Raw genomic sequence first — 115,343 nt, forward strand, 5'->3', positions numbered from 1 at the left:
TTTGGTCTTTATTACCGGTATAGGTTCGCCTCGCCCTCTAGGAGTGTGGCGGTGGCGGAGTCTTCGGCGGTTTCTTCGTCCAGGCGGAAGTGGACGCGGACTTTGGCGGCTTCGGGGCTGGTGTTGACCAGGCGGTCGTTGGGGGAAACGTTGTAGGCGTCGCCTTGGGTCATTTCCACTTCTTCCGGCTGGGTGGGGTCTGGCGGTTCTGTGGGGTCGGTCACGTCATCGGGGTCCGAGTCGGAGCTGGTGCAGGCGGTGAGCAGGCCGGCCAGCATAAGGGCAAGCAGCCGGGCTTGAAACGGTTTCGCCAACGCGGCTGTGGTTTGCTCTGTTTTCGTCTGCAGTGTGTTCGCCAAGGTGTTTTTCACGGTCAGGGCGCTCCTAGAAATAGAGATCATTCAGTATATCCGTTTCGATGATGACTTCGACGGCACCATCCTCTCGTTCCAATACTACGCGGCTGCCAGCGGGGAAGCGGGACTCCTTGAGCAGGTCGGAAGTGTCCTCCCATTGGTCGCTCACGGAGTTGAAGCGCTGGTATCGAACGCGCAGCTCCACTTCATCGTCCACTTCCAGCAAGGCGCGCAAAGCCGGATCCGCCGACTCTGGGATGAGCAGCTCGGTACGAATGTGTGCTTGAGCGTCGGCGGATACGGATAGACCGGGGATTCGGCTGAGCAGGTGCAGCAGTTCGTCGCCATTGGTGGCGACTATTCGGTGCCGACTGCGGCCATCGGAGTATGCTTCCACCAAGTGTTCGCTGTTCAGAGTACCGTAGAAGCGGGTAATGAGCACCGGTTGACCCTGCACATCGGCGATCACCCGCGTCCAGGTGCCGGACCGTTCCCCGGCGAACTCAGAGCTCCACTGGGCAGCGCCCTCACCGTCTAGGCCCTGCAGTTGGTGCCGGTGCACGCCATCGTCTGGCAGGGTTACATTCAGCGTCCAACTGTCCGCGCTCACTTGCAGGTTGCCGCTTTCGTCCATGCTGCAATCGTCGATTTCACAAATAATGCCCGGCTCGCCCGGCTGAAAATCAATGACGATGGGCATGGCTTCGGAGGCCGCGGCTTGCCAAGTCAGAGCCACATCCCCTTCCGCTTCTTCAGCACCGGCTACGGCGATGCGGTAGGTTTCGCCGGCCTCGGCTAAAAACCAAAGTTGATCCGCCGCCAGGTATTGCGCGGGTACGCGGGTCAGATTTTCCAGATCATCGCCCACGTATACGGCCAGCACGGTATCAATGTAGCTTTGGTGGGTGCTGAAGCGCATGCGTTCGGTTTCCGGCGCTTGCCACACCCACCACACGCTATTGCCCGAGGTGACCGTTTCCAACTCGGCGGCGTGATCCGGCTCGCCGCTTTCGGTGCTGGCATCCAGGGTGGTGCCCAGGCGGCTGCCGCTGGCACCGCTGATGGGTTGCGCTTGCGCAAAGCGATGGTTGGCGGGTGCGTTGGGGTGATCCGGGTCCGGCTCATTGGGCGTTACTGGAGTTTGGTTCGGCAGCGGCTTCAGGTGCAGGCTGATGTTGTTGAAGGTAACTCTGTCACCGTTGTCCGTGGTCATGTCATCGCCCACGAAACGCATGCGCACGCGGAAGTGCGGATTGTCGTTCACGGAATTTATGTTGGAGAAATCCGCTTCGTACAATTGGTAACTGTCCTCCAACAACGCAAAGGTGTGCCCTTCCAGCCCCAGTGTTCGCCACACCGGCTGTCCAGCGTTTATGGCGTAGTCGATGCGAACGTACTGCGCGGCACCTTCATCCATGGCGGCGAAGCGGAAAACGGGATTGGCCATGCCGGCGGTGGGCATATGGAAGATAAGCGTGTTCTCGCCAGCCGCGCCTTGGAACGGCTGGGTCACTTGCATACCGCGCATGGAACCTTCGGCCTCGCTGAAGTCGAGCCCGTAGTTGCCCTCGGTCTGATAGTTGAGTTCCACGGGCCGGTTGCGCCGCTCCATGGATGCGGTGCGGTCAGTGTCCGGGTAGGCTTCCAGCGCAGATTGAAATTCAATATGCGCACCGGGCGCGATAGCAAAGTGCGGCGCGATGGTTTCCAGTTCGGTGTTGTTAGCCAGGTTGTTATCAAAGAACCAGAAGTAACCCAGTTGCGAGTCCTGCTGCAAATCGAGAGTAATGTTATTGAAGGTTACGCGGTTGCCATCATCCGCGTGCATGTCTTCGCCTGCGAAGCGAATGCGCACGCGAAAGTGCGGGTTATCGTTGACGGCATCCAAGCCGGCGAAGTTAATGGAATACAATTGAAATTCATCGCCTAGCGGGAGTATGGTTTGCGCCAGACCGGCGGTGGTCCACACAGGGTTTTCACTGACAGAGTAATCCACTAGCAATTGCTCAGCCGCGCCTTCATCCACCGCGGCGAAACGCAACACCACGTCACTGTGGCCGGTGGTGGGCAACTCAAGTATCAGTGTGTTTTCGCCTGCATCGCCTCGGAAGGGTTGTTTAATTTGCAGTGCGCGCAGGTTCGCGTCGGCGTAAGGGGTTTCCAACTTGTAGTTGATCGGTGTGGCTCCGCCACGGCGCTCCATAGAGGCGCGGCGCCAATCCTCGTGTTCTTCATCAAAGGGATAGCCTTGCAGGGCCGAGTGGAACACCAGGCGCGCGCTGTGCTCGGTATGGCTGAAGTGGGCATTAATGCTTTCAAACGGCGTATTGTTGGCCATGTCGCCGTCGAACAACCAGGCGTGCAGGAACGATGGTGCTTCCACAAAGTGTGCGGTTACCTCCAGATTGCTGCTGCGATTGACGGTGGTCTTGGCGGGCGTACCATCGGGCAAACCTTCCCAATGGCTGAATCGATAGCCCGGTGCTGGCATGGCTTCCAATTCAATGGGTACGTTGGAAAAATACTGTCCAGTCCAAGGATAAACGGCGTCCCCAACTCCAGGTGTACTGTCGTTAATTTCGATGGTATTAACCCGCACATGGCCACCATTTTGTCCCCGGTCAATGGTTAACTGATAGTCACCACTCAGACCAAAGTAATCGCGTATATGCTGGCGTTGGTGATTGGGGCGCGCGTTGGCGAAATCAGTCATGATTTGGACTTGATAGTGCCAATTGTCAAGGTTTGACGGATGGCTCCAGCGATCGATGTGGTTGGGAATCTCCGGTTCCAGTGTGGCTTTCATGGAGTCGATAACGCCGGTCACATACTGAGAACTGAAATTGGTGTTCAGTAGGTCCGCAAAGCGGTTAATAAAGTCGTTACGGAAATTAGCGTTCTCCAACAAGCTGCGCAACAATAAGGTGGACCAATCCGGGTTGGGCCAATCGGTGTTGCCCGCTTCCGTGGCAAAGGTCAGCGTGTCGCGGGTGGCATTGGAAGCGCCGTCGTACAAGCCGAAACCAAAGTCCGCGTCAAACCAAAGCCAACGCCATCGTCCATCGTGCCCTTCGGGGCTGCCCAGACGATACTCGTCGGTGCGCAAGCGCCAGTAGTCAATATTATTACCCGGCCAGTCTCGGTTGTCCGCGAAAATGTTGGCAATGGTGTAATCCATGTAGTTGTCGGTGTCCACACGGGTTTGTACATAGGCGAAATTGGAATTGACAGTAAGACTGTTGTTTTCGATATAGTCGATCGTTTCCCGGTAATGTGTGTCATCACCTTCACCGATGTCGTTGTAGTTGGTGATGAAATCGACATTGTCCGGATCGACGCCGTAGGTGCGCCCCAGGTAATGGCGGTCATAACGCTCGCGTAAATTCAAAATGCCCCAATACTCGCCATTAAGGTAAAGCGCTGTAGGCCTATAGGCCTGAGTGTCCATGCGCATGCCCTCGCCTAACGCCTGGATCATGGCATCGCGGAACATCGTATAAGTTCGGTCGTTGCCAGAGTTGCGTAACAACAGGCGATTGAAGCCGGTGTCGTCTCGGCCAGGGAACATGGGGTAATTAAAACGGGAATCGCCGTAGGCGTTGCGCGCGTACAGGCGGAAGGATTTGAGTTTACCGGAACGGCTCCAGCCGCCATGCACGCGCACACCTATGTCCTGTTTCAAGGCGGCTTCGCTGCCTTCCGGCTCAAACAGTTCCAGGTGCGCAAGGCGCTCCCACTCCCTTCCACGCATTTGATAGTTGGCCGCCGATGCTCCGTCGGCGTTAAGGCTGGGGTTATTGATACGCCATTCGTCAAACCGGGCACCCGGTACGTAAATGCCGTCGTCGTAGGAGAACAGGCCGTCTTCCTGAACACCTAGGGAAATAATCGTCAATTCGGACGGTCGCTGGCCGTCTTCGGTTATGAAATACGTGTGTGTGGTGATGGGGCTCGGAATGGCGCCGTCCTTAATAGCTCGGGCGCGCACCATGGTGCCTTTGGGGACCGGTTGGCTGGGTAAATAGTACGGCGGATTGTGGTAGCTGGTGGCAATGGCAGAGATGGTGTTGTCTTCATCGGAGCGATCTTGAATCTCCACCGCTTGCGCATAGGTGTGCGAGCGAAATTCCCGCTCAAAAAGTTCATCGGTGGGTTCGCTATTTTGCGTTTGCGGATAACTCATTTTGTACTGGTAACTGGTGCCGTCCAGATTGTTGGCGTTGGGCACGGAGCCATCCAGCGTGTAGACGATAGTCACGTCAGGGTCGGGATGAGTGATTTCCAGATCAAAGGCGTTGTCGTAAAAACCACCCGTCGCGGAGAAGGATGGGGGCTCAAGTATTTCCTGATAGCCGTCGGTGTCGTTCGCCGCACCGGGGGTAGGCTCACTAAAATAAACCCAGTTATCGGCGCCGCTGGGTGAGCGACCCCAGGATACGTCGGTGGGAATCGGCCGTGGCTCCACTTCATCCAGCAAATCTCCCTCAGCGTTATGCAGTAGAATTTCTTCGCCGCTGGCACTGATGCTGAAGTTGGTGTGCAGTGGTTCACCGGGCGTGCGGCGGTTTTTGCCGGAGGCCCATACCAGGAGTGTGTCGCCGGCTTGCAAGGTTACATCGGGGAAGGTCCAGCGAGAGGGGTTGCCGTAGTCGTCTGATAGCCAGTAGCCGTCTAGGCTGACTGCTTCTGTTCCGCCGTTGTACAGCTCGATCCAGTCTTCACTGTCGCCATCTTCATCATCAACGGTAATGCCGTTGGAGGATTGTATTTCATTGATGACGACTTGGCTGTATGCGGGCAGTGCCAGACAGATGAGAAACAGTAGCAGGCTGCGAGCCATGGCTTTTCTCCGGTGCGCTTATTATTCGTGACTACTCAGGCGGTGTTTTAGCGCCTTGAGTTAGCGATAGATCACTTTAGCGCAATTGTTGAGCGATTCCAAATGCGGGGGTTTATGTGGGATTTTTTCGTCAATTGCGAAGTATGGGTCAGTATGGATTCCCGCGTTCGCGGGAATGACGTAGAGGATGCTTTGTGGATACCAAGGCCCCCTTCCCCTGTCATCCTCGCGCATGCGGGGATCCAGTTTTCGAAGGAGCTAGTGTAGCGTCGATTCTGGATTCCCGCTTCGCGGGAATGACGCGAAAGCGGCATTGTGAAGTGGCTGCGATAATTAAAGAATACTGGCGCGGTGCTTAACTTTGATAGCGGGTTTGCAGAGCCGTGTACAGGTCGTCTTTAAAGGTTGGGCGGCTGGCGTCCAGGGTTTGCACCAACTCTACGAGATGCTCATTGTCCTCACGGCCGTCTTGCCAGTTTTTACGGTAGCTGCCGTCTTTGTAGCCGTGATCTTGGCGAAAGAAGTTAAGAACGTTTTTGCCCACGTAGCCGCGATAGAGTGCGTCCAGGTCCATTTCAATACCGGCCATCAGGCGGGCGAACTCGCGCACGTGAAATTGTCGGTCGGCCAGTGTGGCGGCGGCGAAGGCTTCGAGGTCTAAGCGAAAATCGGGTTGATCGGTGCTGATAACCAGTTGCTCGTTAATTTGGGCAATGAGTTCATCTTCAGTGCGTCCGCTTCGCAGCAGGATGCTTAGGCCAAAATGCCAGATGTCGATCAATTCCAAAGCCACTTGTTCGGTATCGGGGCTTTGTTTTTTCCACCACTTCCAGCCGTAGTGATCCATCAGCTCGGCGCATTCCACCCAGATAGCGCGGTAGAATTCGAAGTTCTGCTCTCGCCATTGGGGGTGCACTTTGGTGTTCATGCTGTTTTGCAATTCCAGCATTACGCGTAGCTGCTGCGCCTGGGTGTTACGATCGGCCATGGTGGTCTCTTTATTGTCTTGGGTTGGAATTGCGTTAGTTTATCACGCAATGACTATGAAAGCGGAAGCAAAGGATACCCTACACTCTTTGCCCGTCATCCTCGCGCACGCGGGGATCCAGTCTTGAAGCCTCCTTGTGCCACGGTGCTTATGGATTCCCGCTTTCGCGGGAATGACAGGGAGGTGCGGGAATGACAGGAAGGAGCGGGAATGACAGGGAGAAGCGAGTAATACCGTGCGGAGACTAGGGGTCTCCTTCTCCGTCATCCCCGCGCATGCGGGGATCCAGCGTTATTACCAGCCATCACCTAAAATCAAATTGCGTCATCCCCTCGAAGGCGGGGATCCGGCGCTTTCACCATCCGTCACCCAGAAGCAAATTGGGTCATCCCCGCGAAGGCGGGGATCCGGCGCTTTTACCATCCGTCACCCAGAAGCAAATTGGGTCATCCCCGCGAAGGCGGGGATCCAGCTTTTTGCGGTTTGCCCCAAGCGCGGAGCACCTGGATTCCCGCTTTCGCGGGAATGACAGGGAGGTGCGAGAAGGACGTTAGCGCGAGTGAACAGCGCGTACATTAACTCACCTACTCGTAACAAACGCCTGAGCTTTTGGAAACAAACGATAAAAGTTAGCCGTGGTTTGTTCGGCTAACTGCTCGAAGGAAACGCCTTTCACTTCCGCCACGAACTCGGCTACGTCGCGGACGAATTGCGGCTCGTTGGACTTGCCTCGGTGCGGTACGGGGGCCAGGTACGGGGAATCAGTCTCGACCAATAGTCGGTCCAGGGGCATTTTACGGGCCACATCGCGCAGGGCTTCGGCGTTGCGGAAGGTGACTATGCCGGACAGGGAGATGTAGTAGTTTCTGTCCATAGCTGCCTTGGCCATGGACCAGTCCTCGGTAAAACAATGTAGAACGCCGGCGTGTTCCAGGTCGCCGTGTTCTTTGATCAGTGCGAGGGTGTCGGCGCGCGCATCGCGGGTGTGCACCACCACGGGTAAGCCGGCTTGTGCGCCCGCTTGCAGGTGCATGGCAAAGCTTTCTTGTTGAAGGGCTTTGGTCTCGGGGGAGTAGTGGTAGTCCAGGCCGGTTTCGCCCAGGGCGACGACTTTTGGGTCCTGGCTCCAGTTGACCAGCTGTTCCACGCTGGCTGTGCCAGACTCAACGTCGCAGGGGTGGACGCCCACGGAGGCCACTACGTCTGGGAAGCGGTGGGCGATGTCCAGTACGGCGTGGCGGTTATCCAGGCTGACGCCGATACACAGAAACTGTTGGATGTCCCGTGCGCGGGCCGCGTCCAGGGCGGCGGACAGGTCGCCGTTGTAGGGGTCCAGTTTGAGTCTATCCAGGTGGCAGTGGGAGTCTACAAGCATAGGGTCCGCTCGGTGCTGGGCAATGGAAAGCCGTTGCGCGAGCGCGGCGGCTTCGAATTCAGGGAGCAAATCTTACACTGGCGTCCGGTGGCTGAGTCAAGCCGGGGCGCCGTTTGTGGGAGCTGGGGTGCCGCAGGTGCACCCGCTTTTTACATGGTGTGGGTGGCGCGCTCGGATTCCAGGGAGCCCGCCAAGTAGGTTTCGATTTTGCTGACGGCTGTGTTGTCCTGATCGCTGAACTGAACCCCAATACCGGCGGCGCGGTTGCCCTGGGCACCTTTGGGTGTGACCCAGACGACTTTGCCGGCCACGGGGATTTTTTCCGGCTCGTCCATCAGGTTGAGCAACATAAAGACTTCGTCGCCCAGTTTGTAGCTCTTGTTGGTGGGGATAAACAGGCCGCCATGCTTTACAAAAGGCATGTAGGCGGCATAAAGGACCGCTTTATCCTTAATGGTCAGTGAGAGGATGCCGTTGCGGGCACCGCCGCCAATTGCTTGCATATCGTATCCTGTTTAAAAAATCGCTAAACAAACTTCGCTTCGTCATTCCTGCGCAGGCAGATATCCATTGGCAGTAACGTTACCACTACAATCTGGATCCCCGCCTGCGCGGGGATGACGGGTACCCGAGATACCGTAGCCCTGAGGGGCTCAAAACGTAATTACCCTTTCCTTCTGCCAATTCTCCGGTTCCCCCTCACTCCGTCATTCCCGCGAAAGCGGGAATCCATAGGCAATACGATTACCACCTAACTGGATCCCCGCCTGCGCGGGGATGACGGGTACCCGAGAACCCTGGCCCTGAAGGGCTCAAAACGTAATTACCCTTTCCTTCTGGCAATTCGCCGGTTTCCCCCTCACTCCGTCATTCCCGCGAACGCGGGAATCCATAGGCAACCACGTTACCACTACAATCTGGATCCCCGCCTGCGCGGGGATGACGAGGGTTGGGGTACTTGTCCCGACGCGTCCAATCCCAGCCTTTCTTCCGCTCGATAATTACCCAAGTATATCCGATTTGGGCATACAAAATAGGTCTACTGGCTCCGCTCACGCTGCTTCAGTAAAACACCCCAATCGAGCAGTAACTCCTCCAATAATAGCTGCTTATTGGGGTTGGCGCCGCTGAGCAGCTGTTTTTTTGTGGTGAGCAGCTTTTCCAAGTACCGGTGCAGTACTGGCAGCGAGAGCTGCCGAAAACGCTGTTGAGCCGCCTCAGGCAGCTCATCCATGACCACGCTCGGGGCGCCGACGCGCCAGCGAGCCAGGTCATGCACCCAGCCCAGGAGCCATTCCAAGGTGGCCGCCACGTCGGCGTTTTGCCACTGTGCGGCGAGCGCAATAGCGGATACGCGATCTTCGCTTAACTGGACTAAGCCATCCTGGAGCTGTTCGCGCCACTCCAGGGCATCACCTTCCAGCAGAGCTAGGGCTGTCAAAGGCGCACCGCGCGCGGCGGCCAGAAGGCGCTCCGGTGCCACCTGGCTTCCGGTCATTAGCGGCGTCAACCAACGCAGTACTTGTTCCTCGCCAGGGAGGGCAAGCAGGTGCATTTGGCAGCGGCTGCGGATGGTGGGCATGACCGCACTGGGGGTGTGGCTGATCAGAATCAGCAGGGTGTTTTCTGCGGGCTCTTCCAGGGATTTCAGTAAGGCGTTGGAGGCATTGGCGTTCATGGCTTCGGCGGGGTCGACGATTACCACCTTGTAGCCGCCCTGCTGTGCGGTTTGGCCGAGGGTTTGGATCAGCGCCCGTACGGAATCAATTTTGATGGCTTTGCCGGGCTCTTCGGGCTCTAGCCAGGTGATATCCGGATGGGTGCCGGCTTTCATCAGGTCGCAGGCACGGCATTTGCCGCAGGCGGTCCCGCTGGCGGGAGATAAGCAGAGTACTCGCTGGGCCAGCGCTTCGGCCAGGTGCCGTTTGCCGATGCCTTGGGGGCCGGCCAGCATTAGCGCATGGGGCAAGTGGCGCTGTTCCAACTGCGCGCTGAAGCTTTGCCAGTCGTTCTGCTGCCAGGGGTATGGAAGGGCCGGAAAGTCTCTCATGTTCTCTAGGGTCGCCAGTCTCTTGCCAAAGTCTTCCGACACGCGGCCGGGAATGAGCGCCATGGTAAGGCACCCTTACGAGGATTGCATCTACTCTGCACCTTCGTCATTCCCCGGCTGACGAGAATCCATGTGGACGGTTAGCACCCTAAAAGCTGGATCCCCGCCTTCGCGGGGATGGCGAACGGCCGTAGTGCCATTCCACAACCTTCGTCATTCTCGCGTAAGCGGGAACCCATGTAAGTCCGGGTCCGCTCACCTAAAAACTGGATCCCCACTTTCGCGGGGATGACAAGCGGGCCGGGGGGCAGGCGCAACCGCGCCAGTGCAACGCGCGTTTCGTCTTGGGGCGCTTTCTGCAATAATCCGCACCCGTTTGTGTCTGAGTCGCCCCCATGTCCACCGCCCTGCCCGACATTTTGCACCGCTGCGATGCTTTTCTGATCGTCGATAAACCAGCGGGCCTGTTAACGGTACCGGGTAAAGGGCCCGAGAAGTGGGATTGCCTAATCAACCGACTGCTGCCCGCCTACCCTAACGCGCGCATTGTGCACCGACTGGATCAGCCCACGTCTGGTTTGTTGGTGGTGCCTCTGGGCTATGAGCCGTTGCGGCATATTGGTCGGCAGTTTGAGCAGCGCGAAGTCAGCAAGACGTATCAGGCGGTGGTGAATGGCCTGATGGCTGATGATGAAGGAGAGGTAGATTTACCGTTGATTTGCGATTGGCCTAACCGGCCCCGCCAGATGGTGGACCACGAACAGGGTAAACCCTCCTTGACCCGTTACCGGGTAATGAGGCGTGATATGGAGCGGCAACTGACGCGTGTGGAATTGACACCCGTGACCGGCCGTTCTCATCAATTGCGGGTGCACATGCTTGCGATCGGCCACCCTATTCTTGGCGACACGTTGTATACACCCGGCGCTATTCCCGTCACCGCTACCCGCCTGCATTTGCACGCCTGTACTCTGGCATTTACGGATCCTGGCGACGGTACTCGGGTTTGTTTTCGTTCAGCCCCCGCTTTTTGATGAAAATTTAGCGCATAAACTTTGCTAGGCGCCCGATTCCAGACTACTTTCATATAAGGTATTCGTCATTCCCTTGAAGGTAGGGATCCAGGATTTACCGCCGCTTTGACCTTGCATTCAAAGCTCTGTGCAGACATGGATTCCCGCGTACGCGGGAATGACGAGAGTGGCGGATTAATTGAAGCGGAGCGGTTGGCGACAAAAAGGTCGCATACAGGTCTTTCCGCAAAAACTCATCCGCAACGGCATGGATCGATTTACATTTAATCTTTAACAACATCGGGTCTGCTAATTATGAAAAAAACACTGCTCAGCCTCGCCCTTCTCGCTGCGACGGGAACCGCTTACGCTTCCGATTTAGGCAATGCTCGCCTAGCCGGTTTATCGGGAGCTGGTTATGCCACTGGCAGTTACGCCGATGGTGTGCTGTACAACCCGAGTCTAGGTGCTTCGTTTAAAGAGGGTGACCGGTTTGCTGTGGTGGGAAGTGTCGGTGCGTTTATTTCCGCCGACGTTGAATTGCTCGACGACCTGGACGAGCTGACCGACTTTCTCGATGAACTGGATGCGATCACCAGCTACCAGGATCTTACGCCAGACTTAGCCCAACGCGCCATTAGTCATTTGGAAAACATTGAAGATCAGTACGTCCTGCTCGACGTAGGCACCAGTTTGGTGGTGGCGATTCCAAACAATCTCGTATCCGTTAGTTTTATTCACCGGAGCCGCCTGAGCGCCGATGTGTATACCGTGGTGGACGAGGAAGATTATCTCAGGATCGAAAACGCCATCAATGATTACTTTGATCCTGATGACCTGAGCTCCTCCATCTTCGCACGCGGAGCCGTGATCTCTGACCTTGGCGTGGCCTTGTCCAAGTCATTCAGTCTGGGCGAGGGTCAGTTATTGGTGGGCGCAACACCGAAGCGCGTGACTGTAGAAACCTTTGCCTATAACTCTACCCTGCGCGAATTTGAGGAAGACGACTTCGATGCGGCCGACTATACCGTGAAGAGTTCCAGTACTAACCTGGACGCCGGTGTTACTTACATGGCGGGAAGCATGCGCTATGCACTGGCCGTGAATAATGCCCTCAGTCGGGAATATGAAACAGTGGACGGTGGCGTTATGGAAACTGAGCCACGCATAACCGCAGCTTTGGGTTACCAGACCAACCGCGTGAGCCTGGAAGGTGCGTTAGACCTGGCCGCTAGCCCCGACTTGGCCACAGGCGCTGACCGGAGAAGCCTTCGTGCAGGCGTGGAATTCAGTCCTTTGAGCTGGATGCATTTACGAGCTGGTCTGCAAAAGGATCTGGAGAACAATTTCAGTGATACTATTTCGGTCGGCTTAGGCTTTTCACCCGGTGTGTTTAATATCGACCTAGCAGCCATTTCTGGGGATGATGACTCCGCCGGTGCAGCGTTGCAGATTGGGTTGAGGTTCTAGACTGTTCAAACGCAATACCGAGACAAAAACTGGATCCCCGCTTTCGCGGGGATGACGAGTAACAGTTAAATTATCTACGCCTTTCGTCATTCCCGCGCAAGCGGGAATCCATATACGACCGGAGCTCCGAGCGAAACGCTTAAGCCGAGGCGAAAGCTGGATCCCCGCTTTTGCGGGCGTGACGAGTAACAGTTAAGTTATCTACGCCTTGCGTCATTCCCGCGCAAGCGGGAATCCATATACGACCGGAGCTCCGAGCGAAACGCTTAAGCCGAGACGAAAACTGGATCCCCGCTTTCGCGGGCGTGACGAGTAACAGTTAAGTTATCTACGCCTTTCGTCATTCCCGCGCAAGCGGGAATCCATATGCGACCGGAGGTCCGAGCGAAACGCTTAAACCGAGGCGAAAACTGGATCCCCGCTTTCGCGGAGACGACGAGTAATAGTTAAGCTCTTCTGGATGCCCGCTTTTGCGGGGATGACGGCTGCTAGCCGTTTAGCCGTTCCAGCACCTTCGCAATATCCTTCTGCACAGCCTCCAGCGGTTGACCGGCATCCACCACGGCGTAACGTTCCGGTGCACGCGCCGCCAAATCACGGTAGGCGGCGCGGACTTGTTCGAAGAATCGTACGGTCTCGCCCTCGAAACGATCCGGCTCACTGCGTTGGCGGGCGCGGCTTAAGCCCAGTTCGATGTCGATATCCAAAATCAAGGTCATGTCTGGGCGCAAGTCTCCTTGCACCAGTGTTTCCAACAAGCCAATCCGATCCTTATCAAAACCGCGGCCGCCGCCCTGATAAGCGTAAGTGGAATCGGTAAACCGGTCGCACAGTACCCAGGCGCCCCGGGCCAGCGCAGGCTTTACCACTTGCTCCAAGTGTTGAGCACGGGCCGCAAAAATCAATAACAACTCGGCGGTTGGGGATACGGGCTCGGCCCGGTTGGTCAGCAGCAGGGAGCGAATTTCCTCCGCGAGCGGCGTACCACCCGGCTCGCGCGTTACCACCACTTCCCGGCCCTGGCCACTCAGCCAGTCACGCACAAACGCCAGGTTTGTGCTCTTGCCGACGCCTTCCGTGCCTTCAATAGTGATGAATTTACCCTGACTCATAGCTCTAATCCGATTGTGCTTGACCTTCCAGCGGCGGTAACCACCAAGCTGCCTCTTAGCGACGCAAGTCTACACACTCGCTGGCCGCTAGACGAGCTTGAAAAAAGTTAATGATTCAACTTTACATTGTTAACTTTGTGGTGTTAACTTTAGCTCCATCAGCCCCGAGCATTCACGGCGTTGATCCGCGCGCCGCGCTTACAAGGAGAAGTCTCATGAAAGGTTTTATTCATGGCTGGGCCAGGTTTGTCACCCAATGGCGCTGGCTGGTCATTGCTCTGTTCGCGCTCGCGGCGGGGCTCTCGTTCATACCCATGAATAACCTCTACTACGACAATTCCAATGAAAGTTACTTCGTAACTGGTGACCCCAATCTGGATAACTTTAACGAGTTATTGGATTTGTTCGGTGATGTGGAATACCTGTCCATCGGTGTGGTGGCTCCCGATGGCCACCCTGATGTGTTCACGCCGGAGACTATTGCCGTAGTAGAAGAACTCACCCGCTTTTTGGAGTCGCGCCCGGAAATTACCCAGGTGCGCTCGCTCACCAAATACCAATACACTCACTCCGATGGCGCCATGCTGGCGACGGATGATTTGATCGAGTTTATTGACGACTCGCAATCACTGGCGGAAGCGCGAAACACTATCCTGGGTGAACCCATGGCTTTGGGGTCGCTGATAACGGAAGATCTGCGCCATACACGGGTTGTGGGCCGAATTCGCTATGAGGTAGGCAGCAGCGACAAGAAAATGTCTTTGATGGGCGCACTCAGGGAGCATATTGCCCAGCACGAGTACGAAGCGCAGGGGTACCCGCTTTACTTGAGCGGCCAGCCGGTGTTCACAGAACAGTTTGAAGTGCTCACCAAACGGGATCAAAGCTGGATTCACCCGACCATGGCGGCGTTGATGATCCTGATTTTGTTTATCAGCTTTCGCTCCTTAACCGGCATGCTACTGCCCTGGGCCGTGATTGGCACCGGCATTGTGTTGGTGACGGGCATGCAGGGGCTACTGGGTTGGCCCCACTCTGTGGTTAGCTCTGCTCTGGTGCCGACGCTGATTATCATTGGTGTGGGTATCTCCATTCACGTACTGGTGGAGTTTTACCACTTTCGCACTCAAGGGCAGACGCCGCAGTTGGCCGCGCAATCAGCGGTTGAACACTTGTGGGTACCCGCCTTTTATACGGCCCTGACGACCGCTGGTGGCTTCGCCGCCCTCGGTGTTACCGAACTGGTTCCGGTGCGTCATTTCGCCTGGCTGGGTTCAATAGGCGCGCTGACGTTGTTTTTGGTCGCCATGACATTGATGCCGGCGTTATTGAGCTTCATCACCGCCTTCTCACCTAGAACCCAGCACGCGGTTGATACGGGTCGCATTGCTCGTCTTACCAAACAATTACCGGACTTTACCCGCCGCCATCGCAGGCCCATCACGTTGATCGGCGTGCTGTTTTTGGCGGGTAGCCTGATACTGATTCCACGCCTGGAAGTGGATTCAAACTTTATTACCTACTTCAAGGAGAGCAACCCGACTCGGTCAGATCTGACTTACTTCGATGACGTTTACAATGGCATTCAAAATATTGATTTGCTGATTGATAGCGGCGCAGAAGGCGGCATTCACCGGCCGGAGTTTTTGCAGGAAGTGGCTGAGCTACAATCCTGGTTACAAGCGCAACCGGAAGCCGGGCGTATCAATTCACTGATCGACTTTCACCGGGAGATTAACCAGGCCCTACACTATGATGACCCGTCCATGTATTTGTTACCGGACAGCCGAGAATTGGCCGCGCAATTTCTATTGTTATACGACAATACGGGGCCGGAGGAAGACCTGACCGATGCAAAAGACTTCTATGAGCGCTACCTGCGCGTTACCGCGCCCATTACCAATATGGCGGCCAGCGACACCAGCGCCTTTTTGGAAAGGCTACAAGGCTATATTCAAAGCGAACACCCAGACTTGAGCGTTGAGCTGACTGGCAGCGTGGTGATGTATCACGCTCAGGATGTCTACATTAACCAGGGCATGTTCAGATCATTTATGATAGCGCTGCTGATAATCGGCGTAAGCTTTGTGGTGTTGTTCCGCTCCGTAAAATACGGGCTGGTTGCGCTTATTCCCAGTGTGGTGCCGATTTTAATGACGGGCTCCCTGCTGGTGCTGCTGGATGTCCCCCTCAACTTAGGCACCATGATTGTGGGTGCCATGACCATGGGTATCGCCGTGGACGATGCCATACATGTGCTAAACCGGTACTTGCGCGCTAAGCGCACTGGGGAAAGCACCCACGATGCCATTACACGGGCCATGACAGAGGCGGGTCGCGCGGTGATTTTTACCTCTATTATTCTTGTGTCCGGGTTCAGCGTCATGCTGTTGGGCTCGTTCATTCCGTACATCTATACCGGCTTGTTCGCTGCCACTATTATGGCCCTGGCGCTGGTGGGCGACTTGATTGCCCTGCCCGCCCTGCTCTATTGGTTGGACGGTGAAAAGGAACCGGACTCAGAAGTCTCACAACAATTTTCGGCGTCGGAGGCCAGCCATTCATGAAAGTATTTACCCGATCCTGCGTCCTATTCGCAGCTCTGTTTATGGTGTCGCCCTTCACTGTGGCGGAAACTTTGGACGCCCGCGCCATTATGGAGAAAGTCGACAATCGCTACACCGGTGACTCTTCCGTGGCACGCGCGCAACTGATTTTGATTGACCGCCGCGGACGAGAGCGAGTGCGCGACATCCGACTTTTTACGTTGGAAACCGATGAAGTGGAAAAGTCCATTTCGTTCTTTCTTTCACCCACGGATGTGGCTGGCACTTCCTATATGAATTACGACTACACGGACGACCGTGACGATGATTCCTGGCTGTATTTGCCGGCGCTCAAGCAGGTGCGCCGAGTCGCTGCGGGCGATCGTTCCGGCTCATTCATGGGCAGTGACTTTACTTACTCGGACATCAACGGTGTCAATATTGATTGGTATGACTACGAAATACTGGAGGACGACGCTGAAGTGGATGGCGCCAAGACATGGCTTATTCAATCAACGCCCAAGCCGGAGTTTGCTGATCGTGTAGCCCGAGAAACGGGTTATGAGAAGTCTCACCTGTGGATTCGGCAGGACAATTTTGTACAAGTGCAAGGCCAAATTTGGGTGACGCGTGGTAACCGAATCAAATATTTTACCGCCAGCGATTTGCAACTGATCGATGACATTTGGACGCCTATGCGCCTGCAAATGGTGACCACCCGCAACGGCGAACGCGAACACGCCAGTGTGTTTCGCTTTAGCGAGGTGCGTTATAACGAGCATACGGATGAGAGCTTGTTCACAACACAGTCTATGCAACAGGGTTTATAGGCGGCGGGGAAAGGGAAACCTGTGTTTTAAATCACGCTGACATTACTTCCCTGTAACCATAAAACTGGATCCCCGCCTGCGCGGGGATGACGAATTGTGAGGCACCCCTATGCTCCATCATCCTGGCACACCCCCGTCATTCCCGCGAAAGCGGGAATCCATTGGAGCGTGGCACATGGCGCGATAAAGCTGGTTCCCCGCTTTCGCGGGGATGATAATTAGGGAGCCAACGAAAGTGACTCACCATGAATAGAATGAAAACCGCCTTTTTCTCTTTCGCTCTGGCACTGCCATTCGGTAGCGCCCAGGCCGATTTTTTTGGTGAGGTGGATACCACTAGCCGCGCGGCGGAAGACGAGCCTAGTGCGTGGAGCCATCGCGGCTGGGTACAGCAGAAAACTGGCTACGGGTACCGGACGCCTAGCGAGGGCTTTACCCGACAAGGTTCGGACTTCACTCGCACCGAAACGCAGCTGTACGGACAGCTAACATGGCGTCGTGATAATTGGCGGGTGCGCTTGGCGGGTTCCGTCATTCACGACTGGCTGCCGGAGCTGGAACGTCAGGGCGCTTGGTCCGGCTATGAATTTACTCGCGAACAGCGTCGTGCTCGTGAGTGGCGCTGGGAAGCGGCGGACAGCTACCTCTCCTGGCAGGACGGTGACTGGTGGGTTAAGGGCGGGTACCAGACGCTGGCCTGGGGTGAATCGGAAACCTTAAAGGTCACGGATGTTCTGGCGCGGCGGGACCAACGTTGGCCTGGGCAGGAAGATTTGGAGGATCTGCGCCTGCCCGTTCCCGCCTTGACGTTGACTTGGAACAACCAGCTCGACTTGGTGCTTTTGCCGGAGATGCCCACTGACCGCCTGCCCGCCGCGCGGGAGGAGTTCGACCCGTTTATCCAGTTTCGAGGTGGTGCGCCGAACGAAGCGCCAGACCTACAAGTTCGGCGCGGTAGCTCACCAGGCTGGGCGGTGCGTTGGCACACTCGCCGGCCGGGGCTGGACGCTCAGTTTATGCTGGCTGATGTGTACAGCTTTGACACTCGCCCGACCGGCTTTGGACAGCCCGGAGTGGACCCGGTAGTCCCAGAGGCCGTACCCGGCGATATTATCCTTGAGCCCTGGCGCCAGCAAGTCGCCGGCCTGGCGCTGCAAAGTACGCGTGGTGTTTGGTTGCTGAAGACCGAGCAAGCCTGGCACCGGGGTGTACACCTGCCTTATCAAAACCCCCTTGAACCCTGGGCGGAGCACGACCAATGGCGGGCCATGGTCGCCGCTGAGTACAGTGGCATTCAACGCCTTACGATCACGGGTGAGTTCAGCTGGAGCTACACCGATGATCACAGTGCCGAGCTGGCATCCGACGAATGGCAAACGGGTCAGGCGTTACGGCTCCGCTATACCTTGTTTAATGAGCGCCTGGCGCTGGGCGCGCTGGGCATTCGCTTAGTCGGGGATCAGGGCGACGTGCTGCGTTTTTCCGCCGACTGGGACCCGGTGGATAATTTCTCTGTTAGCCTCAGCGTGATTGACTACCGCGCCTCGGACCAGGCGCAAATGATCTATCCCTATCGCTACAACGACAGCGTTCTGCTAACGCTGCGCCGGGGCTTTTAGCAACCTACCGTTAACGCTGGATCCCCGCCTTCGCGGGGATGACAAATGGGTAGAGAGAATTCGCACGGGCCCGCTCACGTCCTTCCCGCGAACGCAGGACGCATAGAGTAGAGGGCATTCGCTCGGCCCCACACACGTCTCTCCCGCGAACGCAGAACGAATGGGTAGAGAGCATTCACTCGGGCCCGCACACGTCATTCCGCGAACGGGGGGGGGGAATCCAGAATAAATTATCATGCAATGACGCGGCGCTCGCTCGTCATTCCCGCGAACGCGGGAATCCATCGCCTCGTGGCACATATTGATTTCCCAACCCCTTTCTGAAACAGATACACCCACGGTACTGTGGCGAAAGGATGACATCTGCTAGACTGAACGTCAGAGGGCAGTTTGCAGAATTATGAATCAAGTCAAAAAAGCCAATTACCACCACGGCAATTTACGTCAGGCACTGCTGGAAACGGCGCTGGAGGCACTGGCCTCGGAGAGTCTGGACAAGTTGAGCCTGCGCGGCCTGGCCAAAACCCTGGGAGTCACCCCAACGGCGGTTTATGGGCATTTTTCCGATAAAACCGCGTTGCTTATGGAGTTGCGCACCCTGGGCTTTGCTCAACTTAGCGACACCATGGCGGAGTCCCTTGAGGCACTACCTGCCAACAGCCGAGCAGAAGACAAAGTGAAGGCGCTGGGCCATGCCTATATGCATTTCGCCCTGGAAAAACCCCACCTGTTCGACACTCTATTTTCATGGAACCCCGATTTCGAACGAATCACCCCGGAGTGTATCGAGGCAGGCGTGTGCAGCGAATCAATGCTGCGCGACACTCTGATTGAGCTGATTCGTGAGCAAGGCGCCGAGGCTACGGAATATCAAGCATCCGTGGCATCTTTTAGCGCCTGGTCCCTGGTCCATGGCATCAGTACGTTGCTCAAGACCGGCAGCGTGGAAGGCGCCATCTACTGCGACAACTGGCCCGAGACCTTCTCTTCCCGCCATCCTGAAAGCCAAGCCCGCGTAATTGACCACCTTTTGACCATTGAGATCGAGGGCCTGAAGGTCGCCGTGACCAAGTGTCAGGAAGCCGACTGAGCCTTAAACAACAAGCGGGTTCCGTCCAAGCGTCAAGCCGCGTATCATTAGCCTTTCTGTTTTTTGCACATTCAAGGAGCGCCAATGATTACGCTGCATACCAACATGGGTGACATCACCCTAGAGTTAAACCACGAAAAAGCCCCCAAGACCGCCGCTAATTTCAAACAGTACGCCGAAGACGGTTTTTTTGACGGTACGATTTTTCACCGTGTGATCAGCAATTTTATGATCCAGGGCGGTGGCTTCACCGAAGACATGCAACAAAAAGAAACCCGCGACCCCATTGAAAACGAAGCGGACAACGGCCTGAACAACGCCGTGGGTAGTGTGGCTATGGCCCGCACCAATGATCCCCACAGTGCCTCTTCCCAGTTTTTTATCAATGTGCAGGACAATGGCTTTCTGAATCACAGCAATAAAACCCCTCAGGGTTGGGGCTACTGCGTGTTTGCCAAAGTCACCGATGGCATGGATGTGGTCAATAAAATTAAAAACGTGAAAACCGGCAGCAAAGGCGGCCACCAGGACGTACCGGTGGAGCCGGTGGTCATTGAACGCGTAACCGTTAACGAATAAAAACGGCCCACTATGACAACTCTTTTTATCTCTGACCTGCATCTGCACGAATCCAGACCGCACATCACCGAGGGATTTCAGCGTTTTCTGCGTGAACAAGCGCAGAGCGCCGAAGCCCTGTACATTCTCGGTGATTTTTTTGACGCCTGGGTCGGTGACGATGACGACAGTCCCCTAGCCTTGGAAACCGCGGCAGATTTACGCCAGCTTTCCGATCAGGGGGTGGGTATTTATTTGATGCATGGCAATCGGGATTTTTTGCTCGGCGGAGATTTTGCCAGCGCCGCCGGTGCCAAGCTGATTGATGATCCGACTACCATCCAACTGGGTGATCGCCGGGCATTGCTTATGCACGGCGATAGTTTGTGTACGCGCGATGTGGAGTACATGGCGTTTCGTGCTCAAATGCGCTCACCACAGTGGCAGGCTCAGGCGCTGGCGCAACCTCTGGCGGCGCGCCGACAGTTAGCCACTGAGCTGCGCAATCACAGTAAGTCGATGACCAGCATGAAAGCGGAAGACATTATGGATGTGACGCCTGAAGAGGTGGTTCGGGTTATGGAGGAGGCGAACGTCGATTTGCTGATTCACGGCCATACTCACAGGCCCGACCGTCACCAACTGACGGTGAACGATAAGCCTGCCGAGCGTATTGTGCTGGGTGACTGGCACGACCACGGTTGGTGTGTGCGTGCAGAAGGGTCGGAGCTGTCGTTGGAGTCTTGGCCACTGAAAACTGAAAGCTGAAAGCTGAAAGCTGAAAGCTGAAAGCTGAAAGAGTATTCGGAAATTGCGGGCAGGAAAGAATCCCCCGCGTTTTGAGACACGCTGTATATACTTCCCTGTACGCTCCGCGTCGGCGTCCTGCCTCCGAGGGTCTCAAAACGCGGGGGATTCTTTCCTTTAGCTCTGAAAGTACATCCTGTTCTACGAGTTGTGTGGCCTATGGATTCCCGCTTTCTCGGGAATGACCCGATTTCCCATGTAACGTCATCCCCGCGAAAGCGGGGATCCAGTTCTTGAGCCATAGCCGGTTTCTTCAGCTACGCAAGGCTTTTACTGGCCACTTCGTACACATCTTTGGAGATTTTGGGTTCCGCCAAAATACGTTCCAGTTGGGCGCGCATTTGCTCGCTACGCTCACCCGGGTATCGGCGCCAGCGTGTTAATGGCGTTAGTAACCGCGCCGCAATTTGCGGGTTTTCCGCATTCAAGCGCAGCACATGGTTGCCGAGAAGTTCATACCCTTCGCCAGACGTGGCATGAAAGTTAATCGCGTTACCGTTAGAGAACGCGGCCACCAGGGCGCGAATTTTGTTCGGATTCAATGGGTCAAACGCTGGGTGTGATTCCAGGGCCCGCACTCGTTCCATAGTGCCCGGCAGTGGGCAGGTTGCCTGTACCCGGAGCCATTGATCCACCACCAAAGATTCACCCTGCCAACGCTGATAGAAGTCATTAAGAACATCTTCTTTGCGCTCGGCGGCTGCATGGGCGGGGCTATTCACGATTTGCGTGAGGGCCGATAGGCGGTCTGTCATATTACTGGACTGATGATACTGTTGTTCACACAAAGCCACGACGCCAGGGCCTTGTCTCAACATCAGATACTCAAGCGCCAGGTTAGCCAACGAGCGCTGAGCAATGGCTTGGGCACTGACTTCGTAAGCGACGCTGTAATCGTGGTCTGCGTAAACGCTTCGGAACTCCGCTTCCAACTCGAGAGCCAACGCATGGCGCACAGCTTGTCGGCTGTGGTGAATCGCCTCCACCTCAATCTGTTCCATCTGTTCACTGATGTACGCCTCCGAGGGCAGCGTCAGCATGAGTGCAACCATGGCCTTGTCCAAGTGCTCGTCGTTCAGCAGTGTTCGGTAGGCTTCGATGAGCCGGGCATCAACTTTGACTTGAGTCAGGTCTTCGCCACTCAGGTACGCGGCCATAAAGTCTTCAATAACTCTCCGGGCCAACTGCTGACTGGCATCCCAGCGGCAAAAGCCATCGCTGTCCAGGCTCATGAGTTGCGTCAAATTATCGCGGGAATAATCGTACTGCAGTTTTACCGGCGCGGAAAAATCGCGCAGCAGCGCTGGCACAGGTTGCTCGTGAATGCCTTCAAACGTAAACGTTTGCTCTTCTTCGGTCACCTCTAACACCCGGTGCGTACTGGAGGAGTCACCGCCCTCCCCTTGAAGCAACAGCGGTAGCGGCCCGGCGGCGCCGAGCAATCCCATCGCCACGGGAATATGAAACGGCTGTTTACGTCCACACTCGGGCGTTGGGCGACAGCTTTGTCTAATCGTTAAGTGGTACTCATCTTGTTCAGCATCGTAGGAGTCAGACACCTCAAGCAGTGGCGTTCCGGCTTGGGAGTACCAGCGTTTGAACTGCGTGAAATCACGCCCTGACACTTCTTCCATCGCGGCAACGAAATCTTCAGTGGTCACGGCTTGGCCGTCGTGTCGGTCGAAATACAAATCCGTGCCCTTACGGAACAACTCAGGGCCAAGCAGATTCGCCAGCATGCGCACCACTTCGCTGCCTTTTTCATAGATGGTCAAGGTGTAGAAGTTACTGATTTCGATGTAGGAGTCTGGCCGAACTGGGTGGGCCATCGGCCCAGCGTCTTCCGCAAACTGAGCGGTGCGCAACATGCTTACGTCTTCGACACGTTTGACCGTCGGCGAACCCATGTCGGCGGAGAACATGGAGTCACGGTATACCGTAAAGCCCTCTTTAAGGCTTAGCTGAAACCAGTCACGACAAGTTACCCGGTTACCTGACCAGTTGTGAAAGTACTCGTGGGCTACAACGGCTTCCACGCGTTGGAAACCCGTGTCCGTGGTGGTTTCCGGCTTGGCCAATACACACGCCGTGTTGAAAATATTCAGGCCTTTGTTTTCCATGGCGCCCATATTGAAGTCGTCCACCGCTACGATCATAAAGATATCCAGATCGTATTCCCGCCCGTAACGCTCTTCATCCCAGCGCATGGCGTGTTTTAGCGACTCCATGGCGTGCCCGCACTTGTCCAGGTCTTTCTCTTCCACATAGATCTTCAATGTCACCTCCCTGCCGGAGCGGGTGGTGAAGTGATCTGTAATGTGCTGCAAGTCGCCAGCGACCAGCGCAAACAAGTAAGCGGGTTTCTTATGAGGATCGTGCCAGGTGGCAAAGTGGCGGCCGTGTTCTAAATCGCCCTCTTCCAACAAGTTGCCATTGGAGAGCAGCAAGGGGCAGCGGGTTTTGTCTGCCACGATGGTCGTGGTGAATTCACTCATGACGTCCGGGCGATCCAGATACCAGGTGATTTTCCGGAAACCTTCTGCTTCGCATTGCGTGCAGTAAATCGTGCGGGATTTGTATAAACCTTCCAGGGACTTGTTAAGCTGAGGTTTAATTTCTCCCAGCGTTTGCAAGCGAAATTCCTCAGGCGGATTGATGAGTACAAGACTCTCTTCATCGACTCGAAATTCGTGGGATTCCAGCGGCCGCCCGTCTATGGCCACTGAGATCAAATGCATATCTGAACCGTTGAGCGCCAGTTCAGGGACAGGTTGATCCGCGCTGGGGTTACGGCGCAGCGCCAAGTCAGCCGAGACTTGTGTCACCTCGTCTCCAATGTCCACTCGAAGATCCGTGCGATCGATCAAGTAGTCGGGTGCGCGGTAATCTTTGAGTTGAATGGCATTGGGTTGCGCATCTCGTGCGGACATAAGGGGCCTTCCTTTTGTGAATCAGAGGTGACACGTACAAAGCCGGTGGTTCAGCGCCACTTCAGTGGCGCTTCGGCATCGGTTTCTTCAGTTGCGCAAGCGCCGCCAGGTTTGGGCGGAATGTATCCGGTGCGTTCTTCCGGCGGCAGATTTTTTTGCTCGAAGACGATAATGGCTTCCATGCAAAGCTGCCGCTGTTCTGCGCTGAGGTTATTGCCGTCTGGCCATTTCCCCAACTCTACCGCGCGCTTGAGGCGCTGGTAAATATCCGGTGTCACTGACGACAATAACTCTTGATAATTCATGTTTGCACTCTTTTCACGATTGGACGTTTTACTGGGAAGAAAAGGATGCCCTTACCTCTTTTCTCTAAAGTCCGTCATTCCCGCGAATGCGGGAATCCATAGACTGCGTGGCGCAAAACAGCCTTTAACGCTGGATCCCCGCCTTCGCGGGGATGACGATGCATCAATGGCGAGGATTCCAAACACAAAGACGCCTTCAACCTCTACCGAAAATCCGTCATTCCCGCGAAAGCGGGAATCCATAGACTGCGCGGCGCAAAACAGCCTTTAACGCTGGATCCCCGCTTTCGCGGGGATGACGAATAGGGAGGTACGTTGATTTCCTCGTCACCAAAAAATTCGTCTGCGATGTCCGCCTATAGGCATTTGACAACAAAGTTCGCAGTATAACAAAACACTAACGCTTGCTGCCGAGTATTCCCCACGCCATTCCAGCCATAAGACCGCCTACATGGGCGCCGTTGGCTACTGAGCCTTGCATAAATTGGTCGATGATACCGGTCAGACCGATGATGAGAAAAACCAGCATAAACCCGATGATGCCGGGCGGAACGGCCAGTACTGGGTGCGGAGCTTGGCGTTGGCGCATCCAGATGTAACCCACCAAGGCGTAAACCACGCCAGACATTCCACCGAATAGAGACGGCCCGCTCCAATAGTACTGAGCGATATTGGCCAATGTGCCGGTAATCAGCACAAACATTAAATACTGACGCCAACCTACGGCAACTTCGAGACGGCGGCCCAATTCCCAAAGCCAGAGTCCGTTGAATACGATGTGAAAAATACCGAAGTGCAAAAACGCCGGCGTGAACAACCGCCACAATTCGCCACTGCCGATGCCTTCAGCAACGGGGACGAACTCGGGGCCGGTCATGCGCAAGGTAAAATCCTGGAAGGTGAGCATGGGCACCAACACTTCCGCCCAAGGTGTCATAACGGCCAGGGCACCCAATACACTCAGAGCCAGAAGCACCAACGTTAAAGGCGCTTGATTAGGGCTCGGGCCAAAGCGAATGAGCGGAGGTGATTGCCGACTTTGTTCTTGCGGCGCATCAAATTCACCGGAAAGCCAGCGTTCGGTCAGGCTCGCGACCGGTTCTGCCATTGCCGGGTCGTCGACCCAAAGCATTTGCCGATCACCTTCTTCGGTGATGCGGTGGACGAATCCCCTACTGCGCAGGAAACGGCTCAGACCTGATAAATCTTTCGAAATAGGCAGTTGTTTGACTGGAGTCCAACTCACAGGCGCTCTCGTGTTTGATAAAAAAGATCAAGGATCTACGTAGATCCAGACAAATTTCTCTTCGCGCAGTTGCGCTTCGCCATCGAACCGGTAAGCCACCAGGCGCCCGAATTTTACGGCACTGTAATCCAGGCATGCGATGTTGGGCGCTATGGGTTGCGGATGCCCTTTTAGCCAATAATGACCAACAAACAACGGCGGCTCGTCCGGCCCGTAGGTTACCATTTGTTCGCGATGCTCGGGGCTGATGCGGCTTTGTGCCACACCGGGGGGTAACGGGTCGGGCTGAAACAACAGATCGCCATAGGTTTGCGCATCTGGCGCCCAGAACTTGGTGCGAAAGTTGTTCCGTTCATAGCCATCACTGGACACAATACTCATGCCGTCCGGCAAGGGCAAATCCACACCGCTGGTCAGGCGCTGTTTGATGCGCCCTTCCAAGCTGTTGGGGTTGGCGGAGGCCTCAAGGAATTCTCGATTGATATAGCCTTCACCATAGCGCTGCCGATGCTGCTCAATCAGTTGCGCATCCCAGCAAGCATGTACCACTCGAAAGTTTTCGAACTCCAAAAACAATGGCAGGCTCAAAAACCAGTCCAAGTAATCCTGCCATTCTTCCGTCGTATCACCAAACTGCTCTCGAGTTTCCGCCAACTGGCGCGCGTTGCGAGGGATGTGTGGACGAAGATAGTCACGCTCTGGGTCAGCGGACGGGGTGAAGTACGCAAGGGCATTAAATTCATGGTTACCCAGAACCATTTGCGCTTCCCCGGCCTCAACCATGGCGCGCACTAACCGAAGAGCTTCACGTATGTGGGGGCCGCGGTCAATAATGTCACCCAGGAAGACTACCTTGCGCTCTGGATGTCGGTATACGCCTGCCTCCTCCTGGTAGCCCAGTTTTTCTAACAGGCGTTCCAAAGCAAAGCCGCAACCGTGCACGTCACCGATAATGTCATAGCCCTTTGGGGCCGAGCTCCGATCCATCACTACTCCAACAAGTGACCACCCCACCCCAGTTTGGAGCGACAGCGTTCATAAAAGTTGTGACTGAGTGGATGAATCAGCTTCAAATGCTGAGGTTTCTTGCGGATCAGGACTTCGTCGCCTGGATGTGCCATGACATGAATTTGGCCATCAAAGGTCACTTGCGGGTTGGTACTGTTATGCTCACCCACGACCACTCGGATCAGGCTTTCACCGGTCACCACCATGGGCCGGCTGCTTAAGGTATGCGGGTTCATAGGCACCAGCCCGATGGCGTCCAGCTCTGGATGCAAAATGGGGCCGCCACCACTGAGCGCGTAGGCCGTTGAGCCGGTCGGCGTGGAGATAATGATGCCGTCGGAGCGCTGGCTGGTTACGAAATGACCATCGATGTAAATTTCAAATTCCAGCATGCGGATAAATTTGCCTGGGTGCAAAACCACATCGTTCAGCGCGTCACTGGCACCCATCAATTTGCCGCGCCGGTACACTTCTCCGGTCAATAGAAAACGCGGCTCTTCCACATACTTACCCGCCAGGACTTCACCGAGCTTGTCCTCAATGTCTTCGGGCACCACGTCGGTGAGAAAACCCAATCGGCCGCGGTTGACGCCCAGCAAAGGCACATTATGATCCACTAATGCACGTGCACCACCGAGCATGCTGCCGTCACCGCCGACGACAATGACCAGGTCACAGCTCTCGCCCAAAGCTTCAAGCGGGGCCAGGGCTTGCGCCGAAGCGCTGACTGCCGCATCCGCCAGAAGCTCTGCCGTGTCCTGCTCCAGGACGTATGCGATACTCTGGTCTTGCAGAAAACGAATGATCCGCCTTAAAGAGTAGGCGGCGCGCTCGTTGTCCAGTCGACCGACCAAGCCGATGGTGGAAAATACTGACATGAAGTGTTCCCGGCCTTTAAAGGTGTGTTTTGGGCGAGTATAACAGACGAAAACCCGGTGCCGGTCGAGGGAGCTCAGGAAAGGATGCCCTGGGTTTTGAGACACGCTGTAGATACGGCCCCTACGCGCTCCCGGCGCTTCGGGGCACTCCTCGCTTCCCTGCGAGTCGTCCATGTACGCTCCGCGTCGGCTTCCTGCCTCCGAGGGTCTCAAAACCCAGGGCATCCTTTCCTCCACCCACCTTAAACCTTAAGTAAAACGCTTTTATGTCAATTCTAGCTTTGAAATTCAGCGCCTTTCGCCACCAGGCGGTACGTGATCTGGCGTGGAGCTGCTTCAGCCCCTCGCTGATGGACGCCTTGCCCGGCAGCGATGCAACGCTGCTGGCGCCAGTCCCTGATGCCAGAGATTGGCTCTGGCTGGAGCAATTGGATCACAACCCCCAACCACTCCTGGACGCTCTGGCTATTAACCCCAGCAATCGTTTGGGGCTGTATTTCGAGAGCTTGTGGCGTTTTTATTTACAGCACCATCCAGACTGGACCCTACTGAGTCATAACCTGCAGGTCGAGAAGGCCGGCCGCACCCTGGGGGCGTTTGATTTCCTGTGTCGATATCAGGATCAGTACTGGCACCTGGAGCTGGCGGTTAAACTGTATCTCGGTCTGCCGGGCTCGAACGAACCCTCACGCTGGGATCAGTGGTGGGGTCCGAATGCCAATGATCGACTGGATATTAAACTAGCGCGGCTGACGTCGCATCAGCTGCCACTTAGCCAAACCGACGATGGCAAGGAGATACTGAGTCGTTTTACGGAGCGGGAAGTACCCTGGCGACGCGGGCTGGTGCTGAGAGGCTATTACTTTTATCCGGGCGGGACGAACCTGGCACCACCGGCCGAAGCCCACTCGCAGCATCAGCGTGGTAGCTGGTGGCATTTGACGCGTTTTCTCCCCCAACTGGACGGTGCCTACTGGTACCCGCTGGCAAGAAAGGAGTGGCTGGCACCGGCACAATTACGTGCTGAGCAGGTTCCCCTTACGGGAGCAGCCATGACAAAAGAATTGATGCAGACGGTAGGAGGGACAGGACGACCGGTGCTGCTGGCCAAGATGCAGCAGCGTGATCTTGGCTGGCACGAACAAGAGCGGGTGTTCGTGGTGCCGGATTATTGGCCCAGCACTGCCCTGCCGTGACGTAAGACGTAGTTTGAATCGCGCTCCAACAGCGTTTCCCATTCAGGGTCATTAAACAGCGACGGGCAATCCTCCAGCGCCACGGCATTATGCCCCAACTCCTTAAGGAGGTGAGCCGCCGCTCGGCTGCGTCGACCGGTATTGCAGTAGCAAATGTACTGCACCTCTTTGCTCAACAAGCGGGACTTTATAGCCAGCAAACTAAGCGGGATGTTGGCCGCGCACGCTAAATGCCCCTCGCTGTACTCCTCTTCGCTGCGCATATCCACGTAGACGGCACCCGTCTGAACGGCCTTAGCCATGTTCGCTAGAGGCAAACTGTCGACGCGAGGTTCACGCAACAGGCGATAGAAATCATTTTTTGATAGCCGCATCAGCACGCCATCGGTCAGCATTCTCACGCTGGCATTGCGCGGAGCGTCATTCACCAGCGCGTCTTCGCCAAAACAACGGCCGGTAGTAATGGTAGCCAGGTGCTGACGCTGCTCACCTTGGTGGCGAATGACGTCCGCTTGACCCTCTTTAATAAAGTAACAGCAATCGCCCAGCTCTCCCTGACGGATGATGGTATCGCCGGCGTAAACCACTTGCGGCTCCAGACGGGAAAAAATGTGCTCTACGTTGATGGGCGGGACTTTGAAAAACAAATTGGACTTGAGCACGGTCATCATCCACTCAAAATCCTCGTCCAGATCGCGCTGGCGTGACATATTCAACTGCAGATAATCGCTGACTTGGCTCCAGGTTAGGAGTTTGTCCAGGCGCTCGCCATCGATGCGCAAAATACTGCCGTCAGTCTCCGCTACCGCCGTTTCGCGACGCGGCTGATAAGCGCTCAAAGGCATGAGTGTGGAGCGCCCCTTCACCTGGCAGCGATTACCCTTGGCATCTGTCAAGGCCACATCGCCGTGCAACAGATAAAAGTGATCACCGTCGAATTTTCCCGCCGAGAACAAGGTCTGCCCGGCAAAGGTCATCTCCACCGAACTGTTGTGCAACAAATCCAGCAGGTGCGCCTCACTCATATCTTTTAACGGCACCAGTGTACGCGTCAACGCAAGGTCGAATGCGGTTCCGTTCGGGTTGTCGGCTTGTGGTGATAGCAGCATAGAATTGCGCTTCCTTAGTTAGCCACGCAGCGTTGTTTTTTATTGTTAGGAGCCATTGCGTCGGGCGCCCAAACAGGGGCCTGGTCGAGAAAGCCCCGGCGCCCCTGCAGGCCGCCGGTGTGTATCGCCACCAAGCGACTACCTCGGGGCCAATAGCCACGCAGGGCCAGTTGTTCTATTCCCCAAAACATCTTCAGGGTGTATACCGGGTCCGCCAAAAGCCCCGAGTCATGCTCGAAGCGGTGCCAAAAATTCTGCAGGTTCGGTTTGAGCTTGCGCCCATAACCGCCACCGTGAAACCCGCTGATCAAACGCCAGTTTGACGAATCGCTGCTCCGACGCACTTCGGCGCCGAGGCTTCCCTCGCCCTTGAGGACAGAAAAACCAAGCGCGATTTTGCCGCTGGGTAAGCCACTGGCGACACCCGCCAAGGTGCTTCCAGTACCACTGGGCAGACAGACGGTATCGTAAGCTCCCTGCAGCGTTTCATCCAGCGCCCGACCCATTTCGCGGGTACCCTGGCAACCCAGATCATTGGCGCCGCCTTCAGGTATTGCAAACAGAGCACTATAACGGTCTTGCAAGGGCTCCAAGACCGACTCGGATTGCCGATACTGTTGGCGAGGAATGAAATGCAGATTCATTCCGAATGACTCCGCATCCTGCAAAGTCGGGCTCAAACTTTTGGGGCGCTCACCCCGCACCAGTCCGTGGGTCGTGAACCCGTAGGTGCGTCCTGCGGCGGCTAAGGCGTGCAAATGGTTCGAATAGGCCCCACCAAAGCTGACCAATTGAGTATAGCCACCCCGGCGCGCGGCGCTAAGATTATGGAAGAGCTTATAAAATTTGTTGCCGGGCATGGCTTCATGCACCAGGTCATCCCGGCGCACCAGCACTTCTATACCCAAGCGGGACATGATCGGCCAATGCACTGGATCGTGAGGCACGGCCAAGGCCCGTTGACGAAGCTCCGCTAACTCTAAGGATGCATTGGGGTCGGCCTGCAAGTTCATCTCTGTTCGGCCGTACGCTGTTGCCCAACGTCCTGATGCACTGGACAGCGATCGCTTTCCCCTGGATGAAAGTCACTGGGATTATCAATACGAGCAATCGGGCGACCGCAGCCCTGACCATTAGAGTCTACAGCGCAACAGGCGGGGCTCTGGTAGTGCATGAGCCACTGACGGTAGTGATCCGCATCGACGCCACATTTCTCGGCGGCATAAGCCATAGGATCGTTTAGATATCGGCCCATATCATCAAGCGTGATGGTCATGTGCCCGGCACCGGGCTGGAAGGTAACGAAGTTGATTCCCGCCTGACTGAGTTTGTTCAAAAGGTGACCGCCACCCTGATTCAAAAGGGATTGGTTTTCCTCTTGTAAGCGGGCGATTTCGTCTTTGAGGTTACTCTCCTGCTGGTGGCGATAAAACAGCTCCATCTCCCGCATATCCAGGCGCTCCTGAAGCTCGGTGATGGCCGCTTGCACTCGGGCCGCCAATTCCATCTCATAGTTTTCCTGCAACGCCTGCAGTTGACTGCTTTCGCCTTGATGAGCTGCTTCGAGTTTGTGGGTAAAATATTCCCGCATGCCCTCGATTTTTTGCACCTGGGTGTCGAAGTTTTCCCGCAGCGATTGATGGCGCCGGGTCAGTTCTTCATTCTGCTCCTGCAATTGATGTATTTTGTCCCGATAGAGCTGTATCCGCTGTTGATGCTCCTGCTGCAACTTTTGTACTTTTTTCGCCTGTCGACTGCTGAGCGTGGTCACGCGCAAACGCTGCTCGCGCAGCATGTGGGCCATGCGGTCACGCAGCTCCTGGGAATAATGTTGATGCAATTTTTGTTGCAGCTGTCGGTGGCTTTTATCCTGTGCCGCTTTCTCGCTCGCTGGCGTTTCCTGCACAAGCAAACCAAGCCGGTTGACTTTTACCGCTTTGCGCATCAACACGAAGCTGTTGCGGCCCGGGTCCATCTGAGGGTCCCACAGGTTTTTCTGCTGCCATTCGATGGGGCATTGGCTAAAGCACACCAGTTTGATGGGGCCAGCGCCCAGGTCCGGCCCCTTGGCGGCCATGCTAAGCATTTGCTCCAAGGGGATATTCCAGTGGGGACTGGCTTTACCGGAAGCGTCAAAATCTAGCAGAAAGAACGCCGCCCCGACGATGCACAACTGGGAATCTATACGCAAATAGACGCCTTTGGCCGTGCTACCGGCGTGCTCGGGCATGGGGACGAAACCATCCAGGATCGCTTCAAATTCGGGATAGAGCATTTCCCGATCGATCGCATCCCCACTGAAAAGTAAGACAGCTTCGTTTAGCTGCGGAGTCTCTTGGGACATAAGCCGGTCCGACGGTGAGAGTGAACTGAGTATAGGGCATCCCCGGTCACATCGTGAGCCGGATTGGCGCCTCAGCACTCATTATGCCGAAGGCTTGGCAGTGACGATGTGACGGGTTAGGCAGATTGTAGCGAGGGGGAACGAGCGAACTGCGGAGGGATGGCCTTAAAGGTCGGAATAATCCTCCGCTTGATCGTCGTCTTCTTCGTTAACTAACTCAAGTAGTTCTTCTACATAGTCTTCCATAGCGTACCTCTCCTGTTTAACTGTGTTTAAAAATCGGTCATTGGTGTATGGGTCTGTTCCAGAAGATCTGGAATCCAGCACAAAAGTAATCCCTCCCTATAGAGATCCATTGGGGGAGAAATTACCATGGTTATGTGACCGTTTTGTGACCAAAGAGTTCGATATGTGATCGAAGTCAACCTAGCGGCGAGGATGAGGTGACGAGGGGCGGATTCTTCTACTCGGGGGCCTGCTGCAGGCGGCTGGGGCGTTTTTTCCAAGCATAAACTGGTGGGGGCTTTTTTGAATAGTTCCGGGCTGGCGGAAAACATGGGCGCCATCCTTGGTGTCCACACCGGGGCGGGAAAAGCATTGCGTCATTACCGCGCAAGCGCACTGCTGTCAGGAATTTTCTTGGGTAGATAGAGGAGATCCACGATTTGCGGCAGCTTCGCATCAGTTTTGAATGTCAGACACTCAAAAATTGGCTGATAGCGAGCACTTCGTAAGAGAAGTCTCAGGCACTTCCCAGGAGGCTTTTCGAAAACGCCGTAGACCCATCCCTGGGGGCTCTCCCACAAGGTCCCTCTTGTGAGAGTTTCGAAAAGCCTCCTGGGAAGCGCCTCCGTCGCCGCAACTAAGGCATTCTTGCCCATGGGTTTGAGAATAGAGTGCTGAAGCGAGGGCTAGAAGGGGCGTGCAGGGTGAGTGTTCAGCAAGCCTCAAAAGAAGGACCTTTCGGCCGGCGCTCCGGTGAGGCAGTCCCCAGGGAGGGGTTTACGACGTTTGCTGAACACTCACCCTGCGCGGCCCGAGGGCTAGCTTACGAAGCTGCTAATTCGATTGTTTATTCCAGACAGCAGTACATGAAAGCGAGGACCAAATATCTACACGGCTGAGTGCGACTGACTGGATTCCCGCTTTCGCGGGAATGACGAGGGTTCTGGGGTTCGAGCCCCGTCCGCGCCCAGCCACGGCGGTTTTCTTTCAGGCATAAAAAAAGCCCCAACTTGTGGGGCTTTTTTGAATAGTGGCGGACCGGACGGGAAACACTCGGGCCATCCGTGACCCTCGCCCTTCGGGCAGCCTTCGGCTGTGCAAATCGGCTATCCTACCGATTTGTCGAACCCTGGGGTTCGAGCCCCGTCCGCGCCCAGCCACGGCGGTTTTCTTTCAGGCATAAAAAAAGCCCCAACTTGTGGGGCTTTTTTGAATAGTGGCGGACCGGACGGGAAACACTCGGGCCATCCGTGACCCTCGCCCTTCGGGCAGCCTTCGGCTGTGCAAATCGGCTATCCTACCGATTTGTCGAACCCTGGGGTTCGAGCCCCGTCCGCGCCCAGCCACGGCGGTTTTCTTTCAGGCATAAAAAAAGCCCCAAACTTGTGGGGCTTTTTCGAATAATGGCGGACCGGACGGGACTCGAACCCGCGACCTCCGGCGTGACAGGCCGGCATTCTAACCAGCTGAACTACCGGTCCGCGAATGTCTTGGCGATACGTTGTTAGTGGTCAACTTCAACCAGGCTAACAAATGGTGGGTGGTACAGGAGTCGAACCTGTGACCTACGCCTTGTAAGGGCGCCGCTCTACCAACTGAGCTAACCACCCTCGCCGAGAGCTGCGCATTCTACCGATTTAAGAATCCATGTCAAACACTTTTCACAAATTCCCTAAAAATCGGCCAACATATTGATTATTGGGCATTTTTTGACCATTTTCGCCTACACTGTATGGGTCGCGGAGCTGTGCTGGGCGGGGGATTCGTTTTTCGCTCGGGCTCTGGTTACAATGACTTGACTGAATCCGCTAATAACCGGGGTCTACCGTGCCCATACAACGATTCGCACCCGCTTTATACGCCTTCACGGTGATCGGATTGTGCCTCCCTGCCAGCGCATGGGGCGCTGAGCCGTCGGGTTCGCTGGGCATAAGTCTGCTGGTAGCGATTCTGCTTCTCTTACTCCTTCAAACCTTGCTCATTGTGGGGCTGCTGCTCAGTCGGCGACACAATAAACGTGCGCAGATTTCGCTTAAAGACACTCAAAAGGAACTGGAGCGGCGCATCGCTGAGCGTACCGACAGCCTGCATCAGATGAATAATCAGCTCCATGATGAGATCGCTCATCACCAGGCGACGGAGATTCTCCTTCGGGAAACGCAGGACTATTTGCACAGCATTATCAACTCCATGCCCTCGGTGCTGATCGGCGTTACCACCGAAGGCCACATCACCCACTGGAACAGTGCTGCCGAGCTGGCCACCGGCCTGACGGCGGACGAGGCACTGGGGCAACATATCAGCGCCGCCTACCCCGCACTGCCGGTAAAAATGGACATCATCGCCCGCACGATCGACACCGGGGTTCCTTACGTCAATGAGAACATCCAAGATGGCCAGGGCAGTGAAGCGCGCTACACGGATCTGAGCATTTACCCCCTGATCGCGGTACAAGCCATAGGCGCGGTGATTCGGGTTGATGACATCACCATGCGTGTGCGTATTGAAAACATGATGATTCAAAATGAGAAGATGATGTCTCTGGGCGAGCTGGCCGCGGGTATGGCCCACGAAATCAACAACCCTTTGAGCGCGATTTTGCACGGGGTGCAAAACATCACCCGGCGCACTTCACCCGAGTTCCGGCAAAATCAAAAAGTGGCCGAAAAACTGGGGATAAGTCTCATGCAAGTTCACGCCTACCTTCAGGAACGGCATATTTTCAAGTTCCTTGACCACATACGCGAGGCGGGTGAACGCTCCACGCACATTGTCAGTAATATGCTTGAGTTCTCTCACAGCAACAACCGGCATCGAGACAGCTTTGATTTGGTCCGGGTGATCCAACACAGCCTGGATTTGTGTCACAACACCTTAGACATCCACACCAGCATGGGTCTGGAGAAGCCCGAGATCGTCAGCGACTTGCAACCGAACATTCCCCCGATACTGGGCTCGGCGGCCGAACTGCAACAGGTGATTCTCAACCTATTGCGAAATGCCATTCAGGCCTTCGTGAGTGAGGACTATGGCCCACCGCTGGACCCTAAAATTACCCTGCGTGCATACAGCCACAAAAATACCGCGGTTCTGGAGGTCGAAGACAATGGACCGGGGATGAAGGAAGAAGTACGGCGTCACATTTTCGAACCTTTTTTTACCACCAAGGAGGTTGGCAAAGGCACAGGGCTGGGTTTGTCTGTATCCTACTTTATAGTCACAGAGCATCACTCGGGCACCATCGAAGTAGACTCGGTGCCGGGAAAAGGTACGCGATTTATCATTCGCTTGCCGTTTGCGCAGAGTGTTAAGAATACGCAAAGCACCGCCAAGAGCGCGTGATGGTATACGAACACAAAAATAGCCCGAATAAAAACAGGACCCATCGACCATGAAATCCACTGCCTCTTTTTGCCTTTCCCGCTCACCTTTTGCCGGCGCGTTGCTCCTGGTAGTGGGCCTGTTCGGCTGCGCCAGCCCAGAGGTTCCGCCGGCCACCGAAGTAGAGCTGGACATGGCATCACGGCAAATTTTGCGCGAAGCCGTCTACGTTAATACGATACTGGACAACTGTGCCCGTTTTAGTCGGGAGCTGGGCGAACAAGCTGGCCTATTGCGTCAAACCTGGCAGGATAAGAATGGCGATTATTTGGCGGCTGCCGATGCTCATTTTACTGAACGACTTGCGGATGACACCGTTCAATACCGAGGCGCTCCCCTGGCCTTGTCGGCGATACAGCTTAGCCACCGCCATCAAACCCGTGCACATGAAGAGCTTCGACTGGATCAGCGCAGCCCCAACAATCAACGCATCGTCTGCGAGCGGCGCCTCAACACCATGGAATCCAGTTTACAGCGCATAACCCCAAATCAGGGTCAACGCAGCACCTTGGTGCTGGACACGCTCCTATCCAGCCACCCACAAGCGGGGGAAACCCTGGCGACTGTGCCCACCCTGGGCGTACATATCGCTCGCAATCAGGAGCCAGGCCGCTCTTACTACCAGTTGCTTGAACAGGAACAAGGCGAATGCCCTACTCCTGAACTGCGGGTTATCGACAACCAGTGGCCGCACGAAGCGTACGGCGCTTACTGCGAATCCATACCCTACGCCTTCATTAAATGCGAGTGGGGTGAGTGCACCCGCCGCTAGTAGGTTATCCTACGCCCAACCTTTACCGTCGTGACTGAGAACTAGATACCGCATGCCCATAAACCGTGTTTTTCCACAGCAGTACCAAGAGCAATTGAACGATAAAGTCAGCCGGATCAAGGAAGATTTTTCCCCATTCAATCCGCCCGAAATTGAAGTGTTCTCCTCACCCAAAAGCCACTACCGCATGCGCGCGGAGTTCAAGATTTGGCACGAAGGTGATCGCGCGCATTACGCCATGTTTGAACCGGGCGAATACAAGCGGCCATTTGTGATTGACGAGTTTCCCGTCGCTTCGCAGAAGATCAACGAGCTGATGCCAGTACTGCTGGAGGCCGTGAACGCCGATCCGCTGCTGCGCCAGCGACTTTTCCAGATGGAATTTCTGACCACTTTAAGCGGCGACGCTCTCGTAAGCCTTATTTACCACAAAAAGCTAGACGACACCTGGGAGGTGGCCGCTCGCCAGTTGGCGGATTCACTGAACGTGGACATGATCGGTCGCAGTCGCAAGCAAAAGCGTGTGATTGGGCGGGATTTTGTGATTGAAGAGTTGCAAGTGGGCGATCGGGTATTTTGTTACCAACAAGTGGAAACCGGATTCACCCAGCCTAATGCCCGGGTGTGTGAGAAAATGCTGACCTGGGCCGTCGATAAGAGTCGGGGCTTTTCCGGAGACTTGTTGGAGCTCTACTGTGGCAATGGCAATTTCACCTTACCCCTAGCGCAGAACTTTGATCGGGTTTTGGCTACCGAGTTGGCGAAAAGCTCGCTGGCATCCGCGCAGTACAATCAGGAGCTGAACGGCATCGACAACTTGACGTTGGTGAGAATGTCCAGCGAGGATTTCTCCCAGGCACTGGACAAGGTTCGTCCGTTTAACCGGCTTAAGGACATCGACCTGGACAGCTATAACTTCAGCACCATTTTTGTCGATCCTCCCCGCGCCGGGTTGGATGAACACACTACGGAAGTCACGCAACGCTTTGACAATATTTTGTATATTTCCTGCAACCCCGAGACACTGAGACACAACCTGACGCGGATTATCCAGAGCCACGAAATCAAGCACTTCGCGGTCTTTGATCAGTTCCCCTATACCCCGCATCTGGAGTGCGGCGTGGTGCTGCAGCGCCGCTGATTGGATTTTTGCCTCTGGTTGCAGTTTAAACCAACGAGGCATGGCAGCGCTCAGGCGATTTTCACATACTGCTAGAAGGTCCGCCCCTGGATTCGCTGTGCTGCGTCAAGAATAAACTCCTGGTAGTGCACCTCCTGGGTAACACGCTGTTGGTCGAGCGCAAATTGTTGTTTGGGCGAGAGCTTACGCCATTCTTCCAGGATGGGGATGTGGCTATTCGCTTCCGCCAATTGGTAGAAGGCTGAAAACTCTTCGCGCACCGGTTCCTCTACTCCCAGGCTGTCCAGTAACACGCTGATACGGATGCTGGCTTCGGTTAGGGTGATGTCATCATTGCCCACCGATTTTGCAATGATCTGGATACTGCGGTTTACCCGTTCCCGCTGGGCTTCGCCTTCACGCTCCATCACGGCCTGACGCTCATTTTGATCCCGCTTGAGCTTGTAGAGCCGATACTGCAATTGTACGGCGACAACCGCCAAAGCCAGAATGATCACCACGGCGATGACCAGCAATATTACTTCAAGCGTCATGTTTATTTCTCCGAAATTTCGATTTTGGCTCTGTGGGCCTGCAAAGGCAGAAGTGCTGCGATAGGGCCCTCGTTACTTTGTCATTCCCGCGTAGGCGGGAATCCATGGACGCTAGCGCTTGAATGAGGTGCCCTGGAAAAGCTGGATCGCCGCTTTCGCGCACTGGTGTCCAGAATAAATAATCGGGATAGCTTCGTAAGCAAGCCCTCGGGCCGCGCAGGGTGAGTGTTCAGCAAACGTCGTGAACCCAGTCCCTACGCGCTCCCGGCGCTTCGGGACACTCCTCGCTTCCCTGCGAGTCGTCCATGGGGACTGCCTCACCGGAGCGCCGGCCGAAAGGTCCCTCTTTTGAGGCTTGCTGAACACTCACCCTGCACGCCCCCGTAACCTCAAGCTATGGCATTCTTTTCTCAAACCCGATTCGCGGGAGGCTCGAGACTCTCAACCTTACGGAACACATCCCCTGCACCTGCGTTCGCGGCTTGAAAAGTCAACTGTCGTCCAACTCCAGGTGCACTTCCGATTGGTCTTCCAACAATCTCTCATGTTCGTCAGCGGCGTCTTCCACCAGTTCCCGGGCAATGCTCTTTTTGGTTTTAGCGCCAAGCCGGCGAATGTCGTCCACGCGTTTAACCAGGTTGCCACGCCCGCTGTACAAGCGCTTGTGGGCCTTATCGAAGGCCTCCTGGGTTTTACCAAGGTGCGCGCCTATGCCGTCGAGTGACTCCAGTAGCAACACAAACTGATCGTGTAGAGAGCCGGCGTCCCGGGCGATACGCTCGGCATTTTTGTTTTGTTTTTCATAGCGCCAAATGTTTTCTACGGTGCGCAGAATCGCCAACAAGGTAGTCGGGCTGGCCAAGATAATGTGCTTATCGTAGGCCTCGGAGTAAAGGTTCGGCTCGTGCTGTAGGGCCAGCATAAAAGCCGCCTCGATGGGCACGAAAATAAACACGAAATCCAGGCTTTTCACCCCTTCAAGCTTTTCATACTCCTTCACACTCAAGCCTTTGATGTGGCTGCGCAGGGAGTTGACGTGCTGTTGAAGGTAGGTCTGGCGCTCCTGAGCGTCTTCGCTATTGCAAAATTTTTCGTAATCCACCAGTGAGACTTTGGCGTCAATGACGATGTCTTTGTTTTCCGGCAGATGTACGATCACATCGGGCATACGACGCGAGCCATCGGCGCCGCTGTAACTGACTTGGGTGTCGTACTCCCTGCCCTTTTGCAAACCGGATTGCTCCAGAAGCCGCTCCAGAACCACTTCGCCCCAGTTGCCCTGAGACTTGGTGTTGCCCTTGAGCGCCTGGGCCAGGTTGACCGCGTCTTCGCCAATCTTTTGGGCTTGTTTTTGTAGCTCCACCACCTGACCAGAGAGCCGGTTGCGCTCGGCATTTTCTTTTTCGTACACGTCTTCCACTTTGCGGCGGAACTCGCTCAACTGTGTTTTGAGTGGATCTATGGTGGTCTCCAAAAGGCTCTTACTGTTGTTGGAGAACTGCTGCTGCTTGCTGTCAAAAATTTTGTTGGCGAGGTTTTCAAACTCGCCAGTGAGCTGCACTTTGGCGTCTTGGAGCAGTTTTAGTTGCTGTTCGTAACTTTTCCGCTCCTGGCCGAGGCGGGTTTGCAGCTCGGTGGCCTCGCTCCGCGCGGACGCCAGCTGGCTGTCGCGCTCGCGCAGCTGTTGTTGCAAATCGCTTTGGTACTGGGCTTTTTCCCGCGCCGCCGCCAGCTGCTGTTGCGCGTCACTCAAGCTTGATTGCAGCGAGTCCCTTTTTTGCTCCAGCTGAAGCAGCTGTTCCCGGCGCTCACGCGCTTGCTCTTCGTATTGCCGGAGCTGGTGTTGCAGGTCAGACTCTCTGAGCGCGAAATCGCTCTGTGACTGCTGATACTGGACTTCCAGATCGCGAGTACGGGCCGCCACGGATTCCTCCAGGCGGCGCCGGTACAGCACGTGCGTGATAAGCACGCCCACCAACAGCCCGGCTAAGAGGGCGAATAACGATAGTAAATCCGGGCTTTGCAAACGATGATCCTCAATAATAATGATAGGTGGCACCAGCGGCGGGGCCATGAATCCTGGAAAACTTGTGTGTCCGGAACCGGCCCCCTACAATCCCATCTTTTGGGACTCCAGTACACCTTTATGCTGCCGATCGAGAAACAGCGTCTTACGCAGAACATACGCCAGCAGTGTGCCCGAGGCTATCAGCTGTACGATGCCGGCGATTTTCAGGGCGCTCTGCGACTATTCTACCAAGCTTGGCTCACCCTACCCAAACCGCAAACCGACTGGGCTGAAGCGGGCTGGGTGCTCACGGCTATTGGGGACACCTACTTCCGTCTGGAGCGGTACCGGCCGGGCTGTGAGGCTCTGAGCTCTGCGTTGTGCTGCCCAAACATGGATCAGGCTCCGTTCGCTTACTTGCGCCTGGGCCAGTGTTTGTGGGAGCTGGGCGGTGAGGAGGAGGCCCGTACCGCACTCCATGAAGCCTATAAGCTGGCGCAGCTGGACATTTTCAAGGGCGAAGACGATAAATACCAGCTGGCCATCAGCGATTTGATGGCCGAGGCCCCTGCTCCCGAGGCCTCAGACCCGGCAACCCAGAGTCCTACCAACCCAAGTCCTATAAGCCAAAGTCCTATAAACCAAAGCCCCGAGTCTACTGAAGACCCTTTATGACCATAAAACGGAATCCCCGCATACTGGTATTTGACTCGGGCGTCGGGGGCTTAAGCATTGTTCGTGAGATACAGCGGCAGCGACCGGGTTGCGACCTGATCTATGCCTCCGATAACGCGGCCTTTCCCTATGGCACTAAAGGTGAATCGGAATTGGTATCGCGGGTCGATCAAGTGCTGCACCGACTGCTGGCGCACAGCCCGGCGGACATTCTGGTCATTGCCTGCAATACCGCCAGCACACTGACGCTGCCCCATGTGCGGCGGCATTTTTCGCAGCCTGTGGTGGGTGTGGTCCCGGCGATAAAACCCGCGGCCGCCCTGTCCCGCTCCAAGGTCATCGGCTTGATGGCGACGCCGGCCACGGTAGAGCGTCCATACACCTTGCAGCTGATACGAGATTACGCGGCCAACTGCACGGTGATTCCACTCGGCAATGCGGAGTTGGTACAGCTGGCGGAAGCGAAGCTGCGCGGAATAACGCCCGACATGAAAAGGCTCAAAGCGATCACTGCCCCTTTTACTGAGCATCGCGACGGTGCAAAGATGGATACGGTGGTCCTGGCGTGCACCCACTTCCCGCTGCTCCGGGACGAACTCAGTCAATGCCTGGGCTCACATATTGCGTTGGTTGATTCTGGAGAGGCTATCGCCCGGCGAGTAGATTACTGGCTGGACACCATGCAGCTTAACGGCTCTCACCAACCTGAGCGGCACCTGGCGCTGTTCACCCGCGACTCCAAAGAGATTGCCGAGCTCAGACCAGCCTTGGCGGATCTTGCTATCGACGCTCTGGATGTGGTGCCTGTATAGCGATTTAGATCTTGAGCTTACGCGCGGCAGCGGACGGGTCCCAATCAAATAAAAGTCGCATTAGCTCACTGGCGGGCACGGGTTTGCTGAAATAAAAACCTTGGGCAAAATCGCAACCGCAGATCTCCAAAAAGTCCAGTTGCGCGGCAGACTCCACCCCTTCAACCACCACTTTGTAGTTGAGGCTGTTGGCCATGGCAACAATCAATGAAGTAATGGCTCGATCCTCATCATCGTCCGGCAAATCCTGAACAAAACTGCGATCGACTTTTAAGCTATCCACAGGCAAACGCTTAAGAATACTCAGTGACGAATAACCAGTCCCGAAGTCATCAATAGCCAAACTAACTCCAAGCTCGCGCAGACGATTTAAGCGATCCAGTACAACATCCGTGTCAGCCATCAGGGTGCTTTCGGTGATTTCCAGTTCCAGACAGTTCGCATCCAGGCGGATTTCACGCACCACGGAAGTGAAGTCCTCCACAAAATCGGCATCATTCAACTGCCGTGCGGACACATTAATGGCGATTTTAACATTCTGATCCAAGGATTTTTGAATGGTTTTAGCCTGCTGGCAGGCGGTTCGAATCACCCAGCGCCCAATGGGCACTATCAAGCCGGAGTCCTCAGCCACCGGAATAAAATCATCTGGCTGGACCAATCCACGCTCTGGATGATGCCAGCGAATAAGTGCCTCGGCAGACACTATCTCCCCCGACCGCATATCGATTTGGGGCTGATAATAGAGCTCAAATTCGTTGTTTCGAATGGCCTGCCGAAGGTCGCGTTCCAGGTTCAGCCGGCTCTCCACTTCCAGATTCATCTCCGGCGTGTAAAAACGGAACGAGTTGCGCCCCTGATATTTCGCCTGATACATGGCTAAGTCGGCGTTTTTCATGAGCCCATCGGGGTCGCGACCATCATCCGGTGCAACGGTAATACCAATACTGGTGCCGACCACCACCTCCTGGCCGACTAACATCATGGGCCGATTCAAAGCGCCAATGATTTTACTGGCCACCACAAAACAGTATTGGGCGCTATCGACATGTTTAAGTAGCACGGCAAATTCGTCACCACCTAGGCGCGCAACACAATCTTCTTCGCGCAGGCAGCGCCGCAAGCGTGTTGCCACCTCGATCAGCAGCTGATCGCCCGCTTCGTGGCCAAGAGTATCGTTAATGCGCTTGAAGTGATCCAGATCCAGATACATCAGCGCCAAGTGGTGCTTCTCGCGCTCGGCCATGGATAGGGCTCCGCGCAGCTGCTCCTTGAACAGCAAGCGGTTTTGCAACCCCGTAAGCTGGTCGTAATACGCCAGCGTCTCCATCCGTTCCTGGTTCTGTTTGATGTCGGTGATGTCCTGGCCCACGCACACGTAGTGCTTAATCGCGCCATCCAGATCACAGATGGCGGAAATGGATTGCATCAGCCAAAAGTGCTCACCATTTTTACGCCGCGCGCGATATTCGGTACGCAACTCAGGTGCGCTGAGTGGACCGACACCATCAACTTGAGCTTGCAACCTGGCCTGAAGGACGGAGCGTATGCCCGCAAAAAAGTCATCGCCCTGTACATCAGTATCGAGCAGCAAAGCTTCTTCTGGTGTCAGTTTCGAATCGACGTCATAACCACTGAGTTCCCAAAACTGTGTGTTGGCATACTCCAATGCCCATTGGCGGTCCAGAATCACCACTATGCTTGAGCTGTGCTCGATGGCACTAATGAGTTTTTGAGACTCGAGATTGGCTAGCTCTAACTGGCTGATATTGGTATTGAGGCCACGAAACAGGTCATTGATCTTATTGAGCATACTGTTAACACTATGGCCCAGATTAGAAATCTCGTCCTCGCCGGTCTCCGGCACCTTTACTTGCCAGTTCTGAGCGTTTACGCGCGAGGTCGCTCTGGCCAAGCGCGCAATTCGATCCGTGACCAACAGCTTCAAGCTAAAAAACAACACCAAAGTCAGAAAGATCACCAAACCGACAATGTTGCTGTAAATAACCACCATGGTCCGACCGTGTTCGTCTTGGATCAGCTCCGTGGAGTACGCAAGACTCAAATACCAGTCCATGGTGGGCAAACGATAATGGCTGAGGCGGTACACCTCCCCATCCATTTCCTGGCTATGCACATGTCCAGTCGGGAGCACACCACTGATAGCAGCGTTAATGTATGCATCAAGCCCGGGGCTCCGCGCGGAAACATCGTTCAACAAATCGTAACTATCATCGGGCGCGGCTCTTCCTGGCTGTCCGCTCTGCAAAATTAATTCGCCTTCAGTATCGAACACAAAAGCGTTATAGGTGGCGATATCCGCGTCCAAGGACGCCAACTTGTCGAACAAATAGCTCATCTTCAGGTCCGCACCCAAAACACCCCGAAATTGGTCGCCTTCATACACCGGCGCCAAAAGGGAAAGCATCCACGTTTCGGTGTATAGGTCGTAATAGATGGGAGTCCAGCGAATACGCCGCTCCGGATTGTGCTCAGGATCGGCGTAGCGAAAGAAAATTTCCTCTGTGACATCGTGATCAGGGCGGTGGTTGGCAACGATCACCCCCGGCCATATCCGGCTGGCGCCCTCAGGCGTGATAAAATAAAATGCGTCAAATTTGGTTTTCAGTAGTGGCTCAGTGTGTAGCCATAAGCGGCCAGAGGCGTGAATCAAACGATTGAGCTGCTCATCCGGATAGACGCCTCTGGGAATAAATAACCCCGACTCACCTTGATACTGCCGAAAGGCTCCATCCTCATCTCGAAGTTGAGCGAAATCCTCCGATAGAGGATTTTCTGGTTGCCGATCTAAACTGGCCAGCAAAGATTGACGGGCTGCTGCCAGTAACGCCCCGCGCTCCTGAAAGGATTCGGCAACATCGTGCCGGTAGCGAAACAATAGCCGCTGAAGGCGCCTGTCGTGAGCTTCCTCAAGCCGATGCAACTCCACCTCCCCCTGCCACCAACCGATGAGGAGCCCGCTTGAGGCCACCAAGCACACGACAATAAGCAGCAGCTTGGTGTTAAGAGATTTCATCAACCGCATGAAAGAGAGGACCTATGCAAAAAATAAAGCTCCATCTAAAGCGACAGCGCGACAGTGCAACCGTGCGCATGACTACCTAAATTACGTATCCCAACTGAAGTCGCAGCGGTAGCCAGACTTCACTAAATGCGCCATGATAGCTGTTTGGTCCAGGGCCCCTTTTTCGCGCTCACACAAGGGCCGGGATAGATAGCACGGCAGTAAGGAGTGCCGGACGACAATTAACCCATCAGGATGATTAATTGCCGGGTTAACAGTTTAACCAAAAATGGACTCCCCCGTTATGGTCGCCGCATTATTTGATCTCACGCCACTTCGTCAGGCTCTGCGCGACGGAGAGCTTATCTTGACAGCCAATGACCGCCTGCGTCGACACATTCTGCGCGCCTGGTCAGAAGAGCAGCGCCGCCAAGGCATCTCAGTTTGGCACGCGCCGCGGGTTCAGGCGTTAAATCGTTGGCTGGAGAAACAGTGGCAAACCCTCGTAGAATCCGGCTATCCGGGCTGCCGTGCGGCCATTGCCGATCGACAGCAACGCCAACTGCTGTGGGAGCGGGTTATTGCCGACTCCCCCGAGAGCGAGTTACTTTTGCAGGCCGAGCCTCTTTCGGGCGAGGCCGACGCCGCTCTGCGCACGCTGGAACTTTGGCAAACAGAACTGACAGCATGCCCTGAAGTTGAGTCCGATGCCAACAGTGCGTATTTTGTCCGCTGGTTGGACAGTTTCCAGCAGCGCCTGAGCGAACAAAAGTTGATCACCCCAGAGGCCGCCCACGGCGTGGTGGCGACTGCGTTTCTGGAAGGGTCACTACCCAAATCGGAACGCATTTGGCTCGAAGGTTTTGATGACCTACCGCCACTACACCAACACCTGCTTGAAGCGGCATCGCGGGAGCTGATCACAGTGCCTTCGGCCGCCGTCGCCAACAACCGCCTGATACGTACCGAAAGCGCCGATGCCGAAAGCGAGATTCGCGCTGCGGCCCTATGGAGTTTGGAGCGGCTGCAACAAGATCCCGCTGCAGTACTCGGCATCATTGTGCCCGACCTGGGGCAAAGACGCGCACAGTTGGAGCGACTGTTCAGTGAAGTGTTTGAAAGCGCCGCAGCCTTACCAGATACACCGCGCTACACCCTGCCCTTCAATTTTTCCGCCGGCCAACCGCTCGGCACCACTGCCCTAGTGCACTCGGCGTTAAGTCTGCTGCGGTTAACATTGGATGAAGCGGAACTGGAAGCACTGTGCGCACTGCTCCACTCCCCGTTTTGGGGTGAGCCCGAGGAGGAGCGAGTGCTGCGCACTCAGTTAACCGATCGGCTCCGAAACCTGGGGAAATTTACCCTTACCGGCAGCGACTGGCGCTACCACAGCCAGCGCCTCATCCAACAGCTGGGACTGCCACAACCAGATAGCCTGGCAGAGCGCCTGCAAAAACTGGACGAGCATCGACGGCGCCATGCCGGGCGTGCCAGTGCCGCGCATTGGGCGGAGATTTTTTGTCAGCAACTGACCCTACTTGGCTGGCCGGGCCCACGTCGCCTGGACAGCCAGGAGTATCAGCAATTGACCCTCTGGCATGAGCTTTTGGAAACCTTCAGTAAGCTGGACGCGACCGGCTTTCAGCTTTCCCACACCCAGGCGCTGAAGCAACTCAGCCAACTGGCCATGCAAACCCCCTTTCAGGCCCAAACCCCGGACTCACCGATCCAAATTCTTGGCGTTCTCGAAGGGGCGGGTTTGCGTTTTAGCCATTGCTGGGTCATGGGCCTTCATCACCGGCAGTGGCCGCCACCGCCCGCACCTAATTCGCTACTGCCGCTCGATTTACAGCGCGCAAAACACATGCCCCACTCCAGCGCCGAACGCGAGCTCAGTTTTGCCCTGAGTCTGACGGAGAACTACCGGCATTGCGCCCAAGAGGTGGTTTTCAGTTCTCCACAAACCGACGCTCAGGGCGAGCTGCGCGCGAGCCCCCTGATTCGTTCACTACCGGCCACGGCCATTGAGACTTTGACGCACACACAGCTCACTAGCCACCAACAATACTACCGGCAACTGGCACAAAGCCGAGCTCTGGAGGCTGTGGACTGCGCTCGCGGGCCGGCTGTCGATTTGCACGCTCAAGCTCCGGGCGGCAGCAGCCTGTTCAAACATCAGGCAAGTTGCCCGTTTAACGCCTTCGCTCGCCTGCGCCTTGGCGCCCAGCAGCCGAACGCACCCGTAGTCGGCCTATCGCCTGCCGAGCGGGGCACGGTGCTGCATGAGACTCTGGCCTTTGCCTGGAAACAGCTAAAAAACTCCACCTCCTTGCAACAACAGTCCGATGACGCTCTGCAACAACTGCTCGGCGACTGCTGCGATCAAGCGCTGGAGCCGTTTCGTAAACGCCGCCCGCGCGAGCTTGGCCCCACCTATTGCCAATTGGAGCGCGAGCGGCTGCAACAACTGCTGGGCCGCTGGCTGGCATTGGAAAAGCAGCGACCGCCGTTTGAGGTGGTGGCCATTGAAGAACAACGCGAGCTTGTTTTTGAAGGTCTGAAACTGACCCTGCGCATCGACCGTGTGGACCGACTGGCTAGCGGCGAACTGCTGCTGATCGACTATAAAACCGGTATGCCGTCCACCAACAGTTGGTTAAGCGAGCGGCCCAGCGAGCCGCAACTGCCTCTGTATACCATCAGCCAGCCCGACGGCGTGGCCGGAATCGCCTTCGCCCAACTCAATGCCAAGGCGTTGCGCTGGATCGGCATGGGGGAACTGCAATCCCCATTGGAGGGCGTTAAGGCACCACCAAAAGCCTGGACCGAACAAGTTGACGAGTGGCAGCAGGTATTGCAACAACTGGCCCGTGAATTCATTGCCGGCGATGCCCGCGTGGACTTCAAGGATAACGAGGCCAGCCGCTTCAGCGATGACTTATTGCCATTAAACCGCGCCTTGGAGGCCGACACCTTGCGCCACCTTTTGACTGAGCCGGACGGACTTAACCATGGGTATTGATCAGCTGCCCCACGCCAATTTCACCGCCGACAACCCACCGGACTTGGATGCCCGGCGCGCGGCGCTGGACCCGAGCCGGTCCTTCGCGGTATCCGCGCCCGCCGGCTCCGGTAAAACGGGACTGCTTACGCAACGGTTGCTGACCTTGCTGGCCCATTGCGACGAGCCCGAAGAGGTGTTGGCGATTACCTTTACCCGCAAAGCGGCGGGCGAAATGCAGGACCGTATCCTCCAAGCACTGTGGCACGCCAGCGAAGAGCCAGAGCCGGAAAGCCCCCACGCCCGCCTCACCTGGCAATTGGCTCAAGCGGTATTGGAGCGGGACCGGGCGCGGCACTGGCAGCTTATGCTGAGCCCGCAAAGACTGCGCATTCAAACCATTGATAGTCTGTGTCGATCCATTACTCGACAACTCCCTCTGGCCAGCCAAGTGGGCGCCCAGCCGGATACCCTGGAAGACCCCGCTCCGGCTTACCGCCAGGCGGTGCGAGCCTTGTTGGCGATTCTGGAACAGGACCACCCGCTGCGCGACGATTTAATCCAGCTATTGCGCCATCTGGATAACAACCTGCAAACGGTAGAAAACCTGTTGGTTGCGCTACTGGCACGACGCGAACAATGGCTTGCCATGTTATTTCAAGCCCGAACTGAAGATGCGCGGGTTTATCTGGAGTCAGTGCTGGCCAAAGTTAGTGAAGAGCACCTACAGCAACTAAGCGATGCTTTGTGCCTGCACGCCAGCGACCTGTGCGCCATTGCCGACCGCGCCGCCAGCAATTTAGCCGAGGAAGCACCGGACAACCCCATCGCCCGTCTAAAAGGCATCACTTGTTTACCCGCTTGCAATGCGGAGGCCTTACTCCACTGGAGTGCACTGGCGACTATGCTGCTGACCAACGACGGCCAGTGGCGTAAGAGCATCACCAAGAACCAAGGCTGCCCGCCAGGTGCAGCGGGCAAAGAGTTGAAAACCCAACTGACCAATGCCATCGCCCTGTTGCAGGAAGAGGCCCCCGAAACCCTGGAGCTACTGCAGGACGTGCGCACACTGCCGCCCGAGCAATACACCGATGCCCAGTGGCAACTGTTGGAGAGTTTGACCCGTTTACTTCCGTACTTGGCGGCGCAGCTCAAGCTGGCCTTTAAGCAGTTGGGTGCAACCGACTACAGCGAAATTGCCCAGGCTGCCAACCTCGCTCTGGGCAGCGAAGACGACCCGAGTGATATTGCCCTCAAGCTGGATTACCGGATTCGGCACATTCTGGTGGACGAGTTTCAGGACACATCCAGCCCCCAGTTGGCACTGCTGGAAAAGCTCACGGCCGGGTGGCAGCCCGGCGACGGACGCAGCCTGTTTATCGTCGGCGACGGCATGCAGTCTTGCTACAGTTTTCGGGATGCCAACGTAGGTCTATTTCTGGATGCGCGCCAACAGGGTATCGGCGACCTATCCTTGGAAGCACTGGACCTCAACGTTAACTTTCGCTCCCAGGCGGGTGTTGTTCAGTGGGTGAACGAAACCTTCCACTGCGCCTTCCCCCTACGCGACGACATAGGCCGCGGTGCGGTGAGCTATGCGGCGTCCGTGGCCTTCAACCAGCCACTGGCGGAGCCAGCGGTACACTTCTACGGCTGCATTCATCAAAAAGAGACTGAAGAAACCGAGCAAATCTATCCGGATGTCAGTCCGGATAAGGATCTGGCACGACTGCAGGAAGCGGAGTCGGTAGCGATTCTGGTCCAGCAGGCGTTGGCCGACGACCCGGATGGTACCGTAGCGGTACTGGTGCGCTCGCGCCCGCACCTGGAACAGATTCTCCCGGCTCTGGCCCGAGCCGGCTTGCGCTGGCAGGCCACGGATATCGACAGCCTGGCCAGCCGCATGGCCATTGTGGATCTGATGTCCCTGACCCGCGCCCTGCTCAACCCGGATGACCGTATCGCCTGGCTGTCGATTTTACGGGCGCCTTGGTGCGGCCTGGATCTTCACGACTTGCACCGCTTGGTCACCACTGACCTGGGAGAAACCAGCCCGACACTCAGAACCTGGCCGGTGATCTGGCAACAACTGCTCCACTGGCGCGACATTTCTGGCCTGTCTGAGGCGGGAAGCCAATGTCTGGAACGCCTCATGCGTGCACTGGAACCCGCTTGGCGCGAGCGTCAGCGCAAACCACTGCGCCAATGGATTGAGGGTATTTGGTTGGCGCTGGGCGGGCCGGCAACGGTGCTCGACGTGAATGACCTGGACAACATCCCCAGTTATTTCGATCTGCTAGAGAAGCACCAACAGGGCGGCGGCTTGCGCGATTGGGCGGAATTTGAACAGGCGGTTCAGCGCCTATACGCCGCACCCCGCGCCGACGCGGATCCCAGGCTGCAGGTAATGACCCTGCACAAATCCAAGGGATTGGAATTCGATACCGTGATTATCCCCGGCCTGGACCGAACACCCGCCAATGAAGACAAGGCGCTATTGCTGTGGCAGGAGTACCTAACCGGTGACGGCCAGCGCGAACTCTTGCTAAGCCCCCTGGCACCCACGGGTGAAGACCAGGACGCTCTGTACGGATTTATCCGCAAAGAGGCAGACCGGCGCCGCCGGCATGAAGCTACTCGCCTACTCTACGTGGGCTGCACGCGGGCGGCCAAACGCTTGCACCTGCTGGCTACGTTACAAGCCAACACAAAATCCGGAAAAGTACGCGCACCGGGTGCCAACACCTTGTTGAGTTGTATCTGGGACCAAATTCAGCCGCAAATGAAAGTGCCTCCCAGCCCGCTGGTCGATCGCTCGTCCAATCCGGACAACAGTGAAACTCAGACCGGACAGCAGCACATTCTGCGCCTGGCGCCCGAATGGCAGGCACCACAGCCAGAATCCATAGAGCTGCTGGCACGGTATCGGGGCCGGGAATACGACGACGAGGAAAACCGGCCTGAGGTGGAGAGTCGTGCCGCACGCCTGGCCCAGCACACGGGGACGGTTCTGCACAACCAACTGCAGAGGCTCACCGAAGCAAATATCCGCCAGTGGTCAGACGACTGGGCCGAACGACAAGCGCCCTTCTGGGCACTGCAGCTGCGTGAATTGGGATGGCAACGGGAAGTTCTGGACGGCGCTTTGGCAAAAATCCGCCTGGGACTTCAACTCACCCTGGAAGATGCCGATGGCTTGTGGCTTCTGGATGCCAATCACAAGGATAGCCAATGCGAACTGGCTCTTAACCATTGGGACGGCACAAACACCCGAGAATCGGTCATTGACAGAACCTTTGTCGCAGACGGCGTCCGCTGGGTCATCGACTACAAAAGCAGTACGCCGGCCGAGGGCCAAAGCCTGGAAAACTTTCTAGTGCAGGAAACCGAACAGTACCGTGGACAGTTACAGCGGTATTGCGCCGCTTTCCAGGCTTTGGGCGAAACGCAGATCGTAGGCGCCTTGTATTTCCCACTCTTGGAAAGCAGTCCACGCCTGCATCGAGTTCTCACGATGCCCGCTTCTGACTATTAACCCAATAAGCAAAAACATCCCACTTTCAAGCCCAAGTTCAGTAGAATAGAGGCTTAATGTAAGAACTCTGATTTTTTGGACCTATTCATGACCGACACGCAAGTAGACGACCTCAACGTAGTTTCCCAAGAGCTGCTGATTTCCCCCGCCGAACTCAAAAGCAAACTGCCCATGAGCGAAAAGGCCAAGCAGGTAGTAACTGAAGGCCGGGAAACCATTCGCAACATCCTCGACCGGAAAGATCCGCGCCTGTTCGTGGTCATTGGCCCCTGCTCCATCCACGATGTGAAAGCGGCCAAAGAATACGCCAAGCGTCTTAAGGGTCTAGCTGAGAAGGTCAGCGAAAGCATTTATGTGGTCATGCGCGTCTACTTCGAGAAGCCACGTACCACCACCGGCTGGAAAGGCCTGATCAACGACCCTTACCTGAACGATTCCTTTAAAATCCAGGAAGGTTTGCACATTGGTCGGGAACTGCTGCAAGACATTGCAGAAATCGGCTTGCCTACCGCTACCGAGGCTTTGGATCCCATTTCTCCGCAATACCTCCAGGACTTGATCAGCTGGTCAGCTATTGGTGCGCGTACCACGGAATCCCAGACTCACCGGGAGATGGCCAGCGGACTCTCGTCTGCCGTAGGCTTTAAAAACGGCACCGACGGTGGCCTAACGGTGGCCATTAACGCCCTACAGTCAGTTTCCAAACCGCATCGTTTCCTCGGCATAAACACCGAGGGTCAGGTGTCGATTGTGCACACTCGCGGCAACAAGTACGGCCATGTGGTGCTGCGCGGTGGCAACGGCAAGCCCAACTACGATTCAGTGAGTGTGGCTGTGTGCGAGCAGGAACTGGAAAAAGCCGGTGTCCCCGTGAACATCATGGTGGACTGCAGTCACGCCAACTCCAACAAAAATCATGAGCTACAAACGCTGGTGATGGATAATGTGGCCAATCAGATCGTGGAGGGCAACACCTCCATCATCGGCCTGATGGTGGAAAGTCACCTGGGAGCGGGCAACCAAAAAATCCCCGAGAACTTGGCGGATTTGGAGTACGGTGTGTCAGTTACCGATGCATGTATCGATTGGGAAACCACAGAAAAAACACTGCTCGCGATGCATGAAAAGATTAAAAGTTACATGAAAAATAGAGCATAACCTACTGTAACAAAAGGATTTTTATAGAGACTTGAAGGGTGGGCATGGCCCACCCTTTTGCGTTAAGTGATCAGACAAACATCCAAATCAAAATCACACCCAATACCAGCCGGTACGCCACAAACGGCATCATGCCAATGCGTTTGATAAACGCCAAAAAGTAGTGGATACACAAAAACGCGCTAATTCCCGACAAAAGCACACCCACCGCCATCGGCAACCAATTCACCTGCACCTGAGCCTGCATCAGAGTCACCGTTTCCAGACCACAGGCCAACACAATCACCGGTATCGACAGCAAAAAAGAAAATCGCGCCGACCCTTCCCGGCTCATTCCAAGCATCAAAGCCGCCGTTATGGTAATTCCGGAGCGCGACGTACCGGGAAATAACGCCAGTGCCTGCGCGCAACCTACCACCAGCACGTCTTTCCAATTGATCTGGTATTCCGAACGGGTACCCTTATGGCGCCAGTCCGCCCAACCCAACAGCAGACCGAACACGATCAGACCCGCCGCAATATATAGCGGTGAACGCAACACCGTTTCAATTTGGCCCCTAAAGGCCAGAGCGGCCAGGCCAACGGGGATGGTGCCTAAGATCACTGCCCAAGCCAGGCGCGCTTCGCTATCCAGCTGGCGGGTGCGCAGTGAGCTGAACCAGCTTCGGGTCATGAGTATTAAATCTTTGCGAAAGTACACCAACACCGCTGCCAAAGTACCCAAATGCAAAGCCACATCGAACGCCAGGCCCTGGTCGTCCCATTCGGTCAACACGGACAGAAGTATCAAGTGCGCAGAGCTTGAAACTGGTAGAAACTCGGTTAGGCCCTGAATGATCGAAAGTAAAATTACCTGCAGCCAATCCATCGGTACGCTCCCGTAGTGATCGAGGAAAAGTGTCGGCTTTTTATCATAGAACGGCGTGCGGGGCTATGCGGGGCGCCAAAACTCCCCTCAGCTGTAGAGGATGACGCGCGTAGAAGGTCAAAAACTCGAAGAGAAGTAGCCGGCCAAATTAACTGGCCGGCTCTGGCGGATCAATCAAATATAGGCGTTGGAGCGGTCACTGTGATCGGTGACATCTCGAATGCCCTTCAATTCAGGCAACTTGTCCATTAGCGCCACTTCCACGCCATTTTTAAGAGTAACTTCAACCGCACCACAGCCCTGACAACCTCCGCCAAACTGCAGCACCGCAAAGTTGTCATCGGTGACCTCCACTAGGCTGACGTTGCCGCCATGAGATGCCAGGCCGGGATTCACTTCGTTGTACAAAATGTAATTAATGCGATCTTCCAGCGGGCTGTCGTCATTGACTTGCGGCATTTTGGAGTTGGGCGCCCGAATGGTTAGCTGGCCACCCATACGGTCCGGGGCGTAATCAACTTTGGCCTGCTCCAGGTACGGCAAGCTGCGCTCCTCAAAATAGGCCTTAAAGCCGGTCAACTCGACCACCTCGTCCTCTTCTTTTTCCTCACCGGGACGACAATAGGCTATACACGTCTCCGCCTGTGGGGTGCCAGGATTGGCCACAAACATACGGATGCCGATCCCCTCGCTGTCCTTTTGTTTGTCCAAAAGTTCTTTGAGGTACTGCTGCGCGGATTCAGTAATTTCAACGTTGACCATGGCGGTAATAGCTTGAACTCCGATACCTGATTGATTTAGTCAGGTATTCTACTGCAACTGGCTCCGGAAACAAAGGCCGCCTAGCGCTCAAGCTGCCGAACTCTCCACCCCGCTGCCCGCCCAAATCTGTTAAAATCCCCGCTTTTTCCGCGACATACCAGGTACTTATGAGCATCGATCCCGCACGCCAAGCCCGTCTGGACGCCCTTCACAGTGCGCTACGCAAACGCATCCTGATTCTGGACGGCGGCATGGGCACCATGATTCAGAGCCTTAAGCTGACTGAAGCCCAGTACCGGGGTGAACGCTTTGCCGAATACCACCTGGACGTGGCTGGCAACAACGACCTGCTGGCCATTACCCAGCCGACCATGCTCAAAGAGATTTATCAGGGTTACCTGGACGCCGGCGCAGATATCATTGAAACCAACACCTTCAACTCGACCCGCTTGTCCATGGCGGATTACGAGATGGAACACCTCAGCCACGAGCTGAACCTGGCCGCCGCTCGCCTGGCCCGCAGCGTTGCCGATGACCAAAGTGCTGATACTCCGGATAAGCCGCGTTTTGTGGCCGGTGTTTTGGGCCCTACCAGCCGCACCGCTTCTATTTCCCCAGATGTGAACGACCCCGGCGCGCGCAACGTCACCTTTGACGTGTTGGTGGAAAACTACATGGAATCCATGGACGGGCTGGTGCGTGGCGGCTCGGACTTGATTCTGATCGAAACCATTTTCGACACCCTGAACGCAAAAGCCGCTGTATTTGCCGTTAAGAAGTACTTTGATCAAGTGGGTTTCGAGCTGCCGATTATGATTTCCGGCACCATTACCGATGCCTCAGGCCGCACACTGTCCGGACAAACTACAGAAGCGTTTTACAACTCACTGGCCCACGCCCAACCACTCAGCATGGGTTTGAACTGCGCCCTGGGTGCCGAAGAACTGCGTCAGTACGTACAGGAGCTGTCACGCGTCGCGAGCTGTTATACCTCGGCGCACCCCAATGCCGGCCTCCCCAATGAGTTCGGAGAATATGACCAAACGCCAGAGGAAATGGCGGAGATCGTAGAGGAGTTCGCTAAAAGTGGCCTGGTGAATATTATCGGCGGTTGTTGCGGCACCACCCCGGAACACATTCAGGCCATTGCCGAAGCTGTGGGCCAATACCCGCCCCGCCCTCTTCCAGATATTGAACCCGCCTGCCGGCTATCCGGCCTTGAGCCGTTCAACATCACCAAAGACTCACTCTTTGTGAACGTGGGTGAGCGCTGTAACGTCACCGGCTCGGCGCGCTTTAAGCGTTTGATTGTGGAAGAGGATTACAGTACTGCCCTGGAAGTCGCCCTGGAACAGGTGGAAAACGGGGCGCAGGTTATCGACATCAATATGGACGAAGCCATGCTCGATTCCGAGCAGGCAATGGTCCGCTTTCTCAACCTGATCGCCGGTGAGCCGGATATCTCCCGCGTACCCATTATGGTGGACTCCTCCAAATGGGAAGTGATCGAAGCGGGTCTGAAATGTATTCAGGGCAAACCCATCGTCAACTCCATTAGTTTGAAAGAAGGCGAAGCGGAATTTGTTGAACGCGCGCGCCTGTGTCAGCGCTACGGTGCCGCTGTGGTGGTGATGGCGTTTGATGAACAGGGTCAAGCCGATACTGCCGCACGCAAGCGCGAAATCTGCGAGCGCTCCTACCGGGTACTGGTGGACAAAGTCGGCTTTGCACCCCAGGACATTATTTTTGACCCGAATATTTTTGCCGTGGCAACGGGCATTGAAGAGCACAACAACTACGCCGTGGACTTTATTGAAGCCACGCGCTGGATTCGTGAAAACCTACCCCACGCTGGTGTGAGCGGCGGCGTGTCCAATGTTTCATTTTCCTTCCGTGGCAACAATCCGGTACGCGAAGCCATTCACTCGGTGTTTTTGTACCATGCCATCAAAGCCGGTTTGAACATGGGTATCGTCAACGCCGGTCAGCTGGCCGTGTACGATGACTTGCCCGCTGAGCTGAAGGATCGCGTCGAGGACGTCATTCTCAACCGCACACCCGAAGGCACCGACGCACTGCTGGAGATTGCGGAAAAGTACCGCGGCGATGGTTCTGGTGGCGAGAAGAAAGAAGACTTGGAGTGGCGCAGCTGGCCAGTGAACAAGCGTATTCAACACGCACTGGTTAAAGGTATCACCGCCTACATCATTGAAGATACAGAGGACGCCCGCGTTCAGGCCAAAAAACCTTTGGACGTGATCGAAGGTCCGCTCATGGACGGCATGAATGTGGTGGGCGATCTGTTTGGCGACGGCAAGATGTTTTTGCCTCAAGTGGTGAAGTCCGCCCGGGTTATGAAACAGGCGGTTGCTTACCTACAACCCTATATTGAAGAAGAAAAAACCGAGGCTACCAAGCCTAACGGCAAGATTCTCATGGCCACGGTTAAAGGTGATGTACACGATATTGGAAAAAATATCGTCGGCGTGGTGTTGCAGTGCAATAACTACGACGTAGTGGATCTGGGGGTAATGGTACCCACCGACAAAATTCTTGAAACCGCCGTGAATGAGAACTGCGATATTATCGGCTTATCAGGCCTGATCACTCCCTCACTAGACGAGATGGTGACCGTAGCCAGAGAGATGCAGCGCCGGGGGATTAACAAACCCCTGATGATCGGCGGCGCCACAACGTCCAAGGCTCACGCCGCGGTAAAAATTGAACCGGCTTACAGTTTAAACCAAGTGGTTTATGTGGCCGACGCCTCACGCTCAGTAAGCGTAGCCAGCAATTTGCTGTCCGATGACCTGCGGGACAAGTTTGTCGCCGACATCAAAGCCGAGTATGAAGCCGTGCGGGTACGCAACGCCAACCGCAAGCCGCGCGGCACTCTGCGCACCTACCCCGACGCCATTGAGCACGGCCCCAAATTGGATTGGGACAACTACACACCGCCTAAGCCGACCTTCACGGGGGTCAAAGTGTTTGAAGACTACCCGCTAGACAAAGTGGTGCCTTTCATCGATTGGACGCCGTTCTTTATCTCCTGGGATCTGGCCGGTAAATATCCGCGTATTCTGGACGACGAAGTGGTAGGCGAAGCGGCGCGCAGCCTCTTCCAGGACGCTCAGAATATGTTGAGCAAGCTAATCGACGAAAAACTTCTTAAGGCCAATGCGGTTATCGGCTTCTGGCCCGCTAACAGTGTGAACCACGATGATATTGCGGTGTACAACGATCAAGGCGAGCAAATCAGCACCTTGCATCACATTCGCCAACAACAACAGAAAGCCGGCAACAAGAAACCGAACTTCTCGTTAGCGGATTTTGTTGCGCCTAAAAACAGCGGCAAGAGCGATTACGTCGGCGGCTTTGCGCTAACGTCCGGCATTGGCGCAGAAGAGTTGGCCAAAGAATACGAAAAAGCCGGCGACGATTACAACAGTATTATGGTAAAGGCTTTAGCGGATCGCTTGGCGGAAGCTTTCGCTGAGCATCTGCACCAACGGGTGCGAACGGAGTTCTGGGGCTATGAGCCGGAAGAGCAACTTAGTAATGAAGAGTTGATCAAGGAAAAATACACCGGCATCCGCCCCGCTCCTGGCTACCCTGCCTGCCCGGATCACACGGAGAAAGCCACGCTGTTTAAGCTTTTGGAGGCGGAAAAGAACACCGGTCTTATACTCACCGAAAGCTTCGCCATGTACCCCACCGCCGCTGTATCCGGCTGGTATTTCTCCCACCCGGAGTCCGATTACTTTGCCGTAGGTAAGATAGAGAAAGACCAAATCAAAAGCCTAGCCGAACGCAAAGGAACAACGATTGCCGAGCAAGAGCGTTGGCTAAGTCCAGTTTTGGGCTATGAACCTGGGGCTGAGTGATCAGCCTCGCTAACCACCCCGTCGCCTTCGGGCGGATATTGCCTGGGAGCATCTGGATCACATGCTGGGGTAGTTCGGACCCCCGCCCCCTTCAGGGGAGACCCAGGTTATATTCTGCTGCGGATCTTTAATATCGCAGGTTTTGCAGTGTATGCAGTTCTGGGCGTTGATCTGAAGGTAGGCATCACCTCCTGCATTCTCCAAAACCTCGTACACGCCTGCAGGACAGTAACGCTGAGCTGGCTCGCCGTATATGGGGTAGTTTTTCTGCATGGGCAATTCTGGCGAGGCTAAGCGCAAATGGCAGGGTTGATCTTCTTCGTGGCTGGTATTGGCCAGATACACTGACGACGGCAAGTCGAAACTCAAAATACTGTCGGGCTTGGGATATGTGATGGGCTCAACCTTTGCTTTGGGTTTGAGCGCTGCATGATCCGGTATAGGGTCAGAAAGCGTCCAGGGCAGTCGGCCTCGAAAGATGTTGATGTCTAGATACGCGTATGCAGCGCCTAACACGGTACCCCACTTGTGTAGCGCCGGGCCAAAATTGCGCTGTTGATAAAGCTCTTGCCAGGCCCATGAATTCCGCCAGGCATCTTCGAATTCGTCGAGCTGATCGTGCGCCCGGTTGTCGATAATGGCGTGGGCCACGGATTCAGCTGCGACCAAGGCGGACTTCATTGCGGTATGAGTGCCTTTGATCTTTGCAAAATTTAGTGTTCCTGCATCGTCCCCGATCAAAAGTCCACCGGGGAAGATCATCCTGGGCAAGCTCTGCAGGCCACCTTTGGCAATAGCACGAGCACCGTAAGCCACACGTTTTCCTCCAGCAAGATGTTTCTGGATCTGTGGTTGGTGCTTATAGCGTTGAAACTCTTCGAATGGATTGACGAGGGGGTTGCTATAGGAGAGATCGGTGATCAATCCAACAGCGATTTGATTCTTGCCAACATGGTAGAGAAAGCCTCCTCCAGTGCTTCCGGTTTCGGTCAGTGGCCAACCAGCGGTATGCACTACCAAGCCGGCCCTGTGATTCTTCTCTGGAATTTCCCACAGCTCTTTTATTCCCAGTCCGTAATGCTGAGGATCCATACCCTGGGAGAGGTTGAACTTTGCAATCAGCTGTTTTCCCAGCTCGCCACGACAACCTTCAGCGAAAAGTGTGTACTTTGCGTGCAACTCCATACCGGGCATATGAGTATCCTTAGCCTCTCCGGTGGCTGAGACTCCCATATCACCCGTTGCAATACCTATTACCCGGTTGTCGCCATCATAGAGGACTTCCGCCGCGGCAAAGCCGGGAAAGATTTCCACACCCAAGGCCTCCGCCTGTTCCGCGAGCCAACGGCAAAGGTTGCCAAGGCTAATAATGTAGTTGCCCTGGTTGTGCATGGTGGAGGGAGTAAGGAAAGCAGGTACCTTTAGGGACTTTTCCCCGGATTGAAATACATAGATTTCATCACTGGTCACTGGCGTCAACAGTGGCGCACCTCGTTCCAGGTAGTCGGGGAAAAGCTCCGCAAGTGCCCTGGGCTCGAAGACAGCGCCCGATAAAATATGCGCCCCCACCTCCGAGCCCTTCTCAACAACACATACGCTGAGGTTGGTATCGATTTGCTTGAGTCGACATGCAGCACTGAGGCCCGCCGGGCCAGCGCCAACAATGACAACGTCATACGGCATGGATTCGCGAGCCATTGGATTCCCCTTCAGCGGTAGAAACGTGTATAGGTCTATTTCAAAAAAAGAACCCGGGCTACCTCCGGTTCACATCTTTGGATAGGAGGTAGCCGGGTCCAGGCCGCAATAAGGGGCGGCCACACTTAGAGGAGGTTTACAATGAGGCGACGGGTTCCCAGCCTCCCCTAGGCATCGACGGTCTCCTACCGTTGATGCCGTGATCGTTGCAGCGCGCTAAGCGGATACGGCAACCGGCGCATCCACTTCAACACCGTAAGCTGTCAACAGGGCTTCCAACTCCGGCACAGCTTCATAAAGGTCTGCGACCAAGCCATAGTCTGCGACTTCGAAAATGGGCGCATCTTCATCTTTATTGATAGCCACAATTACCTTTGAGTCTTTCATGCCCGCCAGGTGCTGAACTGCGCCGGATATACCCACCGCAATGTAGAGCTCTGGCGATACAATTTTTCCAGTTTGCCCAACCTGTAGATCATTCGGGACATAGCCTGCGTCCACCGCCGCACGCGAGGCACCTACAGCGCCACCCAGTTTATCCGCCAAGCTGTACAAAATCTGAAAATTCTCGGCACTCTGTAGGGCCCGCCCACCTGAAACCACGACGCGCGCTGTGGTCAATTCGGGACGATCAGATGTAGCCAGATCTTGACCGACAACGGTGGAAAGCCCGGCATCGAATTCGAAAGACAGCTCCTCAATCTCACAGGGGTTTTCCGAATAGGCTGCTGCTTCAAATGCGCTGGTACGAATTGTCATCATCTTGACGCTATCGGTAGAACTAACCTTTGCCACCAAGTTACCTGCATAGATGGGTCGGACAAAAGTTTCAGTCGTTTCTATACCGACCACATCAGCAATTGGTTGAACATCAGCCAGGGCGGCAGCGCGAGGAATGATGTTCTTTCCCGTGGTTGTGGCTGGTGCCAAAATATGGCTGTACTTGGAAGTCAGTTTCTCCAGCAAGGGGGCCACGTTCTCAGGCAGTTGATAATCATAAACTGGCGCATCTGCCACCAGTACGGCTGAGACACCCTGGATGTTGCGGGCAGCGTTTGCAACCGCACCACAACCATGCCCAACCACAAGAAGGTGTAACTCCTGCCCCAGCTCAAGGCCCGCCGTCACTGCGTTGAGAGTGGAGCTCTTCAGGGCCTGGTTGTCGTGTTCAGCATAGATAAGTGTTTTCATCAGATCACCTTCGCTTCGCTTCTCAGTTTGTCCACAAGTTCTTCAACGCTGGAAACTTTTGTTCCCGCGCGACGTTTATCCGGGGTTGATACCGTCACAACCTTCAGACGAGGAGTTCCATCCACCCCTAAGCTCGCAAAAGGTATGGTTTCGATCGATTTCTTTTTCGCTTTCATAATTTGCGGCAGTGAAGCGTAACGGGGCTCGTTCAAGCGCAGATCTGCCGTTACCGCCGCGGGCAGCGATAACTCCACCGTCTGTGCGCCTCCGTCAATCTCGCGGGTAACCGTTGCTTTACCGTCCGCTACTACCAGTGCCGAGGCGAAAGTACCTTGAGGTATTCCCGCTAGCGCAGCAAACATCTGCCCAGTCTGGTTGTTGTCGCCATCAACGGATTGTTTTCCGAACATAATCAACTGAGGTAATTCCTGGTCATAGACCGCCTTGAGGCACTTGGCAATAGCCAGAGGCTCCAGGTTCTCGTCGGTCTCCACGATAACTCCGCGATCAGCTCCAATCGCCATTGCTGCCCTGATCTGCTCCTGCGCCTTGGCTGGGCCAATACACACCGCCACTACTTCTGTGGCGACCCCTGATTCCTTCAGGCGAACGGCCTCTTCAACCGCTATTTCACAAAAAGGATTGATTGCCATTTTGACATTGGTCAATTCGACATCGTTGCCTTCAGAATTGGGGCGAACGACTACGTTAACATCCGCCACACGTTTGATTGCTACCAGTACTTTCATGATTCCTGTTCCCATTGGAAAACGGTTAGATCTCGACGATTCGAATTTCTGGCCCCGCCGACTGCTCCAGGTTCTGTTTCCAAAGCTGAGCCGCGGTCTGGTTGGCCAGATCGAAAAACGCCCTGGCTAAGGTGCCGGTCGGGTCACTGGCGACCGTCGGTAAGCCTGCATCCGCGTTCTCACAGATTCGTTTATCGAGAGGCAGCGACCCCAATACAGGAACACCATATTCCAATGCCATACACGACGCGCCCTCGGACCCGAAAATGGACTCTTCGTGGCCGCACTTGGCGCAAACATGAGTGGCCATGTTCTCCACTACACCCAACACCGGGATGTTGACCTTATTAAACATTTCAACACCTTTTCGAGCATCGACAAGTGCTACTTCTTGAGGCGTCGTTACCACCACAGCCCCGGCTATATTGAACTGCTGAGCCAGGGATATTTGAATGTCGCCGGTCCCGGGAGGCATATCGACAATTAAGTAGTCCAGCTCGCCCCAAAGAGTTTGCTCGAATAGCTGTTGCAGTGCCCTGACCGCCATGGAACCACGCCATACCATGGGAGTTTTTGCCGCGGACATATACCCGACAGACATGGACTTTACGCCGAGTCGCTCAATGGGCTGTAAGAACTGATTGGCAATTAGATCAGGCTTTTCCCCGTCGGGGATGCCCAGCATGGTTCTCTGGCTCGGGCCATAGATGTCAGCATCCATGATGCCTACTTGCGCACCTTCAGCCTGTAGAGCCAGGGCCAGATTGACGGCGGTTGTAGACTTGCCAACTCCACCCTTCCCTGAGGCCACCATCACAATATTTTTGACATCACTCAGATTCCCCTTGTTTCGACTCGGACAGTGCAGCACCGAGCTGGAAACCTCAACCTGACAATTGGCAATGCCGGCCCGGGCAAGCGCCGCTCGCACTAGCATGGCAATGGCGTTTTCCTGCGATGCCACCTTGATTCCCAGCTTCAGCTTAACGTAAACCTTGCTTCCGTCGACACGAATAGAATCTATAGCACCCAGGCTTCGATAGCTCTGCTGTAAAAACGGATCATTGATCTGATCTAGCACCTCGTGCACGGATTCTTCTGTCTCACTTCTGGTTAGCTTACATTCAGTCAACATAGCAATTACTCCGTTGATGGTTCGCACACTGGGTACTTGGTAAATTCAGGATTTCTCAGCCGACAATAACGACATTATGATTCAACAAACGCACGCTCGATCGCATATTCACCCAACTCGCCATGGCGGGATTCCCGAAAGCCGAGATTTTCGAGAATTTTGCACGTATCCTTCAGCATCGCTGGGCTGCCACATACCATTGCCCGATCTACCTCCGGGTTTAACGGGGGCATGCCCAAATCCTGGAATAGCTTTCCGGACTCGATCAGGTCAGTCAGTCTGCCCTGGTTTTGGTAGGGCTCGCGAGTCACTGTGGGATAGTAAAGAAGCTTTTCCTGAACATATTCGCCAAAGTACTCGTGATTCGGCAATTGAGAGGTAATCATTTCTCGGTACGCCAATTCATCAACCGTACGGACACCGTGGGTCAGTATGATCTTGTCGTAAAGTTCATATACTTCTGGATCCCGAATGATGCTTAGAAACGGCGCCAATCCGGTACCAGTACTGAACATGTATAAGTTCTTACCGGGAAGCAGATTATCCGTTGTCAGGGTTCCAGTTGGTTTGTGGCTGATATAGATCTCATCCCCAACCTTTAGATGCTGAAGCTTCGAGGTAAGCGGCCCATCGGGTACCTTGATGCTGAAGAATTCAAGCTGCTCCTCATAGTTCGCGCTTACGATACTGTAGGCGCGAAGCAGTGGTTTTCCATTGTCGTCAAGACCAATCATGGTAAAGTGGCCGTTTTTGTAACGAAACGACATATCCCTGGTTGACTTGAAGCTAAACAAGCTTTCGTTCCAGTGATGCACTTCCGTTACGGTTTCGGTACGCAGATTTGCCATGGTGTACTCCTATTGCATTGTCTATATTAAATATACTTGTAAGCTTTCAAGCTCTAGTAAAGAATCAACACTAGAGCTAGACCAGCGATAAAAATCGTATTCAACACCAGCAACAAAAGCGGCTTAATGCCCATGTTCCACATTTCCACCAGATTGGTTTTTGTTCCCAAAGCGGCCATCGCGATGATCAGGCAAAGGCGAGACATATCTCCCGCGGCCTCAACAACAGAGCCCGGCATGACACTCATGTTTGCGAAAACCATAAACGCCAGAAATGCGATAATAAACGGTGGAAACACAGACAGAAATTTCGCGCACTTGGATCGATCGTTGGGTTCTGTTCGGCGGAACATGAGAGCAATGATCATGACCACCGGAACCAACATGCCCACCCTCAACATCTTCGTATATGTGGCTAGCTCCGCCACCTCATCGGAAATCATGTGTCCCGCACCAACGACTTGAGCCACGTCATGAATACTGGCACCCAAAAAGATACCCATTTGTTCGACGGACAAGCCCATGCTGACCAGAACACCCGGATAGACAACCATCACTATGGTGCTCAGCCCCGCAACACCCACCAAAGTACACAGAAGGTGTTGGTCCATAGAATTTTCGCAGCCGGTACTCTGGCTGCCCCGCTTTTCTGTATGCAGCAACACGGCTGCAACGGCGAGAGCGGCGGAGGCGCCACAAATCGCCACAGCGGCAGCGGAGATCAGTGCCTTGGTTCGATCGATCTTCAACATAGCCGCCAACAGCAGCCCAAACACAAAGGTGGCAATAACCACTGGCAGAACCACCGCAACCGGCCCAATGCCTAGTGAATGAACCTGCTCAAAACTAATTCGGGCACCCAGCAGAGCCACACCAAAACGAAGAACATTTTTTGCACAGAAATCGATTCCCGCGGAAAACTCTTTATGCTTTGAGATACTGTTGAATGCCATCCCCAGCAATAGCGCCATCAGAATTTGGGGGCTGCCATAGCGGTCACTGATATAGCTGGCCGCCAAAACCAAAACAATGGAGAAACACAGGCCCGGGGTAAGCTGAACACCAATACGGCGCGCAGCGCTGAACTTGGCCAGCATATAACGATCAACCGATGGGTCAGCTTCACGCATACAAGTACTCCATGGCTTCGTCCTGACCGATGCGATAGAGGTATTCCCACGGATAGATGCCACGGTCGTGTCCATCGGCGAAGACGACCTGCATTCCCGTAGTGCCCATCAACTCCAGGCGAACAACGTCATTGGCCTCCCCTGTTTTTCGTAAGCCAATTTTTTCTTTGGCCCGACATTCAGAACAGGCACAGTAACGGCGCAGATCCTCACCCGTGATAGAGCTGGTTTCTCCGTGGCGCCAGACAATGGTCACCACGCCTTCTTTCCGCCGATGCTGGATCTGGGCTGGTTGAAACGTCTCTCTGTTCATTCGCCTGCCTCTGAAGAAAACGCTGTTTTATGACCACTTGTCATGACAAGTTGAAAGCTTAAAAAGAAAAACCTGACCTAACCATCTTCCGCCTCAAGAATCAGAAAGCGACGCTTGTCGGGCTGATCCGCCCAGGTTTCGGCATCTGGGAGAGGATCCTGGGTCGCGGTAATTTCCGGCCACTGCTTCGCAAGCTCCGCATTAATCTGGATGAAGTCAGCGTACTCTTCAGGCAAGTCACTCTCTTCGTAAATCGCATCGATGGGACACTCTGGAACGCAGAGTGCACAGTCAATACAGACCTCCGGGTCGATGACAAGGAAATTGGGTCCCTCATGAAAGCAGTCGACAGGGCAAACATCCACACAGTCGGTATATTTACAGCGTATACACTGCTCGGTTACGACAAAAGTCATGGCCTACCCTCCTAAACAGCTAAGTCAGCAGAAGCGATTTGTTCTTTCGCCCAGCGCGCTAATTTGCGCACGTCGGGATCGTTGTCGTCCAAGGCAGAGGTTACGTAAGGCAGTGCGCTAGCATCGGCAATTTCGCCCATCGCAGCCACCGCTGTTTTTCGGACATTGGAGATTGGATTTCCAAGACAGGCCCCCAGAGCGTCAACAGCCTTGACGGCTTTAAGCTTGCCCAGTGAATCTGCCGATTGTTCCTGGATTTCCCACCGGTCATCGCTGGTGGCGACTATCAGTGGATCGATAGCACTCTGGACGTGCAAACGCCCGCAGCCCTTAATGGCCTCAACTCGCACTCGCCAGTTTTCGTCATCTAGTGCAGAGACCAGGGCTTCCCCCACCTGCTCAGCGGTTGCATACACCAGTGTGCCTACGGCTGCTCGACGTACCTCAGGGTCTGGATCGCTGTGGGCAACAGACATCAGCTGGGGTAGATTCTCTACCTCTTGCAGATAGCCCAGCACACCCACAGCCTCACGACGTACGCTAGGGTGAGAGTTACCCAGAAGCTCAATTGCGTAAGGGCGGGCGCTCGTCAGACGAAGTTGTTTCAGCGCTCGCAGTATGGCGGACAGGACAAAGGGGTCATCCTCTTTCAACGCTTCCAGAAGCGCCGGTGCTGCGCTGGTGTCCTTCAGATCTGCCAGTGCGCTGGCAGCAGCGTTGCGCACATTTTCGTCGTCGGAAGTGAGTGCATCCACCAAGGAACTCATCATTTCTCGGGGATCGAACTCGTCGATAACCTTGGCAGCTTCCAGACGCACAGATTCGTCTTCGTCGCTGAGCGCGGCGATCAAAAGCTTGACCGCCTCGTCTTCGGGGCTGTCAACAAGATCCATTACCGCTACGCGGCGTATGCCTGGATCTTCATCGCTGAGACGAGTGGCTATCGAGTTTAAATGTGGATCGGAATACATTGGCATATCGGGCCTCATCTCAGCAAGTAAGGGATAGTTACGGTAACAGCATCCGTCGGGCAATCCGCCTCGCACGGCATGCAATACCAACACTCGTCATACTTCATGTGGGCCTTGCCGGTTTCCTCATTGATCCAAAGAACATCCAAAGGACATACATCAATGCAGGTTCGACAGCCCTTGTCGGCTATACACTTATCCTCATCAACTAGTACGGGAACCGTTGATATTTGTGAAGCAGTAGGCATGGTGATACTCCCAGTAAAAAAGATTAACCCGCTTGACTGACACGCAACTGTTGATACGCGTTTTTCTCAACTTCGTCCAACTCGACAACGTAGGGCTCAACGGGCCGGGTATGGCAAGCCATTTGCCCCTTCTCGTCTTTATAAAGTTGAACGTGGCAAAACCAGTCTTCGTTGTTGGTTTCAGGGTAATCCACATAGTGATGATAGAGACCCCAACGACTTTCCTGCCGGTAGAGCGATGCGCACGCTGCCATCTGGGCGCAATCCCAGATATGTTGAGCTTCATTGGCTCTCAGTAGCTCATGAGCATCGCGCGCATAGAGCATGGAAATATCGGCTTCCATGTCTTTTATGCGCTGCCAGCCAATATCCATCTTTTTGGTAATCTTGGGAGGCTGCAGATAGTCATTAACTAGGCGACGAACCTTGTACTCAAATTGATTGGGAGGAATTCCGTCAGTGCGCTTAAGCGGAGCTAGAATGCGCTCTTTCTCTGCGACAATAAAATCCACATCCAGCTCTGGAAGCTCCCGATTGCGGGCAAACTCAACCGCATTTTCACCACAAATTTTTCCGTAGACAAACGCACCCAGCATATAACTGTGGGGGATGCTCGCCATGTCGCCTGCCCCATAAAGCCCGGGGACAGTGGTCTCACCTTTCTCATTGATCCATACACCTGAAGCGGAGTGGCCTGCACAAAATCCGATTTCAGAAATGTGCATTTCGACCATCTTGCTCCTGTAGTCCGTGCCCCGCCCGTCGTGGAAAAGGCCTCGACTTGGCCGCTCGTTGGTGTGCAGAACGTGCTCGATCTCCTGGATCGTCTCTTCTGCCAAATGATCTAGCTTCAGAAACACTGGGCCGTTTCCACCCTGCAGCTCGTTGTAAAACTCCATCATCATTTGACCACTCCAGTAGTCGCATTCGATGAAGCGATCGCCGTGCGCATTGGCGGTATAGCCACCCAAAGGGCCGGTAACGTAGGCACACGCTGGACCGTTGTAATCCTTGAGCAAGGGGTTTATCTGGTAACACTCCAACCCACTGAGTTCGGCGCCCACATGGTAGGCCATGGAGTGGCCATCTCCGCAGTTTGAGGGGTTCTCATAGGTACCAAACAGGTATCCGGAAGCGGGCAAACCAATGCGGCCGGCAGCACCTGTGCATAGGATGACGGATTTAGCCCGAATCACTATGACGTCTGCGTCTCGGGTTCCCAGTGCAATACAACCAGAAACGGTACCGGTTTTGTCTTTCAGGAGACGTATCGCCTGATAACGGTTTTCAACGATCACCCGATGCCGGCGCAATCGCCGGTACAGGATCTTCTTGATGTTGTGACCTTCAGGCATGGGCAGAACGTAGGTTCCCAGATGGTGAACCTTCTTCATGTCGTACTCGCCCGTCTCATCCTTCTGGAAATATACGCCCCAGCTATCAAGTTGCTGAATCATCTCGTAAGATCGCTCAGCGTAGGCCATCACACCTTTTTGAAGCACGATGCCATCGTTGGCAATGGTGATTTCCTTCACGTAATCTTCCGGGGTGGAGTGGCCTGGCACTACCGCATTATTGAGGCCATCCATACCCATACTAATGGCACCCGAACGTTTAACGTTTGCCTTCTCCAGCAATAGAACCTTGGCGTCGGGGTTTTTCTCTTTCGCTGTAACAGCTGCCATGGGACCAGCGGTACCACCACCGATTACCAATACATCAACGTCTGTGACAGGAATGTCGTCGGGGAGAGTCATTTCATATCCTCGTGGTTGTGTGCACTTCTAAGCGGGTCGCGCTCAACTTGGAACCTGTATTTGTAAGAATCGCCTCTTACCGCCAAATACTCATAGTCGATGGGACGGTCGTTTTTATCTCGTGTTAGACGCTGCACCCACATGATGGGACTGCCGCTTTCCATTTCCAAAAGCGCGGCATTGTCGGCGCCAACAGGGCGTGCTTCCAGACTGATCTCTGCACGGCCCAAGGAAATGCGTAAATCATTTTCCAACATCGGGAAGATGTCTCCTTCCAAGTTTTTGGAAAATAATTTCTTGCCAATTTCCAAAGGAAAGTAGGATGTATCGACGGAAATTGGTTGACGATTGAGGTAACGGACCCGAATAACCTCAACGGCGTTTTCCTTTGGTTGCAGCTCCAACTTTTCCTGCACATCCTTACTCGGTTTCACTTCTCGGATACTCAGTAAACGTGCCGAGGTGTCGTACCCTTGCGCTACCATGGCCTCCGCCAAACCCTCCAGGTGTTGTACGTCCTGCATGACTTTCGGCTTGCTCGCAAACGTACCCTTACCTTGCGAGGTAAAAATCAGCCCCTCGCTATGCAGATCCCTTAAAGCCTGACGTACGGTGATTCGACTCACTCCATAGCGTTGCTTTAGTTCGCTTTCCGAGGGCAGGCGCTGGTATGGCCCATATTCGCCACTCAGAATCTGCTTTTTGAGCTCGTCCTTTATCTGAAGATAAAGAGGCTTGTGTGGTGTCATGTCTCGGCCAGCTTGGTCCATAGTTAGCTACTCAAAATCGGAAGTTGGCATTTTTTACCCTACCTAAAATACTACTTATCATAACCAGTTATTACAAGCTATTTATCACCTATTTCAGTAACTTTTGGCACTTTTTTCAACCTCAAGAGGCGTAGAACCTAGATAGGTCGCGACCGTCTTTATATCGCCTTCACTCAGGGCCCCAACAATGCTCCGCATCACACCTCCATCGTTGGTTCGGTCTCCGCTTTGAAAATCTCGCAGCTGTTTGACCAGATAATCCCGATGCTGGGTAAACAGCCAAGGCGCTGGAGAGTCTGCACGTGCATGGCACTCTGCACAGGGCTTCCCACCCTCCACTCCCTCCTGGAACAATCTGCGACCAGCCTCGTACAGGGAGCGCTCGGACTCCGCCAATGGCGCTGGCTCGGGGGGTGGCAAGCGTGCAAAATAGGCGACGGCGTCATCCACGTCAGAGAGTTTTATCTCAGTGGTAATGGCAACCATCTGACCACCGTCGTTGGTGCGGCTCTGGGTGTGAAAATCCATGAACTGCTTTTTAAGGTAGTCGTGCTTTTGTGCCGCTAGCTTGGGAAACTTCGGCATGGGACTGATCCCATCGAAGTTGTGGCACAGGGCACATGTTTCCCAGGCCTCCATCCCCTCTTTGTCGATCATCCCGGCCAGGGCACCGGAAGAGAACATGGCACCCAGAAGTACTGCGCTGCGCGCCAAGCTTCTAACGGACTTTAAGTTTCGGGCTTCAACACTCTTAACTTCGCACCAGTCAAAGCATGAAACTTGAGTAAGACTAGTGCCCATGATGTGAATGATCCATTTCCAGGCCTGTCGCCTCATTGGCGGCCTGTTCCCGGCGTTTGACTTGCATGTTGAAAGTCACGTTTTCGCCGTTGGAAAAATGCAGTGATACGGGGAACTGATCGCCGACGCTATAACGCCGATCTGGACGCTTCAACATCAAATGCAATCCGCCCGGAGAAAACTCGACCTTATCGCCGGCTTCAACCGAAATCTGGTTGACTCCACCCATATGAACCAGGCCGTCCTCAATGAACGATCGGTGTAAAGCGACTTCACTGTAAGCCGGACTTGTTGCCTCTACGATAGTCACTGAATCGCTTGAGAGGTTGGATGCCACGAAATAGCCAGCCGCTACATTTACCGTTGATGGTGCCAGCGGCGACCAGGCATCTGTGATTGTTAAATAACCAGCCCCGGCAACTTCATCGGTACCGGATCCACAAGCGCTGAGAGAGGCGATTACAACCCCGGCGAGCAAATACCGTTTCAAGTCAGTCATTAAACTTAACTCCGCGTATTATGTTGAAGAGATACTCACCTGTCGCAACTGGATCGAAGGGTGGATTCATCTCAGCCACCACTTCAGCTTGCGGATTAGTTATATAAACAGTAGCTGCGTGAACCACGTCGTAGTTCATGTCATCGGCGCCTCGCTTTGCCAATCTGTAGAAACTTCCCAGCCCTTTGATCAAGGTGTCTATCTGTTCTTTTTCCCCGGTAATACCGATATAATTCGGATGAAAATATTCCAGATATTCCCCTAGCACAGCGCGGTCCCTATCAGGGTCGACGGCAAGAAAGATAACTCTAGGCAGCCGGTCCGGCCGAACTCTCAAGCTCAAGTCAGCCCGAACGGCCTCAAGATTGGCCAGAGTAAATGGACAGACATCCGGACAGGTGGTGAAACCGACAAATATGATTGACCAGTGGCCCTTTAGAGCGTCTAACCCAAATTTCTCACCATACTGATCCTCCATCGAAAACTCTGGAAGCGTCTTGGGTGGCTTGACCTGTTTGTACTGGCTGGCACCTAAAGTCCAAGCTGAGACCAGGGATAGCGTAAACAAAAGAGTAAAGCCTAATGAGACTTTCATCAGTGTCCTCCCGAGCCTTCAAAGGCCTTAAGACTTTCTGAACGGATCTGTGAAAGGCATTGCTTTTTGAGCTCGATAAATTCTTCCGAAGTGGATATCTCTGGGTTCCGAGGCCTCTCCAGGCCAACTCGGAAATCAGAAATTATTGAGCCTGGACTTGCACTCATCACAAGTACTCGGTCTGCGAGAAATATCGCTTCATCCACATCGTGAGTGATGAAAAGTACTGTCGTGCCGAACTCCGACCAGATATTGAGAAGGCTTTCCTGCATCATCAGTCGAGTCTGCGCGTCCAGGGCTCCGAACGGCTCGTCCATCAACAGGACACTTGGATAATTTGCCAATGCTCTGGCAATACCAACACGTTGCTGCATACCACCAGAAAGCTCTCCTGGAAGGCACTTAGCCGAGTTTGACAAACCGATCATAGACAGCAAAGTGTTGGCGATTGACTTACATTCTGTGGAACTATATCCGGCAATCCTGGGACCAAAGGCGATGTTGTCATGAACAGTTTTCCATGGAAAAAGGGAGTACTGCTGAAAGACCATCCCTCTCTCAGGGGATGGGCCTTTCACGGGTTTTCCATCAACCAGAATTTTCCCTGAGGAGGGACTTACATAGCCAGCCACAGCATTCAAAAGAGTTGACTTTCCGCACCCGGATGGACCAAGTATGCATACAAACTCTCCAGGAGTTATGTTCAAGGTTGTCTCTGTTATTGCAAGCTTCTTTGTTAGTCCTGAACCAAATGAAATACTTACATTGTCTATGCTGATTTGCCCTTTAGACGTAGACTGCTTTTCTCCCAGTCGTCGTCCTGCTTTCTTTTCCATCGACACTACGCCACCTAAGTTCATCTTGTTCTCCCAATTTCTTTGGATTCCGACAACTCATCACCAGAAACACTCTGAGATGCAGCCACATATACACTGATAATAAGCAAGGTAAATCCGATTGAGCTAAGCCAAGGTCCGATCGGTTCAATCCAAAGAGAAGTTGATACCCCTAAACCCAACATAGCAAGGCCAACAACCCAGGTAGGCGTCGAACAACAAACCACCCAGTACAAGCTTATCGATGCTACGCCGACGCAACCTGCACCCATGCCAGCTGTAGCACCAGACGTTCTCGCCAAGAAAGTAGAACATGACTTTCTCCGGCCTCTAATCAATAACACGTAGGTCGCTACTAGAGCACTAAGAACGAAGACTGCCAACATTTTTGCGGGCGCTAGAACCAGGCTCCACTCCGATAAACCCAGACCGAAGTCGTAGTTCATATATCCAATTTCGACAAGCCACTCTTGCCGGATAATATAGATTTGGTCCCTCAAGGACGGCGTAGATGAAATAATCATTCGAATGCTGGATATCCAGTCGTAAAAGTTGACGTAGTTAGGAAGACTCCCAAATCGCACTACTAAACTCAGCATGAGAAACATGTAATAAGATAGAGTTAGCCCAATCGCTATTAACCACCAACGCAAGGCATTGTTTGCAATAGTTCGTACGATGACGGACGCAATTCTAGCCATGACATCACTACCTCAGTTTTCTATTCCAGCGCAGCATGGGCCTGGTAATGAGTCTGACCAAGTATGTGGACAATGAACCCAGCGCCCCAATAACTAACATTCCAACCACGATATCTGTGTAGTTAATCATTGAGTAGGCATGCCAAGTAAAGTAGCCGATACCGAACTGACCAGAAATTATTTCCCCGGCCAGCAGGGAGAACCAACTGATACCCATGCCAATGGCCAAGCCTGCGGCGATGCTCGGCATGGCTGCCGGCAGCACGACATGCCAGAAAACCTGGGCACGATTTGCTCCAAGTGATTGTGCTGCACGGACCAAAACCTCTGGGGTTTGCTCAACACCGTGCACGGTATTCAGAATTATTGGAAATAGCGCTCCCAGCAAGGTGATGTAAATAATCGATGCTTCTTCCGTCGGCCACATAAGAATGGCTAGCGGAATCCACGCTACCGCAGGAATGGGTCGTATAATTTCGATATAGGGAAGTATCGCAGATCGAGCTGTGCGCGAACGGCCCACTATCAAACCAATTACGATGCCAAGAACTACCGCTATGCTGTAGGCAAAAAATATCCTACGCAGGCTCACAAGTACGTGAGTGTGAAACGCAGGATCAAAGAAGTGTCTGGAAAACGCATCCCCCACAAGCAACGGAGCGGGGACATGCTCGAAATTCACAAAATAGTTGAATTTATAGAGGGTAGCCCAGTGCCAGAGAAATAGACCGATAGTTACTGATATCGCCCCGACTGCGATAGCCCGAATAGGAAGCTGTCCAAATAAATGTGCAAGCTTGTATAAAACAGAGTTTCTATGAGCCATTGGATCCAAGGGTCCGTCGGCAATACTCCCCACTCCTAAGGCCTTCTGCTTACCCATTGAACCGGCAACATCACTGCCGTCGACATTACTCTCCGCTTTGTCTAAATATGCTGCTCTCATATTCATGCACTCGTTTCGTTTATCGTTCGCGCTGAAATCAGGCTGCCCGTAAGGAGGGCAGCCTGGCATCATGGTTCTAGTCTACTGAGGCGAGAAGCTCTCTTTGGGTTTCAATGGCGCCATTAAGGTCCATCACGACGCCTTCTGTCTTAGCCGCATAAGCATCCGCCTCTGGCTTGCGCAGAAAGGTTGTGAACCCCTCACTGTTCTTGACGAAAAAGGCCGTCTTCCCAAACAGTTTCAGGCCGGTTTCCTTGTCGTAAACGTAGCTGGCATTAAGTTTTGCTCCGGTATCTTGAAAGCTTGCAATCGCCGATAGAAACTCGGGGAATGTTTCGTAGGTAGAAATTCCGTCCCGTGAGTGCCAGATTTCCATTGGCCGCCCTACGTTTGCTTCAACCGGGTCAACAATGGATTCCTTTAGCTTGAGGTAATCGATACCCAGTTCCTTGTAGGCCTGGATGAGATACTCCTCAGTGATCCACTCGTCAAAATCCAGGGGGGCTATATCCATCTCTTTGGCAAGGACTCCATGGTTGAACTTCAATGCATCCACCCATTTGTCTTTGATGCTAGGCTCTAGGGTCAGGTGGCCACCTTCAGAGAAGTATATGTACAGGACTTCTTTCTCTACGCCAGTCCAACCTTCCATTTTCTCAACCGCTCGCATCGGGTCTTCGCGTATCCATTCTCCCGCTTCATGTATCGCCTTCACAAAGGCGACGGCCACTTCCGGATATTTGTCCAGGAAATCCTGCCGAACTACCACGCCGTGAAGGTAAGGAATGCCGGTCTCGCTGCCATCGTAGATTTTCCGGGCTGTACCGCGGAACTCCATGAGTTCTGACCAGGGGCAGAAGTCGGCGTGTGCATCGATTCGACCCGCGGCAATGTTGGCCGCACCCACCGCGGGGCTCTGATTCTTCAAGACATACTGGCTGCTGGAAATTTCAGCATCCTGCATGGCTTTGAGCAGCATGCCCCAGGCCGCGCTTCCGACAGGGACCGAAACTTCACGCCCGACTAGGTCTTCAAGCTGATAAATATCGGATGCAACCGGAACCACAATGGCGTTACCACTGCCTTTCAGGTTGTAGCCTGTACCAGCTATGTACTTGGTCCGAATTGAGTCGGTTTTCTGGAAGTTGGCACCGTTAACGATCAGCGGATAATCCCCCATCACGCCAAAGTTGAGGCGGTTAGCCATCATCTGGTTGGTAATTGGTCCGCCGGAGGAATAGTCGCTCCAGCTGATATCGTACTTCGCGTTCTTGTACTTCCCCGTTGTGGGCAAATGCTTTTCCAGAAGCTTCAGCTCCTTGACCACAATACCGGCTGTGTAGGTATCGGTGCACATACTTTGGTGACCGATAGCAATACGAATTGTCTCGGCCTGTACCGACACGGCCATGACTGACAATAGCAGCGCTGCTACTAATCTCTTATAGATTGACATTTCATTTCCCCTTAATTGGATTAGATTGAGTAATGCCAGACAGCTTGGCTCAACTTGTATTGCTATGTTATGACCACCACCATTAGAGTTGCATTTGTCGTGCCATTGGCTCTAAGCGGGCCACCAAGTTATGCTTAAGTGCTTATTTCTTAGAGAATTTTTTCGCCAGGAATAGGATGGCGTCATCTGAACCGTTCTCGGCAGCACCTTCAAAAAGGCTCCCACACAGTGCAGCCAAGACCAGAATGGAGTGCCATCGCAGTGCATCTAGACCAGGCGCGTCGATGTTGAGCAGTACAAGAGGACAACTACGGGATAGGGACATTCAGGCGCTTTCTATGCGCCCACCTTCATTTAACGAGAGAGGAAACTCGAGCGGTTAATGCCAACAAAGAACCAGTCTTGCAAGAGGGGAGAGGATCGTCAGAAAGCAACAAATAGCTCCAGCTATCTGTTGCTTCTTCCGATCAAGTAGCGGAGTTCACTGACTAGAAGACGTACTGCAGCTGGAATCGATGGTCAGAATGTTCTGCAGCACTAACGTCAGCCGAAACGATTTCCATGCGGTATCTAAGGGACAGACCTTCCACAAACCCGCCGAGATTGTACGTAACGTCAAAATCCGTCGCATTTCGGTCAACGGCGTTCTTGTAGTCGAATACCGCGTAACTAAGTTTGATATCAAGGTTTGGAAATGTATAAAACAAGGAAACCTTGAAGGAATCTCCCGCGTCAGAATTTTCCATTGTTTCCAGCATATTGTTGGTAAACATTGGTCCAGTCGAAAAGTTGTATGGCGCCAGGAAAGCCCCATTGTTGACGCTGCCGGGCTCCTCAGCCACATTATTGTAGCCAACGACAAGCCTCGCCCGGTTAAAGGATAGCCCACCTTGTACCCCAAACATCGTGGAATCTACCTCCCCCAAGAGGGCGTCGCCACTTTCACTTTGGGTTCCGTATTGAACTTCCACAAAGGGAGCCAAACTCCCACCGAACGTGTACCCAGCATGACCGTAGAAGGTACTGAACAAGTCGTCAAAGTCATAGTACCAGCCGGAAATCGAAAGCCCCGCATTGTTGTACCTGGCCCCAAGAATTAGGGTTCCCGCCGTTTCCTCCTGTTCGACACCGTAGCGACCAGTAGACCAGGTTCCGACATTGACGAACTGGTCACTATTCCGCATTTTTACCCGGGTAATGTAGCTCGCCTCCAATGAGACATTGGCAATGCTCTTGTTGGAAAAACTTACCCCCTCGTAAGTAATGGGGATAATGAAGGCATCACTGGGGTTCGCCATGGGCGTCGCAATTCTCTGTCTCCCGACAGTGAGCGCGCTGGATCCGGCGGCCAAGTTAAAGTACGCCTCCCCGAGAACCTCCAGATCGCTTCCCATCCGACCATCTACTTCAGCCGGATCACTTGCGTTCAGACCAAGATCTTGTGCGGTATAGTAGCCAACACCCATCTTGAAAAACCCCAATCTGGCTGTTTCTGCACGGAGCAAACCACCTACCGCTAGCCCGGTTTGATCTGGACGCTGGTCGAACTCACGCATGTTGTAATAGGAACGAATATTCCCGCTGACTGTTCCTTCACTGAAGGCGGACTTAAGATCCGGCGCTGCGTAAGCGATGCAAGGACATCCCATACCCAGCGCCAGCGCCATGCCCATTTTTTTGACTTTCATACTAGCTCCTCGATTTCAATTGAATGGTATTAACGCCCTCAATTCCCTCAAGCTAAAGGTGGTTGAGGTTGGTCTGGTGGTGGTCAATGACAGCGAAGCTGTCTCGAGTCAACTTGTACTAACATGGCAATATGGCTCGCAGTAAAATCTGCTATTTTTGTGCCAACCATCATAACGCCACCACAAACGTCAACTAACGCGTTGTATTTCATTTGTTTTGTTTAACTTTTTGGTCACAGGTTTTCCTCCAAAAAATGTTCAAGCATTCTTTTTTTTGCAACAATTAGGGACGATCTCGATATTAGTGGTCTATTCTTGGAACGCTTGAAATCTCCCGACTAGGACAATTAGTACAAGCATTTGGCCGCTGTAGCGTTCATGAGGCACTACCGGCATGATAAGGCGCGCGGAAATGTACCTGATCCTTGTCACTCTGCTCACAGGCACTCAAAACCTGTAACTAAGCCCACTGGGAAGAGCCGCTAAGGCCGAGGGTTTTCGGAAGGGTGGGTGAATATAAGCGTGTTGCAGGTCCGTTAGGCCCTGCACAAAAGCTCTGTAGCGCGAACGCATTAGCGTCTCGGGCATTGCGGCTGGTTCTCCTTGACGGCAGCTCCAGAAGCGGGATGGGTAATCGAAGCCACAGCCAGTGGGGTAAGAGTGCGGAATTACTCACGCCAAGCAAGTAGCACTGGGCCGGTCAAACACTTCTCCATAAGTCGTTTAATCCACAACTAGTATCGAGTCCGTGATCGTCGCAGTGGTTGCCGTGAGGGTGATGCAGGGCGCCATGATCCTCGAGCAAAAGCCTTTTATGACTCGTTAGTTGCTCGGGGCAAGAAGAAGATCCAGGCTCAACGCGCAGTGATGAGAAAATATCTGACGGGAATGTGGGCTTGAATTAAGAATGAAACCGCTTTCGACTCCTCACTGCTGTTCAGTGAGGAGCATATGGAAGCTTGACTTGGAACAGAGTATCTACACGGACGTATGTCCGGGCGTGTCTGCTCCGCTCGCAGCGCTCGGCCAAAGCCTTCAAAAAAAATCCAGGTTCTTATTCTTCAGAATCTTTCAACCTATCCATAGCGTCGTCAATTTTATCGCGCCATACACCAGGGTCTTTAATGCCTACGAAAGTGACTTCAGCGGCTGCAGAACCGGCAGAGTAGAACGCTAGATTACCGGTTCCGAACAGGCGTTGAAAGAGACTTTGGTCCAGCTCGATACTGCGCAAGTCTCTGATTCTTACGCTTTGTTGATTGCGGGAAACTAAACCATAGTGGCGGGAAACGCGACTGTCGTTGACGGTAAACTTCCAACTGAAGCGTTTGAATATGACAAACCCGAGCACCAGCACGGAAGCTATTAACCAGAACCATGGACTGATGTTAAAGATGTTTCTGCCCTGGCCGGTTAGAACAGATCCCAGCGACAAAAACAAAAAAACGGCGGCAAGCAAAAACCCGAACCAATAGTTTCTCCACGCCGGCCTGAGCTCAACAAGTACATTCCCCATCCTAGTCTCCTCGGCTTTCCTTTGAGGTGAGCAAACACACTGGACACGCTTTGACTATGAAAGAAGTTGTGAGGGAATGCAAGAGGTGGACTGGGAGGCAAAACGGGAACGTGGCGCATAAAAAAAGGCCGGCAAAATGCCGGCCTTTTTTAACGCTAAACTCGGACGACTTAGTCCTTGTTTTCCATCTGCGCCTTGATCAAATCACCCAGTGTAGCGGGCTGTGCTTTCTCAGCCTGCTTAGAACTGTGCTCTTTGACAGCGGTTTTCTCTTCAGCCACGTCCTTGGACTTGACTGACAAGTTGATGGTGCGGTTTTTGCGATCCACAACAATGATCTTGGCTTCTACTTCATCGCCAACATTCAGAACTTTAGTCGCGTCTTCTACTTTCTCGCGGCTCAGTTCAGAGGCCTTCAGCGTGGCTTCAACATCTTCCGCCAAGGTAACGATAGCGCCTTTGGCGTCCACTTCCTTAACGGTGCCTTTCACTACGGTGCCTTTGTCGTTCTCAGCCACGTACTCTGAGAAAGGATCCGTTTCCAACTGCTTGATGCCCAGGGAGATACGCTCTCGCTCGGGATCAATGGCCAGGACTACGGTTTCCAGCTCGTCGCCTTTCTTGTACTTGCGTACGGCTTCTTCGCCAGTTTCGTGCCAGGAGATGTCAGACAAGTGAACCAGACCGTCGATACCGCCTTCCAGGCCGATGAAGATGCCGAAGTCAGTGATGGACTTGATCTTGCCGCTGATCTTGTCGCCTTTGGCGTAAGTGCGTGCGAAAGCGTCCCAGGGATTTTCCTGGCACTGTTTCATGCCCAGGGAGATACGACGACGTTCTTCGTCGATGTCCAGGATCATAACTTCTACTTCGTCACCCAGGTTTACAACCTTGGATGGGTGGATGTTCTTGTTGGTCCAATCCATTTCGGATACGTGAACCAGACCTTCCACACCTTCTTCCAGCTCGGCGAAGCAGCCGTAGTCCGTGAGGTTAGTCACGGTGGCTTTAACGCGCGCGCCTTCGGGGTAACGGTTGGTGATTTGCACCCAAGGATCTTCGCCCAGTTGCTTCAGACCCAGGGAAACGCGGTTGCGCTCGCGGTCGAACTTGAGCACTTTCACGTCAATTTCGTCGCCAACATTCACGATTTCGCTCGGATGCTTGATACGCTTCCAGGCCATATCGGTAATGTGCAGCAGGCCGTCAACACCGCCCAGGTCCACAAAGGCACCGTAGTCGGTAAGGTTTTTGACGATACCTTTGATCGCCATACCTTCCTGCAGATTGGCCAGCAGTTCTTCACGCTCTTCCGAGTTCGCCTGCTCCAGTACGGCGCGGCGAGAAACCACGACGTTGTTGCGGCGCTGGTCCAGCTTGATAACTTTAAAATCCAGCTCTTTGTTTTCCAGGTGAGCGGTATCACGTACCGGGCGCACATCTACCAGAGAACCTGGCAGGAAAGCGCGGATGCCGGATACATCCACCGTGAAGCCACCTTTTACTTTGCCGTTGATAATGCCTTTGATCACTTCGTCGGCACTGTGAGCCGCTTCCAGGACTTTCCAGGCTTCGGCGCGTTTGGCTTTTTCGCGAGAGAGGCGGGTTTCACCGAAACCGTCTTCCACTGATTCCAGGGCAACTTGTACTTCGTCGCCGATTTGGATGTCCAGCTCACCTTGCTCATTCAGGAACTGGTTAGTGGGGATAACACCTTCGGACTTCAGGCCGGCGTGGACCGTTACCCAGTCCTTATCGAGGTCGATCACAACACCGGTAACAATGGTGCCGGGTTGCATATCAACCGACTTTAAGCTCTCTTCAAACAGTTCAGCAAAACTTTCGCTCATGCTCATATTTACCTATCAGTAGGACCCGGCTCAACAACACAGTCGCTGTCCGGTTTACCGTACGGCCAGTCGTACGGGCCAGTGAGTTAAAAACAGGAGGGCCTTCTTAGCTGGCACGCCAGCCCACCTGTCTTTTTGCGGATTTCGTCATACAGACACTATCCAGCAAGCGCGGCAGGCTAGCAGATTCGAGGGTAGGATTCAAGCAATAGGCGGGAAAACAGGCCGAAACAGCGCCGAACGCCCTATTTCCGGCGTTCGGCTCGCCCTTTTTAAGCGGCTGAGGAAAGTGCGTTGAGAATCTTAACTTCGACCGTAATTGTCGTCGAAGCGCTGGATATCGTCCTCACCCAAGTAGGGGCCGGACTGCACTTCGATAAGTTCCAGGGGGATTTTCCCGGGATTACTCAGGCGATGGCGCATGCCCACGGGAATAAAGGTGGACTCGTTCTCCGACAACAACAGAGTTTCATCGCCCTTCTGCACCTCGGCGGTACCCCGTACAACAATCCAATGCTCGGCACGGTGGTAATGCATTTGCAGTGAGAGTCGTGCACCGGGCTTCACAGTGATCCGCTTGACCTGATAGCGGGTGCCTTCGTCAACGGAGTCGTAACAGCCCCAGGGACGGTAGATTTCCCGGTGCTGCAGGTGCTCGGTGCGGTTTTGCTGCTGAATCTTGGCGATGACGGCCTTAACCTCTTGAGCGGCGCTCTTGTCGGCGACCAGAACCGCGTCGGGGGTATTGATCACCATCAGGTTGTTTACGCCGATGGTAGCGACCAGTTTGTCCTGGGAGAACACCAGAGTGTCGGTGGAGCCCACGTCAATGCTGTCGCCCACAAAACTGTTGCCCTGCTCGTCCTTGTCTGACAGCTCCCAAAAGGACTGCCAGCAGCCCACATCGCTCCAGCCAGCGGTAAACGGTACGCACACGACTTTTTCGCTGTTTTCCATAACCGCGTAATCAATGGAGATATTGGGTGCGGCCGCAAAGGCATCCCGATCGACCCGCACGAAATCCAGGTCGGAGACCGCTTCCTGGTAGGATTTTTGCGCAGCGGCCAACACATCCGGGGAATAAGACTCCAGCTCCGCCAAAAAGCCCTCGGCCTGGAACACGAACATACCGCTATTCCAGTAGTAGCCGCCTTGCGCCAGGTAGCTTTGCGCCGTGGCCAGATCCGGCTTTTCGGCAAACTGCTGCACTGGGAAATAGCTCTGAGCGCCTTTGTCATGCTGAGTCTTGATATAACCGTAGCCGGTCTCGGGCCGCGTCGGCTCAACCCCAAAGGTGACCAAGTGCCCGGCCTCTGCAGCCGAAACGGCCGTTGCCACGGCCTGATGAAACAGAGGCACGTCGTTGATTACGTGATCAGCGGCCAGTACCAGCAAGGTGGGATTCTCGGCCATGGTCTGAGCTTTAACCGCCGCCAATGCCAGTGCCGGGGCAGTGTTGCGGGCCAGAGGCTCCAACAGGATAGCGGCTTTGGACTGCCCGATTTCCTGAAGCTGTTCAGCCACCATGAACCGGTGCTCCTCGTTGCACACCACCACAGGGTCGCCTAGGTCGGGCAGCCCTTCCAGACGCAACAGGGTTTGTTGCAACATGGTGCGATCCCCAAACAGCTTTAACAGCTGCTTGGGGTAGTGTTGCCGGGATAAAGGCCAGAGGCGAGTGCCTGAGCCACCCGCGAGAATTACCGGTATGATCAAAAGATGTTTCCTCTATTCTCTTGCGTACAATAACTCGCGTATTACTCGCTGGAGGCCGTAGCCCGAGCTTCTAAGTAGGCCCGAAAATCCTCGGCCAGTTCCGGGTGACGTAGCCCGTATTCTACATTAGCTTTCATATAACCCATTTTTGAACCGCAGTCGTGGCTCCGGCCGGTGAGGCGGTAGGCTTCCACGGTTTCGGACTGCAATAGCTGGTCTACCGCATCGGTCAATTGAATTTCATTGCCTGCTCCGGGTTGGGTTTTGGCCAGCAGATCCCAGGTCCGTGCGGACAGCACGTAGCGACCGACAATGGCCATATTGGAAGGCGCATCGTCCGGATGTGGTTTCTCCACCATGGCAGCCAAGGGTGCGCTTTCGCCCTGCTCCAGCTTGACGCCCGAGCAATCCACCACGCCGTACTTGTTCACTTTCTCCCAGGGCACTTCTTCCACCAGAATCTGACTATGGCCAGTCTCGTGGAAACGACGGGTCATTCCCGCCAAGTTGTCTTTACGCAGGTTGGACTTGTGTTTGTCGATCAGCACGTCCGGCAGCAGAACCGCAAACGGCTCTTCACCCACTACCGATCGAGCACAGAGGATTGCGTGACCCAGGCCTTTGGCTTCCGCCTGACGAACGGAAATGATGGTCAGACCTGGAGGAGTGATGGAGCGCACCTCTTCTAGAAGTGAGCGCTTGAGACGCGCTTCAAGCTGGGCTTCGAGCTCAAAACTGGTATCGAAGTGGTTTTCTATGGAATTTTTACTGGCGTGGGTGACCAGCACAATTTCCTTGATACCCGCCGCGGCGGCTTCTTCAATAACGTATTGGATCAACGGCCGGTCTACGACCGGCAGCATTTCTTTGGGAATCGCCTTGGTGGCCGGCAGCATCCGGGTGCCCAAGCCCGCCACGGGGATTACCGCTTTTTTGATCAGCATTGCATACTCCTTTGGTGTCTACTGTTTCTATTAGTTGCCCCGCCTGTGCCGGCGGTTTAGGCAAAGGGTTGACGTTAGTTTTGGTTTAGCAACGCCAACACCTCGTTGGTTTTCTCCTGCACCAGCTTGGCATCACCTCGGCTCTCAGCGTTCAAACGCACCACCGGTTCAGTGTTGGACATGCGCAGGTTGAAGCGCCACTTATCAAACTCCATGCTAATGCCATCGGTTTCATCGATGTTTTTTGCTTCGGACCGGTAGTGCTCAAGAACACGCTTAATGGCCTTGGGTGGATCTTCTACTTTGCTGTTGATTTCGCCCGGAGACGGGAAGCGAGCGATACAGTCTTCCAGCAACTCTGACAGAGGTTTGTTCTTACGGCAAATCAACTCGGCTACCAGAAGCCAGGGGATCATACCGGAATCGCAGTAGGCAAAATCGCGAAAGTAGTGGTGTGCGCTCATCTCGCCGCCGTAAATGGCATCTTCGTTGCGCATACGCTCTTTAATAAACGAGTGGCCCGTTTTTGATTGGATGGCGGTGCCGCCGTTGTTCTCGGCAATATCGATGGTGTTCCAGATCAGGCGCGGGTCGTGAATGACCTTGCTGCCGGGGTTTTTGATCAGGAAAGCCTCGGCAAGCAGGCCGACGATGTAGTAACCCTCGGTAAAAGCGCCGGTTTCGTCAAACAAGAAGCAGCGATCAAAATCGCCGTCCCAGGCAATACCCATATCCGCCTTGGCTTCGATAACGGCGTCACTGGTAGCCGCGCGGTTTTCGGTCAGCAAGGGGTTGGGGATGCCGTTGGGGAAGTTGCCGTCGGGCTGATGATGAACTTTCACAAACTCGAATGGCAGGTGAGGCTCCAGGGCGTCAATCACATGCCCCGCGGCACCATTACCGGCGTTCACTACCAGTTTCATGGGCTTGAGTTGGCTTACGTCAATGTAGCTCAGCAGGTGTTGCACATAGGCGTCTAGGACACTTTCCTGGCGATAGCTGCCCCGTGCACCCGCTGCAGGCTCGCCAAAGTCGTTAACCTCAGCCATGTGTTTAATATCGTTCAGGCCGGTGTCGCCACTGATTGGCCGGGAGCCTTCCCGCACCATTTTCATGCCGTTGTAATCCATGGGATTGTGGCTGGCGGTAATGACAATGCCACCGTCGGTTTTCAGATGGCTGGTGGCGAAGTAAATTTCTTCGGTGCCGCACAAGCCAATATCGATAACATCGGCGCCTTCATCCTGAAGACCGCGCGCTACGGCCTGCTTGAGGGACTCACTGGTGAGGCGCATGTCGCCGCCTACGACGACAGTTTTGGGTTTGAGAAAACGAGCGTAGGCACGGCCGATACGATAGACGATGTCTTCGTTTAGCTCTTCGCCCAATTTGCCGCGAATGTCGTAAGCTTTAAAACAGGTTAAGGTCATTTGTTCCCCATCCTTATGCGTTAGATTTGAAGTTACCTTACAAGGGCGGTGCAAAGATGCTTCGCGAGCTGAACCCAACCTCCCAGCTTTAAGGGAAAGGATACCCTGCGTTTTGAGACCCTCGGAGGCAGGAAGCCGACGCGGAGCGTACAAGGATGTATTTACAGCGTGTCTCAAAACGCAGGGTATCCTTTCCCTTCCACCAAAGCGTCTATGCCTAGGCCCCAAAAATTTAGCGTTTAGCCTCTTCCACACGCGCCAGCATGGCCGCCAATACCTGACCTATGCTCATATCAGTACTGTCCAAAATATACGCATCATCGGCTGGCTTCAGGGGTGAAACGCTGCGCTCGCTGTCGCGCTGATCGCGAGTTCGAATATCTTCTACCAACTGTGCCATGTCCACCCACTCCCCGCGCTCTTGCAGTTGCTTGTAGCGGCGCTCGGCTCGGGCTTCGGGGCTGGCGGTGAGAAATATCTTCACCTCAGCGTCAGGAAAAACCATCGTACCCATGTCACGGCCATCGGCGACCAGTCCCGGGGCCTGGCGAAAATCCCGCTGCCGCTGCAGCAATGCATTCCGCACCGGAGGAAGAGCCGCGACGATGGATGCCACGCGACTGACCTCTTCTGTACGGATTGCAGCCGTGACGTCGCGGCCGGCTAGGCGGATTCGCATATCTTTGCCGCTGACATCAAACTCGACGTCGAGGTTGGCTGCCAGTTCGGCCACTTTATCTTGCGCTTGCGGGTCAACGCCTTGACTGATGGCTGCTAGAGCTACCAGACGGTAAAGTGCACCACTGTCGAGCAAATGAAAGTTAAGGTTTTGTGCCAGCAACTGGCTCAAGGTGCCTTTCCCGGAGCCGCTGGGTCCATCAATGGTCACGACCTGGGCTAAGCTGTTATGGCTATTCAAACTCGATTTCCTTTGTAATTCTGTGAACGATGAACTCGGGGTAATCGTTATACCAGCGATTCAATCATTGTACGGCAAGTGGCGGCCGGATCCTCTGCCCGAGTGATGGGTCGACCCACCACCAGGTAATGGCTTCCCGCAGCAATGGCCTCAGCGGGGGTCATGGTACGTCGCTGATCATCCGCTGGCGAACCCTCTGGCCGGATACCGGGAGTCACTAAACAAAAATCCGGGCCTAGCTGGTTGCGTAAGGTTGTGGCTTCGCGAGCTGAGCAGACCACGCCGTCCAAGCCACAACGCTGACTTAGCTGGGCCAAATGCAGGACCTGCTGCTCCGGCGTCCGTTCGACACCCAGGGAGCGCAATTCGGCTTCGTCCATACTGGTCAGCACTGTTACGCCAATTAATAGCGGGCGTGAACCGCGCACCTGCTCCAGGCGCTCCCGCGCCGCAACCAGCATTCGTTCGCCGCCGGAGGCATGGACATTGACCATCCAAACACCGAGCTCAGCCGCCGCTTTGACGGCCCCGGCGGTGGTGTTGGGGATATCGTGAAATTTCAGGTCCAGGAATACGTCGAACCCCAGGTTCATCAGTTGCTCAACCAGCGCTGGGCCAGCGGCTGTAAACAGCTCTTTTCCTACTTTGAGACGGCAGTATTCCGGACTCAATCGCCGAGCCATGGCTACACAATCTGCAGCGTTATCGTAATCCATAGCCACGATTAAGCGCGGCGCTATTATGTCTCTCATCCACCCTCTCCAAACAAAAGCAGCCTGAACCCAGTGGGTTCAGGCTGCAATTAAAACAAACTTGAGGCTGTAGTGCAGCTTTATCTTACGCTACGCGCGTCACTCGACACTTAAAACCTCTCGATTAGCCTCTACTGTGGACTCGCCGATACCGCGGACTTCTACCAATTGGTCGACACTGACAAAGTCACCATTGGCTTCGCGCCAGGCGATGATGGCTTCAGCGCGCGCGGGCCCAATGCCGCTTAAGGTTACCAGGGTTTCGACATCGGCACTGTTAATGTTAACGCTTTCAAGCGCGGCTGGTGCTTCATCCGCAGCGGCCATTGGAGCCAGGGCACAGAATAGAAACAGGGAGAAAACTAGGGAGATGACTTTTTTCATAACGAACTCCTTTTCGGATTGTATTAGTTAGGATGTATGAATGGCGCGACTTCCCTCTGCGCCTATTCAGATTATTCATCCGCACTAAGGCTGACAAGCCAGAAAAGTCTGAATTTTCTGTACGACATATCCCACGGAAATATGCGCCAGCTGTTCGCCCCCAACCCTGAATCCCTGTCCGTGCGAGCCGCCCATGGGACTCTCCCACCGGGCGCCGGCCGCAAGTTCCCTCTAGTGAGAGCTTCGAAAAGCCTCCGGGAATCGCCTCCTTAGCCTAAACCACCTCATTCTACCTGGATTCCCCACTGTCGCTGGCAATGGCGGTGGAGATTGGAAAAGAACTTGATGGCCTGATGCAAGGGGGGGGGGCCGTGCAGGGTGAGTGTTCAGCAAGCCTCAAAAGAGGGACCTTTTGAGGCAGTCCCCAGGGAAGGGTTTACGACGTTTGCTGAACACTCACCCTGCACGGCCCGAGAACTTGCTTACGAAGTAGTTGTTCGATTAAACAACAGTGCGCGGAAGTGGGAATCCATGGAGGGTACAACTCAGCCTTAAAAGCTGGATCCCCGCTTTCGCGGGGATGACGAGTTTGGAGTTTTTCAGCCTCGAAGCATACCTAATGAGGATTCTTTCTGTCCCCGCTCAGCAACAAACGACGTTTTCTAAATCCCACTAGCGAGAAATATCTTTGGCACCCCAGTGCGGGAAGTGCTTACGAACCAGGGCATTAAACTCCAGTTCAAATTCGCTGTAAGGCTTGTTGTCCGCGCGTGTTTCAGCCAACCCTTCTATCACCATGCCGGCGCCCACGGTCAGATTGGTCAGCCGATCAATCACAATGAATGCGCCCGTGGTGCGGTTATCTTGATACCGTTCCACTACTACAGCCTGACTCAGTGCCACGCGCACCACGGCGATGTCATTCAGTTGCAGCTTTTCCGCTGGCTGATGCTCCTGGGTGTTTACGTCCACTTGATAATCGATGGCTTCTACTTGGCCGCCAACCACCTTGGTTGCAAACTTGAACAGGTACTCCGTCCCCGGCGTGCAGGGCTTGTCGATCATCCAAACCAGATTGGCTTTCAGATGGTTGGTTTGCGCGACCAGATCGTCAACGTGCACCAACATATCGCCGCGGCTGACATCGATCTCGTCGGTCAGTGTGAGGGTGACCGACTGATCGGCAAAGGCTTCATCCAGATCACCGTCATAGGTGACAATGGACTTAACTTTACTGGTCTTACCGGAAGGCAGAGCTTTAACCTCGTCACCAGGCTTTACAATACCGGAAGCGATGGTGCCGCAAAAACCCCGGAAGTTAAGATTCGGGCGATTGACGTATTGGACGGGAAAGCGGAACTGCTCCAGATTCTTGTCCGCCGCGACAGGGACGCTCTCCAGAATTTCCATCAGGGTTTCGCCCTTATACCAAGGCGACCGCTCGCTGCGGTTGACCACATTGTCCCCGTCCAACGCGGAGATGGGTACAAAATGAATGTCTGGCGCGCCCAGCTTCTGAGCAAACTTTAGATAATCCGCCTTGATGTCTTCGTACACCTGCTCGTCGAAGTTCTTCAAATCCATTTTGTTGACGGCAACAACAATATGCTTAATACCGAGCAGCGAAGCGATGTAGCTATGGCGACGCGTTTGGGTCACAACCCCGTGCCGGGCGTCAATCAGAATAATGGCCAACGAGCAGGTAGAAGCGCCGGTCGCCATGTTACGAGTGTATTGCTCGTGCCCCGGTGTATCGGCAATGATGAACTTGCGCTTGGAGGTGGAGAAATAACGGTAGGCCACATCAATGGTAATGCCCTGCTCTCGCTCCGCCTGTAGGCCATCCACCAGCAAAGCCAGATCGATTTTTTCGCCGGTAGTGCCGTGTTTGGTGCTGTCGGAGCGCACTGAGGCCAGTTGATCTTCGTAGATCATTTTGGAGTCGTGCAACAAACGGCCAATCAAGGTGCTCTTGCCGTCGTCCACGCTGCCGCAGGTCAGCAAGCGCAGCAGCTCTTTTTGCTCATGTTGGGCAAGGTAAGCGTCAATATCGGTAGCGATCAGGTCAGACTGGTGGCTCATGGTGCTGTCTCAAATGTTCGTGGCTCGTTGGGTATCCCGGTTTACTGTGCTGGCGGTATTAAAAATACCCTTCCTGCTTTTTCTTCTCCATGGAACCGGAGCTATCGTGATCGATGACTCGCCCCTGGCGTTCGGAGGTACGGGTTAACAACATTTCCTGAATGATTTCCGGCAAGGTGGTCGCTTCGGATTCCACGGCGCCGGTCAGTGGGTAACAGCCAAGCGTGCGGAAGCGCACCATCTTGTGTTGGATTTTTTCGCCGGGCTCAATGGGCATACGATCGTCATCGACCATAATCAAAGTGCCGTCGCGCTCCACCACCGGACGCTTGGCGGCGAAGTACAAGGGGACGATGGGAATATTTTCTAAATGGATGTACTGCCAGATGTCCAGCTCAGTCCAGTTGGACAGAGGAAACACGCGGATGCTTTCGCCTTTATCGACCCGACCGTTGTAAATGTTCCACAACTCAGGACGCTGATTCTTTGGATCCCACCGGTGGTGTTTGTCGCGGAAGGAATAGACGCGTTCTTTGGCCCGGGATTTTTCTTCGTCCCTCCGAGCACCGCCAAATGCGGCATCGAAACCATATTTGTTTAGCGCCTGCTTGAGGGCTTGGGTTTTCATGATGTCAGTGTGCTTGGCGCTGCCGTGGGTAAACGGGCCCACGCCCATGTCTACCCCTTCCTGATTGGTGTGCACGATCAGGTCCCAACCTAAGTCTTTCATCAGGCGGTCGCGGAATTCGATCATTTCCCGGAATTTCCAGGTGGTATCCACATGCAGGAGCGGGAACGGGGGCTTGCCGGGGTAGAAGGCTTTTCGGGTGAGGTGTGCCATCACCGCTGAATCTTTGCCCACGGAGTAAAGCATTACCGGGTTGTCGAACTCGGCAGCCACTTCCCGAATAATGTGGATGCTCTCGGCTTCCAGCTGCTTCAAATGAGTCAGTTTGTATTGCTCAGACATGCTGTTCTCTGTCAGTTGGATTTTGTATCGGTTTCAGTTGATCATCGTCATACCGAAACTACTTCAGCTACGTGAGTGAGCAGCCAGCAGCTGGCCGCTTAGGGCCTTACCCAGGGGGCTTTCTGAAACCCTCGCTTCAGGAAGAAGCGCGGGAGCCCCATGGATGGGTTCACGCGTTTTCAGAAAGCCCCCTGGGTGAGGCCTGTACACACTACGAAGCACCTCGCGCTCCAGACGGTCCGCGCCGATTGGGGAGAAGGGGTCTGTGACACGCCGTAAACCCTTCCCTGGGGGCTCGACGCCGACTTCCTGTCGGCGACGGTCACAGACCCCTTCTCCCCAACCGCCGCTTCGAGGTGCATCACCTTCGGTCGGTTTTCCTACGATAAATGGCGCTCGGTCACGAACTTCTGCTCTCCAACCACCGCTTTGTGCCTGCATCTTTTTTCGCGTTGCAATTGTGAATGGCCCCGCTAAAAGCGCGCTATTATAGGGGATCAGCCCCCCAATCGCTAACTATCGATTACTTCTAAGGTTATGCCTGTTTGCTTGGCTAGCTCCACGAAGGTCGGAAAAGACGTCGCCACATTGGTTGCATCCTTCACCCGAATGGGCGCAGAAGCACGCAGCGCCGCAATGGAAAACGACATGGCTATGCGGTGATCGTGATGGGTCTCGACTTCTCCGCCACCCATTGGACCACCTTGGATGACAATGCCATCCGGCGTCGGTTGGGCGTCAACGCCTAGGATCTGCAGGCCATCAGCCATGGCTTGAATCCGATCGCTTTCTTTTACTCGTAATTCTTCGGCACCCGTAAGCACGGTTTTACCTTCTGCACAGGCCGCGGCGATAAACAGTGCGGGGAATTCATCGATGGCCAAGGGCACCTGATCTTCCGGAATCTGGATGCCTTTTAGCGGCGCATAACGCACGCGAATGTCCGCCACCGGCTCGCCACCCACGGTACGCTCGTTGCTCAAAGTGAGATCAGCGCCCATCAAGCGGAGAATATTGATGACGCCGACGCGTGTCGGGTTGATACCCACGTGCGTCAAAGTCAGATCTGAACCGGGCGCGATACTGGCCGCCACCATATAAAAGGTGGCCGAGGAGATATCCGCGGGTACTTCGATTTTGCAGCCGGTCAGTTTGCCGCCGCCGGTCAGCTCGGCCGTGGCACCGGAGCGTTTTACCGAGTAACCAAAACCGGTCAACATACGCTCGGTATGATCGCGAGTAGGCGCGGGTTCAGTCACACGAGTGGTGCCCTGGGCGTAGAGTCCTGCCAGCAAAACACAGGATTTCACTTGGGCACTGGCCATGGGCAGGGGGTAATCAATGGCTTTGAGAGTTTGACCACCTTTGATGCGCAGCGGCGGCCGGCCACCTTCAGCGGTGTCGATAACCGCTCCCATACTCCGCAAGGGATCAGCCACTCGGCCCATGGGGCGCTTAGCCAGGGATTCATCACCGCTCATTTCTGAATCAAACTTTTGGCCCGCCAACAGTCCGGACAGAAGTCGAATGGTGGTGCCGGAGTTACCCACGTAGAGTGGCTTGGCGGGCGCTTTGAGCCCGTGCAGTCCCACGCCGTGAATCTTCACCCGGCCTTCATCAGGGCCTTCAATCACCACGCCCATATCGCGAAACGCCTGTAAGGTTGCCAGGGCGTCTTCGCCTTCCAGAAAGCCTTCTACTTCAGTCACACCTTCGGCGATGGAGCCGAGCATGATGGATCGGTGAGAAATGGACTTATCGCCGGGGACGCGGATGGTGCCGCTTACTTGGCCTCCCGGCTGCAACAGGTAGTCAATTTTAGAACTGCTCATGGAATTTACGAAGGCTCTCTTGGCTAGAATGTTGGTGAAGTGGTCGCGGGCTGCTTTGGCGCGGGTGAACACGCCCAGTAGATAATCGCTGTCCTCGCTGGCGATGGCCGTGCGCAGGCGGGTCAGATTGTCGACAAACAAATCCAGGGCGTTGAGGACGCTGTCCTTGTTGGCGCGCATGATGTCATGCCACATAACCGGGTCGCTTGAAGCAATGCGGGTAAAATCCCGGAAGCCCCCGGCCGCGTAGCGGAAAATATTGGGATTGCCGATATCCTGGGCCAGAGTATCAACCAGAGAATACGCTATGGCATGGGGCAGATGACTGGTAGCGCCCAACACTTCATCGTGTTCGGCCACGGACATAGTCAACACTTCCGCTCCAACGAACTCCCACAATTTCATCACTCGAGCCAGATGTTCCGGGTCGGTATTATCCAGCGGAGTTAGGATGACTCTGTGTTGCTCGTAGAGATCGGGATTGGCCGCCGCCACACCGCTGCGTTCGGACCCAGCAATGGGGTGACCAAGCACCAACTGGGGCGGCGCTTCGCCAAACACCTGTTCGGCGGCGCGTTCGACACTGCCTTTTACGCTAGCGCCGTCGGTGATGGTTACTTGGGGAGAGAGACAGTCCCGCGCTTGCTGCAGAACCTCAGCCACCGCTAAGGTGGGCACCGAGATAAACACCACATCGCCCTGCCCTAATTCACTCGCCACCTCTTCCAGAGAGCCGCAAGCGCGGTCCACTACGCCCAATTTAACCGCTTGAGTACCGATATCCGGCCGGCGCACCACCCCGATAGTTTCGACACAACCGCCGCGGCGCTTTAAACCCGCGGCCAGACTGCCGCCGATCAGGCCAAGCCCGACCACCACCAGCTTGTTAATAATGGGTTGCGGTTCGGTCATGAGCTTAGAGTACGGCCTTGGGGTAGGAACCCAACAGCTTTAGGTCCGCCGCCCGCTCGGCCACTTCTTTCAGCAGCTTGGTTACTTCGGGGTCCTGGGCGTGTCCGGAAAAATCGATAAAGAACACGTAGGTCCAAGCGCCAGTGCGCGAGGGTCGGGATTCGACCCGAGTCAGGTCAATATTACGACGATGAAAAGGTTCGAGCAGATTATGCAAAGCACCTGGCTCGTTGCGCATGGCTACCACCAGGGAGGTTTTATCCTCACCGCTGGGTGGCACAGATTGGGCGCCGATGATTAGAAAACGTGTGGAGTTGTCTGGCTCGTCTTCAATCTTTTCCGCCAGAACCTGCAGCCCGTAGAGATCAGCCGCCATGCTGCCGGCAATAGCCGCCGCATTCCATTCGCCCTTCAAACGCTTGGCTGCTTCCGCATTGCTGCTCACGGCGACGCGCTCCGCTTTCGGGTAGTGGGCATCCAGCCATTTGCGACACTGGGCCAGTGACTGGGCGTGGGAGTATATGCGGGTGATGCTGTTCACGCTGGTGACGTCAGAGATCAACAAATTGTGGTGAATGCGCAGCTCCACTTCGCCGCAAATCTTCAAATTGGAGGTCATAAAATTATCGAGGGTGTGGTTAACCACGCCCTCGGTGGAGTTTTCCACCGGCACCACGCCGTACTGAACCGCCCCGGCTTCCACTTCGCGAAAGACTTCGTCAATAGCGGAAAAAGGTAAGGCCACAGCCGAGTGTCCGAAATGTTTCAGGGCGGCCTGCTGAGTAAACGTACCTTCAGGGCCCAAATAGGCGACTTTGACCGGCTGCTCCAGCGCCAGACAGGCGGACATAATTTCGCGGAACAGGCGCGCCATTTCCTCGTTGCTGAGCGGCCCCTGGTTGCGCTCCATCGCTTTGCGCAAAACCTGCGCTTCGCGCTCGGGGCGATAATACGCCAGCGTCTGCGGGTCAACCGCCTGGCCTTTTTTCACTTCAGCCACTTCTTGCGCGCAACTGGCCCGCTCGGAGATCAGATGTCCGATTTGATCGTCGATGCTGTCAATGCGTTCGCGCAGCTGCTGCAGCTTTTGCTCTTCGTTCATAAACCTCGATCTCAAAATTCCTGCGAGAATGGTAGGGGCAGATCACCGGCTGGTGCCCTCCCCCTGACGGGATTAAGCCTCTCCGTCACCACCCTCGTCCACCAGTACTTCGGCACTGTCTTCGTCTTCTTCGATACGCTCGAGGCCACGCAAATGTTCATTGGGCTTCAGGCGGATGAGGCGTACACCTTGGGTATTTCGACTCAATACTGACACCTCGTCCACACGGGTGCGCACCAGCGTACCCTGATCGGTGATCAGCATGATTTCTTCGCCGTCCATCACCTGGACTGCACCCACCAGCGGGCCGTTACGCTCGCTGGTTTGCATACCGATAACACCCTGAGCGCCGCGACCTTTAGTGGGGAAGTCCTCCACTGCAGTTCGCTTGCCGTAGCCCTGCTCGCTGAGGGTCAGTACTTTGCCGCCCTCTTGAGGAATGACCATACCCACGACTTGTTGGTCTTCGGCCATACGAATGCCGCGCACACCGCGAGAAACACGACCCATAGAGCGCACTTTGGACTCTTGGAAGCGCGCAGCTTTACCGCTGCTGGCGAACAGAATCACATCGCAGTTGCCATCGGTAACGGCGGTGTAAACCAGCGAGTCGCCTTCATCCAGCTCAATGGCTTTAAGGCCGACGCTGCGCTGACGGGAGAACTGAGTCAGCGGGGTTTTCTTGACCGTACCTTTGGCGGTGGCCATGAAGATAAAGTGATCTTCATCGTAGCTCTTAACCGGCAGTATGGAAGTGATGCGCTCATCTTTCTCCAACGGCAGAAGATTCACCACTGGCCGACCACGCGACTGACGACCGGCGACCGGGATCATATACACCTTCAACCAATACACTTTACCGGCGTTGGTAAAACACAAAATGGTATCGTGGGTGCTGGCAATCAGCAGGTGCTCGACAAAGTCTTCGTCTTTTACCGACGTGGCGGAACGGCCCATGCCGCCGCGCTTCTGCGCCTGATAGTCGTCCAGCGGCTGACTCTTGGCGTAGCCGCCGTGAGAAAGGGTCACTACGCGGGTTTCTTCGTTGATCAGATCTTCAGTGGTCAGATCCAGAGTGGAGGCAACAATTTCGGTTTTACGCTCATCGCCGTGCTCGGCCAGTACGCTTTCCAGCTCTTCGCGAATCACTTCCATCAAGCGGGTCACGTTGTTCAGAATTTCCAGGTAGCCGGCAATCAGCAGCAGTTTTTCTTCATATTCCGCCAGCAGTTTGTTGTGCTCCATACCGGTTAAGCGGTGCAGGCGCAGTTCCAAAATGGCTTGAGCCTGGGCGGGGGACAGATAGTATTCGCCATCCCGCAGTCCGAACTGATCTTCCAGATCTTCCGGGCGACAGGCGTTTTCGCCGGCGCGCTCCAGGAAGGGTTTCATGGCGGCCGCTTCCCAGCCTTTAGCCATCAAGGCCTCTTTGGCCTCGGCCGGCGAGGGAGAGCTTTTGATCAATTCGATGACCGGATCGATATTGGCGATAGCCACCGCCAAGCCTTCGAGAATGTGCCCACGCTCTCTTGCTTTGCGCAGCAGGTAAACGGTGCGCCGGGTAACCACTTCGCGGCGGTGACGAACAAAGGCTTCCAGCAGCTCCTTCAGGTTAAGGATTCTGGGCTGGCCGTCCACCAAAGCCACAATATTAATGCCAAAGACATTTTGCAGCTGGGTTTGCGAATAGAGGTTGTTGAGCAGCACTTCTCCGGACTCGTTGCGCTTGACCTCGATGACGATGCGCATCCCGTCTTTATCCGACTCATCGCGCAGCTCGCTAATGCCTTCGATTTTCTTCTCTTTCACCAGCTCGGCAATGCGCTCGATCAGGCGCGCCTTATTCAGCTGATAGGGAATTTCGTGCACGATGATGGTTTCGCGCCCTGTTTTGGGATCCACCTCGACTTCCGCCTTGGCGCGAATGTAGATGCGTCCACGACCCGTACGGTAAGCCTGCACTATGCCCGCGCGGCCATTAATAATAGCGCCTGTGGGGAAATCCGGGCCTGGAATGTACTCCATCAACTCGTCGATGGTGATGTCTTCGTTATCCATCAAGGCCAGGCAGCCACGCACCACTTCACTCAGGTTGTGGGGAGGAATGTTGGTGGCCATGCCCACCGCAATACCCGAAGAACCATTAACTAGCAAATTGGGGATACGGGTAGGCAGGACTTCAGGAATGCGCTCAGTGCCGTCGTAGTTGTCGACGTAATCAACGGTTTCTTTGTCCAGGTCCGCCAACAAATCGTGGGCGATCTTGGCCATGCGGATTTCGGTGTAACGCATGGCGGCAGCGCTGTCACCATCGACGGAACCAAAGTTGCCCTGCCCGTCCACCAGGGTATAGCGCAGCGAGAACGGCTGGGCCATACGCACGATGGTGTCGTAGACGGCAGAGTCACCATGGGGATGGTATTTACCAATGACGTCACCCACGACCCGAGCCGACTTCAAATACGGGCGGTTCCAATCGTTTTTCAACTCACTCATGGCGAACAGCACCCGGCGGTGTACGGGCTTGAGGCCATCGCGCACATCCGGCAGCGCGCGCCCGACGATCACGCTCATGGCGTAGTCGAGGTAGGACTGCTTCAGTTCATCTTCAATATTGACCGGTGAAATTTCTTTCGCTAATTCGCCCATGGACTACAGCGTTCCTTATTATGGTGACGGCTGATAGGCTGGCCCGACCGGCGCCAGTGAAGCGCTTCAAGCGCTGCCACAGAACGCGGCTACCGGGGATGGGGCCACCTGCACAAAGCGCGTGATATTACCATAAAAACGCCCCTACAGGGACTATTGGCGGCTTTCCTGCTCCCCCTGCCCGAGGGCCCGCTTTGGGTTATACTGGCGGGTCTGTGTACCCAGTCAGCTTTTAGGCCCCAGGAATGTCCATGTCAGCACCGGAAACCATCAACCTCCTCATCAAAGCACGCTGGATCGTACCGGTAATCCCGGAAAACAAAATCTTCGAAGATTGCGCCCTGGCCATTGATAAAGGCGTCATCCTCGCCTTGCTGCCTCAGGAAGAAGCGGAAAAGCGCTACGCGCCTGCGCAAACCCTGAACCTGGGCAATCACGTGCTGATCCCCGGCTTGGTGAACGCCCACGGCCACGCGGGCATGAGCCTGCTGCGGGGCTACGCCGACGATATTCCTCTTATGCAGTGGCTCAATGACCACATCTGGCCCGCTGAGGGCCAGTGGGTCAGCGATCAGATGGTGCGCGACGGCACCGAGCTGGCCATGGCGGAAATGATTAGGAGTGGCACTACCTGTTTTTCCGACATGTACTTTTTCCCTGAACAGGCAGCCCAAGCAGCACAGCAAGCGCACATGCGCGCCCAGATCAATTTCCCCATTCTGGACTTCCCCACGGCCTGGGGCAGCGGACCGGAAGATTACCTGCACAAAGGCTTGGCATTGCACGATGACTTCCGCGCCAGCCCGTTGGTGCGCATCGGCTTTGGCCCCCATGCTCCCTACACAGTCTCGGACGAGCCGCTGGAAAAAATTGCTGTTTTGAGCCAAGAGTTGGATGCCCCTGTGCATATCCACCTGCACGAAACCGCCCAGGAAATCGCCGATTCGGAGCAACAATACGGTAAACGCCCCAGCGTGCGCTTGCTGGAACTGGGCCTGATGTCGCCGCTCACCCAGTGTGTGCATATGACGCAGGTGAACGACACAGACCTCGCCCTTCTGGAGCAGACGGGCGCCCACGTGATTCACTGCCCCCAGTCCAACCTCAAGCTGGCCAGCGGTTTTTGCCCTGTACAGAAATTGATAGACGCGGGCATCAATGTGGCCTTGGGCACCGATGGTGCCGCCAGCAACAATGACCTGGATATGTTCAGTGAAATGCAAAGCGCTGCCCTGCTCGCCAAGGCAGTCTCAGGCCAGGCCGACGCCCTGAATGCCCACCGGGCACTACGCATGGCAACCCTGGACGGCGCCAAGGCGTTGGGCCTGGAGGAAACCACTGGCAGCCTGGAAGTGGGCAAAGCGGCAGACATCACCGCCGTAGACTTGAGCGCCCTGGACATGCAGCCGCTTTACAATCCGGTTTCGCAACTGGTCTACACCAATTGCGGTCACAGAATCAGCCACGTGTGGGTCGGCGGTAAGGCCTTGATGCTCAGCCGGCAGCTGCAAACCTTGAACGAACGGGAATTGATCGGCAAAGCCCGCTGGTGGCGTAAGCAGATCGGACGTTAGTTAGGTGGATGGAAAGGACGGCCTGCGGCTTGATACTTCGGTAGCTAGGACGAACCCGAGTACTCGCCAGCCCCACGAAAGCGTACTGCGATCCGGAATAAATTGAATTAGCGACTTCGTAAGCAACCCCGGGGGCCGCACAGGGTGAGTGTTCAGCAAACGTCGTGAACCCATCCGTGGGGACTGCCTCAAAAGGTCCCTCTTTTGAGGCTTGCTGAACACTCACCCTGCACGGCCCTGTTAGCCCAAAATACTGAGCTCTTTTCCGTCATCTCGATCCACCGCTGGTATAGCAGGAATTGCTGGGCAGTAAGAATGCCTTAGGTGGGGTTGCTAAGGTGATTCGTAGGAGGCTTTTCGAAACTCTCACAAGAGGGATCTTGCGGCCGGCGTTCCGGTGGGAGAGCCCCCATGAATGGGTTCACGGCGTTTTCGAAAAGCCTCCTGCGAAGCGCCTGGGATCTACCTTACGAAAGTGCATCTCCCGCACCTGCGCTTTCGAGTCTCTGGTAGTATGACTACCGTGCGAACTGAATAACTGGAGCTTTTTTATGGCCAACGTCGACGCGGCGGAAATTGAAAAATTTGAAGCACTGGCCAGTCGCTGGTGGGATAAAAACAGCGAGTTTAAACCGCTGCACGATATTAACCCACTGCGAGCCAACTACATTGATCGACGCTCTCCTGTGGCGGAAAGCCGCCTGTTGGACGTGGGCTGCGGCGGCGGCATACTGACCGAGGCTATGGCGCACAGAGGCGCCAAAGCCACCGGCATTGATATGGGCGGCGCCCCCTTAGCCGTGGCGCGATTGCACGCCAAGGAAAGTCAGCTGGACGTGGACTACCAGCAGATCACCGTCGAAGAAATGGCCTCCAAAGCGGCCGGACAATACGACATCGTCACCTGCCTGGAAATGCTCGAACACGTTCCCGATCCGGAGTCGGTAGTGCGCGCCTGCGCTCAGCTGGTCCGGCCCGGCGGCGATGTGTATTTCTCCACCATCAACCGCAACCCCAAAGCCTATGTGTTCGCCATACTCGGCGCTGAGTATGTTCTTAACTTACTCCCCAAAGGCACTCACGATTACGACAAATTTATTCGCCCGGCCGAGCTGGGCGCATGGATGCGCGCGGCGGGTTTGGAGCTGCAAGATATTACCGGTATGACCTACAACCCGTTAACCAAACACTACAAATTGGACGCCACCGACGTCAGCGTCAACTATCTGGTGCACGCTAAAAAATCCACGTAGAGTTTTATATATGTTGAACAACTTAGCTCAGGAGTCACCCCGCGTGCCCGACCAAAAAATCCGCGCCGTCATTTTTGATTTGGACGGAACACTGCTCGATACTGCCCCGGACTTTGTCGTCGTCGTCAATCAGCTTTTGACTGAACGCGACCAGCCTACTCTAGCCCCGGAAACCATTCGCACCACCGTATCCAACGGTGCCCGCGGGCTGATCAGTTTGGCGTTTGGTATCGACGAAAAGCACTCGGATTTTCCCGAGCTTCGCCAGCGACTACTGGATATTTACAGCAACCATCTAGCGGTGTACACGCAGCCGTTTCCCGGCATGATGGAACTTTTGCATGACTTGGATCAGCGCGGTATTTATTGGGGACTGGCAACCAATAAGCCTTTTGCGTATACAGAACCTTTGATGGCTGCACTGAACCTGCAACCCGAACCGGTGACCGTAATTTGTCCGGACCACGTGGAGCAACGCAAGCCCCACCCGGAATCGCTTCTATTGGCCGCGAAGCATGTCGGTTGTTTGCCTGAAGAGATAATCTATGTGGGCGACCACAAGCGGGATATCGACTGCGGGCGACAAGCTGGCTCCATTACCATTGCCGCCGGCTATGGTTACATCGAGCCCGAAGACGACATCAATACCTGGGAGGCGGACTATCGAGCCGACAGCGTGGCAGAGCTGCGCTCAATTATCGAACAGCTTCTGATCAACCAGTAAATATTCGTTATTAAACACTGTATCGAAAGACACGAATTGCACGAGAAGAGTTATGAAACTACCCAAGGATTACCGCCCTGCCCCCGACTTGCTTAAGGACAAAATCATTTTGGTTACTGGTGCCGGGGACGGCATTGGTAAAGTGGCCGCCAAAACTTTTGCGGCCCATGGCGCCACCGTGGTTTTGCTGGGGCGCACCCAGTCAAAACTGGAACAGGTTTACGACGAAATTGAAACCCTCGGCGGACCACAACCGGCGATTTACCCTTTCAACCTGGAAGGCGCTGCGCACAAAGAATACCAGGACCTGCGCAACGTATTGGAAGAAACTTTTGGCGTTTTGCACGGCTTGGTGCACAACGCTGGCGAGCTGGGTGAGCGCACGCCGGTGGAAAACTATTCTCCGGATGCCTGGATGCGCGTAATGCAGGTGAACCTCAACGCGCCCTTCCTGCTCACCCAAGCCCTGTTACCGTTAATGGAGCGGGCTGATAACGCCAGTATTGTATTTACCAGCTCTGGTGTTGCCTACCAAGGTCGCGCCTTTTGGGGTGCTTATGCGGCATCCAAGGCAGGCCAGGAAAACTTTATGCAAACCCTGGCGGACGAGCTGGACGAAGCTTCGTCCATCCGCGCCAACAGCATTAATCCCGGCGCAACTCGCACGCGTATGCGAGCCACCGCCTACCCGGCGGAAGACCCAACAACCGTGCCGACGCCCGAAGCGCATATGCCACTGTATTTGTATTTGTTGGGGGATGATTCGGTGGGTATTAGCGGCCAGCAGTTTCAGGCCTGAAGGCACAGACACCCCAGAAGCTTATGGCTGGGGTTGTAACTGTTTTTTTGTCTCAGCGGTGCTCAGCCATGGCCATGGCTCCTAGCAGTGATACTTCCGCTCGGGACAAACCGCAGCGGCGCGCTACTTCGTCAAGATCCAGCCCCTGCTCAAGCAGGGTACTGGCTTGTGAATAGGGATAATCCGTATTGGTGTCGGAGGAGAACTGAGCGGCTGCCGGCTCAGCTTTGATCAAACGCTTTTCCAACGCGATGAGTCGCTGCCCCATACCAATCGACGCACTACCAGTGCTCGCCAGCTCGCGCTCCAGACGCGCGCATTGTTGGCGCAAGGCTATAATGTGCTGACGACTGGACCAGAGTGCCCACAGACTCACCAACAGCGCCACTGCCCCTGACGAAGCACCGATCCACAAAGCCAGCTCTGATCCACTCATGGTCCGCCCTCGCTCAAATTTCTTCGAGCTCTGCCCACTCTTCATCGGTCAGCAATTTGCTGAGCTCAATCAATATCAACAGTTCATCGTTCTTGTAGCAAACGCCCTGGATAAACTTGGCGCTCTCCTCGTTGCCCACATTGGGCGCGGTTTCGATCTCGGACTGCTTCAGGTATACCACTTCCGAAACGCTGTCCACCAACATACCAATCACGTGATTATCGGTTTCGATAATCACCACACGGGTGTTATCGGTAATCTCACCCTGAGATAAACCAAAGCGCTGCCGGGTATCCACCACGGTAACCACATTGCCGCGCAGGTTGATGATGCCCAACACGTAATCGGGCGCTCCCGGCACCGGTGCGATTTCCGAGTAACGGAGCACTTCCTGCACCTGCATCACATTAATGCCATAGGTTTCGCCTTCTAGACGAAACGTTACCCATTGCAATATCTGATCGTCCGGGTCGTTTTTACCCTTTTTGTCAGTGCTGGTCATACCGCTTTCCTCAAAATCTCGTGTGCAAATTCAACAGGCGTCAAAAAAATTACGCTTTTCCTTGGTTTTCTCTTTATTGAAACTATAGCTGGTACAAACGTCGAATCTTACTCGCAGGCGATAAGCCTGCTAAATCAATGGGTTATAGCCGCCGGCTAGAGAGCAAAGGTTCCGGACACCTGTTAACTATAGTCAATTCACGTACTTATGTTGTCCTTTGTAGCAGCTATTGTGCCAAGCTGGGGCTTTTGAGCCGAAACCGTCAGGCGCGCTGCCTGCGCTCGGCTTCCATCAAAATTTGGCCGATGCGCGGCACATCCAGCAATGCGCACATCCGTTCTTTCACCATACCAGCCAGCCACGGCCGTTTGCTTCGCTCGCCACGCCATTTGACATCACTCGGTTCCAGAGTGACCGGCTGACGTACGGAGTCCACAGCCAGACCCCAAGGTACACCATCGATAGAAATCACGTATTTGGCGCTGTCCAAAAACGCTTCGTCATAGCGCTCGGGCATGACGAATTTGGCCGTGTTAACGGTGCGAATCTTTCCCGCGGGTGTTGGCTGAATGCCCATAAACCAATCCACCTGGCCGAACAGTGGCGTAAGCGCATCGGTAATGGGCTGGATCTGACCCAGAGAAATCAGAGGTACCGCCAACGTTAGCCCAGAGACATCGAACAGCAACACATCAAAACGGCTCTGAGCCCAAGCTGGGCGGCCGTTGGGCAACCACTCCAAATCCTTGGCCTGGTAACTAAACGCCTCGGCGCTGACAGGCTCGACAATGGCTTCTTCAATGTCAGGCGCTAAGGTCGACGGCACTTGCGTAGAAGCCAGTGGCTCTTGGATGGCTTCAGGGAGAGGCGTCGGTTCAGGATCAGAAACCAGTGTGTGCACGGGTTCGATCACACTCTCTGCTCGCTCCAGTTCCTGAGCGCTAATAGCGGCGCTGTACAATAGTTTTTGCAGTCGTTCGCGCTGTTCTTCCAACGGGTCCGCATAGCGTGTGGGTGACGCGGCTTCATCGGTGTCCAGAAGCGCGTCGAAATAATTCTGTAAAACCTGATCCGGCGACGGCTGTTTCATGGTGCCACCTTATCCGGTGCGCCGCGCTGGGGCTCACGCTGACACAGCCAGCGGTAGAGGGAGCGATAGGCTTCTACGCCACGACTCTCTGGCTCGTAAACATGCGGTGCCTGACCAGCTTTACTGGCATCCCGGAATTTAGTGTCTATAGGGATCATGCCTGGCCACACGTGCTTGGGGTAAGTGTTGCGAATGGTGAGCAAACTGCTCACCGAGGCCTGAGTGCGGCGGTCAAACATCACCGGTAAGATGGTGTATTCCAGAGGCTGGCGGCGTGACTTGCTCATCATGGTGAGCGTATGCACCATCCGCTCCAGCCCCTTGAGCGCCAGAAACTCAGTTTGCACCGGCATAACAAGGCGCTGCGCCGCCGCCAACGCATTAACCATCAAGACGCCGAGCAGAGGCGGCGTATCCATAATAACCAAATCGTAATCGTCATAAATCTGCGCTAGCGCGCGGGTGAGGACCAGCCCCATCCCCTCCTGTCCCATCGATTGTCTTTCCAATGTAGCCAGTGCGGTGGACGCCGGCAGTACGTCCAGGTTGTCTGTACCTGAGGAGTGTATCAATCGCCGCACGCTTTCCTGAGTCAGGCTCTTACGCTCCTGAAACAGTGTAAATACGCTTAATTCCAAGGTGTCGGGATCTTGACGGAAATAGCTGGTGAGGGACCCGTGCGGATCTAGGTCCAAGAGCAGGACGCGCTTGCCCTGCTCGGCGGCTAAACCGCCCAGGGCAACGGTGGTAGTGGTCTTGCCTACACCACCTTTTTGATTGGCTACCGTCCAAACTCGCAAAATAGCTACCTTTTGTCCTGCTCAGAAACGGCAGGAATCTGTCTTGTGACCGCGTTATCAAGAACGCCTGTAGAGCTTGAGCAATTTCTGTGCCTATCGCGAACGATCCCTTGGCAAATCCGGATCGCTGGAAAATAGTAAATCCCCGTCCTCCAACTCGATGGCCTCAATCAGTGCTTCGCTGCCGTCTGGCGCTTCAGTGGGCAACTCCTGTATTGAAGGCCTGCGCTCCGCCTCGGCGGGCGCTAAGCGGGACTCCACGCTGGCGCTGGGTCGCTCGATTTTCGCGCGGGCAATCATCAATGCAACACGCCGGTTCTGTGCTCGGCCTATAGGGGTATCGTTGCTGGCCGCCGGCTGATGCTCACCATAACCCACCGCAGACAGTCGTTCAGCGGCTACGCCGTCGCGCTCCAGCAGTTTAACCATCGCCGCCGCGCGAGCTGCAGACAACTCCCAGTTACTGGGAAAACGCGCACTGCTGATCGGCACATTGTCAGTGTGCCCTTCCACTTGTATGGGGTTATCCCGGTCCTTCAAGATGGCGGCAATTTGGGAAAAAATCTGCTGTGCCTCCACACTTGGTTCGGCGCTGGCGGATCCAAACAAAATGCTGTCCTGAACTTCAATCTGCAACCAGAATTCGTTGCTGTGAACTTGTATCAGCCGGTCATCAATGAGCGAACCAAACTCTTCGGAAAAAATCTCCGACAGTTGCTCCAGACCATCGAAGCCGTCGCCCAGTTGATCGCCCTCCCCCGCCACATGATCAAGCGGCAACTCAATAACACTGGTGGCTGGTGCGCGGCTAACTTCACCCACCTGGATAGGTTGCATCGAGCGGGGGCTAAACGCCTCCATCAAAGTTTCGGAAAGTTGCCGATGCTTGTTCTCACTCACTTGGGAGACTGAATACATCACCACAAAAAACGCAAACAATAGGGTGATGAAGTCGGCGTAGGAAACCAGCCAGCGCTCGTGATTAACATGCAGTTCAACGGGTTTACGGCGCGGCATGGCAAAGCCTATTGAAGGTAGCCGGTGAGTTTCATTTCGATGGCCCGGGGGTTTTCACCGTCGGCAATGGCAATAATTCCCTCAATCATCAATTCCCGATGTTGGGAGCGTTCGTTGATGCACATTTTCAGTTTATTGGCGATGGGCAGGAGAAACAAATTGGCCAAGGCTACGCCGTAAATCGTCGCCACAAACGCCAGTGCGATACCCGGCCCCAGCTGCTCCGGGTCGGCCAAGTTGCGCATCACATGGATCAAACCCATGACCGCACCGATGATACCGATGGTGGGCGAATAGCCACCCATGCTTTCATAGAACCGAACCGCGTCCTGATCCCGCTGCTCGTCCAGTACCAGTTCATTTTCCATGACACGGCGAATCACTTCCGGTTCGCTGCCATCAACCATCAATTGCAAACCTTTACGGGCGAAGGGGTCGGTTTCGCGTTCGGCAATTTCCTCCAGCCCTAGCAGCCCTTCCTTACGCGCCGTCACCGACCAACGCACAATTTTGTCGATGCCGCCGCGAAAGGCGTTTTGCGGTGGCTTGAATATCCAGCGAAAGATTTTTATCGCTCGCTTTAAATGCACCATGGGCGTTTGCAACATGGCCGCACCCAGGGTGCCGCCAAAAACGATCAAAGCCGCGGGGCCGTTGATGAGTGTGGAGATGGCGCCACCCTCGATGAAGTTGCCCCCAAGCAGAACCGCAAAACCGATGATAACGCCGAGAATACTGAGAATATCCATCTACAACACCTCGCGAGCTATGCTCGGGCCCATATCCGTGAGGCTGAGTATCCGATCCGTCAGCCCGGCCTGGGCCACCGCCATGGGCATGCCGTAAATCACACTGCTGGCTTCATCCTGAGCCCAGATTTCCGAGCCCACCGCTTTCAGCATGCGTGCCCCTTCTCGACCGTCTGAACCCATTCCGGTTAAGACCACACCCAAAACACCAGCACCGAACTGCTTGGCAGCCGAGCCAAAAGTAATGTCCAGGGAGGGTTTATAGGTCACCCGATCATCCTGCATGATTTTAACCGTAGCGCCGTCACCATGGCGCTCAACCAGCATTTGTTTGCCGCCGGGGGCCAACAGGGCCAGGCCTGGCTCCAGCCGGTCACCATCCACCGCTTCACGAACACGGATCTGACATTGTTTGTCGAGCCGATCGGCAAACGCTTTGGTGAAATTTTCCGGCATGTGCTGAACCAGTAAGATGGGCGCCGCAAAAACTCTGGGAAGGCGAACCAGTACATCGGTCAGAGCCACCGGGCCACCAGTGGATGCACCGATAATCACCAGCTCAGGTCTGGCTCTGGAAGAACGGGCTTTGGGTGCTGATATCGGGCGCGGTTGTACCGGCACCGCTGGGCGCTCCGGCTGGGGGGAGACCTTAGGTATGGGTGTGCGGCCACTTTTTCCGAGTGTTAACAGGCGCTCATGCAGCTTGTCACTTAGACTCTGCGCACGCTGGGAGACTTCGCCAAAGTTTTTGGGCATAAAGTCCAGCGCGCCGGCGGCCAGTGCGTCCAAGGTGACTCGAGCGCCTTCGTAGGTCAGAGAGGAAAACATGAGAATGGGGGTCGGGCACTGCGCCATAATCAAACGCACGGCGGTTACGCCATCCATCACCGGCATCTCAAAATCCATAGTGATGATATCGGGTTTGAGGCTCAGGGTTTTGTCCACCGCCTCGCGCCCATTGCCCGCAATACCGACCACCTGGAGATCAGGGTGCCGGTTAATGATTTCCTTCAACCGTTGTTGAAAGAAATTGGAATCGTCGACCACTAATACCCTTAGGGGCATAGGTTAAAACTCCACTGCAAGAGCGACGCGCTGTTAAGGGCGGCGCCAGGAATTGCCCGCTTTGTGCGCATAGCGTTTGAGCAGCCCGGGAACATCCAGAATCAGAGCGATGGTGCCATCTCCGGTAATGGTTGCGCCGGCCATGCCCGGCGTGCCCTGAAGCATTTTCCCCAAGGGTTTAATGACTACTTCTTCCTGCCCCACCAATTGGTCCACCACAAAGCCCACCAGTTGACTCCCCACGGCGACGATGACCACGTGGGCTTCGCTGGTACGATGGGCGCGGGCATCGCCTTTGATCAGCCAATCCTTTAGATAAAAAATGGGAATGGCGTGATCTCTTACTGAAACGCATTCCTGACCATCCACCACATGGGATTTGGTCAAATCCATATGGAAAATTTCCTGCACACTGACCAGAGGCAAAGCAAATGCCTGATCAGCTAACATGACCATCAGGGTTGGCATGATCGCCAGTGTTAGAGGCACTTTGATATTGAGCCGGGTGCCTACCCCAAGGGTCGATTCAATCTCGACCGAGCCATTGAGCTGAGAGATTTTGGTTTTCACCACATCCATGCCCACACCGCGACCGGACACATCAGAAATTTCTTTCTTGGTGGAAAACCCCGGGGCAAAGATCAAATTGAATGCTTCGGTATCGGACAAGCGATCAGCCGTCTCAATATCCATAAGCCCTTTCTCTACCGCGAGAGCACGCAACTTAACGGGGTCCATGCCGGCGCCATCGTCGGTGATGGACAGCAGTATATGATCCCCTTCCTGTTCAGCCGAAAGAATCACCTTGCCTTGCCGTGGCTTGCCATTGGCTTCGCGCACGTCGGGCATTTCAATGCCGTGATCCACAGAGTTACGCACTAAGTGGACCAAAGGGTCGGCCAAAGCTTCTACCAAGTTTTTGTCCAGGTCAGTTTCCTCACCGACCATTTCCAGCGCCACGTCTTTTTTCAGATTACGCGCCAGGTCCCGCACTACTCTGGGGAAGCGGCCGAACACCTTCTTAATGGGCTGCATGCGGGTTTTCATCACCGCGGATTGCAAATCGGCCGTAACGACATCCAGATTGCCCACGGTTTTTGCCAGAGCTTCATCTTGAATATGGTTACCCAGTCGTACCATGCGGTTACGCACCAGCACCAACTCGCCCACCATGTTCATGATGTCGTCCAGACGCTGGGTGTCGACCCGCACGGTGGTTTCCACCGCGGCGGCACCCGCTGGCTCACCTTTGGGCGCTTCCGCCGCCGCGACGGGTTTTGCTTGGCCAGCATCCGGTTTAGGTGCAGGCGTTGCTGGCTTAGCGGCAGGTGCTGGAGACTTGGGTTTCTCTACCGCTGGCTCCTGTGCAGACTGTTCGGATTTTCCAGCCGCGGAACCCTGTGCAGCCGGCCCTTTGCCCCGACCGTGCAGCTCATCCAGCAGTGCTTCAAATTCGTCTTCAGAAATGGTGTCCTGCGCTTCATCTTGACCAGGATTTTTCGTTGTACTCTTGGCTGGCTCTTGGTCCGCTTTGCTAGTTGATTGGTCCGAGTCGGACTTTGCACTCGGGCCTTTGCCCTTGCCATGCAATTCGTCGAGCAACGCTTCGAATTCGTCATCGGCGATTTCGTCACCAGAGGATTGAGGGGCGGCCGCTTTACCGCTGCCAGGCCCTTTGCCCTGCCCGTGCAACTCATCCAGAAGTGCTTCAAACTCATCTTCGGCGATGGTGTCCGCACTCTTTTCGGTTGTTTTTTGATCGGTAGGAGCTTGAGCGGGAGCATCGCTTATGGCATCCAGCAAGCGCTCGAACTCTTCGTCCGTAATATCCTCGCCGGCACCGGCCGACGATGCAGAAGCCGGATCGCGCTCAGCGTCTACCGCACCAGAACTTTGCGGCTCAGATGCCGGCTCATCCTCGGCAGCAACCAGATCCTGGCCTGACACCAAGCGCTCAAGGGCGGATATCAGCTCTGGGGTGGCGGGAACCAGCTCTTTGCCGCTGGAAATTTGTGAAAACTGGCCATTGATGGTGTCCAGCGCCTGAAGCACCACATCCATCAATTCGGGCGTTACGGTGCGCTGACCTGTGCGAAGAATATCAAACAGGTTTTCGGTAACATGGCAGCACTCAACCATGGCGTTAAGCTGCAAAAAGCCAGCGCCCCCTTTCACGGTGTGAAAGCCGCGAAAAATGGCATTCAACAGATCGGTATCGTCGGGTCTTTGTTCAAGATCCACGAGCTGTTCGGACAGGGATTCAAGGATCTCGCCCGCCTCTACCAGGAAGTCCTGAAGAATCTCTTCGTCTTCACCGAAACCCATTCAACCTTCCTCTAAAATCCGAGACTGGACAGTAAGTCGTCCACTTCGTCTTGCCCGGAAACCACATCAGCACGCTCTTTGGCGTTAATTTGGGGGCCTTCAGCAGCCGTCGTTTGACGTTTTTGCTTGGGCTGACTCTCTTTATCGGCATAACCCGATAAACCTGTAACCTCTTCTACCTGTCCAGCGATGCGCACCAAGCTCACTAGATCTTGCTCCACCTCGCTGATCAAACCGATCACTCGCTTCAGTACCTGGCCGGTCAGGTCCTGAAAACCCTGTTCAAGGATGATTTCCTGAAGGTTTTTACTCAGTTGATCAGTGCCGGTGACCATCTGCTCGAAGAACTGATCCATGCGGGCGTAGAGCGCGCGAAACTCGTCAGCACTCATATCGCGGGACTTGAGTCTTGCCCACTCGGTGCTCAATGCGGCGGCCTCTTGCCCCATATCCATGGCAATGGGCGCAGCTTCTTCAACCATATCCATGGTTTTCTCGGCAGCTTTCTGAGTCAGATCTATGACGTATGTCAGACGGTTGGAGGCATCGCGCATTTCCGAATGCTCGATGTTGGGGGGCTCTCGGCTGAGATCGCCGTCAACGTTGAAGTTTACTATTGCGTCGTGGAGTCCCCGGGTGAGGCGACCGACGGACTGGAAGATGTGTCGGTCACGCGCCTCAGTCATGGCATGAATCATTTGGGACGCCTCTTCGTAGCGGTCCCCCTGAAGCTTTTCAACCAACAGTTTGGTGCACTCTTTTAACTCGGCGATGAATTCCTCGTTTTCGTGCAGCTGGGTTTGTGACGCCATTACTTAGCCTTTTTGATTGTTATGATCGAGTCGGAAGCTGGCCGAAAGCCCGGCCTGTCGCGCGGCAACAAAGCGGCCGGTTAACCCACCCGTTCAAAAATCTTTTCAATCTTCTCTTTCAAAGCTTGCGCAGTGAAGGGCTTGACCACATAGCCGTTCACACCTGCCTGCGCCGCTTCGATAATCTGATCGCGCTTGGCCTCGGCGGTGACCATCAACACCGGCAGCGCACCGAGCTTGTCATCGGCACGCACCGCTCGCAGCAAATCGATACCCGTCATACCGGGCATATTCCAGTCGGTAATCAGAAAATCGTAGTCGCCACTACGCAGCATGGGTAACGCTGTCACACCGTCATCCGCCTCATGGGTGTTGGAAAAACCCAGGTCTCTAAGCAGGTTTTTTATGATCCTTCGCATTGTCGAAAAGTCGTCGACAATCAGGATCTTCATGTTTTTATCCAATGCAACCTCCGTCGTAACTGGCGGGACTTTGTTAGGGGCTTAATCCAGCCCTAATTATAACTTTACCTGCTTCCAGTTTAGCAGGACCGGGCCGGAGCGCGGAGCTTCGGGGAGAAAATGGTTCAGATCAGGCGGGCAAACTACCTGCAATCGTCATTTTGGTCAATTATTGTTCTGCCAATCAGACAGTCGGTTGCGCAACCGCAAGGCGGCTTGGCTGTGTATTTGACTGACCCTGGACTCACTAACGCCCAATATTTGGCCAATTTCTTTCAGGTTGAGCTCTTCATCATAGTACAGCGCCAGAACCATTTGCTCCCGCTCAGGCAACTGGGTTATCGCCTGAGCGACGGATTGCTTGAGGGAATCGCGCTGAATATTCTCTAAGGGACTCGCGTATTCGCCACCGGAGCCAGCCACCTCCATCCGCTGTTCGTCATCACCGAAGGTTTCTTCGTAACTGAACAGGCGGCTGGCGCTGGCGTCCCTCAACATAGCAAAGTACTCGTCCAGCTCCACGCCGAGTTCCGCCGCGATTTCCGCATCCTGGGCGTCACGGCCGGTTCGGCCTTCCACGGCGGACATGGCATCGGCGACGCGGCGGGCGTTGCGGTGCACGGAGCGCGGCGCCCAATCACCACGGCGCATCTCATCGACAATAGCACCGCGAATACGAATGCCCGCGTAGGTTTCAAAGCTCGCTCCGCGTGAGGCGTCGTACTTCTGAGCCGCTTCCAACAAACCAATCATGCCGGCCTGAATCAAATCATCCACCTGCACACTGGCGGGCATGCGCAGCATCATATGATAGGCAATGCGCTTCACCAAAGACGCGTGGTCTTCGATGCGGATCCCATTGCCAATTTGTTGGGTCTTATCGTACATGGCTAATCCGGTGACTGCGGCCATTTTTTAGTTACCTCTGACATGCAGGGCTGCGTTTTTTACTTAGCCATCTAGCAAGATCATCCTGATCTGTTGGATGGTCGTCTTTGAAAGACTCGCGCTGACCCTTGGCCAGAAGCGGCGCCTTCCTGCACCGCGTCATGTTTAAGCTGGACGAGTGCTGGCTTGCAGCAATCGTTCGATAAAAAATTCCAGGCGGCCACTCGGAGCACTCGGCAGCGGCCATTGATCCACTACCTTGGCCAGCTCACGGATAGCCTGAGAGGCTTTACAGTTAGGAGCGTACTCCAGTAAAGCGGTCTGTTTTTGCACGGCTTTGCGCACGTTTTCATCAAAAGGCACGTTGCCGACATACTGGAGCGTAACATCCAAAAAGCGTTCGCACACGGTATTCAGTTTATGGAACATGGAGCGGCCTTCTTGCGGGTTGCGGGTCATGTTAGCCACGACGCGAAACCGCTGGCCTTCGTGCTCTCTATTCAGAACCTTAATCAGAGCGTAGGCATCCGTAATGGACGAAGGTTCGTCGCACACCACAACCAGCACTTCATTGGCGGCACGGACGAAGCTAATGACGGTATCGGAGATGCCAGCGGCGGTGTCCACTATTAGGGTGTCCACCTGTTCACCCAGTTCGCTGAAGGCGTTAATCAAACCGGCGTGTTCGCGCGCGCCCAGTGCCGCCATGTGTGGCACACCGGAGGCTGCCGGTACAATTTTTATACCGCCGGGGCCATTAACCAGAATTTCTCTCAAGGTATGAGTGCCGGCCAATACGTCGGCCAAGGTGTGTCGGGCTTTGAGGCCGAGCAGAACGTCCACGTTGGCCAAACCCAGGTCGGCGTCCAGCAGAACTACCCGGCGGCGCAGCTGGGCCAGGGCCAGGCTCAAGTTCACGGAAATATTACTCTTCCCGACTCCGCCCTTACCGCCAGAAACCGCGATTACCTGTACCGGTCGCATTTGACTCATGTGTAATTCAACTCCTCAACTCCCCTGCCGGGCCGTTTATACGGACTCGGCGACCTTCGGCCAGCCCGTTTCGGTACCAGTCCGAGCGTGAGCGGTGGGAGCGCTTTTCAGTAAGGCAGCCGCTTTGGCTACCAGCGTGTGGGCGCGGGCAACATCGATATCCCTGGGTATATCCTGCCCATCGGTAGTATAGACGATCGGCAGACCGCTCTGCATGGCAAGCCCCAGGGCTTCTCCCAGGCTCGCCGTTTCATCCAGTTTAGTAAAAATACAGCCCTGCAAGGCGTTACCGCCATAAGCGTGTACGGAGGCGCGCAGCATTTGCGGATGGCTGTTGCAAGACAGCACCAACAGCGGAGTCACTTGGGGCTGCTGAGCCAGGGTTTGCATTTGCTCGGCCAGGCGGGGATCACCGTGATTGAAACCGGCGGTATCCACCAGCACCAAGCGGCAGCGTCGCAGGCTAAAAAGAACGGATTCGAGGGAGTTGTTCTCATCCACCACGCGCACGGGTACGCGCAGAATTCGGGCCAGAGCGCGCAACTGATCCTGGGCCCCGATACGATGACTGTCGGTGGTCACCAGAGCCACTTCACGTGGGCCGTGCTCCATGACATAACGAGCGGCCAATTTACCAATGGTCGTGGTTTTGCCTGCGCCGGTTGGTCCCACCAACGCATAAACGCCGCCTCGGCTGACTTGGTCGCTGGCATCCACCGGCAACTGTTGCGATAAGGTGGCCAGGGCGTCTGACCAACTATGCCCCAAGCTGTCCGGCCGTTTGCAACCGTGCAGCACCCGGGTGGTGATCTCTTTCGGCAAACCCAGGCGTTCCAGCCGGCGCCCAACACTGGCCATGACTGGTGTACCGGGGGTGCCCTGGGCGCCCAGCATTTGGGACAATTGTTCTTCAAGCAACAAGCGCATTTCTGCCATTTCGGTTTGCAGCTGGCTTAGCTCGGTCTGGTCCGATTTGGCTCGCGCGGATTCCGGCAAGTCTTTCAGACCGTAACGGTCCGCTGCGGAGCCCGGCTTGGGGGCGGACATGGGCATTGCATCGTTAACCGCTGTGCGCCGCGGAATGCCGGCGTTTACCCGTTGGTTCGCACGCAGAAACTCATCCGCGGACTCCTGAGCGGCGCGGGTGGCCATTTGTCTTTGACGGGCTTGCTCAATCGCTTCCACCCGCTGCTGGCCTGAGGTGACGGGATTGAGGTCGTTTTCGCTGTCTAAGGCTTGGGACGGAGCGCGCTCTTGCGCAAGAGGCGGAGCCGCTTGTTTGGTGGTCAAAATTTCCACACCGTCTTTGGTTCGGTTGCTGGACAAGATGATGGCATCCGGCCCCAACTCCTGCCGCACCATCTCCAAGGCGCGCCGCATATCCGCCGCTAGAAAACGTTTTACCTGCATGTCTCTCTCCTCGGTTCTCTTTAATCAGGTCACGGTCCGTGCCTGTGAGATGATGGCTCCGGGTGGTTATTGATTCTTGTCCGCCCCGACAGTGGCATCGATGGTTATTTGTTTGGTTTCCGGTATCTCGGTGTAAGCCAATACCTGCATGTCTGGGACGCTGTGGCGAGCGAAGCGCGAGAGCATCATTCGCAGCGGCGCGGCGACCAACAGCACCAGCGGCTTACCTGCCATTTCCTGCTTCTGCGCCGCAGTGATCAAGGAGCGCTGCAGCCGCTCGGCCAGACTGGGTTCGATAAATGCACTGTCATCGACGCCAGATTTTTGTGCTTGTTGAACAGTACCCAGCAATATCTGTTCCAGTTCTGGATCCAGGGTGATCACCGGCACATTTGGCTCGGAACCCACGATGTTCTGTACGATCTGGCGGGCCAGGGCCACCCGCGCCATAGCCGTAAGTGCGGCGGGATCTTGACTCTTACCACCACTGGCCGCCAAAGCTTCGGCGATGGAGCGCATATCCCGAATCGGCACCCGCTCCCGCAACAAGTTCTGCAACACCTTCAACAACACATTGATGCTGATGGTATTCGGCACCAGTTCTTCCACCAGTTTGGGCGAGGTTTTCGCCAGCATGTCCAGCAACTTCTGAACGTCTTCGTGCCCCAGTAGCTCCCAGGTGTGCTGCTGCAGAATTTGATTGAGATGGGTGGCCACCACGGTACTCGCGTCCACCACGGTGTAGCCGAGCGTCTGCGCTTGCTCTTTCTGACCAGCGTTAATCCAGACTGCGTCCAGCCCAAAGGCGGGGTCCTTGGTTTTTACACCCTCCAGCTCACCGAACACCTGGCCGGGATTGATGGCCATTTCCCGATCTGGATAGACTTCCGCTTCGGCCACGGCCACGCCCATCAGGCTTATCCGGTAACCGTTAGGCGTCAGCTCCAGGTTGTCCCGAATATGTACCGAGGGAATCAAGAAGCCCATTTCCTGGGACAGTTTTTTGCGTACACCTTTGATACGGCCAAGTAGCTCACCGCCCTGAGTGTTATCCACCAATGGAATCAACCGGTAGCCCACTTCCAGACCAATGACATCCACCGGCTGGACGTCGTCCCAGCCCAACTCGGCGGATTCGGTAGAGGGAGGCAGTTGCGCTTGCGGGCGGCTGGCGCCAGCGGATGGTTGAGGTGCGGACACCGACTCGCCACCGCTGCGGCTACTGGAAGGAATAAATTCGCTCTTTCGTTCCTCTACCGCTTCCGGCTGCTGCTGACGCCAATAGATGTAGTAAGCCAGAGCCGCACACAGAAGCCCCAAGCCCAGGAAGGCCACGTGAGGCATTCCCGGAATGGAGCCCATCAACAATAGAATGCCGGCGGCAATGGCCAAAGCCCTGGGCGATGAGAACATCTGCCCGATAACTTGCTGACGCATGTCCTCAGCGCTGTTAACCCGGGTTACCAATATGGCGGCGGAAGTGGACAGCAAAAGCGAGGGAATCTGAGCCACCAGGCCATCACCAATGGTGAGTAGAATGTAGTTCTCCAGCGCTTGCTGGAATTCAAGATCGTGCTGAACCATACCGATGACGAGCCCGCCGATGATATTGATGACGAGAATCAAAATACCGGCAATGGCATCACCGCGCACAAACTTACTGGCACCGTCCATGGCCCCGTAGAAGTCGGCTTCGCTGGCCACGTCCTGGCGTCGGGTCCGCGCTTCATCCTGATTGATCAGGCCGGCATTGAGATCGGCATCAATGGCCATCTGTTTACCGGGCATGGCATCCAGGGTAAAACGCGCGCTCACTTCAGAAATACGTCCCGCACCTTTGGTAACCACCACAAAGTTGATGATCATCAAGATCAAAAAGACCACCAGACCAACGGCGTAGTTACCGCCGATCACCACTTCACCAAAGCTTTGAATCACCTTTCCTGCCGCATCACCACCTTCGTGGCCATTGAGCAGTACCACACGAGTAGAGGCGACGTTAAGGGCCAGGCGCAACAGTGTGGCGATCAACAGGATGGTCGGGAAGGCCGCAAAGTCCAGGGGACGCATGGCGTACACACCCACCAGCAAAACCACCATGGACAGGGCAATGTTGAAGGAGAAAAGTGCATCCAACAAAAAGGTCGGCATGGGCATGACCATCATGCCCAGCAACATAATCAGCAGCAGCGGGATACCCATGTTGCCCAAACCAGCACCGCGGATCTCCCGGAACAGGGCCCGGCGATCAACGTTGTTTAACTGGCGGAAATTGGGTAATGCCATAACGGACGATTTCTTGACGTTTTAGAATGCTTTGGGCATCACTCGCAAGAACCGTACCTATTTGCGTGCCGAACAAAAATTTATGCTCGGCGCTGGCCAGGGGTTAATCGAAACGCATATCTGGAGGGACTTTAACATTGCGCGGGTACGCCGGGCGCTCACCCTGCCCCCGACGATAGCTGCGCAACTGGAATACGTAGGCGAGCACCTGAGCCACGGCCATGTACAAGCCAGAGGGAATCTCCTGCTCCACTTCCGTGGTGTAGTACACCGCCCGCGCCAATACCGGAGATTCAATGATCTCGATATTGTGTGCCTTGGCGATCTCGCGGATCTTCATGGCGGTGTGATCGCCACCTTTGGCCAACAGAATGGGCGTCCCCATGGTGTCCGGGTCGTAGCTCAAAGCCACCGCATAGTGGGTCGGGTTGGTAATCACCACATCCGCCTTGGGCACATCGGCCATCATGCGGCGCTGAGCCATCTCCCGTTGTAACTGACGGATACGACTTTTCACCTCAGGCTTACCTTCGGTGTCCTTCATCTCGTCTTTAACGTCTTGGCGGGACATCTTCAGTTTTTTGGCGTGCTCCGAAATTTGAATAGGAATATCGATCATGGCGATAAAAATCGTCACCGCCGCCATAGCGATGGCCCCGTAGGCACCTAGTTTCAGTGCGTAGATCACGCCAGCGGTGGTTTCCATATCGGACAGGCGAAGTATTTCCTGACGCTGAATCGCCAACACCACAAGCGCCGCACCCAAAATCAATAACACTTTGCCGATGGACTTGCCCAACTCCATAAGTGATTTTTTGGAAAACATGCGCTTGAGCCCCGCGATGGGATTCAAACGGCTCGCTTTTGGCGCCATGGCTTTGGCGCTCAAGAGCCACCCGCCGA

Annotated in this window: 90 protein-coding genes and 2 tRNA genes (1 of these 92 running past the window's edge); 22 read left to right on the forward strand and 70 right to left on the reverse strand. The window is 54.9% G+C overall.

Annotated features, from left to right (window positions below; translation table 11 throughout):
• Window positions 1–11: 11 nt before the first annotated feature.
• The 6 genes from RBH33_RS14850 to RBH33_RS14875 all read right to left on the reverse strand — a co-directional run bounded on the left by RBH33_RS14850 (window position 12) and on the right by RBH33_RS14875 (window position 9,672).
• Window positions 12–401, reverse strand: coding sequence for a hypothetical protein (locus RBH33_RS14850; protein ID WP_306733002.1), 390 nt, complete (start codon window positions 399–401; stop codon window positions 12–14).
• Window positions 385–5,196, reverse strand: coding sequence for a CotH kinase family protein (locus RBH33_RS14855; RefSeq protein WP_306733003.1), 4,812 nt, complete (start codon window positions 5,194–5,196; stop codon window positions 385–387). The genes RBH33_RS14850 and RBH33_RS14855 overlap by 17 nt, the downstream gene beginning before the upstream one ends.
• A gap of 355 nt (window positions 5,197–5,551) precedes the next feature.
• The gene (locus RBH33_RS14860; RefSeq protein WP_306733004.1) at window positions 5,552–6,184 is read right to left on the reverse strand and encodes a dUTP diphosphatase; all 633 of its coding nucleotides are present in this window, start codon (window positions 6,182–6,184) and stop codon (window positions 5,552–5,554) included.
• A 580-nt stretch (window positions 6,185–6,764) separates the two neighbouring features.
• On the reverse strand, window positions 6,765–7,559 hold the full coding sequence (locus RBH33_RS14865) for a TatD family hydrolase (RefSeq protein ID WP_306733112.1): 795 nt from the start codon (window positions 7,557–7,559) through the stop codon (window positions 6,765–6,767).
• Between the two features lie 149 nt (window positions 7,560–7,708).
• Window positions 7,709–8,062, reverse strand: a complete 354-nt coding sequence (locus RBH33_RS14870) for a PilZ domain-containing protein (protein ID WP_306733005.1) — start codon at window positions 8,060–8,062, stop codon at window positions 7,709–7,711.
• 536 nt (window positions 8,063–8,598) lie between these two features.
• Window positions 8,599–9,672 carry a DNA polymerase III subunit delta' gene (locus RBH33_RS14875; RefSeq protein ID WP_306733006.1) on the reverse strand — a complete coding sequence of 358 codons (1,074 nt, stop codon included), beginning with the start codon at window positions 9,670–9,672 and terminating at the stop codon, window positions 8,599–8,601.
• A gap of 332 nt (window positions 9,673–10,004) precedes the next feature.
• Here RBH33_RS14875 and RBH33_RS14880 point away from each other — a divergent pair, with 332 nt between their 5' ends.
• Together RBH33_RS14880 and traF are read left to right on the forward strand one after the other, a co-directional pair.
• The gene (locus tag RBH33_RS14880) at window positions 10,005–10,643 is read left to right on the forward strand and encodes an RluA family pseudouridine synthase (protein WP_306733007.1); all 639 of its coding nucleotides are present in this window, start codon (window positions 10,005–10,007) and stop codon (window positions 10,641–10,643) included.
• Window positions 10,644–10,937: 294 nt separating this feature from the next.
• Complete coding sequence (gene traF, locus RBH33_RS14885) at window positions 10,938–12,092, forward strand: conjugal transfer protein TraF (protein WP_306733008.1); 1,155 nt, start codon at window positions 10,938–10,940, stop codon at window positions 12,090–12,092.
• Between the two features lie 488 nt (window positions 12,093–12,580).
• Here the strand turns inward: traF and tmk are convergent, their stop codons facing one another.
• A complete protein-coding gene (gene tmk / locus RBH33_RS14890) occupies window positions 12,581–13,204 on the reverse strand; it encodes a dTMP kinase (protein ID WP_306733009.1) in 624 nt (207 codons plus the stop codon).
• 215 nt (window positions 13,205–13,419) lie between these two features.
• On the opposite strand from tmk, the gene RBH33_RS14895 reads away from it, so the two are divergent.
• From RBH33_RS14895 to RBH33_RS14920, 6 genes are all read left to right on the forward strand, one after another.
• Window positions 13,420–15,771: an efflux RND transporter permease subunit gene (locus RBH33_RS14895; RefSeq protein WP_306733010.1), complete on the forward strand. Its 2,352-nt coding sequence runs from the start codon at window positions 13,420–13,422 to the stop codon at window positions 15,769–15,771.
• Entirely contained in the window at window positions 15,768–16,580 is an 813-nt protein-coding gene (locus RBH33_RS14900) for an outer membrane lipoprotein-sorting protein (RefSeq protein WP_306733011.1), read from the forward strand. The genes RBH33_RS14895 and RBH33_RS14900 overlap by 4 nt, the downstream gene beginning before the upstream one ends.
• Window positions 16,581–16,825: 245 nt before the next feature.
• Complete coding sequence (locus RBH33_RS14905) at window positions 16,826–18,199, forward strand: DUF1302 family protein (protein WP_306733012.1); 1,374 nt, start codon at window positions 16,826–16,828, stop codon at window positions 18,197–18,199.
• 400 nt (window positions 18,200–18,599) lie between these two features.
• The gene (locus tag RBH33_RS14910) at window positions 18,600–19,289 is read left to right on the forward strand and encodes a TetR/AcrR family transcriptional regulator (protein ID WP_306733013.1); all 690 of its coding nucleotides are present in this window, start codon (window positions 18,600–18,602) and stop codon (window positions 19,287–19,289) included.
• An 84-nt stretch (window positions 19,290–19,373) separates the two neighbouring features.
• A complete protein-coding gene (locus RBH33_RS14915) occupies window positions 19,374–19,868 on the forward strand; it encodes a peptidylprolyl isomerase (RefSeq protein ID WP_306733014.1) in 495 nt (164 codons plus the stop codon).
• A 12-nt stretch (window positions 19,869–19,880) separates the two neighbouring features.
• A complete protein-coding gene (locus tag RBH33_RS14920; RefSeq protein WP_306733015.1) occupies window positions 19,881–20,615 on the forward strand; it encodes a UDP-2,3-diacylglucosamine diphosphatase in 735 nt (244 codons plus the stop codon).
• A gap of 296 nt (window positions 20,616–20,911) precedes the next feature.
• Here RBH33_RS14920 and pepN read toward each other — a convergent pair whose 3' ends face one another.
• The 5 genes from pepN to RBH33_RS14945 all read right to left on the reverse strand — a co-directional run bounded on the left by pepN (window position 20,912) and on the right by RBH33_RS14945 (window position 27,021).
• Window positions 20,912–23,584: an aminopeptidase N gene (gene pepN / locus RBH33_RS14925; protein WP_306733016.1), complete on the reverse strand. Its 2,673-nt coding sequence runs from the start codon at window positions 23,582–23,584 to the stop codon at window positions 20,912–20,914.
• 50 nt (window positions 23,585–23,634) lie between these two features.
• Window positions 23,635–23,889: a YeaC family protein gene (locus RBH33_RS14930; protein WP_306733017.1), complete on the reverse strand. Its 255-nt coding sequence runs from the start codon at window positions 23,887–23,889 to the stop codon at window positions 23,635–23,637.
• A gap of 397 nt (window positions 23,890–24,286) precedes the next feature.
• On the reverse strand, window positions 24,287–25,135 hold the full coding sequence (locus tag RBH33_RS14935; protein WP_306733018.1) for a rhomboid family intramembrane serine protease: 849 nt from the start codon (window positions 25,133–25,135) through the stop codon (window positions 24,287–24,289).
• Between the two features lie 27 nt (window positions 25,136–25,162).
• Window positions 25,163–26,122 carry a metallophosphoesterase gene (locus RBH33_RS14940; RefSeq protein WP_306733019.1) on the reverse strand — a complete coding sequence of 320 codons (960 nt, stop codon included), beginning with the start codon at window positions 26,120–26,122 and terminating at the stop codon, window positions 25,163–25,165.
• 2 nt (window positions 26,123–26,124) lie between these two features.
• Window positions 26,125–27,021 carry an NAD(+) kinase gene (locus RBH33_RS14945; RefSeq protein ID WP_306733020.1) on the reverse strand — a complete coding sequence of 299 codons (897 nt, stop codon included), beginning with the start codon at window positions 27,019–27,021 and terminating at the stop codon, window positions 26,125–26,127.
• A 266-nt stretch (window positions 27,022–27,287) separates the two neighbouring features.
• Here RBH33_RS14945 and RBH33_RS14950 point away from each other — a divergent pair, with 266 nt between their 5' ends.
• Window positions 27,288–28,217, forward strand: coding sequence for a DUF1853 family protein (locus RBH33_RS14950; protein WP_306733021.1), 930 nt, complete (start codon window positions 27,288–27,290; stop codon window positions 28,215–28,217).
• On the opposite strand, the gene RBH33_RS14955 is transcribed toward RBH33_RS14950, so the two are convergent.
• From RBH33_RS14955 to RBH33_RS14975, 5 genes are all read right to left on the reverse strand, one after another.
• A complete protein-coding gene (locus tag RBH33_RS14955) occupies window positions 28,190–29,326 on the reverse strand; it encodes a cyclic nucleotide-binding domain-containing protein (RefSeq protein ID WP_306733022.1) in 1,137 nt (378 codons plus the stop codon). The two genes, RBH33_RS14950 and RBH33_RS14955, sit on opposite strands and share 28 nt — an antisense overlap.
• Before the next feature lie 14 nt (window positions 29,327–29,340).
• Window positions 29,341–30,339 carry a 1-aminocyclopropane-1-carboxylate deaminase/D-cysteine desulfhydrase gene (locus tag RBH33_RS14960; RefSeq protein ID WP_306733023.1) on the reverse strand — a complete coding sequence of 333 codons (999 nt, stop codon included), beginning with the start codon at window positions 30,337–30,339 and terminating at the stop codon, window positions 29,341–29,343.
• The gene (locus tag RBH33_RS14965) at window positions 30,336–31,670 is read right to left on the reverse strand and encodes a hypothetical protein (protein ID WP_306733024.1); all 1,335 of its coding nucleotides are present in this window, start codon (window positions 31,668–31,670) and stop codon (window positions 30,336–30,338) included. The genes RBH33_RS14960 and RBH33_RS14965 overlap by 4 nt, the downstream gene beginning before the upstream one ends.
• A 1,629-nt stretch (window positions 31,671–33,299) precedes the next feature.
• Window positions 33,300–33,376, reverse strand: a tRNA-Asp gene (locus RBH33_RS14970).
• Between the two features lie 53 nt (window positions 33,377–33,429).
• A tRNA-Val gene (locus tag RBH33_RS14975) sits at window positions 33,430–33,505 on the reverse strand.
• Window positions 33,506–33,722: 217 nt separating this feature from the next.
• Here RBH33_RS14975 and RBH33_RS14980 point away from each other — a divergent pair.
• Genes RBH33_RS14980 through trmA form a run of 3 tightly spaced genes read left to right on the forward strand, consistent with a single transcriptional unit; the run spans window position 33,723 to window position 37,189 of the window.
• A complete protein-coding gene (locus tag RBH33_RS14980) occupies window positions 33,723–35,237 on the forward strand; it encodes a two-component system sensor histidine kinase NtrB (protein WP_306733025.1) in 1,515 nt (504 codons plus the stop codon).
• Between the two features lie 49 nt (window positions 35,238–35,286).
• Window positions 35,287–36,048 carry a WASHC3/CCDC53 family protein gene (locus tag RBH33_RS14985; protein ID WP_306733026.1) on the forward strand — a complete coding sequence of 254 codons (762 nt, stop codon included), beginning with the start codon at window positions 35,287–35,289 and terminating at the stop codon, window positions 36,046–36,048.
• Between the two features lie 52 nt (window positions 36,049–36,100).
• On the forward strand, window positions 36,101–37,189 hold the full coding sequence (gene trmA / locus RBH33_RS14990) for a tRNA (uridine(54)-C5)-methyltransferase TrmA (RefSeq protein WP_306733027.1): 1,089 nt from the start codon (window positions 36,101–36,103) through the stop codon (window positions 37,187–37,189).
• A gap of 71 nt (window positions 37,190–37,260) precedes the next feature.
• Here trmA and RBH33_RS14995 read toward each other — a convergent pair whose 3' ends face one another.
• Window positions 37,261–37,722, reverse strand: coding sequence for a DUF2489 domain-containing protein (locus RBH33_RS14995; RefSeq protein WP_306733028.1), 462 nt, complete (start codon window positions 37,720–37,722; stop codon window positions 37,261–37,263).
• A 490-nt stretch (window positions 37,723–38,212) separates the two neighbouring features.
• Window positions 38,213–39,796 (reverse strand): DNA recombination protein RmuC, encoded by a 1,584-nt coding sequence (locus tag RBH33_RS15000; protein WP_306733029.1) that lies wholly within the window; start codon window positions 39,794–39,796, stop codon window positions 38,213–38,215.
• A gap of 18 nt (window positions 39,797–39,814) precedes the next feature.
• Here RBH33_RS15000 and RBH33_RS15005 point away from each other — a divergent pair, with 18 nt between their 5' ends.
• Window positions 39,815–40,405, forward strand: coding sequence for a tetratricopeptide repeat protein (locus RBH33_RS15005; RefSeq protein ID WP_306733030.1), 591 nt, complete (start codon window positions 39,815–39,817; stop codon window positions 40,403–40,405).
• Complete coding sequence (murI, locus tag RBH33_RS15010) at window positions 40,402–41,217, forward strand: glutamate racemase (RefSeq protein WP_306733031.1); 816 nt, start codon at window positions 40,402–40,404, stop codon at window positions 41,215–41,217. Before RBH33_RS15005 ends, murI begins: the two co-directional genes overlap by 4 nt.
• A 4-nt stretch (window positions 41,218–41,221) precedes the next feature.
• On the opposite strand, the gene RBH33_RS15015 is transcribed toward murI, so the two are convergent.
• On the reverse strand, window positions 41,222–44,263 hold the full coding sequence (locus RBH33_RS15015) for a bifunctional diguanylate cyclase/phosphodiesterase (protein ID WP_306733032.1): 3,042 nt from the start codon (window positions 44,261–44,263) through the stop codon (window positions 41,222–41,224).
• Between the two features lie 283 nt (window positions 44,264–44,546).
• Between RBH33_RS15015 and RBH33_RS15020 the strand changes: the two genes are divergently transcribed.
• The 3 genes from RBH33_RS15020 (at window position 44,547) to RBH33_RS15030 (ending at window position 51,936) form a co-directional block, all read left to right on the forward strand.
• Window positions 44,547–47,264: a PD-(D/E)XK nuclease family protein gene (locus RBH33_RS15020; protein WP_306733033.1), complete on the forward strand. Its 2,718-nt coding sequence runs from the start codon at window positions 44,547–44,549 to the stop codon at window positions 47,262–47,264.
• A complete protein-coding gene (locus RBH33_RS15025; RefSeq protein WP_306733034.1) occupies window positions 47,254–50,778 on the forward strand; it encodes a UvrD-helicase domain-containing protein in 3,525 nt (1,174 codons plus the stop codon). The genes RBH33_RS15020 and RBH33_RS15025 overlap by 11 nt, the downstream gene beginning before the upstream one ends.
• 87 nt (window positions 50,779–50,865) lie before the next feature.
• The gene (locus RBH33_RS15030; RefSeq protein WP_306733035.1) at window positions 50,866–51,936 is read left to right on the forward strand and encodes a 3-deoxy-7-phosphoheptulonate synthase; all 1,071 of its coding nucleotides are present in this window, start codon (window positions 50,866–50,868) and stop codon (window positions 51,934–51,936) included.
• Between the two features lie 70 nt (window positions 51,937–52,006).
• Here the strand turns inward: RBH33_RS15030 and RBH33_RS15035 are convergent, their stop codons facing one another.
• Window positions 52,007–52,804 (reverse strand): undecaprenyl-diphosphate phosphatase, encoded by a 798-nt coding sequence (locus RBH33_RS15035; RefSeq protein ID WP_306733036.1) that lies wholly within the window; start codon window positions 52,802–52,804, stop codon window positions 52,007–52,009.
• A 174-nt stretch (window positions 52,805–52,978) separates the two neighbouring features.
• Window positions 52,979–53,566, reverse strand: a complete 588-nt coding sequence (gene nfuA / locus RBH33_RS15040) for a Fe-S biogenesis protein NfuA (protein WP_306733037.1) — start codon at window positions 53,564–53,566, stop codon at window positions 52,979–52,981.
• Between the two features lie 167 nt (window positions 53,567–53,733).
• On the opposite strand from nfuA, the gene metH reads away from it, so the two are divergent.
• Window positions 53,734–57,450, forward strand: a complete 3,717-nt coding sequence (gene metH / locus RBH33_RS15045) for a methionine synthase (protein ID WP_306733038.1) — start codon at window positions 53,734–53,736, stop codon at window positions 57,448–57,450.
• Window positions 57,451–57,507: 57 nt separating this feature from the next.
• Here metH and RBH33_RS15050 read toward each other — a convergent pair whose 3' ends face one another.
• From RBH33_RS15050 to gyrA, 33 genes are all read right to left on the reverse strand, one after another.
• Window positions 57,508–59,148, reverse strand: coding sequence for an electron transfer flavoprotein-ubiquinone oxidoreductase (locus RBH33_RS15050; RefSeq protein ID WP_306733039.1), 1,641 nt, complete (start codon window positions 59,146–59,148; stop codon window positions 57,508–57,510).
• 216 nt (window positions 59,149–59,364) lie between these two features.
• Window positions 59,365–60,339 (reverse strand): electron transfer flavoprotein subunit alpha/FixB family protein, encoded by a 975-nt coding sequence (locus RBH33_RS15055; protein ID WP_306733040.1) that lies wholly within the window; start codon window positions 60,337–60,339, stop codon window positions 59,365–59,367.
• The gene (locus RBH33_RS15060) at window positions 60,339–61,088 is read right to left on the reverse strand and encodes an electron transfer flavoprotein subunit beta/FixA family protein (protein WP_306733041.1); all 750 of its coding nucleotides are present in this window, start codon (window positions 61,086–61,088) and stop codon (window positions 60,339–60,341) included. Before RBH33_RS15060 ends, RBH33_RS15055 begins: the two co-directional genes overlap by 1 nt.
• A gap of 25 nt (window positions 61,089–61,113) precedes the next feature.
• The gene (apbC, locus tag RBH33_RS15065; RefSeq protein WP_306733042.1) at window positions 61,114–62,223 is read right to left on the reverse strand and encodes an iron-sulfur cluster carrier protein ApbC; all 1,110 of its coding nucleotides are present in this window, start codon (window positions 62,221–62,223) and stop codon (window positions 61,114–61,116) included.
• A gap of 74 nt (window positions 62,224–62,297) precedes the next feature.
• Complete coding sequence (locus RBH33_RS15070) at window positions 62,298–63,071, reverse strand: ferredoxin--NADP reductase (RefSeq protein ID WP_306733043.1); 774 nt, start codon at window positions 63,069–63,071, stop codon at window positions 62,298–62,300.
• A 53-nt stretch (window positions 63,072–63,124) separates the two neighbouring features.
• Complete coding sequence (locus RBH33_RS15075; protein WP_306733044.1) at window positions 63,125–64,201, reverse strand: YeiH family protein; 1,077 nt, start codon at window positions 64,199–64,201, stop codon at window positions 63,125–63,127.
• Window positions 64,194–64,514, reverse strand: a complete 321-nt coding sequence (locus RBH33_RS15080) for a DUF971 domain-containing protein (protein WP_306733045.1) — start codon at window positions 64,512–64,514, stop codon at window positions 64,194–64,196. Before RBH33_RS15080 ends, RBH33_RS15075 begins: the two co-directional genes overlap by 8 nt.
• A gap of 77 nt (window positions 64,515–64,591) precedes the next feature.
• Window positions 64,592–64,930: a ferredoxin FdxA gene (gene fdxA / locus RBH33_RS15085; RefSeq protein WP_306733046.1), complete on the reverse strand. Its 339-nt coding sequence runs from the start codon at window positions 64,928–64,930 to the stop codon at window positions 64,592–64,594.
• 11 nt (window positions 64,931–64,941) lie between these two features.
• The gene (locus RBH33_RS15090) at window positions 64,942–65,907 is read right to left on the reverse strand and encodes a HEAT repeat domain-containing protein (RefSeq protein WP_306733047.1); all 966 of its coding nucleotides are present in this window, start codon (window positions 65,905–65,907) and stop codon (window positions 64,942–64,944) included.
• A gap of 8 nt (window positions 65,908–65,915) precedes the next feature.
• Complete coding sequence (locus RBH33_RS15095) at window positions 65,916–66,149, reverse strand: 4Fe-4S dicluster domain-containing protein (RefSeq protein WP_306733048.1); 234 nt, start codon at window positions 66,147–66,149, stop codon at window positions 65,916–65,918.
• Window positions 66,150–66,172: 23 nt separating this feature from the next.
• On the reverse strand, window positions 66,173–67,906 hold the full coding sequence (locus tag RBH33_RS15100) for a fumarate reductase/succinate dehydrogenase flavoprotein subunit (RefSeq protein WP_306733049.1): 1,734 nt from the start codon (window positions 67,904–67,906) through the stop codon (window positions 66,173–66,175).
• The gene (locus RBH33_RS15105; protein WP_306733050.1) at window positions 67,903–68,676 is read right to left on the reverse strand and encodes a GntR family transcriptional regulator; all 774 of its coding nucleotides are present in this window, start codon (window positions 68,674–68,676) and stop codon (window positions 67,903–67,905) included. Before RBH33_RS15105 ends, RBH33_RS15100 begins: the two co-directional genes overlap by 4 nt.
• A gap of 93 nt (window positions 68,677–68,769) precedes the next feature.
• Window positions 68,770–69,477: a c-type cytochrome gene (locus RBH33_RS15110; protein ID WP_306733051.1), complete on the reverse strand. Its 708-nt coding sequence runs from the start codon at window positions 69,475–69,477 to the stop codon at window positions 68,770–68,772.
• Entirely contained in the window at window positions 69,467–69,976 is a 510-nt protein-coding gene (locus RBH33_RS15115; RefSeq protein WP_306733052.1) for a copper chaperone PCu(A)C, read from the reverse strand. The genes RBH33_RS15110 and RBH33_RS15115 overlap by 11 nt, the downstream gene beginning before the upstream one ends.
• On the reverse strand, window positions 69,969–70,571 hold the full coding sequence (locus tag RBH33_RS15120) for an SCO family protein (RefSeq protein WP_306733053.1): 603 nt from the start codon (window positions 70,569–70,571) through the stop codon (window positions 69,969–69,971). Before RBH33_RS15120 ends, RBH33_RS15115 begins: the two co-directional genes overlap by 8 nt.
• Window positions 70,571–71,407: an ABC transporter ATP-binding protein gene (locus RBH33_RS15125; RefSeq protein ID WP_306733054.1), complete on the reverse strand. Its 837-nt coding sequence runs from the start codon at window positions 71,405–71,407 to the stop codon at window positions 70,571–70,573. Before RBH33_RS15125 ends, RBH33_RS15120 begins: the two co-directional genes overlap by 1 nt.
• Before the next feature lie 147 nt (window positions 71,408–71,554).
• The gene (locus tag RBH33_RS15130; RefSeq protein WP_306733055.1) at window positions 71,555–71,722 is read right to left on the reverse strand and encodes a hypothetical protein; all 168 of its coding nucleotides are present in this window, start codon (window positions 71,720–71,722) and stop codon (window positions 71,555–71,557) included.
• A 393-nt stretch (window positions 71,723–72,115) separates the two neighbouring features.
• Window positions 72,116–73,060 carry an ABC transporter permease gene (locus RBH33_RS15135; protein ID WP_306733056.1) on the reverse strand — a complete coding sequence of 315 codons (945 nt, stop codon included), beginning with the start codon at window positions 73,058–73,060 and terminating at the stop codon, window positions 72,116–72,118.
• Window positions 73,061–73,130: 70 nt separating this feature from the next.
• Window positions 73,131–74,510 carry an ABC transporter substrate-binding protein gene (locus tag RBH33_RS15140; RefSeq protein WP_306733057.1) on the reverse strand — a complete coding sequence of 460 codons (1,380 nt, stop codon included), beginning with the start codon at window positions 74,508–74,510 and terminating at the stop codon, window positions 73,131–73,133.
• A 488-nt stretch (window positions 74,511–74,998) separates the two neighbouring features.
• Window positions 74,999–76,198 carry an OprD family outer membrane porin gene (locus RBH33_RS15145; protein ID WP_306733058.1) on the reverse strand — a complete coding sequence of 400 codons (1,200 nt, stop codon included), beginning with the start codon at window positions 76,196–76,198 and terminating at the stop codon, window positions 74,999–75,001.
• 1,054 nt (window positions 76,199–77,252) lie between these two features.
• Window positions 77,253–77,714, reverse strand: coding sequence for a PH domain-containing protein (locus RBH33_RS15150; protein WP_306733059.1), 462 nt, complete (start codon window positions 77,712–77,714; stop codon window positions 77,253–77,255).
• A gap of 170 nt (window positions 77,715–77,884) precedes the next feature.
• The gene (rpsA, locus tag RBH33_RS15155; protein ID WP_306733060.1) at window positions 77,885–79,564 is read right to left on the reverse strand and encodes a 30S ribosomal protein S1; all 1,680 of its coding nucleotides are present in this window, start codon (window positions 79,562–79,564) and stop codon (window positions 77,885–77,887) included.
• Window positions 79,565–79,867: 303 nt separating this feature from the next.
• A complete protein-coding gene (locus tag RBH33_RS15160) occupies window positions 79,868–81,280 on the reverse strand; it encodes a mannose-1-phosphate guanylyltransferase/mannose-6-phosphate isomerase (protein WP_306733061.1) in 1,413 nt (470 codons plus the stop codon).
• Window positions 81,281–81,321: 41 nt separating this feature from the next.
• The gene (galU, locus tag RBH33_RS15165) at window positions 81,322–82,224 is read right to left on the reverse strand and encodes a UTP--glucose-1-phosphate uridylyltransferase GalU (protein ID WP_306733062.1); all 903 of its coding nucleotides are present in this window, start codon (window positions 82,222–82,224) and stop codon (window positions 81,322–81,324) included.
• A 74-nt stretch (window positions 82,225–82,298) separates the two neighbouring features.
• Window positions 82,299–83,654 carry a phosphohexomutase domain-containing protein gene (locus tag RBH33_RS15170; protein WP_306733063.1) on the reverse strand — a complete coding sequence of 452 codons (1,356 nt, stop codon included), beginning with the start codon at window positions 83,652–83,654 and terminating at the stop codon, window positions 82,299–82,301.
• Between the two features lie 232 nt (window positions 83,655–83,886).
• Window positions 83,887–84,573: a (d)CMP kinase gene (gene cmk / locus RBH33_RS15175; RefSeq protein WP_306733064.1), complete on the reverse strand. Its 687-nt coding sequence runs from the start codon at window positions 84,571–84,573 to the stop codon at window positions 83,887–83,889.
• Window positions 84,574–84,620: 47 nt separating this feature from the next.
• A complete protein-coding gene (gene pyrF, locus RBH33_RS15180) occupies window positions 84,621–85,325 on the reverse strand; it encodes an orotidine-5'-phosphate decarboxylase (RefSeq protein ID WP_306733065.1) in 705 nt (234 codons plus the stop codon).
• Between the two features lie 99 nt (window positions 85,326–85,424).
• The gene (locus RBH33_RS15185) at window positions 85,425–85,709 is read right to left on the reverse strand and encodes a ComEA family DNA-binding protein (protein WP_306733066.1); all 285 of its coding nucleotides are present in this window, start codon (window positions 85,707–85,709) and stop codon (window positions 85,425–85,427) included.
• Window positions 85,710–86,381: 672 nt separating this feature from the next.
• A complete protein-coding gene (gene cysN / locus RBH33_RS15190) occupies window positions 86,382–87,791 on the reverse strand; it encodes a sulfate adenylyltransferase subunit CysN (protein WP_306733067.1) in 1,410 nt (469 codons plus the stop codon).
• A gap of 58 nt (window positions 87,792–87,849) precedes the next feature.
• Window positions 87,850–88,761 (reverse strand): sulfate adenylyltransferase subunit CysD, encoded by a 912-nt coding sequence (gene cysD, locus RBH33_RS15195; protein ID WP_306733068.1) that lies wholly within the window; start codon window positions 88,759–88,761, stop codon window positions 87,850–87,852.
• A 512-nt stretch (window positions 88,762–89,273) separates the two neighbouring features.
• Window positions 89,274–91,505, reverse strand: a complete 2,232-nt coding sequence (locus RBH33_RS15200; RefSeq protein WP_306733069.1) for a bifunctional prephenate dehydrogenase/3-phosphoshikimate 1-carboxyvinyltransferase — start codon at window positions 91,503–91,505, stop codon at window positions 89,274–89,276.
• A gap of 4 nt (window positions 91,506–91,509) precedes the next feature.
• On the reverse strand, window positions 91,510–92,607 hold the full coding sequence (gene pheA, locus RBH33_RS15205) for a prephenate dehydratase (RefSeq protein WP_306733070.1): 1,098 nt from the start codon (window positions 92,605–92,607) through the stop codon (window positions 91,510–91,512).
• Window positions 92,608–92,679: 72 nt separating this feature from the next.
• Entirely contained in the window at window positions 92,680–95,256 is a 2,577-nt protein-coding gene (gene gyrA / locus RBH33_RS15210; RefSeq protein WP_306733071.1) for a DNA gyrase subunit A, read from the reverse strand.
• A 251-nt stretch (window positions 95,257–95,507) separates the two neighbouring features.
• Between gyrA and RBH33_RS15215 the strand changes: the two genes are divergently transcribed.
• The 4 genes from RBH33_RS15215 (at window position 95,508) to RBH33_RS15230 (ending at window position 99,606) form a co-directional block, all read left to right on the forward strand.
• The gene (locus RBH33_RS15215; protein ID WP_306733072.1) at window positions 95,508–96,830 is read left to right on the forward strand and encodes a TRZ/ATZ family hydrolase; all 1,323 of its coding nucleotides are present in this window, start codon (window positions 95,508–95,510) and stop codon (window positions 96,828–96,830) included.
• 551 nt (window positions 96,831–97,381) lie between these two features.
• Window positions 97,382–98,083: a bifunctional 2-polyprenyl-6-hydroxyphenol methylase/3-demethylubiquinol 3-O-methyltransferase UbiG gene (gene ubiG, locus RBH33_RS15220; RefSeq protein WP_306733073.1), complete on the forward strand. Its 702-nt coding sequence runs from the start codon at window positions 97,382–97,384 to the stop codon at window positions 98,081–98,083.
• A 10-nt stretch (window positions 98,084–98,093) separates the two neighbouring features.
• On the forward strand, window positions 98,094–98,807 hold the full coding sequence (locus tag RBH33_RS15225) for an HAD family hydrolase (protein ID WP_306733074.1): 714 nt from the start codon (window positions 98,094–98,096) through the stop codon (window positions 98,805–98,807).
• 52 nt (window positions 98,808–98,859) lie between these two features.
• Complete coding sequence (locus tag RBH33_RS15230) at window positions 98,860–99,606, forward strand: YciK family oxidoreductase (protein WP_306733075.1); 747 nt, start codon at window positions 98,860–98,862, stop codon at window positions 99,604–99,606.
• A gap of 52 nt (window positions 99,607–99,658) precedes the next feature.
• On the opposite strand, the gene RBH33_RS15235 is transcribed toward RBH33_RS15230, so the two are convergent.
• The 15 genes from RBH33_RS15235 to flhB form a co-directional block, all read right to left on the reverse strand.
• Window positions 99,659–100,042 (reverse strand): DUF2802 domain-containing protein, encoded by a 384-nt coding sequence (locus RBH33_RS15235; protein WP_306733076.1) that lies wholly within the window; start codon window positions 100,040–100,042, stop codon window positions 99,659–99,661.
• 13 nt (window positions 100,043–100,055) lie between these two features.
• A complete protein-coding gene (locus tag RBH33_RS15240) occupies window positions 100,056–100,544 on the reverse strand; it encodes a chemotaxis protein CheW (protein WP_306733077.1) in 489 nt (162 codons plus the stop codon).
• Between the two features lie 262 nt (window positions 100,545–100,806).
• Window positions 100,807–101,634 carry a chemotaxis protein CheW gene (locus tag RBH33_RS15245; protein ID WP_306733078.1) on the reverse strand — a complete coding sequence of 276 codons (828 nt, stop codon included), beginning with the start codon at window positions 101,632–101,634 and terminating at the stop codon, window positions 100,807–100,809.
• Window positions 101,631–102,434: a ParA family protein gene (locus tag RBH33_RS15250; RefSeq protein WP_306733079.1), complete on the reverse strand. Its 804-nt coding sequence runs from the start codon at window positions 102,432–102,434 to the stop codon at window positions 101,631–101,633. The genes RBH33_RS15245 and RBH33_RS15250 overlap by 4 nt, the downstream gene beginning before the upstream one ends.
• Window positions 102,435–102,527: 93 nt before the next feature.
• Window positions 102,528–103,451 carry a flagellar motor protein MotD gene (gene motD / locus RBH33_RS15255; protein WP_306733080.1) on the reverse strand — a complete coding sequence of 308 codons (924 nt, stop codon included), beginning with the start codon at window positions 103,449–103,451 and terminating at the stop codon, window positions 102,528–102,530.
• An 8-nt stretch (window positions 103,452–103,459) separates the two neighbouring features.
• A complete protein-coding gene (locus RBH33_RS15260; protein WP_306733081.1) occupies window positions 103,460–104,200 on the reverse strand; it encodes a flagellar motor protein in 741 nt (246 codons plus the stop codon).
• A complete protein-coding gene (locus RBH33_RS15265; protein ID WP_306733082.1) occupies window positions 104,201–105,265 on the reverse strand; it encodes a protein-glutamate methylesterase/protein-glutamine glutaminase in 1,065 nt (354 codons plus the stop codon).
• A gap of 33 nt (window positions 105,266–105,298) precedes the next feature.
• Window positions 105,299–107,590: a chemotaxis protein CheA gene (locus RBH33_RS15270; protein ID WP_306733083.1), complete on the reverse strand. Its 2,292-nt coding sequence runs from the start codon at window positions 107,588–107,590 to the stop codon at window positions 105,299–105,301.
• An 11-nt stretch (window positions 107,591–107,601) separates the two neighbouring features.
• Window positions 107,602–108,402: a protein phosphatase CheZ gene (locus RBH33_RS15275; RefSeq protein WP_306733084.1), complete on the reverse strand. Its 801-nt coding sequence runs from the start codon at window positions 108,400–108,402 to the stop codon at window positions 107,602–107,604.
• A gap of 80 nt (window positions 108,403–108,482) precedes the next feature.
• A complete protein-coding gene (gene cheY, locus RBH33_RS15280) occupies window positions 108,483–108,866 on the reverse strand; it encodes a chemotaxis response regulator CheY (RefSeq protein ID WP_306733085.1) in 384 nt (127 codons plus the stop codon).
• A gap of 162 nt (window positions 108,867–109,028) precedes the next feature.
• Entirely contained in the window at window positions 109,029–109,775 is a 747-nt protein-coding gene (locus RBH33_RS15285; RefSeq protein WP_473752982.1) for an RNA polymerase sigma factor FliA, read from the reverse strand.
• A 141-nt stretch (window positions 109,776–109,916) separates the two neighbouring features.
• Complete coding sequence (locus RBH33_RS15290; protein ID WP_306733086.1) at window positions 109,917–110,744, reverse strand: MinD/ParA family protein; 828 nt, start codon at window positions 110,742–110,744, stop codon at window positions 109,917–109,919.
• A gap of 36 nt (window positions 110,745–110,780) precedes the next feature.
• Entirely contained in the window at window positions 110,781–112,154 is a 1,374-nt protein-coding gene (flhF, locus tag RBH33_RS15295; RefSeq protein WP_306733087.1) for a flagellar biosynthesis GTPase FlhF, read from the reverse strand.
• Between the two features lie 66 nt (window positions 112,155–112,220).
• Window positions 112,221–114,440 carry a flagellar biosynthesis protein FlhA gene (flhA, locus tag RBH33_RS15300; RefSeq protein ID WP_306733088.1) on the reverse strand — a complete coding sequence of 740 codons (2,220 nt, stop codon included), beginning with the start codon at window positions 114,438–114,440 and terminating at the stop codon, window positions 112,221–112,223.
• Between the two features lie 103 nt (window positions 114,441–114,543).
• On the reverse strand, window positions 114,544–115,343 hold the 3' portion of the coding sequence (gene flhB, locus RBH33_RS15305; RefSeq protein ID WP_306733089.1) for a flagellar biosynthesis protein FlhB. 337 nt of this gene lie beyond the right edge of the window; only the last 800 of its 1,137 coding nucleotides appear in the window; the start codon falls outside the window, past its right edge — the gene reads right to left on this strand; its stop codon occupies window positions 114,544–114,546.

This window comes from Marinimicrobium hydrolyticum, from assembly GCF_030848505.1.
GTDB lineage: Bacteria > Pseudomonadota > Gammaproteobacteria > Pseudomonadales > Cellvibrionaceae > JAVDDU01.

What these genes read in the sequence shown, in the direction of transcription:
- RBH33_RS15070 (WP_306733043.1), bottom strand. Translation starts at nt 63,071, where the DNA reads ATGGCAAATCTGCGTACCGAAACCGTAACGGAAGTGCATCACTGGAAC.
- RBH33_RS14985 (WP_306733026.1), top strand. Translation starts at nt 35,287, where the DNA reads ATGAAATCCACTGCCTCTTTTTGCCTTTCCCGCTCACCTTTTGCCGGC.
- RBH33_RS15025 (WP_306733034.1), top strand. Translation starts at nt 47,254, where the DNA reads ATGGGTATTGATCAGCTGCCCCACGCCAATTTCACCGCCGACAACCCA.
- galU (WP_306733062.1), bottom strand. Translation starts at nt 82,224, where the DNA reads ATGCTGATCAAAAAAGCGGTAATCCCCGTGGCGGGCTTGGGCACCCGG.
- RBH33_RS15185 (WP_306733066.1), bottom strand. Translation starts at nt 85,709, where the DNA reads ATGAAAAAAGTCATCTCCCTAGTTTTCTCCCTGTTTCTATTCTGTGCC.
- RBH33_RS14870 (WP_306733005.1), bottom strand. Translation starts at nt 8,062, where the DNA reads ATGCAAGCAATTGGCGGCGGTGCCCGCAACGGCATCCTCTCACTGACC.
- RBH33_RS15215 (WP_306733072.1), top strand. Translation starts at nt 95,508, where the DNA reads ATGTCAGCACCGGAAACCATCAACCTCCTCATCAAAGCACGCTGGATC.
- apbC (WP_306733042.1), bottom strand. Translation starts at nt 62,223, where the DNA reads ATGTTGACTGAATGTAAGCTAACCAGAAGTGAGACAGAAGAATCCGTG.
- RBH33_RS15245 (WP_306733078.1), bottom strand. Translation starts at nt 101,634, where the DNA reads ATGAAACAGCCGTCGCCGGATCAGGTTTTACAGAATTATTTCGACGCG.
- RBH33_RS15170 (WP_306733063.1), bottom strand. Translation starts at nt 83,654, where the DNA reads ATGACCTTAACCTGTTTTAAAGCTTACGACATTCGCGGCAAATTGGGC.
- RBH33_RS14950 (WP_306733021.1), top strand. Translation starts at nt 27,288, where the DNA reads ATGTCAATTCTAGCTTTGAAATTCAGCGCCTTTCGCCACCAGGCGGTA.
- RBH33_RS15225 (WP_306733074.1), top strand. Translation starts at nt 98,094, where the DNA reads ATGTTGAACAACTTAGCTCAGGAGTCACCCCGCGTGCCCGACCAAAAA.
- rpsA (WP_306733060.1), bottom strand. Translation starts at nt 79,564, where the DNA reads ATGAGCGAAAGTTTTGCTGAACTGTTTGAAGAGAGCTTAAAGTCGGTT.
- RBH33_RS15285 (WP_473752982.1), bottom strand. Translation starts at nt 109,775, where the DNA reads ATGGCCGCAGTCACCGGATTAGCCATGTACGATAAGACCCAACAAATT.
- RBH33_RS15265 (WP_306733082.1), bottom strand. Translation starts at nt 105,265, where the DNA reads ATGCCCCTAAGGGTATTAGTGGTCGACGATTCCAATTTCTTTCAACAA.
- RBH33_RS15150 (WP_306733059.1), bottom strand. Translation starts at nt 77,714, where the DNA reads ATGGGGAATGTACTTGTTGAGCTCAGGCCGGCGTGGAGAAACTATTGG.
- RBH33_RS15270 (WP_306733083.1), bottom strand. Translation starts at nt 107,590, where the DNA reads ATGGGTTTCGGTGAAGACGAAGAGATTCTTCAGGACTTCCTGGTAGAG.
- RBH33_RS14960 (WP_306733023.1), bottom strand. Translation starts at nt 30,339, where the DNA reads ATGAACTTGCAGGCCGACCCCAATGCATCCTTAGAGTTAGCGGAGCTT.
- RBH33_RS15100 (WP_306733049.1), bottom strand. Translation starts at nt 67,906, where the DNA reads ATGACTCTCCCCGACGACATTCCTGTCACAGACGTTGATGTATTGGTA.
- RBH33_RS14900 (WP_306733011.1), top strand. Translation starts at nt 15,768, where the DNA reads ATGAAAGTATTTACCCGATCCTGCGTCCTATTCGCAGCTCTGTTTATG.
- cysN (WP_306733067.1), bottom strand. Translation starts at nt 87,791, where the DNA reads ATGAGCCACCAGTCTGACCTGATCGCTACCGATATTGACGCTTACCTT.
- RBH33_RS15050 (WP_306733039.1), bottom strand. Translation starts at nt 59,148, where the DNA reads ATGGCTCGCGAATCCATGCCGTATGACGTTGTCATTGTTGGCGCTGGC.
- fdxA (WP_306733046.1), bottom strand. Translation starts at nt 64,930, where the DNA reads ATGACTTTTGTCGTAACCGAGCAGTGTATACGCTGTAAATATACCGAC.
- RBH33_RS14875 (WP_306733006.1), bottom strand. Translation starts at nt 9,672, where the DNA reads ATGGCGCTCATTCCCGGCCGCGTGTCGGAAGACTTTGGCAAGAGACTG.
- RBH33_RS15080 (WP_306733045.1), bottom strand. Translation starts at nt 64,514, where the DNA reads ATGAACAGAGAGACGTTTCAACCAGCCCAGATCCAGCATCGGCGGAAA.
- trmA (WP_306733027.1), top strand. Translation starts at nt 36,101, where the DNA reads ATGCCCATAAACCGTGTTTTTCCACAGCAGTACCAAGAGCAATTGAAC.
- RBH33_RS14880 (WP_306733007.1), top strand. Translation starts at nt 10,005, where the DNA reads ATGTCCACCGCCCTGCCCGACATTTTGCACCGCTGCGATGCTTTTCTG.
- RBH33_RS15055 (WP_306733040.1), bottom strand. Translation starts at nt 60,339, where the DNA reads ATGAAAACACTTATCTATGCTGAACACGACAACCAGGCCCTGAAGAGC.
- RBH33_RS14895 (WP_306733010.1), top strand. Translation starts at nt 13,420, where the DNA reads ATGAAAGGTTTTATTCATGGCTGGGCCAGGTTTGTCACCCAATGGCGC.
- RBH33_RS14995 (WP_306733028.1), bottom strand. Translation starts at nt 37,722, where the DNA reads ATGACGCTTGAAGTAATATTGCTGGTCATCGCCGTGGTGATCATTCTG.
- RBH33_RS15140 (WP_306733057.1), bottom strand. Translation starts at nt 74,510, where the DNA reads ATGTCAATCTATAAGAGATTAGTAGCAGCGCTGCTATTGTCAGTCATG.
- RBH33_RS15020 (WP_306733033.1), top strand. Translation starts at nt 44,547, where the DNA reads ATGGTCGCCGCATTATTTGATCTCACGCCACTTCGTCAGGCTCTGCGC.
- RBH33_RS15000 (WP_306733029.1), bottom strand. Translation starts at nt 39,796, where the DNA reads ATGGCCCCGCCGCTGGTGCCACCTATCATTATTATTGAGGATCATCGT.
- RBH33_RS14940 (WP_306733019.1), bottom strand. Translation starts at nt 26,122, where the DNA reads ATGGATCGGAGCTCGGCCCCAAAGGGCTATGACATTATCGGTGACGTG.
- RBH33_RS15135 (WP_306733056.1), bottom strand. Translation starts at nt 73,060, where the DNA reads ATGAATATGAGAGCAGCATATTTAGACAAAGCGGAGAGTAATGTCGAC.
- RBH33_RS15090 (WP_306733047.1), bottom strand. Translation starts at nt 65,907, where the DNA reads ATGCCAATGTATTCCGATCCACATTTAAACTCGATAGCCACTCGTCTC.
- RBH33_RS15075 (WP_306733044.1), bottom strand. Translation starts at nt 64,201, where the DNA reads ATGCGTGAAGCTGACCCATCGGTTGATCGTTATATGCTGGCCAAGTTC.
- RBH33_RS14860 (WP_306733004.1), bottom strand. Translation starts at nt 6,184, where the DNA reads ATGGCCGATCGTAACACCCAGGCGCAGCAGCTACGCGTAATGCTGGAA.
- RBH33_RS14920 (WP_306733015.1), top strand. Translation starts at nt 19,881, where the DNA reads ATGACAACTCTTTTTATCTCTGACCTGCATCTGCACGAATCCAGACCG.
- RBH33_RS15125 (WP_306733054.1), bottom strand. Translation starts at nt 71,407, where the DNA reads ATGGAAAAGAAAGCAGGACGACGACTGGGAGAAAAGCAGTCTACGTCT.
- RBH33_RS15035 (WP_306733036.1), bottom strand. Translation starts at nt 52,804, where the DNA reads ATGGATTGGCTGCAGGTAATTTTACTTTCGATCATTCAGGGCCTAACC.
- RBH33_RS15115 (WP_306733052.1), bottom strand. Translation starts at nt 69,976, where the DNA reads ATGACTGACTTGAAACGGTATTTGCTCGCCGGGGTTGTAATCGCCTCT.
- pepN (WP_306733016.1), bottom strand. Translation starts at nt 23,584, where the DNA reads ATGTCCGCACGAGATGCGCAACCCAATGCCATTCAACTCAAAGATTAC.
- metH (WP_306733038.1), top strand. Translation starts at nt 53,734, where the DNA reads ATGAGCATCGATCCCGCACGCCAAGCCCGTCTGGACGCCCTTCACAGT.
- motD (WP_306733080.1), bottom strand. Translation starts at nt 103,451, where the DNA reads ATGCCGCGCCGTAAACCCGTTGAACTGCATGTTAATCACGAGCGCTGG.
- RBH33_RS14965 (WP_306733024.1), bottom strand. Translation starts at nt 31,670, where the DNA reads ATGTCCCAAGAGACTCCGCAGCTAAACGAAGCTGTCTTACTTTTCAGT.
- RBH33_RS15200 (WP_306733069.1), bottom strand. Translation starts at nt 91,505, where the DNA reads ATGACCGAACCGCAACCCATTATTAACAAGCTGGTGGTGGTCGGGCTT.
- RBH33_RS14945 (WP_306733020.1), bottom strand. Translation starts at nt 27,021, where the DNA reads ATGTCAGTATTTTCCACCATCGGCTTGGTCGGTCGACTGGACAACGAG.
- RBH33_RS14910 (WP_306733013.1), top strand. Translation starts at nt 18,600, where the DNA reads ATGAATCAAGTCAAAAAAGCCAATTACCACCACGGCAATTTACGTCAG.
- RBH33_RS15275 (WP_306733084.1), bottom strand. Translation starts at nt 108,402, where the DNA reads ATGGCGTCACAAACCCAGCTGCACGAAAACGAGGAATTCATCGCCGAG.
- nfuA (WP_306733037.1), bottom strand. Translation starts at nt 53,566, where the DNA reads ATGGTCAACGTTGAAATTACTGAATCCGCGCAGCAGTACCTCAAAGAA.
- RBH33_RS15105 (WP_306733050.1), bottom strand. Translation starts at nt 68,676, where the DNA reads ATGGACCAAGCTGGCCGAGACATGACACCACACAAGCCTCTTTATCTT.
- RBH33_RS14905 (WP_306733012.1), top strand. Translation starts at nt 16,826, where the DNA reads ATGAATAGAATGAAAACCGCCTTTTTCTCTTTCGCTCTGGCACTGCCA.
- RBH33_RS15130 (WP_306733055.1), bottom strand. Translation starts at nt 71,722, where the DNA reads ATGTTCTACTTTCTTGGCGAGAACGTCTGGTGCTACAGCTGGCATGGG.
- RBH33_RS15015 (WP_306733032.1), bottom strand. Translation starts at nt 44,263, where the DNA reads ATGCGGTTGATGAAATCTCTTAACACCAAGCTGCTGCTTATTGTCGTG.
- RBH33_RS15240 (WP_306733077.1), bottom strand. Translation starts at nt 100,544, where the DNA reads ATGACCAGCACTGACAAAAAGGGTAAAAACGACCCGGACGATCAGATA.
- RBH33_RS14930 (WP_306733017.1), bottom strand. Translation starts at nt 23,889, where the DNA reads ATGAATTATCAAGAGTTATTGTCGTCAGTGACACCGGATATTTACCAG.
- RBH33_RS14865 (WP_306733112.1), bottom strand. Translation starts at nt 7,559, where the DNA reads ATGCTTGTAGACTCCCACTGCCACCTGGATAGACTCAAACTGGACCCC.
- cysD (WP_306733068.1), bottom strand. Translation starts at nt 88,761, where the DNA reads ATGTCTGAGCAATACAAACTGACTCATTTGAAGCAGCTGGAAGCCGAG.
- gyrA (WP_306733071.1), bottom strand. Translation starts at nt 95,256, where the DNA reads ATGGGCGAATTAGCGAAAGAAATTTCACCGGTCAATATTGAAGATGAA.
- RBH33_RS15095 (WP_306733048.1), bottom strand. Translation starts at nt 66,149, where the DNA reads ATGCCTACTGCTTCACAAATATCAACGGTTCCCGTACTAGTTGATGAG.
- RBH33_RS15060 (WP_306733041.1), bottom strand. Translation starts at nt 61,088, where the DNA reads ATGAAAGTACTGGTAGCAATCAAACGTGTGGCGGATGTTAACGTAGTC.
- RBH33_RS15290 (WP_306733086.1), bottom strand. Translation starts at nt 110,744, where the DNA reads ATGAGTCAAATGCGACCGGTACAGGTAATCGCGGTTTCTGGCGGTAAG.
- RBH33_RS15235 (WP_306733076.1), bottom strand. Translation starts at nt 100,042, where the DNA reads ATGAGTGGATCAGAGCTGGCTTTGTGGATCGGTGCTTCGTCAGGGGCA.
- flhF (WP_306733087.1), bottom strand. Translation starts at nt 112,154, where the DNA reads ATGCAGGTAAAACGTTTTCTAGCGGCGGATATGCGGCGCGCCTTGGAG.
- traF (WP_306733008.1), top strand. Translation starts at nt 10,938, where the DNA reads ATGAAAAAAACACTGCTCAGCCTCGCCCTTCTCGCTGCGACGGGAACC.
- RBH33_RS15110 (WP_306733051.1), bottom strand. Translation starts at nt 69,477, where the DNA reads ATGGGCACTAGTCTTACTCAAGTTTCATGCTTTGACTGGTGCGAAGTT.
- RBH33_RS15230 (WP_306733075.1), top strand. Translation starts at nt 98,860, where the DNA reads ATGAAACTACCCAAGGATTACCGCCCTGCCCCCGACTTGCTTAAGGAC.
- murI (WP_306733031.1), top strand. Translation starts at nt 40,402, where the DNA reads ATGACCATAAAACGGAATCCCCGCATACTGGTATTTGACTCGGGCGTC.
- RBH33_RS14850 (WP_306733002.1), bottom strand. Translation starts at nt 401, where the DNA reads ATGATCTCTATTTCTAGGAGCGCCCTGACCGTGAAAAACACCTTGGCG.
- RBH33_RS15145 (WP_306733058.1), bottom strand. Translation starts at nt 76,198, where the DNA reads ATGAAAGTCAAAAAAATGGGCATGGCGCTGGCGCTGGGTATGGGATGT.
- RBH33_RS14915 (WP_306733014.1), top strand. Translation starts at nt 19,374, where the DNA reads ATGATTACGCTGCATACCAACATGGGTGACATCACCCTAGAGTTAAAC.
- tmk (WP_306733009.1), bottom strand. Translation starts at nt 13,204, where the DNA reads ATGAGTCAGGGTAAATTCATCACTATTGAAGGCACGGAAGGCGTCGGC.
- RBH33_RS14955 (WP_306733022.1), bottom strand. Translation starts at nt 29,326, where the DNA reads ATGCTGCTATCACCACAAGCCGACAACCCGAACGGAACCGCATTCGAC.
- RBH33_RS15120 (WP_306733053.1), bottom strand. Translation starts at nt 70,571, where the DNA reads ATGAAAGTCTCATTAGGCTTTACTCTTTTGTTTACGCTATCCCTGGTC.
- flhA (WP_306733088.1), bottom strand. Translation starts at nt 114,440, where the DNA reads ATGGCATTACCCAATTTCCGCCAGTTAAACAACGTTGATCGCCGGGCC.
- pyrF (WP_306733065.1), bottom strand. Translation starts at nt 85,325, where the DNA reads ATGAGAGACATAATAGCGCCGCGCTTAATCGTGGCTATGGATTACGAT.
- pheA (WP_306733070.1), bottom strand. Translation starts at nt 92,607, where the DNA reads ATGAACGAAGAGCAAAAGCTGCAGCAGCTGCGCGAACGCATTGACAGC.
- RBH33_RS15030 (WP_306733035.1), top strand. Translation starts at nt 50,866, where the DNA reads ATGACCGACACGCAAGTAGACGACCTCAACGTAGTTTCCCAAGAGCTG.
- RBH33_RS14855 (WP_306733003.1), bottom strand. Translation starts at nt 5,196, where the DNA reads ATGGCTCGCAGCCTGCTACTGTTTCTCATCTGTCTGGCACTGCCCGCA.
- RBH33_RS15260 (WP_306733081.1), bottom strand. Translation starts at nt 104,200, where the DNA reads ATGGATATTCTCAGTATTCTCGGCGTTATCATCGGTTTTGCGGTTCTG.
- ubiG (WP_306733073.1), top strand. Translation starts at nt 97,382, where the DNA reads ATGGCCAACGTCGACGCGGCGGAAATTGAAAAATTTGAAGCACTGGCC.